Annotated in this window: 96 protein-coding genes and 1 tRNA gene; 53 read left to right on the top strand and 44 right to left on the bottom strand. The window is 66.9% G+C overall.

All coding sequences use genetic code 11. The features are described from left to right. A partial coding sequence (locus tag IE122_RS12005; protein WP_189621403.1) for an IS630 family transposase occupies nucleotides 1–584 on the top strand: 584 nt, incomplete at its 5' end. A gap of 225 nt (nucleotides 585–809) precedes the next feature. On the opposite strand, the gene IE122_RS12000 is transcribed toward IE122_RS12005, so the two are convergent. Continuing rightward, a complete protein-coding gene (locus IE122_RS12000) occupies nucleotides 810–2264 on the bottom strand; it encodes a cobyric acid synthase (RefSeq protein WP_189621402.1) in 1455 nt (484 codons plus the stop codon). Between the two features lie 262 nt (nucleotides 2265–2526). After that, a complete protein-coding gene (locus tag IE122_RS11995) occupies nucleotides 2527–3942 on the bottom strand; it encodes a hypothetical protein (RefSeq protein ID WP_189621401.1) in 1416 nt (471 codons plus the stop codon). 184 nt (nucleotides 3943–4126) lie between these two features. Here IE122_RS11995 and IE122_RS11990 point away from each other — a divergent pair, with 184 nt between their 5' ends. From IE122_RS11990 to IE122_RS11910, 17 genes are all read left to right on the top strand, one after another. After that, nucleotides 4127–5326, top strand: coding sequence for an FAD-dependent oxidoreductase (locus tag IE122_RS11990; protein WP_189621400.1), 1200 nt, complete (start codon nucleotides 4127–4129; stop codon nucleotides 5324–5326). Between the two features lie 191 nt (nucleotides 5327–5517). Continuing rightward, nucleotides 5518–6273, top strand: coding sequence for a DUF4198 domain-containing protein (locus tag IE122_RS11985; protein ID WP_189621399.1), 756 nt, complete (start codon nucleotides 5518–5520; stop codon nucleotides 6271–6273). Nucleotides 6274–6303: 30 nt separating this feature from the next. Then, the gene (locus tag IE122_RS11980) at nucleotides 6304–6690 is read left to right on the top strand and encodes a hypothetical protein (RefSeq protein WP_189621398.1); all 387 of its coding nucleotides are present in this window, start codon (nucleotides 6304–6306) and stop codon (nucleotides 6688–6690) included. A 432-nt stretch (nucleotides 6691–7122) separates the two neighbouring features. Further along, nucleotides 7123–9297, top strand: a complete 2175-nt coding sequence (locus tag IE122_RS11975) for a TonB-dependent siderophore receptor (RefSeq protein ID WP_189621397.1) — start codon at nucleotides 7123–7125, stop codon at nucleotides 9295–9297. Between the two features lie 88 nt (nucleotides 9298–9385). Continuing rightward, the gene (locus tag IE122_RS11970; RefSeq protein WP_189621396.1) at nucleotides 9386–10462 is read left to right on the top strand and encodes a PepSY-associated TM helix domain-containing protein; all 1077 of its coding nucleotides are present in this window, start codon (nucleotides 9386–9388) and stop codon (nucleotides 10460–10462) included. Next, nucleotides 10459–11388 carry a 2-hydroxyacid dehydrogenase gene (locus IE122_RS11965; RefSeq protein WP_229814073.1) on the top strand — a complete coding sequence of 310 codons (930 nt, stop codon included), beginning with the start codon at nucleotides 10459–10461 and terminating at the stop codon, nucleotides 11386–11388. The genes IE122_RS11970 and IE122_RS11965 overlap by 4 nt, the downstream gene beginning before the upstream one ends. Nucleotides 11389–11562: 174 nt before the next feature. Then, complete coding sequence (locus IE122_RS11960; RefSeq protein ID WP_229814071.1) at nucleotides 11563–12255, top strand: haloacid dehalogenase type II; 693 nt, start codon at nucleotides 11563–11565, stop codon at nucleotides 12253–12255. Nucleotides 12256–12367: 112 nt separating this feature from the next. Further along, nucleotides 12368–13924 (top strand): ABC transporter substrate-binding protein, encoded by a 1557-nt coding sequence (locus IE122_RS11955; RefSeq protein ID WP_189621395.1) that lies wholly within the window; start codon nucleotides 12368–12370, stop codon nucleotides 13922–13924. Further along, nucleotides 13924–14904, top strand: a complete 981-nt coding sequence (locus IE122_RS11950) for an ABC transporter permease (RefSeq protein ID WP_229814069.1) — start codon at nucleotides 13924–13926, stop codon at nucleotides 14902–14904. The genes IE122_RS11955 and IE122_RS11950 overlap by 1 nt, the downstream gene beginning before the upstream one ends. Continuing rightward, complete coding sequence (locus IE122_RS11945) at nucleotides 14901–15725, top strand: ABC transporter permease (protein WP_189621394.1); 825 nt, start codon at nucleotides 14901–14903, stop codon at nucleotides 15723–15725. The genes IE122_RS11950 and IE122_RS11945 overlap by 4 nt, the downstream gene beginning before the upstream one ends. After that, nucleotides 15722–17557, top strand: coding sequence for an ABC transporter ATP-binding protein (locus IE122_RS11940; RefSeq protein ID WP_189621393.1), 1836 nt, complete (start codon nucleotides 15722–15724; stop codon nucleotides 17555–17557). The genes IE122_RS11945 and IE122_RS11940 overlap by 4 nt, the downstream gene beginning before the upstream one ends. A gap of 123 nt (nucleotides 17558–17680) precedes the next feature. Further along, nucleotides 17681–18535, top strand: coding sequence for a GNAT family N-acetyltransferase (locus IE122_RS11935; RefSeq protein ID WP_189621392.1), 855 nt, complete (start codon nucleotides 17681–17683; stop codon nucleotides 18533–18535). After that, complete coding sequence (locus tag IE122_RS11930; protein WP_189621391.1) at nucleotides 18532–19992, top strand: NAD-dependent succinate-semialdehyde dehydrogenase; 1461 nt, start codon at nucleotides 18532–18534, stop codon at nucleotides 19990–19992. Before IE122_RS11935 ends, IE122_RS11930 begins: the two co-directional genes overlap by 4 nt. 7 nt (nucleotides 19993–19999) lie before the next feature. Then, nucleotides 20000–21079: a tartrate dehydrogenase gene (locus tag IE122_RS11925; protein WP_189621390.1), complete on the top strand. Its 1080-nt coding sequence runs from the start codon at nucleotides 20000–20002 to the stop codon at nucleotides 21077–21079. Nucleotides 21080–21215: 136 nt separating this feature from the next. Next, a complete protein-coding gene (locus IE122_RS11920; protein ID WP_189621389.1) occupies nucleotides 21216–22625 on the top strand; it encodes an aspartate aminotransferase family protein in 1410 nt (469 codons plus the stop codon). A 23-nt stretch (nucleotides 22626–22648) separates the two neighbouring features. Continuing rightward, nucleotides 22649–23134 carry an Lrp/AsnC family transcriptional regulator gene (locus IE122_RS11915; RefSeq protein ID WP_189621388.1) on the top strand — a complete coding sequence of 162 codons (486 nt, stop codon included), beginning with the start codon at nucleotides 22649–22651 and terminating at the stop codon, nucleotides 23132–23134. Between the two features lie 19 nt (nucleotides 23135–23153). Continuing rightward, entirely contained in the window at nucleotides 23154–24302 is a 1149-nt protein-coding gene (locus tag IE122_RS11910; protein WP_189621387.1) for a M20 aminoacylase family protein, read from the top strand. Nucleotides 24303–24314: 12 nt separating this feature from the next. On the opposite strand, the gene IE122_RS11905 is transcribed toward IE122_RS11910, so the two are convergent. The 6 genes from IE122_RS11905 to IE122_RS11880 all read right to left on the bottom strand — a co-directional run bounded on the left by IE122_RS11905 (nucleotide 24315) and on the right by IE122_RS11880 (nucleotide 29282). Beyond that, the gene (locus tag IE122_RS11905) at nucleotides 24315–25037 is read right to left on the bottom strand and encodes a copper resistance protein B (RefSeq protein ID WP_189621386.1); all 723 of its coding nucleotides are present in this window, start codon (nucleotides 25035–25037) and stop codon (nucleotides 24315–24317) included. A gap of 154 nt (nucleotides 25038–25191) precedes the next feature. Next, nucleotides 25192–26205: a copper resistance protein B gene (locus tag IE122_RS11900; protein WP_189621417.1), complete on the bottom strand. Its 1014-nt coding sequence runs from the start codon at nucleotides 26203–26205 to the stop codon at nucleotides 25192–25194. Next, nucleotides 26205–27953, bottom strand: a complete 1749-nt coding sequence (locus tag IE122_RS11895; protein ID WP_189621385.1) for a copper resistance system multicopper oxidase — start codon at nucleotides 27951–27953, stop codon at nucleotides 26205–26207. The genes IE122_RS11900 and IE122_RS11895 overlap by 1 nt, the downstream gene beginning before the upstream one ends. 26 nt (nucleotides 27954–27979) lie before the next feature. Further along, nucleotides 27980–28537, bottom strand: coding sequence for an RNA polymerase sigma factor (locus IE122_RS11890; RefSeq protein WP_189621384.1), 558 nt, complete (start codon nucleotides 28535–28537; stop codon nucleotides 27980–27982). Nucleotides 28538–28539: 2 nt separating this feature from the next. Next, on the bottom strand, nucleotides 28540–29004 hold the full coding sequence (locus IE122_RS11885; protein WP_189621416.1) for a periplasmic heavy metal sensor: 465 nt from the start codon (nucleotides 29002–29004) through the stop codon (nucleotides 28540–28542). Continuing rightward, nucleotides 29004–29282 carry a hypothetical protein gene (locus tag IE122_RS11880; protein WP_189621383.1) on the bottom strand — a complete coding sequence of 93 codons (279 nt, stop codon included), beginning with the start codon at nucleotides 29280–29282 and terminating at the stop codon, nucleotides 29004–29006. Before IE122_RS11880 ends, IE122_RS11885 begins: the two co-directional genes overlap by 1 nt. A 191-nt stretch (nucleotides 29283–29473) precedes the next feature. Between IE122_RS11880 and copC the strand changes: the two genes are divergently transcribed. The 6 genes from copC to IE122_RS11850 all read left to right on the top strand — a co-directional run bounded on the left by copC (nucleotide 29474) and on the right by IE122_RS11850 (nucleotide 36310). Beyond that, nucleotides 29474–29851 carry a copper homeostasis periplasmic binding protein CopC gene (gene copC, locus IE122_RS11875; protein WP_189621382.1) on the top strand — a complete coding sequence of 126 codons (378 nt, stop codon included), beginning with the start codon at nucleotides 29474–29476 and terminating at the stop codon, nucleotides 29849–29851. Nucleotides 29852–29858: 7 nt separating this feature from the next. After that, nucleotides 29859–30713 (top strand): copper homeostasis membrane protein CopD, encoded by an 855-nt coding sequence (gene copD / locus IE122_RS11870; protein ID WP_189621381.1) that lies wholly within the window; start codon nucleotides 29859–29861, stop codon nucleotides 30711–30713. Between the two features lie 213 nt (nucleotides 30714–30926). After that, complete coding sequence (locus tag IE122_RS11865; protein ID WP_189621380.1) at nucleotides 30927–32204, top strand: NAD(P)/FAD-dependent oxidoreductase; 1278 nt, start codon at nucleotides 30927–30929, stop codon at nucleotides 32202–32204. Then, nucleotides 32201–33658, top strand: a complete 1458-nt coding sequence (locus IE122_RS11860; RefSeq protein ID WP_373299135.1) for an aldehyde dehydrogenase family protein — start codon at nucleotides 32201–32203, stop codon at nucleotides 33656–33658. Before IE122_RS11865 ends, IE122_RS11860 begins: the two co-directional genes overlap by 4 nt. A gap of 159 nt (nucleotides 33659–33817) precedes the next feature. After that, a complete protein-coding gene (locus IE122_RS11855; protein ID WP_189621378.1) occupies nucleotides 33818–35317 on the top strand; it encodes a phosphotransferase family protein in 1500 nt (499 codons plus the stop codon). A 69-nt stretch (nucleotides 35318–35386) separates the two neighbouring features. Continuing rightward, nucleotides 35387–36310 (top strand): DUF7064 domain-containing protein, encoded by a 924-nt coding sequence (locus IE122_RS11850; RefSeq protein WP_189621377.1) that lies wholly within the window; start codon nucleotides 35387–35389, stop codon nucleotides 36308–36310. A 166-nt stretch (nucleotides 36311–36476) separates the two neighbouring features. On the opposite strand, the gene IE122_RS11845 is transcribed toward IE122_RS11850, so the two are convergent. The 5 genes from IE122_RS11845 to IE122_RS11825 form a co-directional block, all read right to left on the bottom strand. After that, the gene (locus tag IE122_RS11845) at nucleotides 36477–36737 is read right to left on the bottom strand and encodes a hypothetical protein (protein ID WP_229814067.1); all 261 of its coding nucleotides are present in this window, start codon (nucleotides 36735–36737) and stop codon (nucleotides 36477–36479) included. 49 nt (nucleotides 36738–36786) lie between these two features. Continuing rightward, on the bottom strand, nucleotides 36787–37845 hold the full coding sequence (locus IE122_RS11840) for a PepSY-associated TM helix domain-containing protein (RefSeq protein WP_189621376.1): 1059 nt from the start codon (nucleotides 37843–37845) through the stop codon (nucleotides 36787–36789). Next, nucleotides 37845–39977, bottom strand: a complete 2133-nt coding sequence (locus tag IE122_RS11835) for a TonB-dependent receptor (protein ID WP_189621375.1) — start codon at nucleotides 39975–39977, stop codon at nucleotides 37845–37847. The genes IE122_RS11840 and IE122_RS11835 overlap by 1 nt, the downstream gene beginning before the upstream one ends. A 208-nt stretch (nucleotides 39978–40185) precedes the next feature. After that, nucleotides 40186–41064, bottom strand: a complete 879-nt coding sequence (locus tag IE122_RS11830) for a hypothetical protein (RefSeq protein WP_189621374.1) — start codon at nucleotides 41062–41064, stop codon at nucleotides 40186–40188. A 95-nt stretch (nucleotides 41065–41159) separates the two neighbouring features. After that, a complete protein-coding gene (locus tag IE122_RS11825; protein ID WP_189621373.1) occupies nucleotides 41160–42404 on the bottom strand; it encodes a S8 family serine peptidase in 1245 nt (414 codons plus the stop codon). 83 nt (nucleotides 42405–42487) lie between these two features. Here IE122_RS11825 and IE122_RS11820 point away from each other — a divergent pair, with 83 nt between their 5' ends. After that, nucleotides 42488–42976, top strand: coding sequence for an RNA polymerase sigma factor (locus tag IE122_RS11820; RefSeq protein ID WP_189621415.1), 489 nt, complete (start codon nucleotides 42488–42490; stop codon nucleotides 42974–42976). Continuing rightward, on the top strand, nucleotides 42973–43692 hold the full coding sequence (locus IE122_RS11815; RefSeq protein WP_189621372.1) for an anti-sigma factor: 720 nt from the start codon (nucleotides 42973–42975) through the stop codon (nucleotides 43690–43692). Before IE122_RS11820 ends, IE122_RS11815 begins: the two co-directional genes overlap by 4 nt. Nucleotides 43693–43877: 185 nt before the next feature. Here the strand turns inward: IE122_RS11815 and IE122_RS11810 are convergent. Next, nucleotides 43878–43964 (bottom strand) — tRNA-Leu (locus IE122_RS11810). 126 nt (nucleotides 43965–44090) lie between these two features. After that, nucleotides 44091–44942 carry an MJ0042-type zinc finger domain-containing protein gene (locus IE122_RS11805; RefSeq protein ID WP_189621371.1) on the bottom strand — a complete coding sequence of 284 codons (852 nt, stop codon included), beginning with the start codon at nucleotides 44940–44942 and terminating at the stop codon, nucleotides 44091–44093. Nucleotides 44943–45090: 148 nt separating this feature from the next. Between IE122_RS11805 and ftsE the strand changes: the two genes are divergently transcribed. From ftsE to IE122_RS11785, 4 genes are read left to right on the top strand one after another with little or no spacing between them, the layout of a single operon-like run. Then, on the top strand, nucleotides 45091–45804 hold the full coding sequence (gene ftsE, locus IE122_RS11800) for a cell division ATP-binding protein FtsE (RefSeq protein ID WP_189621370.1): 714 nt from the start codon (nucleotides 45091–45093) through the stop codon (nucleotides 45802–45804). Beyond that, nucleotides 45801–46721: a cell division protein FtsX gene (locus IE122_RS11795; RefSeq protein WP_189621369.1), complete on the top strand. Its 921-nt coding sequence runs from the start codon at nucleotides 45801–45803 to the stop codon at nucleotides 46719–46721. The genes ftsE and IE122_RS11795 overlap by 4 nt, the downstream gene beginning before the upstream one ends. A gap of 10 nt (nucleotides 46722–46731) precedes the next feature. Next, nucleotides 46732–47262: a YdcF family protein gene (locus tag IE122_RS11790; RefSeq protein WP_189621368.1), complete on the top strand. Its 531-nt coding sequence runs from the start codon at nucleotides 46732–46734 to the stop codon at nucleotides 47260–47262. A 10-nt stretch (nucleotides 47263–47272) separates the two neighbouring features. Further along, nucleotides 47273–47962, top strand: coding sequence for a lysophospholipid acyltransferase family protein (locus IE122_RS11785; RefSeq protein WP_189621367.1), 690 nt, complete (start codon nucleotides 47273–47275; stop codon nucleotides 47960–47962). A 23-nt stretch (nucleotides 47963–47985) separates the two neighbouring features. On the opposite strand, the gene IE122_RS11780 is transcribed toward IE122_RS11785, so the two are convergent. The 3 genes from IE122_RS11780 to IE122_RS11770 all read right to left on the bottom strand — a co-directional run bounded on the left by IE122_RS11780 (nucleotide 47986) and on the right by IE122_RS11770 (nucleotide 51132). Beyond that, on the bottom strand, nucleotides 47986–48762 hold the full coding sequence (locus IE122_RS11780) for a transglutaminase-like domain-containing protein (RefSeq protein ID WP_189621366.1): 777 nt from the start codon (nucleotides 48760–48762) through the stop codon (nucleotides 47986–47988). Between the two features lie 74 nt (nucleotides 48763–48836). After that, the gene (locus tag IE122_RS11775; RefSeq protein WP_189621365.1) at nucleotides 48837–49763 is read right to left on the bottom strand and encodes a prephenate/arogenate dehydrogenase family protein; all 927 of its coding nucleotides are present in this window, start codon (nucleotides 49761–49763) and stop codon (nucleotides 48837–48839) included. 238 nt (nucleotides 49764–50001) lie between these two features. Then, complete coding sequence (locus IE122_RS11770) at nucleotides 50002–51132, bottom strand: pyridoxal phosphate-dependent aminotransferase (protein WP_189621364.1); 1131 nt, start codon at nucleotides 51130–51132, stop codon at nucleotides 50002–50004. Nucleotides 51133–51264: 132 nt separating this feature from the next. Here IE122_RS11770 and metX point away from each other — a divergent pair, with 132 nt between their 5' ends. After that, nucleotides 51265–52371 carry a homoserine O-acetyltransferase MetX gene (metX, locus tag IE122_RS11765; protein ID WP_189621363.1) on the top strand — a complete coding sequence of 369 codons (1107 nt, stop codon included), beginning with the start codon at nucleotides 51265–51267 and terminating at the stop codon, nucleotides 52369–52371. Further along, complete coding sequence (metW, locus tag IE122_RS11760) at nucleotides 52368–52982, top strand: methionine biosynthesis protein MetW (protein WP_189621362.1); 615 nt, start codon at nucleotides 52368–52370, stop codon at nucleotides 52980–52982. Before metX ends, metW begins: the two co-directional genes overlap by 4 nt. Before the next feature lie 136 nt (nucleotides 52983–53118). Here metW and IE122_RS11755 read toward each other — a convergent pair whose 3' ends face one another. Both IE122_RS11755 and IE122_RS11750 read right to left on the bottom strand, forming a co-directional pair. Continuing rightward, entirely contained in the window at nucleotides 53119–53622 is a 504-nt protein-coding gene (locus IE122_RS11755; RefSeq protein ID WP_189621361.1) for a hypothetical protein, read from the bottom strand. 262 nt (nucleotides 53623–53884) lie between these two features. Then, complete coding sequence (locus IE122_RS11750) at nucleotides 53885–54232, bottom strand: hypothetical protein (RefSeq protein ID WP_189621360.1); 348 nt, start codon at nucleotides 54230–54232, stop codon at nucleotides 53885–53887. Between the two features lie 361 nt (nucleotides 54233–54593). Here IE122_RS11750 and IE122_RS11745 point away from each other — a divergent pair, with 361 nt between their 5' ends. Further along, entirely contained in the window at nucleotides 54594–55367 is a 774-nt protein-coding gene (locus IE122_RS11745; RefSeq protein ID WP_229814065.1) for an outer membrane protein, read from the top strand. 83 nt (nucleotides 55368–55450) lie between these two features. On the opposite strand, the gene typA is transcribed toward IE122_RS11745, so the two are convergent. Continuing rightward, nucleotides 55451–57283, bottom strand: a complete 1833-nt coding sequence (gene typA, locus IE122_RS11740; RefSeq protein WP_189621358.1) for a translational GTPase TypA — start codon at nucleotides 57281–57283, stop codon at nucleotides 55451–55453. A gap of 272 nt (nucleotides 57284–57555) precedes the next feature. Here typA and IE122_RS11735 point away from each other — a divergent pair, with 272 nt between their 5' ends. Together IE122_RS11735 and IE122_RS11730 are read left to right on the top strand one after the other, a co-directional pair. Further along, on the top strand, nucleotides 57556–60291 hold the full coding sequence (locus tag IE122_RS11735; protein WP_189621357.1) for a TonB-dependent receptor: 2736 nt from the start codon (nucleotides 57556–57558) through the stop codon (nucleotides 60289–60291). Nucleotides 60292–60434: 143 nt separating this feature from the next. After that, the gene (locus tag IE122_RS11730) at nucleotides 60435–60920 is read left to right on the top strand and encodes an RDD family protein (protein ID WP_189621356.1); all 486 of its coding nucleotides are present in this window, start codon (nucleotides 60435–60437) and stop codon (nucleotides 60918–60920) included. A 6-nt stretch (nucleotides 60921–60926) separates the two neighbouring features. Here the strand turns inward: IE122_RS11730 and IE122_RS11725 are convergent, their stop codons facing one another. Next, nucleotides 60927–63458 (bottom strand): ABC transporter permease, encoded by a 2532-nt coding sequence (locus IE122_RS11725; RefSeq protein ID WP_229814063.1) that lies wholly within the window; start codon nucleotides 63456–63458, stop codon nucleotides 60927–60929. After that, nucleotides 63451–64158, bottom strand: a complete 708-nt coding sequence (locus tag IE122_RS11720) for an ABC transporter ATP-binding protein (RefSeq protein WP_189621355.1) — start codon at nucleotides 64156–64158, stop codon at nucleotides 63451–63453. Before IE122_RS11720 ends, IE122_RS11725 begins: the two co-directional genes overlap by 8 nt. Nucleotides 64159–64208: 50 nt before the next feature. On the opposite strand from IE122_RS11720, the gene IE122_RS11715 reads away from it, so the two are divergent. Both IE122_RS11715 and IE122_RS11710 read left to right on the top strand, forming a co-directional pair. After that, entirely contained in the window at nucleotides 64209–64910 is a 702-nt protein-coding gene (locus tag IE122_RS11715; protein WP_189621354.1) for an arylesterase, read from the top strand. Between the two features lie 158 nt (nucleotides 64911–65068). Beyond that, a complete protein-coding gene (locus IE122_RS11710) occupies nucleotides 65069–65512 on the top strand; it encodes a PilZ domain-containing protein (RefSeq protein WP_189621353.1) in 444 nt (147 codons plus the stop codon). A 189-nt stretch (nucleotides 65513–65701) separates the two neighbouring features. On the opposite strand, the gene hemF is transcribed toward IE122_RS11710, so the two are convergent. Beyond that, nucleotides 65702–66565, bottom strand: a complete 864-nt coding sequence (gene hemF, locus IE122_RS11705) for an oxygen-dependent coproporphyrinogen oxidase (RefSeq protein WP_189621352.1) — start codon at nucleotides 66563–66565, stop codon at nucleotides 65702–65704. A 67-nt stretch (nucleotides 66566–66632) separates the two neighbouring features. On the opposite strand from hemF, the gene pdeM reads away from it, so the two are divergent. The 4 genes from pdeM (at nucleotide 66633) to IE122_RS11685 (ending at nucleotide 70843) form a co-directional block, all read left to right on the top strand. After that, nucleotides 66633–67337: a ligase-associated DNA damage response endonuclease PdeM gene (gene pdeM, locus IE122_RS11700; protein ID WP_189621351.1), complete on the top strand. Its 705-nt coding sequence runs from the start codon at nucleotides 66633–66635 to the stop codon at nucleotides 67335–67337. A 223-nt stretch (nucleotides 67338–67560) separates the two neighbouring features. Continuing rightward, nucleotides 67561–68082 (top strand): translation initiation factor IF-3, encoded by a 522-nt coding sequence (gene infC, locus IE122_RS11695; protein ID WP_189621350.1) that lies wholly within the window; start codon nucleotides 67561–67563, stop codon nucleotides 68080–68082. Between the two features lie 127 nt (nucleotides 68083–68209). Then, on the top strand, nucleotides 68210–69376 hold the full coding sequence (locus tag IE122_RS11690; RefSeq protein WP_189621349.1) for a pyridoxal phosphate-dependent aminotransferase: 1167 nt from the start codon (nucleotides 68210–68212) through the stop codon (nucleotides 69374–69376). 63 nt (nucleotides 69377–69439) lie between these two features. After that, entirely contained in the window at nucleotides 69440–70843 is a 1404-nt protein-coding gene (locus tag IE122_RS11685; protein ID WP_189621348.1) for an SLC13 family permease, read from the top strand. A 30-nt stretch (nucleotides 70844–70873) separates the two neighbouring features. Here IE122_RS11685 and IE122_RS11680 read toward each other — a convergent pair whose 3' ends face one another. The 15 genes from IE122_RS11680 to hisB form a co-directional block, all read right to left on the bottom strand. Further along, the gene (locus tag IE122_RS11680; protein ID WP_189621347.1) at nucleotides 70874–71407 is read right to left on the bottom strand and encodes a J domain-containing protein; all 534 of its coding nucleotides are present in this window, start codon (nucleotides 71405–71407) and stop codon (nucleotides 70874–70876) included. Nucleotides 71408–71527: 120 nt separating this feature from the next. Beyond that, nucleotides 71528–72061 carry a peptidoglycan-associated lipoprotein Pal gene (gene pal, locus IE122_RS11675; protein ID WP_189621346.1) on the bottom strand — a complete coding sequence of 178 codons (534 nt, stop codon included), beginning with the start codon at nucleotides 72059–72061 and terminating at the stop codon, nucleotides 71528–71530. A 133-nt stretch (nucleotides 72062–72194) separates the two neighbouring features. Then, entirely contained in the window at nucleotides 72195–73589 is a 1395-nt protein-coding gene (gene tolB / locus IE122_RS11670; protein ID WP_189621345.1) for a Tol-Pal system beta propeller repeat protein TolB, read from the bottom strand. Beyond that, nucleotides 73586–74545 (bottom strand): cell envelope integrity protein TolA, encoded by a 960-nt coding sequence (gene tolA, locus IE122_RS11665; RefSeq protein WP_189621344.1) that lies wholly within the window; start codon nucleotides 74543–74545, stop codon nucleotides 73586–73588. The genes tolB and tolA overlap by 4 nt, the downstream gene beginning before the upstream one ends. Nucleotides 74546–74563: 18 nt before the next feature. Further along, nucleotides 74564–75034: an ExbD/TolR family protein gene (locus tag IE122_RS11660; protein WP_189621343.1), complete on the bottom strand. Its 471-nt coding sequence runs from the start codon at nucleotides 75032–75034 to the stop codon at nucleotides 74564–74566. Further along, on the bottom strand, nucleotides 75034–75744 hold the full coding sequence (gene tolQ / locus IE122_RS11655) for a protein TolQ (RefSeq protein WP_189621342.1): 711 nt from the start codon (nucleotides 75742–75744) through the stop codon (nucleotides 75034–75036). Before tolQ ends, IE122_RS11660 begins: the two co-directional genes overlap by 1 nt. Further along, complete coding sequence (locus tag IE122_RS11650; RefSeq protein ID WP_189621341.1) at nucleotides 75741–76238, bottom strand: YbgC/FadM family acyl-CoA thioesterase; 498 nt, start codon at nucleotides 76236–76238, stop codon at nucleotides 75741–75743. The genes tolQ and IE122_RS11650 overlap by 4 nt, the downstream gene beginning before the upstream one ends. A gap of 77 nt (nucleotides 76239–76315) precedes the next feature. Then, nucleotides 76316–76690 (bottom strand): histidine triad nucleotide-binding protein, encoded by a 375-nt coding sequence (locus tag IE122_RS11645; RefSeq protein ID WP_189621340.1) that lies wholly within the window; start codon nucleotides 76688–76690, stop codon nucleotides 76316–76318. Between the two features lie 27 nt (nucleotides 76691–76717). Further along, a complete protein-coding gene (locus IE122_RS11640) occupies nucleotides 76718–77062 on the bottom strand; it encodes a phosphoribosyl-ATP diphosphatase (RefSeq protein ID WP_189621339.1) in 345 nt (114 codons plus the stop codon). Nucleotides 77063–77109: 47 nt separating this feature from the next. Further along, the gene (locus tag IE122_RS11635; protein ID WP_229814059.1) at nucleotides 77110–77265 is read right to left on the bottom strand and encodes a PEP-CTERM sorting domain-containing protein; all 156 of its coding nucleotides are present in this window, start codon (nucleotides 77263–77265) and stop codon (nucleotides 77110–77112) included. Between the two features lie 124 nt (nucleotides 77266–77389). Then, nucleotides 77390–78151 carry an imidazole glycerol phosphate synthase subunit HisF gene (hisF, locus tag IE122_RS11630; RefSeq protein WP_189621337.1) on the bottom strand — a complete coding sequence of 254 codons (762 nt, stop codon included), beginning with the start codon at nucleotides 78149–78151 and terminating at the stop codon, nucleotides 77390–77392. A 147-nt stretch (nucleotides 78152–78298) separates the two neighbouring features. Further along, entirely contained in the window at nucleotides 78299–79027 is a 729-nt protein-coding gene (gene hisA, locus IE122_RS11625; protein WP_189621336.1) for a 1-(5-phosphoribosyl)-5-[(5-phosphoribosylamino)methylideneamino]imidazole-4-carboxamide isomerase, read from the bottom strand. Nucleotides 79028–79157: 130 nt separating this feature from the next. Beyond that, complete coding sequence (gene hisH, locus IE122_RS11620; protein ID WP_189621335.1) at nucleotides 79158–79781, bottom strand: imidazole glycerol phosphate synthase subunit HisH; 624 nt, start codon at nucleotides 79779–79781, stop codon at nucleotides 79158–79160. Continuing rightward, nucleotides 79778–80071, bottom strand: coding sequence for a YciI family protein (locus IE122_RS11615; protein ID WP_189621334.1), 294 nt, complete (start codon nucleotides 80069–80071; stop codon nucleotides 79778–79780). Before IE122_RS11615 ends, hisH begins: the two co-directional genes overlap by 4 nt. Continuing rightward, the gene (gene hisB, locus IE122_RS11610) at nucleotides 80071–80673 is read right to left on the bottom strand and encodes an imidazoleglycerol-phosphate dehydratase HisB (RefSeq protein WP_189621333.1); all 603 of its coding nucleotides are present in this window, start codon (nucleotides 80671–80673) and stop codon (nucleotides 80071–80073) included. The genes IE122_RS11615 and hisB overlap by 1 nt, the downstream gene beginning before the upstream one ends. 193 nt (nucleotides 80674–80866) lie before the next feature. Between hisB and IE122_RS11605 the strand changes: the two genes are divergently transcribed. The 7 genes from IE122_RS11605 to IE122_RS11575 all read left to right on the top strand — a co-directional run bounded on the left by IE122_RS11605 (nucleotide 80867) and on the right by IE122_RS11575 (nucleotide 84381). Next, complete coding sequence (locus IE122_RS11605; RefSeq protein ID WP_189621332.1) at nucleotides 80867–81370, top strand: SspB family protein; 504 nt, start codon at nucleotides 80867–80869, stop codon at nucleotides 81368–81370. Between the two features lie 47 nt (nucleotides 81371–81417). Then, nucleotides 81418–81882: a hypothetical protein gene (locus IE122_RS11600; protein ID WP_229814057.1), complete on the top strand. Its 465-nt coding sequence runs from the start codon at nucleotides 81418–81420 to the stop codon at nucleotides 81880–81882. Between the two features lie 56 nt (nucleotides 81883–81938). Continuing rightward, nucleotides 81939–82613, top strand: coding sequence for a guanylate kinase (gene gmk, locus IE122_RS11595; RefSeq protein WP_189621331.1), 675 nt, complete (start codon nucleotides 81939–81941; stop codon nucleotides 82611–82613). Nucleotides 82614–82699: 86 nt separating this feature from the next. Then, nucleotides 82700–83536, top strand: a complete 837-nt coding sequence (gene dapD, locus IE122_RS11590) for a 2,3,4,5-tetrahydropyridine-2,6-dicarboxylate N-succinyltransferase (protein ID WP_189621330.1) — start codon at nucleotides 82700–82702, stop codon at nucleotides 83534–83536. A 113-nt stretch (nucleotides 83537–83649) separates the two neighbouring features. Further along, nucleotides 83650–83850, top strand: a complete 201-nt coding sequence (locus IE122_RS11585) for a hypothetical protein (protein ID WP_189621329.1) — start codon at nucleotides 83650–83652, stop codon at nucleotides 83848–83850. A 2-nt stretch (nucleotides 83851–83852) separates the two neighbouring features. Next, complete coding sequence (locus IE122_RS11580) at nucleotides 83853–84068, top strand: hypervirulence associated TUDOR domain-containing protein (protein ID WP_189621328.1); 216 nt, start codon at nucleotides 83853–83855, stop codon at nucleotides 84066–84068. Nucleotides 84069–84177: 109 nt separating this feature from the next. Beyond that, entirely contained in the window at nucleotides 84178–84381 is a 204-nt protein-coding gene (locus IE122_RS11575) for a hypothetical protein (RefSeq protein WP_189621327.1), read from the top strand. A 171-nt stretch (nucleotides 84382–84552) separates the two neighbouring features. On the opposite strand, the gene IE122_RS11570 is transcribed toward IE122_RS11575, so the two are convergent. Further along, nucleotides 84553–85821: a dipeptidase gene (locus IE122_RS11570; protein ID WP_189621326.1), complete on the bottom strand. Its 1269-nt coding sequence runs from the start codon at nucleotides 85819–85821 to the stop codon at nucleotides 84553–84555. A gap of 126 nt (nucleotides 85822–85947) precedes the next feature. On the opposite strand from IE122_RS11570, the gene IE122_RS11565 reads away from it, so the two are divergent. Next, entirely contained in the window at nucleotides 85948–87531 is a 1584-nt protein-coding gene (locus tag IE122_RS11565) for a GMC family oxidoreductase (protein WP_189621325.1), read from the top strand. A 564-nt stretch (nucleotides 87532–88095) separates the two neighbouring features. Then, entirely contained in the window at nucleotides 88096–88569 is a 474-nt protein-coding gene (locus IE122_RS11560; RefSeq protein WP_189621324.1) for a hypothetical protein, read from the top strand. A gap of 3 nt (nucleotides 88570–88572) precedes the next feature. Here the strand turns inward: IE122_RS11560 and IE122_RS11555 are convergent, their stop codons facing one another. The 3 genes from IE122_RS11555 to IE122_RS11545 are packed head-to-tail and all read right to left on the bottom strand — an operon-like array spanning nucleotide 88573 to nucleotide 90093. After that, entirely contained in the window at nucleotides 88573–89010 is a 438-nt protein-coding gene (locus IE122_RS11555) for a COG3650 family protein (RefSeq protein ID WP_189621323.1), read from the bottom strand. Nucleotides 89011–89066: 56 nt separating this feature from the next. After that, entirely contained in the window at nucleotides 89067–89666 is a 600-nt protein-coding gene (locus IE122_RS11550) for a hypothetical protein (RefSeq protein ID WP_189621322.1), read from the bottom strand. A gap of 40 nt (nucleotides 89667–89706) precedes the next feature. Next, nucleotides 89707–90093 carry a DUF4440 domain-containing protein gene (locus IE122_RS11545; RefSeq protein ID WP_189621321.1) on the bottom strand — a complete coding sequence of 129 codons (387 nt, stop codon included), beginning with the start codon at nucleotides 90091–90093 and terminating at the stop codon, nucleotides 89707–89709. Nucleotides 90094–90169: 76 nt separating this feature from the next. Here IE122_RS11545 and IE122_RS11540 point away from each other — a divergent pair, with 76 nt between their 5' ends. Beyond that, a complete protein-coding gene (locus IE122_RS11540) occupies nucleotides 90170–91420 on the top strand; it encodes an N-succinylarginine dihydrolase (protein WP_189621412.1) in 1251 nt (416 codons plus the stop codon). A gap of 56 nt (nucleotides 91421–91476) precedes the next feature. On the opposite strand, the gene IE122_RS11535 is transcribed toward IE122_RS11540, so the two are convergent. Continuing rightward, the gene (locus tag IE122_RS11535) at nucleotides 91477–91767 is read right to left on the bottom strand and encodes a GNAT family N-acetyltransferase (protein WP_189621320.1); all 291 of its coding nucleotides are present in this window, start codon (nucleotides 91765–91767) and stop codon (nucleotides 91477–91479) included. Between the two features lie 56 nt (nucleotides 91768–91823). On the opposite strand from IE122_RS11535, the gene IE122_RS11530 reads away from it, so the two are divergent. Beyond that, a complete protein-coding gene (locus tag IE122_RS11530; protein ID WP_189621411.1) occupies nucleotides 91824–92819 on the top strand; it encodes a threonine aldolase family protein in 996 nt (331 codons plus the stop codon). Continuing rightward, nucleotides 92816–93715, top strand: a complete 900-nt coding sequence (locus IE122_RS11525) for a DMT family transporter (protein WP_189621319.1) — start codon at nucleotides 92816–92818, stop codon at nucleotides 93713–93715. The genes IE122_RS11530 and IE122_RS11525 overlap by 4 nt, the downstream gene beginning before the upstream one ends. The last annotated feature ends 77 nt before the right edge of the window (nucleotides 93716–93792 follow it).

Genomic DNA, 93792 nt, shown 5'->3' with positions numbered 1-93792 from the left:
AACAGGATCGCCCTGACGTCGCGCTGGCACGCCGACTGTGGCAAACGGCGCAAGCGGGTTTCGACTTCACCCGCCTGGTGTTCGTCGATGAAACCGGCACGAACACCGCGATGACCCGCAGTCATGGTTGGGGGCATCGCGGCAGGAAGCTCTTTGCCAAGGCACCGCATGGGCACTGGATGACGTCCACCTTTATCGCCGGGCTGGCGCATGATGGTGTTCTGGCTCCGCACCTGCTGCCATGCCCGATGAACGGGGTGATCTTCCGTCAGTGGCTGGAGGAATGCCTGATCCCGGAAATGAGACAGGGCAGCATTGTCGTCGTCGATAACCTGTCCGCCCACAAAGTCGCAGGCATCCGCGAATGCATCGAAAATGCGGGCATGCACCTGCTCTACCTGCCGCCCTACAGTCCCGACTTCAACCCGATCGAACAGGTCTTCTCAAAGATCAAAGGCCTCCTCAGGCAAATGAACCCACGCAGCTTCGACGCCATCTGCGACGCGCTCAAAGTCATCCTCCAAAGCTTCAAACCCGGCGAATACGCAAACTTCATCCGCCATGCCGGCTATGTACAAACTTGATCGAATATGAGTCTAGTGACAAAGGTTACAAAGTTTACACCTGCGTCACTTTCGTTACTCCGGGATTTACGATTACAAATCAATCTTTTGCCTCCTGATCCCCTGCCCGAAAGTTACACTTCGTCCGGTTTTGGAAATTTTCCCGCCGAGCACCACGATGATGGGCAATTCCGGGCGGTATAATGCCGCAAGGGTGGGGATGTAGGAAAGCGAAAGCCTGCGCCGTTAGGCCCGGCCAAGGGCGAGCAGGCCGTCGATATCGAGATGGCGTTCCATCCCTTCGGCCAGTTCATCGAGCGCTGCGTCAACGGTCGCGCCGTGGTCCAGCCCGTGGCCTTCGACACCGAGCCGGGCGAGAAACGCGCGGCGCAAGGGGCCGGAGGCGAACAGGCCGTGGCAATATGTGCCGATCACCCGCCCGCACGGCGAGACCGCGCCGTCCGTCCGGCCATCGTCCAGCATGGCGAAGGGCGTATCGGCGGGGGCGCGGCCGGTTTCGCCCATGTGCATCTCGTATCCCGCGAAAGGCGCGCCCAGCGCCGTGCCGCGCACGTCGCGCAGGGTCTTGCGCGGCTGGAGCAGGGTGGCGTGGTCCATCAGACCCAGCCCGCCCACTTCGCCGGGCGGTCCTTCAAGCCCCAGCGGATCGGCGATCGTGCGGCCGAGCATCTGGTAGCCGCCGCAGATCCCCAGCACTCTGCCACCGCGCCGGTGATGGGCCAGCACATCGATGTCCCAGCCCTGTGCGCGCAGGAATGCCATGTCGGCGATGGTCGCCTTGGTGCCGGGCAGCACGATCACGTCGGCCTCCGCCGGGATCGGCGTGCCGGGCGGGACCATCGCCACGGTGACGCCCGGCTCGGTCTTGAGCGGATCGAGATCGTCGAAATTGGCGATGCGCGGCAGCATCGCGCAGGCGATCAGCACACCCTTGCCCATGTGGCGGCGATCGGCCCGGTCCAGCACCACCGCATCCTCGCTCGGCAGGCGAGATACGGCGGGGAGCCACGGCAGCACCCCGAAGCCGGGCCAGCCGGTGCGCTGTTCGATAGCCGCATAGCCATCCGCGAACAGCGAAAGGTCGCCGCGGAACTTGTTGATGATGAAGCCGCGGATCATCGCCGCGTCGGCCGGATCGATCACCGCATGGGTGCCGACCAGCGCGGCGATCACCCCGCCCCGGTCGATATCGCCCGCCAGCACCACCGGCACCCCGGCGGCGCGGGCAAAGCCCATGTTGGCGATATCGCCTTCGCGCAGGTTGATCTCGGCCGGAGAGCCCGCGCCTTCGACCACCACGATATCGCACCGCGCGCGCAGCCGCTCCCAGCTTTGCAGCACTTCGGGCAGCAGCGGGCGGCGGCCCTCGATAAAGTTCGCCGCGCCCAGCGTGCCGCGTACCTGCCCGTGGACCACCAGTTGCGCGGTGTGATCCGCCTGCGGCTTGAGCAGAACCGGGTTCATGTCGGTATGCAGCGGCGCACGCGCCGCGATTGCCTGCAGGGCCTGCGCCCGTCCGATCTCGCCGCCGTCAGCCGTGACGGCGGCGTTGTTCGACATGTTCTGCGGCTTGAACGGCAGCACCGACAGCCCCCGGTTGGCGAGCGCGCGGCACAACCCGGCGACCAGCACCGACTTGCCGACGTCCGACCCGGTGCCCTGGATCATCAGACCGGCCATATCGCTCCTTCCGTCGTGCCCGCTCCGGTGGCTACGTAGACCCATTCCGGCGCGAGGGAACGTCGATTATGGGCACAACCGCGCGGACGGGGTGGTGCCGGGCCCACCCCGTCCGGCTAGGCGGCACGCCGCCAAGCCTTCCGGCCCTCCCGCGAGCGGGCGGGCATACGCTGATTTCCCCGCCCGCTCGTGAGAGGGGAGCGAGACTTACGTGCTCAGCACGTTAGTCGCAGCGGGGGGGCATGGCGCGAGGCCAGCCATGTCAGCGTCCAATCAAACCCAGCGCGTGGCGGGCGAAGGCGTCGCGGTCGAAGATCCAGCGCTGGTCCTGCGGCACTTCGGGATCGGTCAGCCCCCAGCCTTCGTCCGAATAGATGCGCGCGGCGTTGCCGACGGTGTTGAATGCCAGCGAAACGATCCGCTGCTGCGCGCGCGTGGTCTGCTCGTTACCTTCGATGAGGGTGGTGCCCGGCGTGATCCGGGTGCCTTGAGGGCGAACCGCGAAGACATAGGGCTCGGTGCGGAAGCTCTGCACGGTGGTGTCGAGGAAGACCGAAAGGTACACCTTGTCCAGCGCGGCGAGCGGGTTGGCCGGCATGCGCCAGGCGGGATCGGCCACCACGCTCCATGGATAGCTTTGCGGCGGACTGTAGGTGTTCTCGGTACGCAGATCGACCAGCGCATCGCGCGGGGCCTGTTCGGGTTTCAGCCGGGCGAGCTTGAGGCCGTTCGACCAGGTGAAGCCATAACCCAGCGCGTCGATCAGCGGCATGGCAGAGGGCGGCGCGCCGTTGGGCTGGTTGGCCACGGTCACGTTTTCCCAGATGCGCAAGTAGGCCTTGTCCTTGAGCTGGTGCCCGCTCGCCACGTTCGACCAGCCGCGCTGTCCGCGCCACAGCGAATTGCGCAAGTGGCTGACAAGGATGCCGTTGATGTAAGTGGTATGGTCCTGATCCGGGGTGCCGCTGAGGTTGCCGGCAATATCGCTGTCCTCGACGTAAAGCATCGTCTGCCCGCCCGGCACGAAGATCGCGTTCTTGCCGCCATAGATGCGGGCGCGGCGGACCACGGCGGTGAACAGCCCCGGCTTCTCGCCACCATAAGCCTCCAGTTGCAGCCCGCCCTTGGGCTGGATCGCGCCCGAGAAATCGAGGCTGATGTCCTGCATCTCGAAGTGGATGCGTTGCCGGCCGATCTCGAACAGGCGCAGGTCGACGCTGGCCCATTCGTCGGCGGTGCGGAAGATCACGCCGTGGCCGGGTTGTGACGAGCGCAGGATGTATTGCGTGCCGTCCAGCGAACCGACGATCTGCGGCAGCCAGGGCGCGAACGGGTAGACGCACGGGTTCCCCGCACCATCGCGCGCCTCGTAGACGAATTCGAACCCGCCCTCGGCCCGGCCATAGAGCGAATCGCCGCTGCGCCCCTGATAGACCTCGCGCCCGGCCGCGCGCGATGCATCGCACTTGACGAACAGCTTCACCGCCGGCGCGCGCAGGCCATGCATCGGCATATAGGCGGGGTAGCCCGCTATCGCCGGAGCCACCACCGGCGGCGGCTCCTTGCCGGCGGCAGCACTGCTGTCGCCCAGCCCCGACAGGCTGAACGCCGCCGCCAGGCACAGCGCCCCGGCGCGCAGCGGGCGGGAGCGGGGGAACGGGGCAGGCGGGTTGGGCATCGGTCACTTCCAGGATACGCGCTTGGTCAAGCAGGACATGGGACGGTACTCCGCCCCGTCAATCGCTGATGCCCCGGTGTCGTATTTTGGAGCGTTTCAGCGGCGGAAGGTTGCGCACGGGTTTTCGCTGGCCGGATCACCCCGGAACTTTGCCGGAAGCGCTTTTTCGCATAGCCAGTCGGACATGACCGCGCGCGATATCGCCATTGCAGGGTGCGGCCCCGCCGGGCTTGCAGCCGCACTGCTGCTTCACCGTGGCGGCCACCGTATCGAGATTTTCGAGCGCTTCGATACGCCTCGGCCGATCGGTTCGGGTCTGATGCTCCAGCCGACCGGTCTGGCGGTTCTCGATCGGCTCGGGCTTGCAGAAACGATATTGGCGCGCGGCGCGCGGATCGACCGCTTGCTGGGCAAGACTGCCGGAGGGCACCGCACGGTGCTCGACGTGCACTATAGCGCGCTGCGAAAAGCGAACGCTTTCGGTATCGGTATCCACCGGGCCGCGCTTTTCGGTACGCTTTATGACGCGGTGCTGGCCGCCGGCATTCCGATCCGGACCGGTCGCACCATATCCGGTTCTCGCTTCGTGGGGGAGCGCAGGCAGCTCGAGTTCGACGATGGCGAGCGGGGGCAAGAATTCGATCTGCTGGTCGACGCGCTGGGGACGCGCACCCCGTTGGCGCCACCTACCGGGCGCATGCTGGATTACGGAGCGCTCTGGGCCAGCCTCACCTTGCCCCGCGAAACGGATTTTCAGCCTCACGCACTTGAACAACGCTATCACCGGGCCAGCCGCATGGTCGGCGTACTGCCGATCGGCTCTGCGCCGAGCACGGGTGAACCGCAGGTCGCGTTCTTCTGGTCGCTGCGCGCCGATCAGTTCGCGGCATGGCAGGCCAGTGGGCTACAGGCGTGGAAACGCGAAGTTCTGGACCTGTGGCCAGCCTGCGCGCCCTTGCTGGATCAGATCGTCGATCCTGATCAACTCGTCTTCGCCCGCTACGCTCACCGCACATTGCGTGCACCTGCCGAACCGGGCCTCATCCATATCGGTGATGCCTGGCACTCGGCGAGCCCGCAGCTTGGGCAGGGAGCCAACATGGCGCTGCTGGACGCCTGGGCACTGGCCCGAGGCCTGAGGGACGCACCCGATATCCCTGCCGCCCTTGCCCGGACGGTCGACCAGCGGCGTCGCCACGTCGGCACATACCAGGCACTGACGGCGCTGTTCACGCCGGTGTACCAGTCCGACAGCCGGATACTTCCGCTGGTTCGCGATCGGCTGGTCGGCCCGCTGTCCCAGGTATGGCCCGCGACATGGATTCAGGCCGCCATGGTGGCGGGTTTGATCGGTGACCCGCTGACCCCGCTAGGGTTGAACTGAATCCCGACCTCGCCGTTCCGCTCCGGGCAGCACCCGGCATACCGATGCAAAAGTGTGGCTTTGTCGCTCCTGTAGCGCGGACCGCCTCTAGTCAGCACCTTGTGCCGCGCGGGGGCATGCATTTGGCAAGAAAGTCCACGCATCTTTCACACACTCGTCAGCATCAGCAGCACAACAACAGGACCTCCCCCATGGCTCTCGCATATTCGTACAAGCGTCTGGTTTCCACGGCGGCCGCTGTGGCTTCCGGCCTCTGCCTCAGCCTTCCGGCGGACGCTCATGCCATCTGGTTCGCCCAGCGTGCCAAGCAGACTGCCCTGGTATATGGTGTGGGGGCCGACGATCTCGACGCGGTGAGCCGTCTGCCCAAGATCACCTCGGTCAAGGCGCTCGACGAAGCCGGCCTGCCGGTCGACGCGACGCTCAAGGCGGCGGGGATCGTCCCGGTCGTCGATAGCGACGAGCCGTTCGCGGTGGTCGCCGCCGCAATGGACTATGGCCTGTGGACCAAGGATGCCGCCGGCACCTGGCACAACAAGGGCAAGGACGAGGTTGCCGGACCGGTCACCGTGTCCGAGCACAACTGGAAGTACGGCGTCTACCTCAAGACCCTGCCGACCAAGCCGGTGCCGCTGATCGAGGGGCAGACCCTGCAGATCGTGCCGGTGCTGCCGATCGCGGTGGACAAGGGCAAGCCGCTGACCGTGCGGGCGATGTACATGGGCAAGCCGGTGGCAGGCGTGAAGATCATGTCCGACTACGTCAACGATCCGGACGAAACTCCGGTCACCACAGGGGCAGACGGCACCGCCACCGTCACGCTGCGCAACCAGGGCCTCAATGTCATCGTCGGCATCCTGGTGGTCGGCAGCGATGAGCCCGCCAGGTACAACCAGATGGAGCACCGTGCCTCGCTGGCGTTCACCTTGCCGCATCTTCCTGAATAAGCCCCCGAAATTCCCCCCAGGAGAAACTCCATGAACCGTTTGAAGATCGCCGCCCTGACCGCCGCCGCGCTGTGCGGTGCCGGCCTGCTCGCCACCACGTCGTTCGCGCACGGCAGCATGAAGCCGATGCACGGCGGCAAGGTGCAGATGTCGGGCGAGACGCTGTTCGAAATCGTCAAGGGCCCCAAGGGCGTGGACGTCTACATCAGCGAGGAAGACGAGCCGCTGCCGGCCAAGGACTTCACCGGCAAGCTGATCGTCACCGCCGGCACCCAGAAGACCACCAGCCCGCTGGCGGTTACCGGTGCCAACAAGTTCAGCGTCGCCGGGCTCAAGCCGGCGGCCGGGGCCAAGGTCGTCGTCTCGCTGGTCGAAACGGCCAGCGGCACCAAGACCTTCGCGACCTTCACGCTCTGAAGGCCCCGCATACCCGAACCCTCCCCTGACCCACAGGGACATGACCTGAGCGGGCTCATGCCGGACGGCGCGAGCCCGCTTTTTTGTGCGCGCGGGGCGGATGACGGCAATCGGTTGTGCGAAGCTATCATGCTGCGTCGCAGCATATGAAGGTGCTCGGCCTCAGCAGGCGAAAACCCGCCGAAGACTCGGAAATTTCGCAATTGCAGCATAGGCGGCACAATGCGCGGCGGCCGCGACCGATTCGTTATAATCAGCCGCATGGCAGGCACCTTACGATCAAAGATTTGTCCGTGGCGGGATAGCCTCGATCAGGACAGGAGACATAGACAAGCCCGGCAAAAGCGGTCGAAAGCGCCGCAACGGGCCAAGAAAAGTCAGCTCCTGAATGCGTTGCAGGACGTAGGAACAGGCAAAACAGGGATCGTATCGATGAGCATTCGCAAGTCAGCAGTTCGCGCCGTCCTTATCACCAGTGCCGCCATGGTCGCGCTGCCTGGTGCCGCCTGGGCGGAGGCCGCAGATGATGCCGCCGACGCCGGCGCGGACATCACGGTCATCGGCCAGCGCCAGCAGTATCGCGGCGATGTGCCGCTCAGGGAACTACCGCAGTCGGTCCAGGAGATCGACGGCAAGCTGCTCTCGCAGCTCAACATCACCCGTCTTGACGCGGCGCTGGATCTGGCCAGCGGGGTCGCCCGCCAGAACAACTTCGGCGGCCTGTGGGACAGCTTCGCCATCCGCGGCTTTGCCGGTGACGAGAACTTCCCGAGCGGCTTCCTGGTCAACGGGTTCAACGGCGGGCGCGGCTATGGCGGCCCGCGCGATGCCTCCAACATCGAGAAGATCGAAGTGCTGAAAGGCCCGAACGGCGCGGTGTTCGGCCGTGGCGAGCCCGGCGGCACGATCAACATCACCACCAAGAAGGCCAAGATCGGCGACAGCTTCGGCAGCTTCGCGGCGTCCGGCGGCAGTTATGACACCTATCGCGTCGAAGGAGATTACAACCTGAGCGTGAGCGATACCGTTGCCATCCGCCTGAACGGTGCGATGCAGGAGGCCGACAGCTTCCGTGAAACGGTCAGCTCGCGCAAGAAGGTCGCCTCGCCCTCGATCCTCTTCCAGCCTTCTTCCAGCACCAGCCTGTCCTACGAGATGGAGTTCGTCGATCAGGAAGTCGATTTCGATCGCGGCGTCGTGGCGGTGGACGGCAAGCTTGGGGTGATGAGCCGCAAGACCTTCCTTGGCGAGCCCGGCGACGGGCCGACGAAGGTGAAGGTGCTGGGCCATCAGGTGCAGTTGCAGCAGGAAATCGCGCAAGGCTGGGTGCTGCTGGGCGGCTTCGGCTATCGCGATACCAGCTTCAAGGGCTATTCCAGCGATCCGGAACTGGCCGGTGGTCGCCAGACCCTGGAGGAGACCGGCAACATCCTGTCCCGCCAGCGACGCTTCCGCGATTACGACACCACCAACATGGTGTTCCGGGGTGAAATTTCCGGCAGCTTCTACACTGGCCCGTTCAAGCACCACGTGCTGCTCGGTGCTGACTGGGACAAGTTCAAGATAGACCTGTTCCAGACCCGCTATCGCGGCCCCGTCTACACGGCAGGCTCGCCCATCACCGCAGCCAACTACGCGATCGACATCTTCAATCCGGTCTATGGCCAGGTTGTCACACCCACCACGTTCCTGCAGGACTCGCACGAAGTGCAATCGGCCTGGGGCGTCTATTTCCAGGACCAGATCGACGTCACCGACCATTTCAAGCTGCGCGTCGGCGGCCGCTTCGACCACTTCAAGCAGGACGTGACCAACTACCTCAAGGCACCGACCGACGACTTGTACAACAAGATCGCGATCCGCAAGCGCTTCAGCCCGACCGCCGGCGCGCTTTACGAACTCACCGATACGCTGAGCATCTATGGCGGCTATGGTACCGGCTTCCGCCCCAACAGCGGTCTTAACTTCTTCGGCAATGCGTTCGCGCCGGAGACCAGCAAGTCCTATGAGGCCGGCTTGCGCTTCACGTCGATCGACAAGAAGATCAGCGCGACGCTCGCCGCTTACAGCATGAAGAAGAAGAACATCCTGACCAACGATCCGAACCCCGACCACTCGGGCTTCTCGATCGCCGGGGGATCGGCAACCAGCAAGGGCATCGAGGCCGACATCAACGCCAGCCTGCCCGGCGAGATCAGCGTCTACGCCGCTTACGCCTACACCGATGCGAAATGGGCCGTCGCTGCGGCTGACCCCGCATTCGGCCTCGCCATCGAAAAGGGCGATCCGCTGATCAACATCCCCAAGCATCAGGCCAACCTGCTGGTCACCAAGGCGTTCGATCTGGGCGAGACCGGCCGGTTCACCGTGGGCGGCGGCGTCAACTACGTGTCGAAGCGGCTGGGTGAGACCGGTTCCGACTTCTACCTGCCGGACTATACCCTGGTGCGCGCGCTCGCCAGCTACGAGCCGTCGGAAAGCGTCAAGCTCAGCGTTGACGTGACCAACCTGTTCGACGTGACCTGGTATGCCGCTTCGTACCATCGCTACTGGGTCATGCCGGGTACGCCGCGCACGATCACCGGCCGCGTCGAATTCAAGTTCTGATCGAGGTCCCAGCGCGTGTCCGCCGCTCCCTTCCCTCAAGGGGGCGGCGGCCGTATCCTGATTTTGTGACTTTCGCGGGCGGGATGCCATGAAGCCGGCCTTTGTTCTTGCCCTTCACCGCCGGCTTGCCCTGGTCTTCGCGCCGTTGCTGCTGTTGCAGGCGCTGACCGGCATGGCGCTCGCCTTTCACGCGCCGCTGGCGCGACTTGCCGATCCTGCGGCCATGGTGTGCCGGACCCCGGCCACTGCCCCGGCCGTTCCCGTCTCGGCATTGCGCCACGCGGCGGAGCGTGCGTTCCCCGGCTACCAGGTATCCCGGCTGTTCTTCGCCGATGTGCCGCAAGCCGCCGCATTCGCGCAGCTTTCCGATCCCGCCGGGCGCGTGCGCTACGTCACGCTCGATCCCGGCGACGGCCGCGTACTGGCCGCCGGCACGGTGTGGCGGTTCCCTTTCGAGCTGGCGCTCCAGCTTCACTACCGACTGCTGGCGGGGTCCGCCGGGCTCGTGATCGTCACCCTCAACGGGGTGGCGCTGGCGCTGATCGCGGGTACCGGTCTGTGGCAATGGTGGCCGGGACGCGGGCGGGTGTTGGCCGCGCTCAAGATCCGCAAGGGTTTGCCCGCGCGGCTGCGCCTGCGCCAGCAGCACCGCAGCTTCGGTGCGATGGCGGCGGTGGTGGCGCTGTTCAGCGCCATGACCGGACTGGCGCTGGCGATCCCCGACCTGGCCTGGCCCGGTGCCGCGCCGGGTGCAGTGCCCAGCCCGACCCCGGTTGTCCTGGCCGATCCCCGCATTGACGCCGCCATTGCGCTGGCCGCACGACAGTTTCCCGATGCCCCCCTGCGCGATGTCCGCTTCGGGGCCGACGGCGTGCTGGCCGTGAACCTGTTCGCCGCATCGCAGGCCCCGCGCGCTTTCGACACGGTGCGGGTGGATGCCCGCAGCGGCGTGGTGTTGGCCAGCGTTCCCGCCGCCGAAAACCCCGCGCTGTGGACCACCGCGCTGCCGCTGCACACCGGCGAGACGTTTGGCATGGCCGGGCGGCTGGTGATCCTGCTGGAAGCGGCGGTGCTTGTATTCCTGAGCCTCAGCGGCCCGTTGCTATGGTGGCGCGCCCGCGCCACCCGCCGTGCGCGCACGCCTAACCAAGGAGCTTCCCGGTGACTGCCATCCTTCACTGCGGCGACGAGGAACGCGGCCGTATCTGGGCCGATGTCTTCGCCCGCGACATGCCTGAGGTCGATTTCCGCTGCTGGCCGGATATCGGCGATGCGGCGGACGTGCGCTATCTTGTCGCCTGGACGATGACCCCCGAACTGATCGCGGCGCTGCCCGCGCTCGAAGTGCTGTTCAGCATCGGTGCCGGGGTGGACCAGCTCGACCTGTCGCTCCTGCCCCCGCATGTGCGGGTGGTGCGGATGATCGAGCCGGGCATCACCACCACCATGGCCCAGTATGTGGCGATGGCCTGCCTGGCCCTGCACCGCGACCTGCCGTTTTTCCACGCGGAGCAGCGGGCGGGGCGCTGGAGTTATCGGCCGGTCAGGCTTTGCTCGGAACGCTCGGTCGGCTTTCTGGGGCTGGGCGAACTGGCGCGCGCGTCGCTGGCGGCGCTGGCTCCGCTGGGTTTCCGGCTCCACGGCTGGAGCCGCAGCGGGGCAACGATCCCAGGCGTCCAGTGCCACGCCGGGGCGGGCCAGCTCGATACGTTCCTGGCGCAGTGCGACATCCTCGTCTGCCTGCTGCCGCTGACCGATGACACGCGCGGCATTCTGTGCCGCGATCTGTTCGCGAAACTGCCGCGCGGCGCTTCGCTGGTGAACGTCGCGCGCGGTGGCCATCTGGTGCAGGACGATCTGATCGCGGCGCTCGACGAGGGCCAGTTGTCCGCCGCGATGCTGGACGTGACCAGCCCCGAGCCGCTGCCCGAAGGTCATCCGTTCTATACGCATCCCGCGATTTTCCTGACCCCGCACATCGCCGGGGTGACCCGCCGAGAAACCGCGGTCCATGCCCTGATGGACAATGTCCGCGTGGTCATGGCCGGGGCGCGGCCGGACGGGGAAATCGACCGCGACAGGGGCTATTGAGCGCGCGGCATACCCTGCCGAATGGGGGCGGGCAAAGGCGCAGAACGCTTTGCGGCCCCGGTGTAATCGGGCACAAGTTGCGGGTCGGAGATGGTCCTATCCCGTCAAGAGCCAAGCGGATCTTCGGGAGCCACGCGCACCCGCAAGACCAAGCCAGGGGATCGAACGAAAGCTATGACGACCATCAGCACCACCGCCGCATTGGCGTTCCGTCCGCAGTACATCAGTTTCGACTGCTACGGCACGCTGATCCGGTTCCGCATGTCCGAGATGGCGCGCGCGTTCTTCGCCGATCGCATCCCGGCGGAGAAGCTGGATCACATGGCTTTCGTGTTCTCCAGCTATCGCTTCGACGAGACGATGGGGCCTTGGCAGCCCTATCGCGAACTGCTGCGCAATGCCGTGCGCCGCACCGCGAAGGCGTTCGGCGTCGAATATCGCGAGGCCGATGCCGATGCGCTCTACGATGCGGTGCCGACCTGGGGCCCGCATGACGATGTGCCCGGCGGTCTTTCGAAGATCGCCGACAAGATCCCGCTCGTCATCCTGTCGAACGCGATGAACGAGCAGATCGACCGCAATGTGGCGCTGCTCGGCGCGCCGTTCCACCGCGTCTACACCGCCGAAAGCGCGCAGGCCTACAAGCCGCGGATGCAGGCGTTCGAATACATGTTCGACCAGCTCGGCTGCGGGCCCGAAGTGATGATGCATGTGTCATCCAGCTTCCGCTACGACCAGAACACGGCGACCGACCTTGGCTTCGGTTGCCGGGTGTTCGTCGGTCGTGGGCACGAACCTTCGAACAATCACTATCGCGACGTCGAGATTCCGCACATCGGCTGCCTGCCGGCCGTGGTCGGTCTCTGACCGCAATGGCGCGCACCCGGTCCCACCCTGTCCCGTCCCGGCATCCCCCCTTCCCCCGCCGGGGCGGGACTTGGGGGCCGCGCTCCGTCCGCCCGGTCGGCACCGTCCGCCGATGACCGCAAGGGGCATCCTGTCACGGCGCGAGCTGCTGGGAGCCGGCGTGGCCGGGGTCGGGCTGATGGCGCTGGGCGGCTGCGGGCCATCGCCGCAGCGCCGTCCGGCGGCCGCCTCGTCCGGCGCGGGCGCGATCCGGGTGGCCAGCATGGCGGCGTCCACCAAGGATACCCTGGACCCGGCCAAGGGGGCGATGGCGACCGATTACGTGCGCCATTACATGCTCTACAGCGGCCTCACCAGCATCGACGATGACAGTCTGCGCCCGCGGCCGGCGCTGGCGGAAAGCTTCGACAGCGATGACCGGATCACCTGGCACTTCCGCCTGCGGCGCGGGGTGCGGTTCCATGATGGCGCGCCGCTGACCTCGGCCGACGTGGTCCACTCGCTGCGCCGGCACAACGATCCGGCGGTCGCCTCCAAGATCGCCGCCATTGCCGCGCAGTTCGCCGAGGTGCGCGCCGATGGCCGCTACGGCGTCACCATCCGCCTGACCGGGGCCAACGCCGATCTTCCCACGCTGCTGGCGCAGGCGCAGTTCCTGATCGTCAAGGCGGGGCAGGATCACCCGGACGGGACCGGTACCGGGGCCTATCGCCTCGCCCAGTTCGAACCCGGCGTGCGCACCCTGGTCGTGCGCAACCGCGAATACTGGATACCCGGCCGCCCCCACCTCGAACAGGTGGAGCTGATCGCCATCCCGGACGAGACCAGCCGCGTCAACGCGCTGCTTTCGGGGGATGTCCATGCGATCCACGCGATCAACCCGCATTCGCTGCCGCGCATCGAGGCATCGGGCACCTGCGAGGCGGTGGTTACGCCGTCCTCGCTCTATACCAACCTCATCATGCGGCAGGATCACTTGCCGACATCGAGCCCGGACTTCGTGCAGGCGGTCAAGCACATGCTGGACCGGCCGCTGATCAACCGCGCCCTGTTCCGCAATACCGCGATGCTGGGCAACGATCAGCCGGTGGCCCCGGTGATGCCCTATTTCAACCGCGAGCTGCCGCAGACCGTGCTCGATCTGGATCGGGCGCGCTGGCACGTCCGGCGCGGCGGCCTGAACGGATTGCGCCTGCCGCTCTACTGTTCGCCGGCGGCGACCGGTTCGGTGGACATGGCATCGATCCTGCAGGAATACGGATCGCAGGTGGGTCTGGAATTCGCGGTCAACCGCGTGCCTGCGGACGGCTACTGGTCCACCCACTGGATGCGCCACGCGATGACCTTCGGCAACAACAACCCGCGCCCGACCGCCGATCTGGTATTCAGCCTGTTTTTCCAGTCGAATGCCGAATGGAACGAGAGCGGGTGGAAGAACGAGCGCTTCGACCGTCTGCTGACCGAGGCACGCGGCGAGGCCGACGAGGTGCGCCGGGGCGAGCTGTATGGCGAAATGCAGCGGCTGGTGCATGACCGGTGCGGCATCGCCATCCCGGTCTTCATCAGCCTGTGCGACGGGTATGACAAGCGGTTGAAGGGCATCAAGCCGATCCCGCTGGGCGGCTTCATGGGCTACCGCTTCGCCGAATTCGCGCGCTGGGAGGATTGATGACCGCCGCCCCGCCCACCCGCTCCGCCGCCGCCCGGCTGCTGCCGATGATCGCCGGGCGCATCGCCTCGTCGCTGCTCACGCTGTTCCTCGTGTCAGTGGTGATCTTCGTTGCCAGCAGCCTGCTCCCCGGCGATGCCGCGCAGGAACTGCTGGGGCAGAGCGCCACCCCGGCGCAGATCGCCGCGCTGCGCCACGAGATGGGGCTGGACCAGCCGGGCCCGGTGCGCTTCGTGCACTGGCTTGGCGCGCTGCTCCACGGCGATCCGGGGGTCTCGTTTGTCGCCAACATGCCGGTCAGCGATATCATCGCCAACCGCCTGCCCAATTCGCTGCTGCTGGCCGCGATCACCGCCCTCATCTCGATCGTGCTGGCGCTGACGATCGGCATCGCCAGCGCGATCAACCGGGGCGGTCGCATCGACAGCGCGCTCAACATCGCCACGCTGTCGCTGGTCGCGATACCCGAATTCCTGATCGCCACGCTGGCGGTGCTGGCCTTCTCGGTCAAACTGCTGTGGCTGCCGTCGATCTCGCTGGTCACCCCCGAAACCGGCTGGGCCGAAACCCTGCGCGCGCTGGCGCTGCCGGTGCTCTCGCTGACCTGCGTGGTCGTCGCCCAGATGGCGCGGATGACGCGCGCGGCGGTGGCCGACCAGCTTGACCGGCCCTATGTCGAAATGGCGCGGCTCAAGGGCGTTCCGTTTGGCCGGATCGTGCTGTTCCATGTGATGCCCAACGCCATCGGCCCGGTCATCAACGCCATGGCGCTTTCGCTCTCCTACCTGATGGGCGGCGCGCTGGTGGTGGAAACGATCTTCAATTACCCCGGCCTTGCCAGCCTGATGGTCAACGCCGTTACGAGCCGCGACATGCCCTTGCTGCAATCCTGCGCGATGATCTTCTGCGCCACCTACCTCGCCCTGATGCTGGTGGCGGATATCGTCGCCATCCTCGCCAACCCGAGGTTGCGGGCATGAGCGGGGCGCTGGCCATGCGCGTTCGCAACATGCGCCTGTCGGGCCGGATCGGCCTGGCGCTGGTGCTGTTCTGGTTGGTGCTCGCGGTTGGCGGCCCGGCGCTGGCACCGCATCCGGTGGGTGCTTTCATCGATCAGGAGGTGTTCAGCGGGCCGGGGCGGACGTTCTGGCTGGGCAGCGATTACCTCGGCCGTGACGTGCTGAGCCGGGTGCTGTGGGGATCGCGCTACACGGTGTTCCTGGCGCTCGGCGCGGCGCTGCTGGCGGTGCTGGGCGGCACTTCGCTGGCGCTGTTCTCCGCCATTCGCGGCGGCTGGACCGACGAGATCCTGGCGCGGGCGATGGATACCCTGAACTCGATGCCGTCCAAAATCTTCGCGCTGGTGCTGGTCGCGGCATTCGGCTCGTCATTGACGCTGCTGCTGCTGATCGCGGCGTTCATCTATATCCCCGGCAATTACCGCATCGCCCGGGCGCTGGCGATCAACCTCGTCGCCATGGATTTCGTCCAGGTGGCCCGCGCACGCGGAGAGGGGGCGTTCCACATCGCCCGCTACGAGGTGCTGCCCAACATGATCCACCCGCTGCTGGCCGACACCGGCCTGCGCTTCGTGTTCGTCGTCCTCCTGCTGTCGGGCCTCAGCTTCCTGGGGCTGGGCGTGCAGCCGCCGTATGCCGATCTGGGTTCGCTGGTGCGCGAGAATATCTCTGGCCTCCCGATGGCGGCCCCGGCGATCATCGTCCCGGCGCTGGCGATCGCCAGCCTGACGGTGGGGGCGAACCTGCTGATCGATGCGCTCAAGCCCGGAGGCAAGGCATGACCGTGGAACTCGCCCCGCCGCCCGCGACCGGCCCGTCCGACGCCAGCGCCGCCGCCGTCGAAGTTCGCGGCCTGTCGATCACCGTCGCGCAGCCGGACGGGACGCGCAGGGCGATCGTCGAGAATATCAGTTTTGCCGTTCCGCGCGGCGAAGTGCTGGCGCTGATCGGCGAATCGGGATCGGGCAAGACCACCATCGCGCTGGCGCTGATGGGCTTTTCCCGCTTCGGCGCGACGATCGCCGCCGATTGCCTGCGTGTGGGCGACATGGATATCGCGGCGATGGGCCAGTCGGCGCTGCGCGGGGTGCGCGGCAGCCGCATCGCCTATATCGCGCAGAGCGCCGCCGCTGCGTTCAACCCGTCGCGTACGATCCTCTCGCAAGTCATCGAGCCGCTGCTGGTTCACGGCCTTGCCGGCCGCGAGGAAGCGCGGGCGAGGGCGGTGGCGCTGTTCCGCTCGCTTGCCCTACCTTCGCCCGAGACGATCGGCGATCGCTATCCGCATCAGGTTTCGGGCGGGCAGCTCCAGCGGCTGATGGCCGCGATGGCGCTGATCACCGGCCCGGAACTGGTCATCCTCGACGAGCCGACCACCGCGCTCGACGTGACCACCCAGGTCGAAGTGCTGCGCGCCTTCAAGGCCGCCATCGCCGAGAGCGGTGCGACCGCCGTCTATGTCAGCCACGATCTGGCGGTGGTGACGCAGGTATCCGAACACATTGTGGTCCTGCAGAACGGGCGCATGGTCGAACAGGGCGACAGCGCGCGCATCCTGACCGCCCCGCAAAGCGAATATACCCGCACCCTGCTGGCCGCCGCCCGGCCCGCCATACGGCCCACGGCGGATGCGGCGCTGGACAAGGTGCTGACGGTCGACAGCATCCATGCCGGCTATGGCCGCATCGTTCGCGGCATGCCGGCAACGCCGATCCTGGCCGATGTCGGCTTCACGGTGCGGCGCGGATCGACGCTGGGGGTGATCGGCGAATCGGGGAGCGGCAAGTCCACGCTGGCGCGGGTCATCGCCGGCCTGCTGCCTGCCGCTTCGGGTGAGGTGCTGCTGGAGGGCCAACCGCTGCCGCGTGCCATGGCCCAGCGCAGCCGCGAGCAGTTGCGCCGCATCCAGCTCGTGTTCCAGAACGCCGATACCGCGCTCAACCCGGCGCAGACGGTGCGCGATATCATCGCCCGGCCGCTGGCGTTCTATCATGGTCTCAAGGGTGCTGCGGCTCATGCGCGGGTGGACGAACTGCTCGATCTGATCCGCCTGCCGCGCGCGCTGGCCGACCGCCGCAGTACCGAGCTTTCGGGCGGGCAGAAGCAGCGCGTCAACCTCGCCCGCGCGCTGGCCGCCGAACCCGATGTGCTGCTGTGCGATGAGGTGACCTCGGCGCTGGATACCGTGGTGGGGGCGGCGATCCTCGACCTGATCGACGAACTGCGCCGCGAACTGGGCATCGCCACGGTGTTCATCAGTCACGACATCTCGACCGTGCGCGCCTTCTGCGACGAGATCCTCGTGCTCTATGCCGGGCGCGCGGTGGAGCGCTGCCCCAAGGCGGCGTTCGATGGCCACAGCCATCACCCCTACACCCGGCTGCTGATCGATTCGGTGCCCGATATGGACCCGACCTGGCTGGCGACCCGCGCTGCGGCGGCCGGTCCGGCGCTGGCCGTCAGCGCGATCGCGCCCGAGCTGTGCCGCTTCCTGCCGCGCTGTCCGGTGGCGATCGGCGGCCTGTGCGACAGCAACCCGCCGCCGCTCCACGTGGATGACGGGCGGGCGATCCTGTGCCACCGCGCCGGAGGGCCGGGCGATGCCTCGCGCTAGAATCTTGCGAAAATCGTTCGAAACCAGCAGCCCCTGCCAGGGCTTGTGGGATAAGCGCCAAGGCCCCGGCGGGGCTGACCCCCGTTGACCCGATCGTCCTCAACCCCTGACGGAGCCGCTCCGATGACCGTTGCCGTACCGCTCTCCCTGACCCTGCGCGCGATGACGGCGGAGGACCTGCCGCGCGCGGAGGAGTTATCCGCCGAGCAGTCGTGGCCGCATCGGATGGAGGACTGGGAACTGTTCTTCGAGCTGGGCGAAGGCATCGTCGCCGAAAGCGACGGCGAGATCGTCGGCTCGATCATGGGCTGGCGATTTGGCGACAACGTCGCCTCGATCGGCATGGTGATCGTCACGCCGAACCGGCAGGGCGCGGGGATCGGCCGCAAGCTGATGGAAGCGATGCTGGCCCGGCTCGATGACTATACGGTGATGCTCAACGCCACCGCCGACGGCCTGCCGCTCTACACCCGCGTCGGCTTCGTGCCGCTTGCCACGGTGCGCCAGCATCAGGGGCTGGCGCCGACCATGCCGCTGGCGCCGCTGCGTGCCGGGGAACGGGTGCGGCCGCTGGGCATGGACGGGGCGGCGCTCATCCGGATGTACAACGAAGCCGTCGGGATGGACCGCACCGCGTTCATGGAGCGGGTCATGCGCGACAGCCAGGCGACCATCCTGACCCGCGAACACGAGCCGGTCGGCTTCTCGCTGCTGCGCCGGTTCGGGCGCGGGCGGGTGGTGGCCCCGGTCGTCGCCCAGGACCTTGCCGGGGCGCAGGCGCTGGTCACCCACTGGCTCGGGGCCAAGGCGGGCAAGTTCTGCCGGATGGACGTGGACGGCGATAGCGGCCTGTCGCAATGGCTCGAAGATATCGGCCTGCCCTGCGTCGGGTCGGTGACCACTATGGTGCGCGGCCCCGCACCGGTGCCGCGCGGCACCGGCAAGGTGTTCGCGGTGATGGGACAGGCGTTCGGATGATGCTGGAACTCGATAACCCCGCACTGCTGCGGCAGGCCGCGCTGGTAAATGGCGAATGGATCGCCGCCGCTTCGGGCGAAACCATCGCCGTGACCAATCCTTCGGACGGCAGCCTGGTCGGGCAGGTGCCGGCCTGCGGGGCTGCGGAGACGCAGGCGGCGATCGATGCATCGATGGCCGCATGGCCGGAGTGGCGCGCGCGCACTGCCGGCGAACGCGCGCTGATCGTCGAGAAGTGGTTCACGCTGGTCATCGAGAACGTGGCCGATCTGGCGCGGATCATGACCGCCGAGCAGGGCAAGCCCCTGGCCGAGGCGCAGGGCGAGATCCGCTATGCCGCCAGCTTCATCAAGTGGTTCGCCGAGGAAGGCCGCCGCGTGGGCGAGCGCAGCGTGGCCGCGCCCGAGCGCGACCGCCGCATCATCGTCCTGTCGCAACCGGTGGGGCCCAGCGCGATCATCACGCCGTGGAATTTCCCTGCGGCGATGATCACCCGCAAGTGCGCTCCCGCGCTGGCGGCGGGCTGTCCGGTCATCATCAAACCTTCGGAATTCACCCCGTTCACCGCGCTGGCGCTGGCCGACCTGGCGCTGGCAGCCGGGATTCCGGCCGGGCTGATCCACGTGGTGACCGGCGCGCCGCAGGCGATCGGCGAGACGTTCGCCGCCAGCCCGGATGTGCGCAAGCTGTCGTTCACCGGCTCCACCCGCGTCGGCTCGCTGCTGATGGCGCAGTGCGCGCGCACCATCAAGCGGGTCAGCCTGGAACTGGGCGGCAACGCGCCGTTGATCGTGTTCGATGATGCCGATGTCGACCTTGCCGTGAAGGCGACCATGGCGAGCAAGTTCCGCAACGCCGGACAGACCTGCGTCTGCGCGAACCGCATCTTCGTGCAGGACGGCATCTACGATGCTTTTGCTGAGCGGCTCTCTGCGGCCGTGGAGGCGCTGCACGTGGCGGACGGGTTCGATCCCGCCGCCACGATCGGGCCGCTGATCAACGGGGCGGCCGTGGACAAGGTCCATGCCCACATCGCCGATGCGCTGGACAAAGGCGGCCGGGTGATCGCCCGCGCGGGCGGGCGCGAGGGTGGCAATTTCGTGCGCCCGGTGGTGATCGGCGGCGCGGGGCCGGACATGCGGCTGTGCGCCGAGGAAACCTTCGGGCCGGTCGCGCCGCTGTTCCGCTTCGGCGCGGAAGCCGATGCCGTCGCCATGGCCAATGACACGCCGTTCGGCCTTGCCGCCTATTTCTACACCCGCGACCTGTCGCGCAGCTTCCGGGTGGCAGAGGCGCTGGAGGCGGGGATGGTCGCGCTCAACACCGGCACGATCGCGATGGAAATGGCCCCGTTCGGCGGTGTCAAGCAATCGGGGCTGGGCCGCGAAGGCGGTACGCACGGCATCGCGGAATATCTGGAAACCAAGGCCTTCCACATCGGCGGGCTGGAACATTGAGACGATCATGACCAACACCGACCGCCGCTATCGCATCGCCGTCATCCCCGGTGACGGGATCGGCAAGGAAGTCATGCCCGAAGGCGTGCGCGCGCTGGAAGCCGCCGCTGCGGCGTTCGGTTTCACGCTGGACCTTGAATGGCACGATTTCGCCTGCTGCGATTATTACGCCCGCCATGGCCAGATGATGCCGGATGACTGGAAGGCGCGGCTGGACGGGGTCGATGCGCTGTTCTTCGGTGCGGTGGGCTGGCCCGATACCGTGCCTGACCACATTTCGCTGTGGCAATCGCTGCTGCAGTTCCGCCGTGAATACGACCAGTACGTCAACTTGCGCCCGGTGCGGCTGATGCCCGGTGTCCCTTGCCCGCTGGCCGGTCGCAAGCCGGGCGATATCGATTTCTGGGTGGTGCGCGAGAATACCGAGGGCGAATACAGTTCGGTCGGCGGGCACATGTTCCCCGGTACCGATCGCGAGATCGTGATCCAGGAAACGGTGATGACCCGCCACGGCGTGGATCGCGTGCTGCGCTACGCTTTCGATCTCGCGTCGAAGCGCGAGCGCCGGCACCTGACCAGTGCGACCAAGTCCAACGGCATCGCCATCACCATGCCGTTCTGGGATGCGCGGGTGGAAGCGATCGCGCCGGAATATCCGGGCGTGACGCATGACAAGTACCACATCGATATCCTGACCGCGCAGTTCGTGATGAACCCGCAGCGCTTCGACGTGGTGGTCGCCTCCAACCTGTTCGGCGATATCCTGTCCGACCTTGGCCCGGCCTGCACCGGTACCATCGGCGTCGCGCCTTCGGCCAACATCAACCCGGACGGGCGTTTCCCGTCGCTGTTCGAACCGGTCCACGGTTCGGCTCCCGATATTGCGGGGCAGGGCATCGCCAATCCGGTCGGGCAAGTGTGGTCCGCCGTGATGATGCTGGAGCATCTGGGCGAGGCAGAGGCTGCCGCTGCCATCATGGGCGCGATCGAGGCGACGCTGGTCAGCGACAACGGCCGCACCCGCGACCTGTCCGGTTCCGCCAGTACGGAGGCCTGCGGCAAGGCCATCGCCAGCCTGATCGGCTGACGCGGCCCCGCCCGCGAAACGCCCCGGCCGGGCGGCGGCAGAAAATGCCGCCTCGGCCGGGACAGACCCTTCCCCAGCCTTCGGGAAATGTCGTTTTCAGCGCATCCCCCTGATCGGCAGGCGTAGCATCGGCGGCATGCACAATACGCCGCACGCCCAGACCGCCACACTCTCCAACCGCTCGCTGGTCGATCTCGATCGCGCCCACCTGATCCATCCGGTCACCTCGTTTCGCGGCCACGAAGCCCACGGGGCGCGCGTGCTGGCGTCGGGCGACGGGATGTGGCTGACCGATATCGACGGCAAGCGCGTGATCGACGCTTTCGCCGGGCTGTGGTGCGTCAATGTCGGCTATGGCCAGGAATCGATCGTCGCCGCCGCGACCGAGCAGATGCGCAAGCTGCCTTATGCCACCGGCTACTTCCATTTCGGCAGCGAGCCGACGATCCTGCTGGCCGAAAAGCTGACCGCGCTGACCCCGCCCGGGCTCGATCACGTCTACTTCACGCTCGGCGGTTCGGACGCGGTGGACAGCGCGATCCGCTATATCACCCATTATTTCAACGCCATCGGCAAACCGGCCAAGAAGCAGTTCGTCGCTCTCGACTGGGGCTATCACGGCTCCAGCTCGACCGGGGCCGGGCTGACTGCGCTGCCCGCGTTCCATCGCGGCTTCGATCTGCCGCGCCCGTGGCAGCACCATATTGCCTCGCCCTATCCCTATCGCCACCCGCAAGGCGATGACGATGCGGCGGTGATCGCCTCCACCGTGGCCGCGCTGGAAGCCAAAGTGGCGGAGCTGGGGGCGGAGAACGTCGCTGCGTTCTGCTGCGAGCCGATCCAGGGATCGGGCGGGGTCATCGTGCCGCCGCGCGGCTGGCTCAAGGCGCTGCGCGAATGCTGCGACCGGCTCGGCATCCTGATGCTGGTCGATGAAGTGATCACCGGGTTCGGCCGCACCGGCCCGATGTTCGCCTGCGACGACGAGGGCGTATCGCCCGATTTCATGACCGTGGCCAAGGGGCTGACCGCCGGCTACGCGCCGATGGGTGCGGTGTTCATGGCCGACCACGTCTATCAGGCGATCGCCGATTCCGCTCCGCCCGAACTGGCGGTGGGCCATGGCTTCACTTATTCCGGCCACCCGGTCAGCGCCGCCGTGGCGCTGGAGGTGATCCGCCTTTACGAGAACGGCCTGCTGGAAAACGGCGTGCGCACCGGCCGCGCCTTTGCCGCCCATCTCGATCGCATCCGCGCCCACCCGCTGGTCGGCGATACGCGCGGGCGCGGCATGCTTGGCGCGATCGAACTGGTCAGCAACAAGGCGACCCGGGCCGGGTTCGATCCCGCGCTCGATATCGGCGGCAGGCTGGGCAAGCTGACCTGGGACAACGGCGTCATCGTGCGCTGTTTCGCGAACGCGGTCATCGGCTTCGCCCCGGCGCTGTGCTGTTCGGAGGACGAGATGGCGGTTATATTCGAACGGGTGGAAACGTCGCTCGACCAACTGCTCGATATGCCCGATATACGCAGCGCCGTGGTCTGAAGAAAAAGGCGGGAAAATCAGCAATGTTCGGCCCCAAGCTCGATCGCATCGATCTCAAGATCCTCGCCAAGCTCCAGCAATCGGGCCGGATCACCAATGTCGAGTTGTCGGATGCGGTGGGGCTTTCGCCCAGCCCCTGCCTGACCCGGGTCAAGCGGCTGGAGAGCGCGGGCTATATCACCGGCTACGGGGCCCACATCAATCTCAACAAGCTGGGCGAGTTCCTGACCGTCTTCACCGAAGTCACGCTCAGCGAACACCGCCGGGGTGACTTTTCCCGGTTCGAGATGCGCATCGCCAAGCTGGACGAGGTGGTCGAATGCCACCTTGTCAGCGGCGGCTACGATTATCTGCTCAAGTTCGTCGCCCGCGGCGTCGCCCACTATCAGGCGATCATCGAGGAGATGCTGGAGAGCGATTACGGCATCGAGAAATACTTCAGCTACGTCGTCATCAAGAGCCCTTTCATCAAGCACCACTTCCCGATCCAGAACCTGTTCGGCGAATGAGCACCGGACCCGCGCCCGCATGAACGAAATCACCCCGCTGCTCGCCCCGCTGGTGGCGCTGCGCCGCGATATCCACGCACGCCCCGAACTGGGCTTTGCCGAACACGGCACCGCCGCGCGGATCGCCAAGGTGCTGCGCGAGACCGGGCTGGAGGTGCATGAAGGGATCGGCGGTACGGGCGTGGTCGGCGTGCTGCGCGCAGGCCACGGCCCGCGCACGCTCGGCCTGCGCGCCGACATGGACGCGCTGCCGATCGAGGAACGCACCGGCCTTGCCTGGCAAAGCACGGTGCCGGGCTGTTTCCACGGCTGCGGCCACGATGGTCATGTCGCCATGCTGCTCGGTGCCGCGCAAGTCCTGGCGCGTGATCCGCAGTTTTCCGGGACGGTCCACTTCATCTTCCAGCCCGCCGAGGAAGGGCTGGGCGGCGCGCGGGCGATGATCGAGGACGGGCTGTTCGAACGGTTCGACTGCGAGCGCGTCTATGCCCTGCACAACTGGCCCGCGCTGCCGGCAGGGACCATCGCCACCCGCCCCGGCCCCATCATGGGCGCGGCGGACAAGTTCGCGATCGAGATCGTCGGCCGGGGCGGCCACGCCGCGCTGCCGCACGATACGCCCGACACCATCCTTGCCGCCGCCAGCCTGGTCCAGCAACTCAACACCGTGATCGGCCGCGATGTGCCGCCGTCGGCCAACGCGGTCCTGTCGGTGACGGAGATCCATGGTGGCCACGCCCACAACGTGCTGCCCGCCTCGGTCCGCGTCGGCGGCACCGTGCGCAGCTTCGATCCAGCGGTGCAGGACCGGATCGAGGAACGCATGCGCCAGATCCTGCGCGGCATCGAAGCTTCGTTCGAAGTGACCGCGCGCTTTGATTACGATCGCTACTATCCGGCGACGATCAACGATCCCGCCGCCGCGCACGATGCGCTGACTATCGCCGCAAGCGTGGGCGAGGCGTTGCTCGCGCGCGAACCGGCGGCGACGTCGGAGGATTTCTCGTTCATGCTTCAGCAGCGGCCCGGCGCATATCTGTGGCTGGGGCAGGGACGGGGTGAGAATCCGCCGCCGCTGCACAACCCGCATTACGATTTCAACGATGACGTGATGGAAACCGGCATCCGGCTGCACGTGGCGCTGGCACGGCACTGGCTGGCCGACTGACCCGATTGCCGGTCAGAAGCTGGCCCCCATCCCGATTATCAGCCGCGTGGTGTTCCTGGTATCGCCATTCGCCGATGCGATGACGCGCGTGCGGCCGAGCAGACGCTCGTGGATTACGCCGGCATAGAGGTTGAATACCGGGCCTAGCTGGCGACGCACGCGCAATGCTGCCGCCATGTCGGTGAACCCTGCACCGGTGTCTTCGGCGCGAATGCCGGAAGGGGCCCAGCCTATCGAGACGCGCGGCTCGATGGTGACGGCGGGACCGGCCTTGATATAGCCCACAACCTCTGCCGAACCCGTGACATTGCCCCTTTCGGAGAGATAGAGGTAATGCTCCGCGCTCAGCACTGTCCCCAGGTTGACGCTGACGCCAAGCGCCGCGTGACTGAGGTCCGGGCCATCGCGGAAATCCTGGCGAATGCCGATCAGGAGTTGCTGATTGCCCTGCGGGTTGAGAGTATAGAGGAGGTGACCGATCACCTCCTTTATACGCGGGCCGACATCGCCGCCACCATCCACCATCAGCGTCGCGCCATGGCGGTCGTCGCCGGTCACGAAGGTGGTGCTGAAAAGCATCTGGTCGACATCCTCGCCAACATGCATTTCGAACAGCTCGACCAGCCCGGTGGTCTGCGTTTCGGCGTGGGCGCTGTTCGTGACCGATGCGCCCCATCCCAGGCCCAGCGCAAGGCAGCATCGGGACAGCGCGGACAGGAAGCGGCCAGGGATCATGGTGCCAGATTGGCCAGCCTGCGGCAGAATGTGCTGCCCTACTCACGGGCACGGCGGGTCCGTGATGCTGTCGCCCGGCCGGGGCACGGCATATCCGGTTTTCCGCCGCTATGCGGGGTTCAGGAGCGCTCTGTAGGGCCTTCCCGCCAGGCCATCAGAAGGCGAAGCGCACCCCGGCCGCAGCGGAAACGGTGCCGGCACCTTCACCCTGCGCGCGTGCCAGCCGCGCCGTGTCGCCCAGCTTGCGTTCCCAGAACACGCCGACATAGGGCGCGAACATGCCGCTGAATTCGTAGCGCAGGCGCGCTGATAGCTCGATCTTCTCCAGACCGCTGGCGATGGCAATTTCGGGGATGTCCTGGAATGCCAGGTCGATCTCGGCTTCCGGTTCGAGGATCAGGCGATTGGTGATCCGCAGGTTGGTGGCAACCCCGGCCCGCGCCCGGACATCGCCCTTGTTCGAAAGCAGCAACTGGCCATCGACTTCGAGCCAGTAAGGTGCCAGTCCTTCTATCCCGATCAGCGCATAGGTCCGGTCTGGTCCGGTGCCCAGGTCCTGCCGCAAGCCCAACTGGAGGTTGTACCAGGGATCGAGCGCGTGCCGCCAGGTTCCGGAGAGCTCCAACGTCTCGGGCGTTTCGCCGAAAGCGCCTTCGCCGCGAAAGCCCAGCACCGCGCGATCGATGTCGCCGCCGTACCACGCCATGCCTTCGAAGCCGTAGCCGTCCTTGCCGTTGTTGGCGCGATATTCGAGCTGATCCACCTGCACCGCGCTGCCCCGGAAGCGCATCTCCGCCAGCGTTGCGTTCAACGACCGTTGCATGACCGCGCGCGGATAGAATGCCTCTGCCGCCATGTCGGCCGGCACCGGTGGCGGCGGGGCGTTGCCGGGCGTGTCGGCGGCCGAGGGGGGCGATGCTGCGTTATGCCCGGCGTGGGCGGCAGGTTCGGCGACCGCAGTGCTCTCGGCACCCTCGTCTGCGGCGTCCGGCTCGGGCCCGGACATGTCCATGCCCGCGTGATCCGTCCCGGAATGGTCCATTCCGGACATATTCATCGAGCCATGATCCATTCCGGCATGCGGATCGGTCGCGTCCTGTGCCAGGGCTGGCGTTGCGATCAGCAGGGCAGGCGCGGCGATCAGGGCGGCGGCGAACGGGCGGCGCATCACGCTGCACCCCCTTCGCGGCGGACGGTGACGATGCGCATCATCCCGGAGTGCATGTGGTGCAGCATGTGGCAGTGGAACGCCCAGTCGCCCTCGCCGTCGGCGGTGAGATCGAACGAAGCCTTGCCGCCCGGCAGCACATTGACGGTGTGCTTGCGCGGCCGGTGGCCGGGCTCGCCGGTCACCAGTTCGAAGAAATGGCCGTGGAGGTGGATCGGGTGCGGCATCATGGTATCGTTGATGAGGTTGACCCGCACCCGCTCGCCCAGCCGGAACGGGATCGGCTGGGCCCCCTCGCTCAGCGCTACGCCGTCGAGCGACCACATGTAGCGCTCCATGTTGGCGGTCAGGTGGACATCGATCTGGCGGGTGGGGACGCGGGGATCGGGATTGGCTTCGCGCGAACGCAGGTCCGCATAAGTCAGCACCCGGTGGTCCACGTCCTCCAGCCCGGTCGGCCGGTCAGCCAGCCGATCGACCGGCATCGGCGAAAGCGTGGCGACGCCCGGGCCCAGCGGAACTTGCGGGGCGACCGAGGGATCGCGCATCGACATCGAATGGCCGGACATGCTGTCGTTGGCAGGTTTGCTGAGGTCGATCTCGCCGTTCGTGCCCATGTCCATCCCGGCCATGTCCATGCCCATGTCGCGCATGGTCAGCAGCGGCCGCTTGCGGATTGTGGGCACCGGGGCAACCAACCCTTCGGAACGGGCGAGCGTGGCGCGGACCTGGCCTGACCGGTCGATCGCCTCGGCGATCACGCCATAGGCCGGCTCGGCACCGGGGGTAACGATGAAATCATACGTCTCGGCGATGGCGATCTGGACTTCGTCGGTTTCCACCGGCTGCACCGGCAAGCCGTCCGCCGCCACCACGGTGAGCGGCAGGCCGGGGATGCGGAAGTTGAAGTTGGTCATCGCCGAGGCATTGATGACGCGCAGCTTCACCCGCTCGCCCGGCGCGAACAGGCCGGTCCAGTTCTCCGCCGTGCCGTGGCCGTTGACGAGGTAGCTGTATGTTACCCCGGTGATATCGGAGATATCGGTCGGGTCCATCCGCATTTTGGCCCATTCGAGCCGGTCCTTGAGCGGCTGGTCCTTCCCCGCCAGCAATCCGGCCAGCGTCTGTTTCTGACGGTTGAAATAGCCGCCCATCAGCTTGAGCCGCCGGAGCTGTTCGTGCGGATGCATCGGGCTCCAGTCCGACAGCACGAGGATATGCTCGCGCTCGCAGGCATCCGCCGGACCGTCGCGGGGGTCGATCACCAGTGGGCCGAACAGGCCCACCGCTTCCTGCATGCCGGAATGGCTGTGATACCAGTAAGTGCCGGCCTGGATGACCGGGAATTCATACGTGAAGGTCTGGCCCGGATCGATGCCGGGGAAGCTGACGCCGGGCACGCCGTCCATCTGAAACGGAACCAGCAGCCCGTGCCAGTGGATCGAGGTCTGCTCGGCCAGCCGGTTGGTCACCGCGATCCTGACCGTCTGCCCTTCGCGCAGCCGGATCAGCGGTGCGGGCAGGGTGTCGTTGACCATGACCGCATGGGCCGAGCGGCCGCCGGTGGCGAAATGGTTTTCCGCGATCGTCAGGGCAATCGTATCGCCCGAAAGCACATCGGGCGTGCGCAGCCCGGCCGATCCGGAGCGCGCCCAGGCGGGGAACAGGCCGGCTGTCCCGAGGCCGGCGGCAAGGACCGTCCCATGAGCGAGGAAGCGGCGACGATCGAAGGGAGATTTGGTCAGCATCGCCCTCGTTTACGCGAGCGGCAGCGCTATCCCTCAAGCACTTGGGACAATTTCTCCCGTGCCCGGTAAATGCGCGTTTCCACCGCCTTGCGGCTGATCCCGAGCACCGCCGCTGCCTCGTCCTGCGCCATCCCCTCGATCGTGCAGAGCAGCAGCGGTTCGCGCAAGGTGACCGGCAGCGCCGCGATGGCCGCCTGGATGCGGCTGATTTCGCGGGCCGATGCCAGCGCTGCTTCAGGATCGGCCGCGCTGTCGGCAATGTCGAGCGCGGCATCCAGCGGCTGGGCCCAGGCGAACATCCGGCGCACCGCGCGGCGGCGCGACCAGTCATGGCACTTGTTGACCGCGATCCGCATCAGCCAGGGCCGGAACGGGCGCGTCGGGTCATAACGGCGCAGCGCCGCGAAGGCGGCGATGAAGCAATCCTGCGTCAGGTCCAGCGCCTCGCTTTCATCGCCGGTATAGCCGCGAACATAGCGGAACACGCTGGCGCGGTGGCGATCGAGCAGCGCGCGGTAGCCGCTGTCGCGCCCGGCCAGCGCTGCGGCGACGGCATCGGCGTCAGGACCGTCCGCCCCTGGCACCTCTATTCAGCCGCGTCCCGGCCCGGGTTGCTTTCCGGCTGCGGGGTCAGGACCTTGGCCACCTCGATGTCGAACCGCGCTGCCTGATCAGGCCGCAGCACCGCGCGCATGGCGAAGACGTGGCTGAGCGTTGCCTTCTGCAGTTCACCCATTGCGTGGTGCGATCGATCGACCGCTTTCTCTACGGCCGGACCATAGGAATGTTCGCGGGCGATAGCCTGGGCCAGTTCGACATTGGCAGCGTCCAGATCCGCTTCCAGCGCCTTGCGCCGGCCGGCGTAACCGGCTTCCAGCAGGTCGATGCGACGATCCTGCGTCGGGTCGAGCTTGAGCTGTTCGTGCATCAATGCGTGGAGCCGGCCGGTTCCGGTCGGCGGCGCGAACAGGCCCTGCGATGCCTTGGCGGCCAGCAGCGCCACCGCAAAGGCGATCAGCGCGACCAGCACATAGCGCGCCGCGCCGCGCATCATTCGCCCAGCAGGCGCGACGGGGCGCTGGCGGGCATCGCCAGCAGCGTCGCATCGGCGCGGGCGGCGTGCGAGGGAAACGCCGCGCCGCCGCCAAGCCCGACCACCACCGCCACCGCGCAGGCGAGCGAGAGGCTGCGTCGCGCGGTCGCCCGTTCGTGCAGGTGGGTGCGCAGGCCCCCGATCACGCCGTCATCGATCGCCGCCAGTTGGGCAGGCGCGGCCAGCGTGCGCAGGCTTGCCAGCGCATCGTCCAGCATGTCGCTGTTATGTGCCATCCACTGTTCTCCGTTATCGGCCGGGCTTGCGGGCCCTTGCCCTTATGCCGGTGTTACGCAGGCAAACAGCCGATCCCTTAGCCTGCCCGAACCCCTAACGATTTTTTTCACCGGCGGCGAGGGATGGGCGCGGGGGCAGCGTAATGGTCCGTGAAAAGCGGCCCTTCGGATCGCACATCAGGAGCCCCCCCATGAAGAAGACCGTTCTCGCCGCGCTTGCCCTGTCTGCCCTCGCCACGCTGCCGGGTATCGCCATGGCCCACCCCAAGCTCGTCTCCGCCACTCCGGCGGCCGACGCGACCGTTGCCAAGCCGACCGTGCTGACGCTGAACTTCAGCGAAACGCTGGTCGGCCCGCTCAGCGGGATCGAACTGACCATGACCGGGATGCCCGGCATGTCCGATCACGCGCCGATGCCGATCAAGGGCTTTACGACCAAGACCGAAGGCAAGACGCTCAAGGTTACCCTGCCGCGCGCGCTGCCTTCGGGCAGCTACAAGCTGAACTGGCACGCGGTCGCCGCCGACCAGCACCGGATCGAGGGCAGCTACGCCTTTTCGGTAAAGTAAGCGCACCGTGGCAGAGAGCAGCCTCGCCGCAGCGCGTGCGCTGCTCTACCTGCTGCTGATGACCGCCGCCGGACTGCCGCTCTATCGGCTGTGCGACGGCGGTCGTTCCTTTTCGGGCCGCGCGCGCGGCGGGCTGGTGGCGCTGGCGGTTCTCGCTCTGCTCACCAGCCTGTGGTGGACGCTCGCCGCTATCGCATCCATGGCGGCGTTGCCGATCGGCGCGCTGGACGGGGCGACGGTGCAGGCCGTGCTTGATGCAACGCCGCTGGGCTTATTGTTATGGGTCCGCCTCGGCGCTCTGGCCGCCTTCGCGCTGGCGGCGTTGGTGCTGCCGCGCCCGGCGGTGCTGGCGCTGGCCGGCGTGATCGCCCTCGCCAGCATTGCCTGGAGCGGGCATGCGGGGGCCGCGGAGGGCATTTCCGGCACGCTGCATCGCATGGCCGATGTATCCCACCTCCTTGCCGCCGCGCTGTGGCTGGGCGCACTGTTCGCGTTCCTGGCGGCAGGCTTGCGCGGCCGCTTCGATATCGGTTCGCTCGGGCGCTTTGCGCGCACCGGCACCGTGGTCGTAGCCGTGCTGGTGGTGACCGGCACCGCCAATGCGCTGTTCATCACCGGCGTGTCCGGCTGGTCGGCGCGCGGCCCCTGGACCTTGCTGATCGCGGCCAAGATCGGGCTGTTCTGTGCCATGCTCGGCTTTGCCGCGCACAACCGCTGGCGGCTGGTCCCTGCGGCGGAGATCGCGCCGGTGCAGACCCGACCGCGACTGATGCGCTCGCTGATGCTCGAAACCGCCTGCGCTCTGCTGATCCTCGTCCTCATTGCCTTTGCCGGCACCCTCGACCCGTCCGGCGCGGGCTGATCCCGGCGCGGCACGATCTGCGGCAAGGTCCGGCCCGGCATGGCCTGTGCCCCGCAAAACGCGCCCAGGTTGCAGCGGTCCAGTTTGGCACGATCTGCGGTTGGTGGCCCGATTGCGGTACATCCGGCCGATCCCGCCGACTAGAAATTGTCCTGTCCCCGGCGTGCGGCATCCCGTGCCCCGTCTGATCCGACTGCGTGTGGAGAACGGTTCGTGAAGCTGACATCCTACTGGCTCGACACCAGCCCCGCGTTTTCCGGCGGCGTCCCGTTCGAGCCGGGGCAACGCGCCGACGTTGTAGTCGTCGGCGGCGGGCTGACCGGGACTTCGGCAGCGCTGGCGCTGGCCCGCAAGGGGGCCGACGTGGTGCTGTGCGAGGCCGAGGTCATCGCCGCGCAGGCATCGGGGCGCAGCGCCGGCATGTGCAACAACGGCTTTGCGCAGGATTACCGTATGATGGCCGAAAAGTTCGGCCACGAACGCGCCACCGCGCTGTATCATGCCTTCGATGCCGGGGTGGATACGGTCGAGCGGATCGTGCGCGAAGAAGCGATCGACTGCAGCTTCGCGCGAACCGGCAAGCTCAAGGTCGCGGCGCGTCCCGAACATTTCGACAAGATCGCCCGCGCGCAGGAAGCGCTCGCCGCGCATGCCGATCCCGATACCTGGCTGCTCAGCCGTGAGGATCTGGCCGGCGAGATCGGCAGCGAGCGTTATTACGGCGGCATGGTTTTCGGCAAGAGCGCCGGTCTCCACGTCGGCCGGTTCGTGCGCGGCATGGCTGAGGCCGCTGCCCGGCGCGGCGCGCGCGTGTTCGAGAATACTCCGGTTACCGGCATCCGTCGCCAGCCTTCGGGCCGCTTCACGATCACCACCCCGCGCGGCAGCATCGATGCCGGGCAGGTGCTGCTGGGCAGCGGCATTTCCAAGGTCGGCCCGCTGGGCTGGGTGCGCCGCCGGATCATCCCGGTCGGTGCGTTCATCATCGCCACCGAACAGTTGCCTGCCGATGTCGTGGCCGCGATCACGCCGCGCAAGCGCATGATGGTCGATACCAAGAACGTGGTGAACTACTTCCGCCACTTGCCCGACAATCGCCTGCTGTTCGGCGGCCGCGCCCGCTTCGCGGCGTCCAACCCGGCATCCGACGTCAAGAGCGGCCGTGTTCTGCAAAAGGCGATGATCGATGTGTTCCCGCAACTAGCCGATGCGCGCATCGATTACTGCTGGGGCGGGATGGTGGATATGACCCGCGACCGCCTGCCGCGTGCCGGCCAGCGCGACGGGGTATACTACGCCATGGGCTATAGCGGCCATGGCAACCAGATGGCGACGCAGATGGGCCAGATCATGGCCGATGTGATGGACGGCAATGTCGATCTCAACCCGTGGAAGGACATGGCCTGGCCGGCGATACCCGGATACTTCGGCAAGCCGTGGTTCATGCCGATCGTCGGCAGCTATTTCCGCCTGAAGGACATGCTGTCGTGACCGCCGCCGCCGCGCTGGAAGCTCAGGGTCTGCTCGACCGGCTGTTCATCGACGGCGCATGGCGCGCGCCGCTCGGCACGCAGCGCTTCGATGTGGTGAACCCGGCGACCGAGGTGGTCGTCGCCTCGCTGGCGCTGGGCGATGAAGCCGATGTCCATGCTGCCGTGACCGCCGCACGCGCGGCCTTTCCCGGCTGGTCCGCCACCCCCGCGGCGGAGCGCCGTCGGCTGCTGGAACGGCTGCTGGCGCTGCTGGAAGAGCGCGCGGAAAGCTTCGCGCAGGCGATCTCGCTGGAGATGGGCGCGGCGATCACCTTTGCGCGCACGGCCCATCTGCCGTTCGCCCTGGCGCATGTGCGGGTGGCGATCGAAAACCTCGCCGATTATCCGTTCCTGCACCGGCGCGGCCCCACCGCCATCGCGCGTGAACCGATCGGGGTCTGCGCGCTGATCACCCCGTGGAACTGGCCGCTGTACCAGATCACCGCCAAAGTCGCCCCGGCGCTGGCGGCGGGCTGCACCGTGGTGCTCAAGCCCAGCGAACTGGCCCCGTTCAGCGCTGCCCTGTTCGTCCAGGCGATCGCCGATGCCGGCGTTCCGGCCGGGGTGTTCAACCTCGTGCCCGGCACCGGGCCCGTGGTCGGCGAAGCGCTAGCCCGCCATCCCGAAGTGGACATGGTCTCGCTCACCGGTTCGACCCGCGCCGGCGTGCTGGTGTCGAAGGCGGCGGCCGATACGGTCAAGCGGGTAGCTCTGGAACTTGGCGGCAAATCGCCCAACCTGATCCTCCCCGATGCCGATCTGGACAAAGCGGTGTCGCCAGGCGTCGCCGCCTGCATGCGCAACGTCGGCCAGTCCTGCAGCGCTCCGACCCGGATGATCGTCCCCCGCGCCCGGCTCGCCGAAGTGGAAGCGCTGGCGCGGCGCATGGTCGAAAGCTTCACGATCGGCGATCCCACGAACGAGGCGACGACGCACGGCCCGATCGCCAATGCTGCGCAATATGCCCGCGTCCAGGCGATGATCGCGATGGGCATGGCCGAAGGCGCGCGGCTGGTCTGTGGCGGCCCCGGCCATCCCGATGGGCTGGACGCCGGCTTCTTTGCCCGCCCCACCGTATTCTCCGACGTGCACACCGCCATGGGCATCGCGCAGGAGGAGATCTTCGGCCCGGTCCTCGTCATCCTGCCTTACGACACGCTCGATGAAGCCATCGCCATCGCCAATGACACGGTCTACGGCCTCGGCGCGCACGTCCAGGGGGCGGACATCGACGCCGCCCGCGCCGCCGCCGCCCGCATCCGCTGCGGCCAGGTGCTGATCAACTACCCCGCCTGGGACCCGCAGGCCCCGTTCGGCGGCTACAAGCAATCGGGCAACGGCCGGGAGTTCGGGGTGGAGGGGATGGAGGAGTTCCTCGAAACCAAAGCCATCCTGGGATACGCACCCGCCTGAAGGCGTAGCTCCGGCAATTTGCCGGAAACGAGCCGTCGACATTGCAGACTTTCGTTCTACAAGATCGTTTGTCGGAGGCGGGGTTCGTTTTCGATCGGGATGGGTTGCGCGATCTGACAATGGTGTGCTTCACATCGCAAGCCTGAGCGAAGAGACGCGATGAAGATAACCGACAACGCCACCTATCTGCGCGTCGCGCTGCACACCCTGCAAAGCAAGATCGCGCCGGAACTGGGCTCCCAGGACGCGCAGGGCGCGGCTGCCATGCTCGCCCAGGTGCTGGGCGAACTGATCAAACGCGAAACTGAATCGCCTTTCGTGCTATCGGCCCAGGTGGTGGCCGGGGACCTGTTGGCGGCGCGCTTGTCGCGCTTTGCGGCGGATCAAGGCATCGCCGTCGCGCCGGATCATGCAGAGGCGAAGGACGGCGGCACCGGCTTCACCGCGCTTGCCCATCGACACGACGCGCTGACCGCCCGGATCGCGGCGCTGGCCGATGTGCTGGCCGACCGGCGCGCGTCCATGGACGCTGCGGCACGCCATACCCTGTCGGAACTGTTGCTCGATGCCGCTCGCTGGAGCCAGCACTATCCGCTGACCCAGCGCGACATGCCCGTGCCTGCCGGCACCCCCGTCGCGGTTCCGCCCGGCAGCCCGCTCGATCGCGATCTGCTGGAAGGCTTCCTGCGCAGCGTGCACCCCGATGGAGCGGCCATCGAGGTGCTCGATTTCCAGCCGATCTCCGGCGGTTTCGGCAAGCAGACCTTCCGCACCCGCATCCGCGAGGGCAACGGCAGCGAACGCGCGCTGATCGTCCGCAAGAGCGATCCGGTGCCCATGGTGCGCAAGGGCACCTTCATGGTCGATCTGGAATTTCACCTGCTCCGCGAACTTCATGCCACCGGTCTGTTGCCGCTGGCCGAACCCTTGTGGCTGGCCAAGGATTTCCCCGGCGTCGATGCCGATTTCTACGTCATGCAGGCCCTGCCCGGTGCCGTACCCAGCTCGTTCATGGGCGCGGCCAGCGCCGCCATCCCGGAAGGCATCCTGCTGCAACTGGCCGAACACATGGCCCGGCTGCACCGGATAGATATCGCCCGGTTCTCAGGCTTTATCGAACGCTTCGAGAGCCCGGCGCTTGCCACCGACACGATCGAAAGCTGCTATCGCCGCCAGATCGTCGAGTGGAAGGAATATTATCGCAAGGCAGGCCATCTGCCGTCACCCTTCGTCACCTATCTGCTGGACTGGCTGGCCGACCATGTCCCTGCCGACCCCCGCCGCCCGGTGCTGGTGCACGGCGATTTCAATGTCCACAATCTGCTGGCGGTGGACGGACAGATCACCGGCATCCTCGATTGGGAATGCTCCAACTTTGGCGCACCGGAGCAGGATCTTGCCTATGTCCGGCCGATCATTTCGCAGCATATCGACTGGGACCGTTTCGTCGCGCATTACCGCGCCAGCGGCGGACCCGAGGTCGACGCATCGACGATGGACTTCACGATGGCCTTCGCCGCGATGCGGCTGTGCGTGATCTTCAACAAGGGCGTGCGCAACCTGCAGGAACGGGCGCATCAGGATATCCGCTACGCCGTGCTCGATCTTGGCATCACGCCCGAATTCATGAAGCAGGCGCTGGCCTGCACAGCCGGCTGAGCCCGGCGAAACGACCTCGTTAACACTACTTGCGCGAGTAACGCGCGCGCCCCTGTAAGGAACACCAGCATGTCTGCCACTCCCCCGCTTGGCCAGCCGACGACCGACCACGCCTTCCGCCACAAGCTGGCCCCCGAAGGGCGCGAATCGCTGGCGCATATCCTGCTGATGCCGGAGCACAACATCGCCGGTTTCATTTATCCCACCATGCTCGGCACCGGCATCGGCAAGTCGACCGCCTGCTTTTTCAGCCCGGATTTTCCCGAGCAGATCGTCGAGGTGGTCGAAAGCCCGGTTGCCGACGACATGAACTTTGACGACTGGCACCACGGCCCGCTGCACATGCAGATTGCCGAGCCGCTGGAACAGGTCAACATCGCGTGGAACGGCGAGCGTATCCGGTTCAAAGGCAGCATGACCGCAACGCATCCGGCCTATGCCTTCGGTTCGCACCCCAAGGGCAATCCGCCCTATTTCGGCGACAACCGGACCGAACAGCATGGCCGCATCATCGCCGACCTCGAACTCGACGGACGCAAGCTTCACCATGAGGGCTTCATGGTCCGCGATCACAGTTGGGGGCCGCGCGTCTGGGGCCTCAACCAGCACTACAAATGGATTCACGCCACCACCGGCGACAGCTCGATGCACTTCTTCGAGATGCAGGGCTTCGGCCGCACCGAACTGCGCGGCTTCCTGTTCAAGGACGGCGAGCAGCGGCATATCGAACGTGTCGAATACGATTTCGTCTACGGCGACGATATGCTGCAAAAGACGTTCAATGTGACCGTGACCGACGATGCCGGCCGCAAATCATACATTGCCTACACGATGTTCGGCGTGCTGACCTCCTCGCACGACAGCCAGAGCCTGATCAACACCGGCTGCGCCACGCTGGAATTCGACGGCAAGCCGGGCGTGGGCGTCTGCGAATTCGCATGGAACAAGGGCTATTTCGACTTCGCCAAGGAATATGTCTCGCGCTTCGGCTAACGGCCGTAGCGAGAGCCGCCCGGGGCGCTCGAAACTGATGGCCGGGCAAATGCGTCACTTGCGGCGACAATGGCTTCGGGATTCCCATGGCGGACCGCCGCGATTGTTCGATAGTCCGGTGTGAGGTGTGATGGCGTCGCGAAAGACGGGCACGCCACCTCTTGCCTCACTGCTCAGGCGAAGCGGATTCCGGCGGCTTTGGTTCTGCAGCGCTCGACCCACGCTTTTTCAGCGCAGTCGCCTCGCCCGAGACATAGCCCCGGATTTCGTCGGCCTGCGCCTCGCTGAGATGCTGTTTCCAGCCGACCATGCCGTTGCTCTCCAACGCGCCGTCGATCACCACCGCGCGCCAGTAATTCGTCCCGCCGCGGGCGATCTGTTTATCGGTGAACGGGTCCGGTACACCCGACCGATTGCAGACGCTCAACCATCGATTTTGGACGTCCGGGAGGAGGCAGTTCAAATCCGGCTTCCGGTCACTTGCCCTTTGCCCGAGGCCGTTTGAACCAGAATGTCCAGACCGCGAACGTCCCCAACAGGCCAAGCCCCAGACCAGACGTGGTCATGACCAGCCGGAATGGCAGTCCGCCAACCTTGGCGGCATGGACAGGGTAGAGCGCGTTGTACGCACTGACCCTTGCGGGGAGATCGGCTGCGTCGCGGGTTGCCACGATGCGTCCGGTATCGGCGGCGAACCACACTGCCGTGCGGCCGTTCGGCAACCACTCGTCGGGGCGGCGCATCCTCAGCGTGATGAGCCCGTTGCCGGCGCGGGGCAGGGACAGACTGCGCACTTCGGCGTCGGGGAAGCGTGCCCGCGCGGCACGGATCATCTCGGCCCAGTCAGGATCGCCGGCAAGGTGCGCTGCCTTTGCCGCAGGCGGCTTGAGCGCGTTCTCGATCTCGGCCCGCGCTCCCGGCCCCATGACGACGGAAGCCAGAGGCCGGAATACCAGAACCGAGCCGGTCACCAGCGATAGCATGAGCAATGGCGCGACCAGGATTCCGAGATCGCGATGGTGGCGGACGATCGACGGCCGGGTCAACCGCGCCGGCCAGAGGCGAAATTCGAAGGTCCGGCGCGTCCGCCACCACAAGACCATGCCGCTGACGACGAAGAACAGGCCGCAGAGACCGGCGATACCGACTACGGTCTCTCCTTCCTCGCCGGCGAACAGATGCTGATGGAAATCAGACAACCACAACTCGGGCCGGACCCATTGGCTGTCCCAACTCTCCACCGGATCGCCCGCCTGCGTGACATAGGCTCCGCTGCCATCGCGGTAGGCGAGCCGATCGAGCCCGAAGCCCGCGTTGGCAAAAGTGAGCGACTGCAACTGCGGTGCCGCAGTCTCCATGATCCGGGCAGTCGCAACCGCCAGCGCCTGCGTATCCTGCACCTGCGCGTCGCTCGCGTGCGGCAGCACGACCCAGGCGTCGCGATGGACGAGGATTGCGCCGGTCAGGCCCACCACAGCCAGTAGCAAGCCGATGAGCCCGCCGGTCCAGCGATGGAGGGTATCGAGCAGCTTCATCAGAACCGGTAGTTCCAGCCGAGCGTGAAGTTACGACCGCGCCCGGCGAAATAATGATCGTCGTCGGTCGGGCGCACCGTCTGGGTGTAATAGTCGATGTAGAAGGCGTCGAAGACGTTCTGCGCAGCAAGCGTCAGCCCGCCGAAAGGCGTGTCGTAGCGCAGGCTAAGGTCCGTCACGTTGTAGCCGCCGAAGCTGTAGGTGTCGTCGTAGTTGCCCGGCGTCCGCTCGAATTTGCGCGACAGGAAGAACTGCGTCTGGACGCGCGCAGATACTGCCCCCCGTCGATAACTCGCTGCCAGATTCAAGCGGTCGGGAGAGATGTTCGCCCCATCCAGATCGCGGTCGACCTTTTCGATGCCGTCGGCAGACCCGTCGGTGCGGCCGATCAGGTGGGCATATCCGGCCGAGAGCGTCAGTCCTGGAACCGGCGTCCGCGCCGAGAGATTGATCTCGAGCCCCTGTATCTCCACGCGCTGGCGCTGCACTTCGAACACGCCGCCGCTCTGGACCAGCAGCGAGCCGTTCTTGCTCGTAGACCAGAAGTAGGCGGCGCTGGCGTCAAGCGGTCCGCGTTTCAGTTCGACGCCCAATTCGCGGTTGTTCGAGACGATCGGGCTGATGTTGACATAGTCGTCGATGTCGATGCCGGGCTTGTTTACCGCGCGGGCAATGCGGCCAACGTCCGGTACCGTGTAGCCCTCCGCATAGCTGGCGTAGGCACGAATGCCCTTCCAGGGCTCAAGGATGACGCCACCGTTGAACAGCGTGTCGCTGAACTTGGGCGTGCCGCCCGAAACTGCGAAGCCGCCTCCATAACTGGCCAGTGTACGATAGTCGGCGATCGTGATCTGGACGTCCTCGTACCGCACGCCGCCTGCGAGATGCAGCTTGTCATCGAGCAGGGCAAGGTTGGCCTGCGCGAACGGGGCAAGGCTGCGGTATTCCGTTGGCGGCACCCACGAACGATCGGTGGCGATCAGGCGCTGTTCGGTCTTGTCGTAAAGCACGTCGAGCCCGAGCGTAGCGGTCAGCGCTTCCAGCCCTGGTACCTTGCGCTCGTATGAGAACTTGCCGCCATACTTGCGGCTACGGTTCTGCGATTGGTCGAATAGGGTTCCGATCGGTGCCAGTGCGGCATCCTGAAAGGTTGCGATCGGGTCAACTTCACCGCCATACGTATCCCGCGAGCGGTTGAAGAAGGCCTGGAGCGTCAGGTTTCCGCCCCACAGGTTCGTGTCCGTATAGGTCAGTGCAGCGCTCTCGGTGCGGTTTGTCGCGGGCACGCCCGGCGGGATGCCGCGCACCGATGTCGTAGGCACATCGTTCGTGTGATCGCCTTCGATCGCGACGTAGTCGCCTTCGCCCTTCAGTTGGAAGCGATTGATCATGAGGTCCAGCCGCGCGGTGTCCGACACCGCGTAACCGAAGCGGCCGAAGACCGACCAGGACCGGCTGTCCTGCGTCTCGCCCTGGGTAAGGTCAGTGCCCACCCGCCCGCCGTGTCCGTCGTAGAATACGCCACGCTTCTCGAACACGGCACCAACCGTTGCATCGACCTGCCCCTGTCGCCAGCCGATAAGGCCAGCCAACTTGCCGCCGATGCCATCGCCGCTGAACCCGGTGTCCGAATTGCCCTGCACCAGCACGCGACCGGACAGGCCGTCGTGCTGCGGGGGGCCGACAGTCACCTGGTTGACGATGCCGCCAGTGCCGCCGATCCCCTGCAGGGCGTTGGAGCCGTAGATTACCTCGACGCGATCGACAAAGAACGGGTCGATGGAGAACCCGTCGCGGGCACCATCACGCAGCGGTGCCGTCTGCGGAATGCCGTTGATCGCGTAGAGCGGCGAACGGCCGCGAAGCGTCTCGCCCGCCCCCGACAATTTCTGGCGCGTGGGCGAGAACGAAGGCGTCAGCGCGGAAACGGCGTCGACGATCGAGCCACCGATGGCCACCTGCTGGCTGAGCGCAGCGTTGTCGATAACATCAACGGTGAGGGGCAGGGCGTTGATCGGCAGCACGGTACGCGCCGCTGTCACCACGATCCTTTCTTCCGGACCGGTATCCTGCGCGAAAGCAGGGCACGCACACAGAGACAGCGGCACGACAAGGATCGAATGGCGGATCATGAATTTCTGGACCTCCCTAGTGGGGAGGTCTCTTAGCGGCACCTCGCATAAATGCAAGTTACTCGCATTAGCATTATTTGAGGTCTCCCTCTGGGAGCACCCCCTCCGGCTTCAGTCTGATAATGGCTTCGGCCCTCGGCGGCGGAGATGGGCAAACATAATCCCCCGGAGCGCCTTGGCGGGCACCCCGAGAAACAGTGGCGAGGACCTACTTGTTGTTCCCGGAACCATCGCTCTGCTGCTGCGCGGCCTGCTGGATCTGGCCCTGCGTCATCGCTGACATCACGGCATTGCCGCTGGCTGAGAAGTTGGTGGCGGGCAGCAGTGCGGTCGAATCGCCGACCTTGACCAGCATCTGCTGGATTTCGCCGCGGCCGTTGGTGAAGAGCTGGCGGACCTTGCCGATGCGCTCGCCATCGGGCGCGAGGACGGGCATGCCGCGGGTCACCTGGAAGCCGCCCTGGCCCGAGCCGCTGGCTTCGCCGTCGCCACTGATCGGGCCGAGCGCGCCGGTGCCGCCACCCGAGCCCGAGGCGCTGCCCGAACCCGAAAGCGTTCCGGCGAGGCTGCCGGTGAGACCGCCGGTCATGGAGAGTGCGCCGCCCGAGGTGCCGGCGGCCGTGCCGCGCGCGGACGAAGCCGCACCGGTCGCGGCAGCGCGGGCCGACTGCGCCGTGCTGCGCACCGCGTCGGTGCCGAGCAACTGCGCGTCGAGGTTACCCGAGCCGCTGCCGCTGGCATGGCCCGAGGCATCGCCGCCGATCATGCGGGTCGGCGTGGCGACCGTCTGGGCGATATCGCCGCCGCCGGCGGCACCGGCACTGCGGTCAGCATGGACCGCGCCGCTCTTGCGGTTGACGCTCTGGCTGCCGCTGGTCGAACCGGTGTTACGCAGCGTACCGCTGGTCGAAGAGCGGACCGAGTCCACGGTCGAACCGACCGGACTTGCACCACCGAGGGTACCGCCGATCGTGCCGTTCAGGCTACCGCCCAGAGCTCCGCCCAGGCCACCGCCCCCCAGAAGCTGGGCATGGGCCGGAACAGTCGTAAGCATCAGCGCCGTCGTGATGATGAAGATGTTGCGCATTGTGCTATCCTTTCGCTCGATTTCGTGGAGCGCATGTGGCTTCCACTGAGCGAACGACGGCCAGCTCCGGTTTAATCCATGCGCCGTACGATTTTCTATTCCGAGCGCCGGCAAGAGCCGCAAACAAGGCCGCGGCCATAGATCGGATCCGGTCCTTTGCGTCCGAGATCGACGGCTTCACGATCCAGCGCGGATATAGTGTTGTCGCCGGAGGCCAGTGCGGCCGCGCGTGCTGCCACCAGAGGGGCTGCATAGGACGTACCGCGCACGCGCACCCACTTTCCCGCAGCATTGGCCGCGACCATGTCGGCACCTGGTGCCGCATAATCGAGGTGCAGCGCGCGCCCGGCTTCGATCAGCGCGCGATTGTCGCCATCGACGCCCGTGACCGCGATGACGCCGGGATAGGATGCGGGATAGGCCGAGGGCGCGGCCGGGCCGTCATTGCCGACCGCAGCAACGATCAGCGCACCGCGGCGGCGCGCGGCGGCAATGGCCTGGCCGAGCAGCGGATTTCTCGGCCCGACCAGGCTGATCGAGATCACGCGCGCGCGAATGCCAATAAGCCAGTCGAGCGCCCGGCTGATCGCCAGTGCGTTTCCCCCTGCGGGATCGTCGCCATAGACGTCGGCGACAGCGATACGGCGCACGCCTGCGCTGCGCAGCAACGACGCCGTGGCGCTGCCGTGGTCGCTGGCGCGGGGGGCGCCGGTCACGAAGCCGCGAACCGGCCCGGCTGCGGCACCTGATCCAACGCCACCGTCGATGAGACCGACCTGGGTATCGATCGCCGGAGCGCTGCCGGCTCCCGGGCCTCGTGCCGCGCCGGCAGAGCTGCCTGCGGGCAGATGAATATTGTCCGGGGCCACTGTCGCCTGCGGCAGCAGCTTGTGCAGCACTTCCTGTGCGCGGGCCAGCGGCATGCGATGGGGTACGCCGAGCCGGACGACGCCGATGCCGAGCTCGCCGAGCGTCTCGCGCCCCTGCAGGGTAAAGCCTGCACCCTGGGCCGTGGCGATGTCCGCATCCGTGGCATCGAGCAGCAGCAGTTCGCCCTTGCGCGCGGGACTGCCCCCGTCGTCTAACTCGATACTGTCGCGATTGCGGCGCACCAGATCGCTCAGCCGCGCGACGCGCCGTTCGGCCAGCATGGTCGCGCCGGCGACGGTTTGCCGGGTGGCCTGCTCGACCGGATCGAGCGCGCGATCCACGGTCCCAAGGACATTGCCCACCGCTCCGCCGAGCCCCGGCACGCCGAGCTGGGCTGCAACGGGAGTGGCAACGCAAGCGGCGACAGCGGCAATACCAAGGGCCATCAGGATCGCTGGCAGGTTTCGCATAGGCCTTTTCCGAAAAAATTGTACAGAACCATGGATGAAACGAAGCCGCTTGTCCGTTTAATCCGGCGAGAAAGGTAACGACGCTGACGCAGGACTTCCACGCGGGCATTCTGGAACTGCTGCCGCGATTGCGGCGCTTCGCGTCCGGGCTCGCCCGCGACCCTGCCGATGCGGACGACCTCTGTCAGATGACGATCGAGCGCGCCTTGCGCAGCCGCGAGCAGTGGCTGCCGGGATCGCGGCTCGACAGTTGGATGTATCGGATCATGCGCAATCTCCGGATAGACGAGGCAAGGGCGGCGACGCGGCGCGGCAAGACCTTCGTCGACGAGGACTTTGGCCTCTGCATCGGCGGCAGCGGTGCGCAGGAGGCGGCGGTCGAGCTTAGCGATGTCGATCGCGCGCTGGTGAAGTTGCCTGTCGAACAGCGCGAGGCCGTGCTGCTGGTGATGGTCGAGGGCTATTCCTACAAGGAGGCCGCCGAGATCGTCGGCTGCCCGGTGGGAACGCTCAACTCGCGCCTGGTGCGCGGCCGCGATGCGCTGCTCGCGCTGCTGGGAGAAGCCGCATGACCGTTTCGCCTGAACTCCTCGCCGCCTATGCCGACGGCGAGCTCGACGCCGCGACCGCGCGGACGGTCGAAGCGGAAATCGCCGCCAACGAACAGCTTCAGGCTGATCTCGCCACACATCGCGCGCTGCGCGCGAGGCTCTCGGCACACTTCGCGCCGATCGCCGAGCAGCCGATACCGGATCGGTTGCGCCAGATGGTGTTGCGCGCAGATCAAGAGACCTCCAGCATCATAGACCTCGCTGCGCAGGCGCAGCGTCGTCGCACGCCGACCTGGCCGGCGCGGTGGGCACGCTACGTCGGGCCGGCCCTCGCCGCCACGCTCGTCCTAGCCTTCATCGGCTTCGGCTTGCGGCCGAAGGGCAACAGCTATGCCGAGGGCGACCTTGTCCAGGCGCTCGACAGGCAGTTCGTCGCCACCCAGCCAGCCGACGCACCTGTCCGCGTCCTGCTGACCTTCCAGGACAAGCAGGGGCAATACTGCCGCGGCTTCAGCGGCCAGGCCAGCTCGGGCATTGCCTGCCGCGATGAGCGAGGATGGCGGCTGATCAAGATGCTGGTCGGGGCCAAAGGCAGCGCCACCGAATATCGCCAGGCCGGCGGCGCGAACATGGCGATCATGACCGCCGCTCAAGACATGACGGCGGGCGACGCACTCGATGCCGAGCAAGAAGCGCAAGCGGCGCAGCAGGGATGGCGGTCGCGGCAGCCACGGTAGATCGCCACTCGGTCTTGCGCGGGTACATATGCTGGAAGTTGTATCAGGGTCTGATCGCTCGTGACGCGGGCCGACGAGGCCGAGCGCCTCATCGCCGGGCTGATCAACGGCGGAGCCGGAAGACCGGCCCCGGCCCACCTAACATCGTACAAAATCGTAGATTTAGGCTATTGCCGGATACATACTGGTGCGGTCGAGAAGACTCGAACTTCCACGGGCTTTCGCCCACAACGACCTCAACGTTGCGCGTCTACCAATTCCGCCACGACCGCACAGTCAAACGGGGCCTTTTCGATCGGCCCCGTGGTAGGAGCGGGCCCTTAGCAAAGGGATCGGGGGGCTGCAAGCGCAAGTCGCAACATTATTCGCCCGCGGTGCGGCAGCGGCGGGGTGGCCGGTCAGTCGGGCTTCCAGCCGATTTCGGCGGCGGCGGATGCGCGGGGGATGTCGGTCAGCGCTTCGTTGACGGTCATCGCCTCGCCAGGGGCCAGCTTCGCCTTGGGCGGCACCAGTTCCTTTTCGTAGACGATCCGCTCGCGCTTGTCGCGCAGCACCACCAGCAGCGAGGGGACCGCGCGGGTCTGCTGGCCGATGTTGCTGATCGTGCCGCTGACGCTGAAGAACTCGGTCCCGTCAGGCAGCGGCTTACGGTCCTGGCGGCGGGCGGGGAAGTTGAGCTGCAGGTCGGCCTGTGCCTGCGCGAACACCGGGCGCGGCAGCGGCAGCCAGTCGGGCACGCCGAACCAGGCGACCGCCGCTGCCAGCGACAGCGCCGCCACGGCGAACACCGCCGACGCGTAAGTGGCGATCCGCGTCCAGTTGCGGCGCGGGCGGAACGGGGGGGCGTGATCGAAGCTGGAGCGGCCGTCATCGTCGTTGCGATAGCGCCGCGCGCCGGGGCCTTCGGCGACATCGTCGTAGACCCGGGGGCGATGCGCGCTGACCGGGTTGGCACAGAGGTCATCCGCAGGGGCGGGCTGCTGGACCGGAGCGGGTGCGGGGGCCGGCACAGGCTCCTGCTGGCGAGCAGCGGCCGGGACGGGGCGCGATACCGGCGGCGCTGTCGGGGGCGGCGCGCTGGCAGCCTGTGCGGCCGGAGGCACTGCCGTGGTTGCCGCCAGCTCCAGTTCGGGGCCTTCCTGAAACCAGCTATGGCGGCACTTGGCGCATCGCACCGTCCGGCCTTCCAGACCGATCGCGCTATCCGGCACGGCGTAGCGTGTCGAGCAGGCAGGGCATGCGATAATCATGATCGCCCTCCTAAGCACGGCAGATGCGCCCGCGACAAGCACCGGACCTGTGGGTTCGCGCCGCATCGGGCTTTTTTCCACATTCACGCAGCGCTATAGCCCCGGCAGCGCCGGTTGCGCGGGATACGGGAAAAGCACGCAAGGCCGCATGAAAGCCGACGGGGAAATCACCCATTTCGACAATGTGGGGCTGCGCTACAGCACTGACCGCGAGGTTTTGAGCGACCTGTCGTTCACCCTCTATTCCGGCCGTTTCTATTTCCTCACCGGGGCCAGCGGCGCGGGCAAGACCTCGCTGCTCAAGTTGCTTTACCTCGCCCAGCGCCCGTCGCGCGGCATGATCCGCATGTTCGGGACCGACGCCATCACGATGCCGCGCAGTCGCCTGCCGCAGTTGCGGCGGCGCATCGGCGTGGTGTTCCAGGACTTCCGGCTGGTTCCGCACCTGTCCGCGTTCGATAACGTCGCGCTGCCGCTGCGCGTGGCCGGGCATCAGGAGCGGGACATTGCCGGCCCGGTCAGTGACATCCTCGAATGGGTCGGCCTGGCTGACCGGGTCGATGCGCGGCCGGCAACGCTTTCGGGCGGGGAGCAGCAGCGGGTCGCCATCGCCCGCGCGGTCATCGGCCAGCCCGCGATCCTGGTTGCCGACGAGCCGACCGGTAACGTCGATCCGGACATGGCGCTCAAACTCCTGCGCCTGTTCGAGATGCTCAACCGTCAAGGGACGACGGTGGTGGTCGCCACCCACGATCTCGACCTGCTCCGGAAAGTGCCCGACAGTCTCATCATGCGGCTGGACAAGGGCCGGCTGTCGGACCCCACCGGCGCGCTGCGCTATCCGCCAAGGGCACCGGCATGAACGCGCTGTCCGGGCGGCTGCGCTCGGTGGTCGCGGGCAGCGACGTGCAGCTTTTCCCGCAGGCGCGGATGTCCGGGCCGATGCCCTGGGTGATCGCCATCATGGTGGCGATGACGGCGATCGCGCTGGCCGGCGGCCTGGCGCTGGGCAATGCCATCTTCGCCGCCAAGGCCGAGATCGACGGCGGCGTGACCGTGCAGTTGCTGGAACCGCGCGCCGATGTGCGCGACAGCCAGGCGCGCGCCGCCGCAACCGCGCTGGGGGCGATGCAAGGGGTGCGCGGGTTCCGGCAGGTCCCCCAGGCCGAAGTCGATGCGCTGATCGAGCCCTGGCTGGGCACCGGTACGGACGACGACGGCGGGCTGGCGATCCCGGTTCCGGCGCTGATCGACGTCCGGCTCGATGGGCCTGCCAGCCCGGACCGGCTGGCGGCGATCGAACGGGCGCTGCGCCCGGTCGCGCCGAGCGCGCGGATCGATGCCCAGTCCAACTGGCTGAAGCCCGTGTTCGATGCGATGGTCTCGCTCCAGGTGCTGTCGATCGCGCTCGTCGCGCTGCTGGCGGGGGCGCTGGCGGCGGCGGTGCTGCTCGCCTCGCGCTCGGCGCTGGGCACGCATCGCGAGGTGATCGAGATCATCCATCTGCTGGGCGGAACCGATAATCAGGTCGCTCGTGAATTCCAGCGCTCGATCGGCTTCGATGCGGCGGGCGGCGGGGCGCTGGGGCTGGGGCTGGCGCTGGTGGTGATCCTCTCGCTCGCCCGGCGGTTCGACGGGTTGGGCGCGGGGCTGGTCGATAACGGCGCGCTGGTGTGGACCGATTGGCTGCTGATCGCGGCGGTCCCGGTCATGGCGACGCTGCTGGCGATGATGACCGCGCGGCTGACGGTGCTGCACGCCTTGCGCAAAATGCTGTAAGACCACGCAGATGTTCCGTCGCTTCGTATCTTTTCTGCTGCTGGCCTGGCTGTTCGGGTTCGTGTGGTTCGCGGTTGCCTTGCCCGGGCCGCTGGGAAAGCGGCACACCGATGCGATCATCGTGCTGACCGGCAGCAGCGGCCGGATCGAACATGCGCTTGATGTGCTGCACGCGGGCGAGGCACCGGTGCTGCTGGTTTCGGGCGTGGACCGCGAGGTCAAGCGAGGCGAGTTCGCGGCGCAGTACAAGGTTTCGGCCCGGCTGATGGGCTGCTGCATCACCCTGGGCTACAAGGCCTATGACACCCGTTCCAACGCGATCGAGGCGGGCGAATGGGTGCGCAGGCGCGGGGCGCGATCGGTGCGGCTGGTGACGGCGGACTGGCACATGCGGCGCGCCTTTCTCGAATCGGCGCGCGAAATGCCCGCCGGCGTGACGCTGCTGCCGGATGCCGTACCGTCACGGCCGAGCCTGAGCGCCTTGTTTCTGGAATATCACAAGCTCATGGCGCGACAGATCATCGCCCTGTGGGGCTCGTAAGGGAGCACCGATGATCCGCGTCCTGCGCAATATCGCGTTCTACATCGCCTTCTATACCGGCACCGTGGTCAGCGTCCTGAGCTGCTTTCCCGCCGCTGCGCTGGGCGAACGGCCGTTGCGGCTCGCCGTGCGCGGCTGGTCGCGCTGGCACCGCCTATGCGCGCGCTGGCTGCTGGGCATCCGCGTGGTGATCGAAGGCGATCTGCCCGATGAAGGGGTGATCGTGGCGGCCAAGCACGAAAGCTTCTTCGAGGCGATAGACATCCCCGCGCAGATGCGCTGGCCGGTGCCCTTCCCCAAGGCCGAACTGCTCGACCTGCCCGGCTGGGGCTGGGCCGCCAGAACCTATGGCGCGGTGCGGGTGGAGCGCGAACAGGGGGCCAAGGCCTTGCGCGCGATGGTCGCCAGCGCGCGCGGTTTCGCGGCGCGCGGCCGGCCGCTGGTAATCTTTCCCGAAGGCACCCGCGTCGCCACCGGCGAACAGCCGCCGCTGCAATCGGGGTTTGCCGGGATCTACAAGCTGCTCAACCTGCCGGTGGTGCCGGTGGCGATCGACAGCGGCCGGCTTTACCACCGCCGCTGGAAGCGTTCGGGGACGATCACGATGCGGGTGGGCGAACGCATCGAACCCGGCCTTCCGCGCACCGAGATCGAAGCCCGGGTCCACGCCGCGATCAACGCCCTCAATCCGCCGGCCTGAATCCGCCGGCCTGACCCGTCCGCCTAAACCGCGCGCACGTTGACCGACTGGGCTTCCATGCGCGCTTCACCGAAGCAGGTCAGGAACGATACGTCGGCGGCATCGCGGCCGACGCCGATCTTGGCCGCTCCCGCTGCCGTCGTCATGCCCGTGGCGTCGACGAGGTACCAGACATCGCCGATGAACACCTCGGCCACGGCGTGGAAGTCCTGCGGTTCCACGCCAAGGCCGTAGACGCTGGCGTAGCGGGCGGGGATGCCGCTGGCGCGGGTCAGGGCCACCATCAGGTGGGCGTAATCGCGGCAGACCCCCTGCCGCGCGTTGAAGGTATCGCCGGCGGTGGTCTCCGGACCGCTGGAACCCGGTTCGTAGCGCAGGTTCGCGCCGATCCAGTCGCGGATCGCGGCGACCCGCGCGCCGCCTTCAAGCCCGCAGAACTCGCCGTTGACGAACTGCTCGAAGCTGTCCGAATTGCAGTAACGCGAGGCGAAGAGATATGCGACGACCGGCCCGGGCAGCAGGTGCGGCGGAACGCCGGGGATGGTCGCAAGATCGGCATCCAGCCGTTCGACCCGCACGGTCGACTGATATTCTACGGTCAGCCGCTCGGCCGCGCGGACCCAGATCCGTTCGCCGATTTCATCCTGGCCCGGCACGCGGGCGAAATGTTCCAGCGGCGACAGCGCGATGCGCGCATCGAGCACGCACTGTTCCGGGATGATCGCCGCTTCGAGCTGGAGCAGGACGTCGGCGGTGCCGGGCAGGACATAGTCCAGCCGGGTTTCGATTTCGATCAGCATCAACAAGCCCCTGCCGAGTGGTTTGCCCCGTAACTCATGCAAGCTGGCCACGGCTCCCGCCGCGCCGACGATTTTTATGCGGCCGGAACGATGCCTTCGTGATCGCCGCGTCCGAAGTCGGGGCGCGAATCGTCCTGGCCTTCCTCGATGATAGACCGCCGGATCGCCCGGGTGCGGGCGAAATGTCCGAACAGCGCTTCGCCGTCGCCCATGCGGATCGAGCGTTGCAGCGCGGTCAGGTCTTCGGTGAAGCGGCCGAGCATTTCCAGCACGGCGTCCTTGTTGTTGAGGAAGACGTCGCGCCACATCGTCGGGTCGGAGGCGGCGATGCGGGTGAAATCACGAAAACCGCCGGCGGAATACTTGATGACCTCGCTCTGGGTCACGTTCTCCAGATCGGAGGCGGTGCCGACGATGGTGTAGGCGATAAGGTGCGGCAAGTGGCTGGTGACGGCGAGCACGAGATCGTGATGCTCTGCATTCATATGCTCGACATTGGCACCCAGCGCTTCCCAGAATTCGACGAGCGCGGACAGTTTCAGCAGGTCGGTTTGTTCCGGCGGGGTGATGATGCACCAGCGATTGCGGAACAGATGCGCAAAGCCGGCATCGGGCCCGGAATGCTCGGTCCCCGCCACGGGGTGGGCGGGGATGACGAAGTGATCGGGCAGCGCCTCGCCCAGTGCGCGGGCGATCGAGCCCTTGCATGATCCCACGTCGCTGATGAGCGCGTCAGGTCGAAGCGCCGGGCGGACGGCGCGGGCGGCATCGCCCATGACGCCGGGCGGCACGCAGAAGATCACCAGATCCGCCTCGCGCACCGCGTCCTCGGCGCTGTCATGCACCACATGCGCCAGCCCGCGCTCTGCCGCGCGGGCGCGATGAGCCGGGTCCAGATCGTACCCCGAAACCCGCGTGCCGGGCAGGAACTCCTGCACCGCCAGCCCGATCGAGCCGCCCTGCAGGCCAAGGCCGATGATCGCTACGTGGGCAAAGTTCATCGGCCTGCTCCCGGGTTCGCGCAAAGGCGCAAAGGCGCGAAGAGGTTTGCACGGAGAGACGCGGAGACGCAGAGACGTTGCCCCGTGCCGAAGGCACAACCCATTGGTTCAACGGCTGCCGAAAACGCCAGGCGGGAAGAGAGGTGCGGCTGCGCCGCAAGCGCAAGGCCTCCGCGTCTCCGCGTCTCTGCGTGCTTCCGAATTCCTTCGCGCCTCTGCGCCTTTGCGCGAAACGCCGTCACCGCGCCGCCTCCGCCAGTTGCCGCAGCGTGGCGGCGATGGCGTCCATGTCAGCGCTGTGGCCGATAGTGATGCGCAGCGCCTGCGGCAGGCCCTGGCCCGGCAGCCAGCGCACGATGTAGCCCGCCTCGGCCAGCCCGTTGAACGCGACTTCGGCGGTCAGCGCGCCTTCGAACAGGATCAGCACGAAGTTCGCCTGGCTGGGCAGCGGGCGCAGGCCGTGATTGCCCAGCGCCTCGATCCGCGCGACGAACCGCGCGCGTTCGTCGCGGTTGTGGACCCGCGCCGCCTCGACGAACGCGGTGTCGGCCAGCGCCGCCTCGGCCATCGCCTGGCCGGTGGACGAGACGTTGAACGGTCCGCGGATGCGGTTGAGCGTGTCGATCAGGCCCGCAGCCCCGGTCGCCCACCCGATGCGTTCGCCGGCAAGGCCGTAGATCTTGGAGAAGGTGCGCGTCACCAGCACATTGTCATGCGCCGCCGCCAGCGCCAGCGCGCCATCGTCATCCTCGGGGGCGACATATTCGCCATAGGCCTGGTCGATCACCAGCACCACATCGGCGGGCAGCGCCGCATGCAGGCGGGCGATCTCGCCACCCGGCAGATGAGAGCCGGTCGGGTTGTTCGGGTTGGCGACGAACACCACCCGGGTGCGCGGGGTCACCAGCGCCAGCAGCGCATCGACGTCGGTGCCGTAATCGGCATCGGGCGCGACCACCGGGGTCGCCCCGCAGCGGCGCGCGGCGATATCGTAGACCGCAAAGCCATAGCGCACGTAGATCACTTCATCGCCCGGCCCGGCATAGCCCTGCGCCACGATGTGGAGCAGCTCGTCCGATCCGGTGCCCATGACGATGCGGGCCGGATCGATCGCGAACTTTGCCCCCAGCGCCGCCCGCAGCGCGGTGGAGTCGGGATCGGGGTAGACCGCCGGTGCCAGCGCCTTGGCCGCCAGCGCCGCCGCGCTGGTGCCCAGCGGGTTTTCATTGGCCGACAGCTTGACCAGCCGCCGCCCTTCCCCGAAGTCGCGCGCCGATTTGCCCGGCACGTAGGCATGGATGCCGGCGATCCATGGCTTGGGACGGGGGGCGATGGGCGCGGCGGTGGCGAGCGTCTGGATTTCGGTCATGACGCGCGCGCCTTTAGCCCAGCGGCGCGGCGAATGACAGTGCCGCCGTGCGCCCCGCCCCGTTGGCTCGCCACCCCGGCGTCCCCCCGTGATTGACAGCGCCCCCGCGCTCCCCCACTTGGGCAGCAAACCATGGCCAGCGCCCCGCTTCTCGACGTGAGCACCGTGCTCGACCTGCCTGCCCCGCTGCCGCTGGACAGCGGTCAGTCGCTGCCCGGCGTGCGGATATCGTATGAAGCCTATGGCCGGCTGAACGCCGCGCGCGACAACGCGATCTTCATCTGCCACGCGCTGACCGGCGATCAGCATGTCGTCACCGATCACCCGCGCACCGGCAAGCCCGGCTGGTGGGTGCGCATGGTCGGCCCCGGCAAGCCGATCGACACCGATCGCTATTACGTGATCTGCGCCAATGTCATCGGCAGTTGCATGGGATCGACCGGTCCCGCCAGCCTGGCGATGGATGGCTGCCCCTGGGCGATGCGCTTTCCCGTCATCACCATCCGCGACATGGTGCGCGGCCACGTGGCCCTGCTCGATGCCCTAGGGATCGAGCAGTTGCACGCCGTGGTCGGCGGCTCGATGGGGGGGATGCAGGCATTGAGCCTTGCCGCCAACTTCCCGGAGCGGACCCGTGCGGCGCTGGTGATCGCATCGACGGCGCGCCATTCGGCCCAGAACATCGCCTTTCACGAAGTGGGCCGGCAGGCGATCATGGCCGATCCCGAATGGCGCGAGGGCGAATATTACGCCTATGGCAAGGGCCCGGAAAAGGGCCTGTCGGTGGCGCGGATGGCGGCGCACATTACGTATCTGTCCGAGGCGGGGCTGACCGACAAGTTCGGCCGCCGCTTGCAGAACCGCGCCGAAAAGACCTTCGGCTTCGATGCCGATTTCCAGATCGAAAGCTACCTGCGCCATCAGGGGATTTCGTTCACCGACCGGTTCGACGCCAATTCGTACCTCTACATCACCCGGGCGATGGACTATTTCGACCTGGCGGAAGAGCACGGCGGCCTGCTGGCCAATGCCTTCGCCCGATCGAAGGCGCGCTGGTGTCTGGTCAGCTTCGATACCGACTGGCTCTATCCCACCGCCGAATCGCGGCTGATCGCCCATGCCCTCAACGCCGCCGGTCTGCCGGTCAGCTTCGTCGAGCTTTCTGCGCCATACGGCCACGATTCCTTCCTGCTCGACGTGCCCGCGCTCGACAAGGTGGTCGGAGGGTTCCTGGGGTGAGCGCGCCGGGCACCACCCGCGCGCTGCGCCCCGATCTGGCGGTGATCGCCGCCAACGTGGCCCCCGGTGCCAGCGTGCTCGACGTCGGCTGCGGCGACGGCACGCTGATGCAGGCGCTGGCGCAGGACAAAGGCTGTCCCACGCGCGGCATGGAACTGGACCCGGCCGATGTCGCGACCTGCGTCGGCAAGGGCCTGTCGGTGATCCAGGGCGACGCCGACGCGGACCTCGCGTTCTATCCCGATGGATCGGTCGATTACGCCATCCTTTCGCAGACGCTGCAAACCACCAAGCGGCCGGATAAAGTGCTGGAAGACCTGCTGCGCATCGGCCGCAAGGCCTTCGTCAGCTTTCCCAACTTCGCCCACTGGAAAGTGCGCACCTCGCTCTTGTGGAACGGGCGCATGCCGGTGACGAAGCTGCTGCCGGTGGCGTGGTACGAAACGCCCAACATACACCACCTGACGGTGAACGACTTTCGCGAACTGGTGAAACAGCGCGGCATCACTGTGGAAGGCGCGTGGTTCCTCGGCGAAGGTGGCGGCGAGCGCTCTGCGGCGGCGGCCAACTGGCGGGCGGAACATGCGGTGTTCCTGCTGAGCCGGGGTTAGCGACACTCGACACCTTCGGCATTCGCGCTTGTCGCGCACGACTATTCCGGACAGCAGTCCACACACGCGGGCATGACGAAGCTGGGGTCAGCGGCCCTTGAGCGCTGGCCCCAGCGACGCATCCGCTCAGCCCAAATCAGCGGTTCCGCCAGCGGCGGTCGTCATGGTCGTGTCGGTCGTGCCAGCGGTCGTCGCGGCGATCCCAGCGATCATGGCGGCGGTCATGACGGCGGTCCCAGCGATCGCGGCGATCGTCCCAGCGGTTGCGGTCATAGTAACCGCGGCCCCAGTTGCCACTACGGCCCCACCGCTCGCGATAGTAGGGAGCGTAATACCGGTCGTAGTAGCGGTCGCGGTAGTAGCGGTTCGGCCGGCCCGCGTAATAGTAGTAATAGCCTGGCCGATCGCGGACGGTAACGTAGCGACGGTGGCCGTAATAGCCCCGGTCGTAATAGCGATCGTCATCCCGATCAGCGATGGCGGCACCCACGGCAAGGCCGAGGATGCCCGCGCCGACGGCGATTGCCACATCGTCACCGCTATCATTGTAACCACGAGCCGATGCTGAAGGCACGGCGACCGTCAGTGCTGTCGCCGCCAGCACGGTGCCCAGGCCCAGGCGAGTCAGAAACTTTTTCATTAAGCGTCACTCCTTGCTGAAGGGCCTGCTGCTGACGGCGGAGCGGGGCCGGCACCTTGATGTCCACTTTCGTAGAGTGGCCGTGAACTCGTCGTGAATTGTATCGACAGCGTAATGTCAGTCCGTCGCCACTGAGGGGCAGCCGGTCGATGGAGGGCGGGATATGCAACGGAAGACGCCCGGCCTTCAGGGGAAGGGCCGGGCGTCCGGCGACCGCCGAGGAGGCAGCAGTCGCTGATGCATCAAGTGCGGGGAGGGCGGCTTAGCGCCTCCATTCTCGGTCATAGTCGCGGTGATGGCGATCGCCGCGATAGCGGTTGTAGTCGTCACGGTTGTAACGGCGGCCGTCGCGATCCCAGTAGTAACCGTCGCGATAGCGCCAGTCGTTGGAATAGCCGCGCCGTTCGTAGTAGCGATCGTTGTCGTGGTCGTTCGACGAAGCGATGATCGCGCCGAGGGCGAGGCCGACGACACCTGCGCCGATGGCAACGGCGGCGGTATTGTCGTTGTCGCGACGGCCGTAATAGTCACGTGCCATCGCCGGGCTCGCCGAGGCGAGGGCCGAAGCGGCAAGGGCGGTGCCCAGGGTGGCCTTGGTGATGAACTTCATGGCTCAAACTCCGAGGGGACTGCTGCCGGACGATCCGGCGTTCCTGTCCCGTTAAAGCCTGTCTACCGCCACGACACTGAACGCGGACGGAAGCGGGTTTGCAGGATTCGTTCATGTTTCGGTGAACTTTTGTGAACCGCGAGAATGAGTCGGGAAGCCGTCGCTGGAGTGGCGGATAGGCAACACCCCACAATTCTTTACGCGCGGCGGCAACGCCTGGGCGGTTTCAGGCCTTTGGCAAATCATGCTTCGGCTAGAACCACCCAAGGAGATTTTAATGCGACGTATTTCTGCCCCCGTGTCCGGCGTTGCCATAGCAATGGCGCTGGCATTCTCGGGTACCACTGCTTCTGCCCAAGAAATGGATGGAGGTCGCGCCACGCATTTCGATGGCCCCTATGTCCAGATTTTCGGCGGATTGCAGATGAACGCGGGTGATCGCGACGACACCCTTGTTTTTGACACGACCAATGATGGCAAATACGATGATCAGGTCACCACTATCGCCGATGTGGATGCGTTCGGCCCCGGGTTCTGCAACGGCGCGGCAAACGGTGCCACGCCTGCAGCGGGTTGCCGCGCCGACAAGGACAAGGCGGAGTACGGTGCCCGCATCGGCTATGACCGGCGCATGGGCAACTTCGTGTTTGGCGGGTTGATCGAAGGCACCAAAGGCGGCGCGCGCGACGCAACCAGCGGCTTCAGCACCACGCCTGCAAGCTACACCGTCCAGCGCAAGATGGACTATTCGGCATCAGCGCGTCTGCGTGCGGGCTACACGCCTAACGGCGGCGCTCTGTTCTACGTGACCGGCGGCGGCAGCTACGCCCGGATCGACCACGATTTCGCGACCACCAACATGGCCAACGATTTCACTCCGCAAGGAGACAAGAAGGGCGTCTGGGGTTGGCAGGCAGGTGGCGGTGCCGAGATCATGCTGACCGATTCGGTCAGCCTGGGCATGGAATATCTCTACAACCGCTATAACGACAAGAACTACAGGGTTCTCGTGACGCAGGGAACGGCCCCGGCAACAAACCCGTTCCTCCTCGACTCCGGCTCGACCCGTCTCAAGGGCAGCAACAACCGGTTCGACTATCATTCGGTTCGGGCAACGCTCGGCTTCCAGTTCTAAGGCCGGCCAGGGTCCTGACCCTAAACGCAAAAAGGGCGGCATCCCTGCCGGGGTGCCGCCCTTTTTTCGCCAACCGACTGCGGTCAGGCGTTTTCCTTCTTCCGACTCGCCTTCTTGCGTTCGTGCGGATCAAGCAGGGCCTTGCGGATGCGGATCGACTTGGGGGTGACTTCCACCATCTCGTCGTCGTCGATATAGGCGATGGCCTGTTCCAGCGTCATCACGCGCGGCGGGGTGAGGCGGATGGCGTCGTCCTTGCCGGTCGAACGGAAGTTCGTGAGCTGCTTGGACTTCATCGGGTTGACTTCGAGATCGTCGGGCTTGGCATTCTCGCCGATGATCATGCCCTCGTAGAGCGGCTCGCCGGCGCCCACGAACAGCACGCCGCGCTCTTCGAGCGGGCCAAGCGCATAGGCCACTGCCTCGCCCGCGCCGTTAGAGATCAGCACGCCGTTCTTGCGGCCTTCGATCTTGCCCTTGTAGGGGCCGTACTTCTCGAACAGCCGGTTCATGATTCCGGTGCCGCGCGTGTCGGACAGGAATTCGCCGTGGTAGCCGATCAGGCCGCGCGACGGGGCCGAGAAGGTGATGCGGGTCTTGCCGCCGCCCGAGGGGCGCATGTCGGTCATCTCGCCCTTGCGGATCGCCATCTTCTCGACGACGGTGCCCGAATACTCATCATCCACATCGATGACGACGGTTTCGTAAGGCTCGGTGGTCTTGCCGTCCTCGTCTTCGAGGAACAGCACGCGCGGGCGGCTGATCCCCAGCTCGAAACCTTCGCGGCGCATCGTCTCGATGACGACGCCGAGCTGCAGTTCGCCGCGCCCGGCCACTTCGAAGCTGTCCTTGTCGGCGCTTTCGGTGACGCGAATGGCGACGTTCGATTCCGCTTCGCGCGCCAGGCGGTCGCGGATCATGCGGCTGGTGACCTTGCTGCCTTCGCGGCCCGCCATAGGCGAATCGTTCACGGCAAAGCGCATCGACAGCGTCGGGGGATCGATCGGCTGCGCGTGCAGCGGCTCGGTCACCGTGGTGTCGGCGATGGTGTTGGAAACGGTGGCGGCGGTCAGACCGGCGATCGAGATGATGTCGCCCGCCTTGGCTTCATCGACCGGAATGCGATCGAGCCCGTGGAACGCCAGCAGCTTGGAGGCACGGCCGACTTCGACGATCTTGCCGTCATTGTCGAGCGCACGGATCGGATCGTTGACCTTGACGGTGCCCGACTGGACCTTGCCGGTCAGGATGCGGCCAAGGAAGTTGTCGCGGTCGAGCAGCGTGACCAGGAACTTGAACGGTCCATCGACATCGGCCTCGGGCGCGGGAACGTGTTCGATGATCTTCTCGAACAGCGGGGTGAGGGTGCCTGACCGCGCGTCCGGGTCCTCGCTGGCATAGCCATTGCGGCCGGAGGCGTAGAGCGTCGGGAAATCGAGCTGATCGTCATTGGCGTCAAGGCTCACGAACAGGTCGAACACCTCGTCCAGCACTTCGGCGTGGCGGCCGTCGGGACGGTCGATCTTGTTGACGACCACGATCGGACGCAGGCCAAGGCCCAGCGCCTTGCTGGTGACGAACTTGGTCTGCGGCATCGCGCCTTCCGAGCTGTCGACCAGCAGGATGACCCCGTCGACCATCGACAGGATGCGTTCCACTTCCGCGCCGAAGTCCGCGTGGCCGGGCGTATCGACGATGTTGATGCGATAGCCGTTCCATTCGATCGACGTCGGCTTCGCCAGAATGGTGATCCCGCGTTCCTTTTCGAGGTCGTTGGAATCCATCGCACGTTCTTCCACGCGCTGGTTGTCGCGGAAGGTGCCGGACTGGCGGAACAACTGATCGACGAGCGTGGTCTTGCCGTGATCGACGTGCGCAATGATGGCGATATTGCGCAGGGGAAGCGGGGCGGACATCGGATGACTTTCAATAAAAGGGATGGTTCGCGATCCATGCTGCATCGCAAAATTGGCGCGCCCTTACCTGACGCGGGCGATTCCGGCAAGCGCGGCGGCGTTTTTGCGTATGTGCCACAGTGTGGCCAAATAGTCGCGCGGCGTCAGTTGTCGACAGCCAGAATACTGGCATCGATTGTATGTAGCCGGGGAACTTTCTATGCAGGCGGCAGAAAATCAACAGACGGACCACCCGGGTCAACACGGGGCGGCCGTCGGCAGGAGGCAAGGGGATGCGCAAGCATAACCAGCGGGATCGCTTTTCCAACACGACCGTGCGTGCGCGGGCTCTGCGCCGGCTGGCGCTGCTGGCGGGAGCCGGTGCGATCGGCATGCTCGGCAGCGGCGCGGCGCTGGCGCAGGAGCGGGCGGCAGATGCGGCGGCGGAGGATGCCGGCACGGACGTGATCGTGGTGACCGCGCTCAAGCGCGAGCAGACCTTGCAACAGGTGCCGGTCGCCGTCAGCGTGACGAGCCAGGCCATGATCGAGCGCGCGCAGATCCGTGACCTGCGGGACCTGCAATCGCTGGTGCCGTCGTTGCGCGTCAACCAGTTGCAATCCAGCGCCAACACCAATTTCTATATTCGCGGGTTCGGCAACGGCGCGAACAACGCCGGGATCGAACCGTCGGTCGGCCTGTTCGTCGATGGCGTCTATCGTTCGCGCTCTGCCTCGATGATCGCGGATTTTCCCGACGTCGAACGGATCGAGGTGCTGCACGGCCCGCAGTCCACGCTGTTCGGCAAGAACGCATCGGCCGGCGTCATTTCGATCGTGACGCAAAAGCCGCGTTTCGAACTGGGCGGCAATTTCGAGGCGAGCTACGGCAACCATGACGCCATGGTCGTCAAAGGTCAGGTGACCGGGCCGATCAGCGATACGATTGCCGCCAGCCTGGCCGGCGGCGTCAACAAGCGCGACGGCATCGTCCGCGATCTCAACACCGGCCAGCGTACCAACGAACGCGACCGCTGGTTCACGCGCGGCCAGTTGCTGTTTGACAACCACGACGATCTCTCGGTCCGGCTGATCGGCGATTACGGCAAGATCGACGAGAACTGCTGCGCCGCTGTCAACCTGCGCGCGGCGGTGCCCACCGCCGCGATCTTCGCGCTGGGCGGCGCGGTGAACACGCCCGATCAGGCGTTCGACAACATCGCCCATTACAACTTCGAAAGTTCGAACAAGATCAAGAACTGGGGCTTTTCGGGCCAGGTCGATTATGATCTGGGCGATGTCCAACTGACCTCGATCACCGCCTATCGCCGCACCGATGCGGTGACCGACCAGGATTCCGATTTCTCCAGCGCCGATCTGCTGGGCCGCAATTGGCAGGACCTGCGGATCAAGACCTTCACGCAGGAACTGCGCGCCAACTTCGATGTGGGCGAAAAGCTGCACGGGCTGATCGGCGGATATTTCTTCCGCGAGAAGATCGATCAGGCGAACGAAGTGTCCTGGGGCACGCAGGCGCGCGGCTATGCCGATCTGGTGGTGCAGAGCCTGACCGCGGCGTCGGGCGGTCCGGTGCGCAATATCGGGCATGGCGACGCCAACGACCTTGAACTGATCCTGGGATCGCTCGAAGGCAGCCCGGCCAAGTACGTCGGCGATTTCTTTGAATCGGGCACCGGGATGACCGAAGCCTATCGCCTGAAGAACACCGCATGGTCGGTGTTCAGCCAGCTCGATTTCGAGGTGGCACCGGGCCTCAAGGTGACCGGCGGGGTCAACTACACGCACGATTCCAAGCGCTTTGCCACTGCCGTCAGTTCGAACGATACCTTCGCCGGGATCGATCTGGTGGCCGACGGGCGCACGGCGATTTTCCAGCAGGGGCTTGCCACGCAGGTCGGCTCGATCCTCGCGCTGGGCCGGCCGGCCACCGCTGCGGAGATCGGCGCGTTCGCCGGAGCCAATCCGGTCGCGTTCGGGCAGGTCAGCGCCGGAGTGGGCGCGTTCGCCGATGCTAACAAGGCCAACCCGGCGGTGAACGGACTGCTGGCGCTGCAGCCGCTGCAGTATTTCCCGCCGTTCCAGAACGTGCCCAACCCGGTAGAGCCGGGCAAGGTCAGCGACGGCCATTTCAGCTACACCGCCCGCGTCGCCTATGATCTGACCGACAAGGTGAACCTCTACGCCAGCTACGCGACGGGGTACAAGGCGGCCTCGGTCAACCTGTCGCGCAACAGCCTGCCGACGCCGGCCGATCTGGCGGAACTGCGCGCGCAGGGGCTGGCGGTCACTAACCTGATGCCGGGGAGCCGCTTCGCCAATGCCGAAACGGCCACTGCCTACGAAGCGGGGATCAAGGCCGATTGGGGACTGGTGCGGCTCAACCTCGCGGTGTTCAAGCAGGTCATCAAGAACTTCCAGTCGAACATCTTTACCGGCTCCGGCTTCTTCCTCGCCAATGCCGGCAAGCAATCCTCGTTCGGGATCGAGTTCGAAGGCACCGCCCGGCCGATCGATCCGCTGACCCTGTCGATGGCGGTCACCTATCTCGATCCCAAGTACGACAGCTTCAAGCTTTCGGCGTTCGGCGATCTTTCGGGTAGCACACCTGCCGGCATCTCGCCGCTATCGGTCACCTGGGGGGCGGATTTCGTGCAGCCGGTGGGCGGTGACAAGCTGATCGCCCATGTCGATTTTCATTACGAAGCGCCGTTCCGCCTGGTCGAGGGGCTGCCGGGGCTGCTGGTGCGCGACACCGCGGGCAACCCCACCCCTTCGAGCATCGCCGACGCCCTGGCCGCCGCGCAGGAATTCAAACAGGACATCAACGACCTTAATGCCTCGCTGACATACCAGCTCAGCAACGGGCTGGCGCTGACGGTGTGGGGACGCAACCTGCTGAACGATCGCACGATCCTGCAGATTTTCGACAGCCCGGCCCAGCCCGGTTCGATCAGCGGCTACCCCAACCAGCCGCGCACTTATGGCGTGGCAGCCCGCTACACCTTCTGAGTTCAAGAGCCCAACCACCGGAAGAGTGGGAGAGGAGGGGAAGGGGGGAGCCGCAAGGTTCCTCCCTTTTCCATTGGGCCTTTTCCATTTGCAAAGGGCGCAAGGCATGACAGTCTGCGGCCATTCGCAAGGAGGGGGCAAGGATGGTTCGTTACGGCGGGTTCTGGCGGCGCTTCGTGGCCGCGCTGATCGATGGCTTCGTGCTGAATGTGGCGTTCTCGATCGTCGGATCGATTTTCGGCGTCAGCCTCGCGTTCACCTCGATGTTCACACGGGGCGAACCCAACCCGCTGGCGATGGCCAGCGCGATGAGCGGGCTGAGCCTCATTACGCTGGCGCTCGGCTGGCTTTACAGCGCTGTGATGGAAAGCTCGTCCTTGCAGGCCACTGTCGGCAAGCTGGCGGTCGGCGTTGTGGTCACCGACCTCACGGGTGAACGGATCAGCTTCGGCCGGGCCACCGGTCGCTATTTCGCCAAGTACATTTCGGCCTTCGTTTTCATGATCGGCTTCATCATGGTCGCGTTCTCGTCGCGCAAGCAGGGGCTGCATGACAAGATCGCCGGCACGCTGGTCTACAAGACGCGCAACCCCGCCGAAGTGCGCTCGCTCGAAGGCGTGTTCGAGTAGCTGGCGTTATAGTTCTCGCAGCGTGCGCGCCGGCCGGGCGCGCAGCACCGGGAGCGTCGCTGCCAAGGCGAAGCCCAGGATCAGCGCCAGGCCGGTGCCCAGCACCGCCAGCACGCGCGGCCAGTCGGGCAGCCAGGTGAAGTCGAACAGGTGGACGATCACCGCCCAGGCCAGCGTCGAGCCGGCGATCAGCGCGATCCCCGCAAGAACGGCGGCGATCAGCGCGTATTCCGCCAGCAGCATCGCGATCAGTTGCCCGCGGCTGGCACCGAGCACGCGCAGGATCGCGGTATCGTAGGACCGGGTGGCGCGGGCGGCAGCGATCGCGCCCAGTAGCACCGCCAGCCCCGCCAGCACCGTCACCGAGGCGGCGGCAAGGATCGCGCTCGACATCTGGTCCACCAGATTGCGGGCCTCGCGCAGCACCGCCCCGGTTTCGATCACCGAACTGGAGGGGAAGGCACGCACCAGCACTGGCAAGAGCGCTTCCGCCGATTCGCCGGACGGAACCTCGACCGTGGCGGCCAGATTGTGCGGCGCATCGGCAATCGCATTGGGCGAGAACACCAGCAGGAAATTGAAGCCCATCGAATCCCAGTCGATCCGCCGCAGCGAAGCGATCCGCGCGCTGCGTTCGACCCCGAGCAAGCCGATGGTGAGGCGGTCCCCCACGGTGAGGCCGACGGCCTTGGCGAAATCCTCGTCGACCGAAACCAGCGGCTCGCCGTTATAATCCTTGGGCCACCAGGCTCCCGCAGTGACGACATTACCCTCAGGTACGTCTTGCGAATAGGTCAGTCCCCGCTCGCCGCTCAGGGCCCAGGCGTCGTCAGGAATTTCAGGCAGATCGGCCACCCGCGTCATCCGGCCAGCCGGGCCGTAGGCGAGGATGCGCCCGCGCAGGTTCGGCACCAGCCGCACCCGCGCCGCCGGGTCGATGGCGGTGATCTGGCGCACGAACGCTTCTGCCCGAGTGCGCGGCACATCGATCACGAACAGATCGGGTGCGCGTTGCGGCACGGTCTTGCGGATATTGCCGTCAAGGCTGGTCTGAACCCCGGCGATCATCACGAAGGCGGTCAGCCCGAAGCCCAGCGCGGTGACCAGCGCGCCGGTCTGCGCGCCCGGGCGGTGGAGGTTGGCTAGGCCGGTGCGCAAGATCGGGTTGCGCGGGCGCGGAAGGCGGGCGGCGCCGGTGCGGATCGCCCAGCCTGCCCCCGCCAGCAGCGCGATCATCCCCGCCGCCCCCGCCAGGAACCCGGCGGTCAGCAGCGGCTGCGCAGCACCGGCCAGCGCCAGGGCGGCGATCCCCGCCAGCCCCAGCCCCACCGGCAGCGCCAGTTGCCGCGCCGCCAGCCGCAGCGGCGCGACCCGGGCGCGCATCAGCGCCATTGCCGGGAAACTGCGCGCGCGCAGCAGCGGCGGGGCGGTGAACACCAGCGCCACCAGCAGTCCGTAAGCGGCAGCGGTGACCAGCGCCTGCGGCGAGACCACGAAACCCGTCGCCACAGGCAGCACCCGGCCCAGCGCGCCGGCCAGCAGCGGGGTTACCGCCAGACCGGCGGCCAGCCCTGCCGCGCTGCCTGCCAAAGCGGCCGCACCCACCTGCAGGGCATAGATCCGCGCGATATCGCCGCTGGTCGCGCCCAGCACCTTGAGCGTGGCGATCGCGTCCCGGCGCGCGTCGAGATAGGACGCCACGCCGCCGCCGATGCCGATCCCGGCGATGACCAGCGCCGCCAGCCCGACCAAGGTCAGGAACTGGCTCATCTGCGTCACCAGCCGCTCGGCCGCCGGAGCGGCCTTGGCGCGGGTGCGGATTTCGAACCCGGCATCGGGAAAGCGCGTCTTCAGGGTTTCGGCCAGCGCTTGGGGATCGGCCGTGCCGTCCAGCCGCACGCGGGTTGCGCTGCGATACATCGCTCCCGGTGCGAGCAGCCCGGCCTGTTCGGGCAGGCCCAGCGACGACACCAGCGTATCGCCCAGCACAAAGCCTTCGCCCAGTTGTTCGGGATCGACCGCGATGATACCGCCGATCTTGACCGGCACGCCGCCTACGCGGATCGTGTCACCCTTGCCGGCGGACAGACGCGCCGCCGTGCCGGGCGCGATCCATACCGACCCGGCCGGCGGTGCCCCGACCTTGCGTCCGTCCTTGAGTTCCAGCGTCCCGTAGAGCGGCCAGTTCGCCGCCACCGCCTTGAGCGCAACCGGCGCGCTGGCCGTGCCCTTGCTGGCGATGGCCGACAGGCGATAGCCGGGCGAAAGGGTGCCGACCGGTTGCAGCGCCGCGCGCTCTTCGCCGGTCAGATCGCGCTGGTAGACCCGAAGTTCGATATCGCCGCCGAGGATCTGCTGGCCGCGCGTTGACAGCTCACGCTCGATCGATCCGGTCAGCGTGCCGATCGCGGCCAGCGCGCCGACGCCGAGGAACAGGCAGACCAGCAGCAGCCGCAGGCCCCGGAACCGCGCCGATAGATCGCGCCGCGCCAGTGACCAGGCAGTGCCCCAGGACAGGCGGGTCGGGCGATCAGCCAAGCGTGTCGCTCGCGATCAGGCCATCGGCCAGCGTCACCACCCGTTCGCATCGCGCGGCGAGCGCCGGGTCGTGCGTGATCACCACCAGCGTCGAGCCGGTTTCGCGGCGACGGGTGAACAGCAGGTCCATGATCGCTTCGCCGGTGGCGTGATCGAGGTTGCCGGTCGGCTCGTCGGCGAAGACCAGCGGCGGGCGGGGTGCCAGCGCCCGGGCGATGGCGACGCGCTGCTGCTCGCCGCCGGAAAGCTGCTGCGGATAGTGCGACAGGCGATGCGCCAGCCCCACCGCCGCCAGTTCCGCCTGCGCCGTATCGCGGGCGTCGGCGATCCCGGCCAGTTCCATCGGCGTCATCACGTTTTCCAGCGCGGTCATCGTCGGCAGCAGGTGGAACGCCTGCAAGACCACGCCGATCCGCCCCCGCCGGGCGCGGGCCAGCGCATCTTCGTCGAGCGCGGAAAAGTCCTGCCCGGCCACGGTCAGAGCACCGCTGCTGGCGCGTTCGAGGCCACACAGAACGGCCATGAGAGAGGATTTTCCTGACCCTGACGGCCCCAGCAGCGCCACCGTCTGGCCGTGCGGCACGATCAGGTCGATGCCCTTGAGGATTTCCACCGCGCCTTGCCCGGATCCCAGGGTCAGGCGCAAATCGGTGGCGATGATGGGGGGATGGGGCTGGCGAGGGCTGTTCACCCGCGCCATATGGGTGCCGGTCCCACGCCGGACAACTGGCCCTGACGGAAGAATTGCCGATGCGCGCTCGCCCCTCCTGTTTCTTCGCCCTCGCACTGGGGCCCGCCCTGCTCATCGCGGGCTGCGGGGACAAAGCACCTGCGCCCGCACCTTCGGAAACCGCGGCCGAAGCCGAGCTGCCGGTCGTAGGCCCGGAACGACCGATCCTTGCCTTCGGGGATTCGCTGCTGGCGGGATACGGGCTGAAAGACGGCGAAAGCTATCCGGCGCGGCTGGAACAGGCCCTGCGCGCGCGCGGCGTGAATGCGCGCATCGCCAATGCCGGGGTATCGGGCGATACCACCGCCGCCGGGTTGCAACGGCTGGACTTCACGCTCAACAGCCAGCCGGTGAAGCCCGATCTGGCGATCATCAGTCTGGGCGGAAACGATATGCTGCGCGCGCTGTCGCCGGTGGAGACGCGCCGCAACCTCGAAGCGATCCTCGCGCGGTTCCAGCGCGATCATATCCGCGTGATCCTGCTCGGCATGATGGCCGCGCCGAACCTGGGCAAGGATTTCGCGAAGGACTTCAACCCGATCTATCCGCAACTGGCGGAGAAGTACGATGCCGTGCTGGTGCCGTTCTTCCTTCAGCCGGTGATCGACAAGCCGGACCTGATCCAGCCCGATCACGTCCATCCCACCGCCATCGGCGTCGATGCGATCGTCACCGCCACGGTCGACGAGGTGGTCAGCGCGTTGCCGAAACCGGCAGGCTGAAAGGTTTCAGCCCGCCTTTCGCGAAAAAATGTGAGCCGCGCGCGCAATACAATCCATTGCCTGCGCAGTTCTGCCGATCTCGCGGTTAACCCGTGGCGATGCCCCGCCGTTCTATCCTTGGGACCGTCTCAAAGAACGCCGTCTCGAAAGGACAGGGCATGGCTGCATCATACGGATCGTCTGGCGACCCGCGCGCGATCAGCCGCGAGGCGATGGCGCGACATGCGCTGTTTCCCGATCGCCCGGCGCGCCAGCGCACGCTGATCCGGGCGCTGCTGGAAGGCCCCTCGATCCCGGTGCAGCACGCGATCGTGCGCAATGTCTCCGAAGAAGGGCTGTGCATCACCGCGATGGGCCTCGTGCCCCGGCGCGGCGATCGGGTGCGCATCACCCTGCCCGGCGCGATCCTGCTCGAAGGCGATATCTGCTGGAACGAGGGCACCGCCTGCGGCGTCAAGCTGACCGGCGCGCTCGACATCCGCCAACTCGCCATCGCCACCCAGCGCCGCAACGCCGGCCTCGCTGGGGCCATCGACTGGCGGGTGGGTGAGAGCCTGCGCCTCCCGCGTCCGGAAGCCGATCCCCGGTTGCGGCGGATTTAGAGACAGGAAGGAACGTCAGGAGCCGGCTGCTCCGGCCCACCCCGTCCGGCTAGCCAGCAGGCTGGCAAGCCTTCCGGCCCTCCCGCAAGCGGGAAGGCAAGCGCGTTCATCCCCGCCCGCTTGCGGGAGGGGCGCGAGACTTAGGCCGCAGGCCTTAGCCGCAGCGGGGTGGGCGTGCTCCCCCCCCCCTCAGCTCCAGGTCGCTTCAGGCGGCAGGCTCATCAGGATCGCGTCGATGTTGCCGCCGGTCTTGAGGCCGAACAGCGTGCCGCGATCGTAGACGAGGTTGAATTCGGCGTAGCGTCCCCGCCATTCGAGCTGGCGGGCCTTGTCATCGGGAGTGAACGCCATGCCCATCCGGCGGCGCACCAGCCGGGGGTAAATGTCGAGGAACGCTTCGCCGACCGCGCGGGTGAAGGCGAAGTTGGCTTCGAACGCGGCATCGTCCGCGCACTCGAGATGATCGTAGAAGATCCCGCCGACGCCGCGATGGACGCGGCGGTGGGGGATGTAGAAATAGTCATCGGCCCAGGCCTTGAACCGGGCATAGTAATCGGCACCGTGGCTATCGCACGCCGCTTGCATGCTGGCGTGGAAATCGGCGGTATCCTCGGCATAAGGGAGCGGCGGGTTGAGATCGGCACCGCCGCCGAACCATGCTTTGGTGGTGGTCAGGAAGCGGGTGTTCATGTGGACTGCCGGAACATGCGGATTGGCCACGTGCGCGACGAGGCTGATGCCGGTGGCGGTGAACCCCGGATCGTCCGCCGAAGCGCCGTTGACCGATGCGGCGAACTCCTTGCTGAACGCGCCGCTGACCGTCGAGACATTGACCCCGACCTTTTCGAACACCCGGCCCTTCATCAGCCCCTGGACCCCGCCGCCGGTATCGCCGCGCTCGTCCCCCACCGCCGCGCGCTGCCACGGGGTGTAGGTGAAGCTGGCCTGGGATCCGGCTTCGCGCTCGATCGCCTCGAACGCGGCGCAGATATTGTCGCGCAGGCTTTCGAACCAGGCGCGGGCGCGGGGCGTGTGGTCGGTCCGGTCGGTCATCGCGAAGGTTCCTGAAAATCCGTGCGCGGCGCTTGCCAAATCGCGCGCGGGACGGCAAGGGAAAGCCATGGTTCCCTTTTCGTTCCATGGTCACGAGCTGGCGTTCGTTTCCGCCCCGCCGGGCGCGGGCAAAGTGCCCGGTGCGGCGCTGTGGTGGCCGGCGGAGCAGGCGCTGCTGGTGGCCGATCTTCACCTGGAAAAAGGCAGCTACTTCGCCGTGCGCGGGCAGATGCTGCCGCCTTACGACAGCCGCGAGACGCTGGAGCGGCTGGCCGATGCGCTGCGGCAGACCGGCGCGCGGCGGGTCTTTGCGCTGGGCGACAATTTCCACGATGCGGCAGGTATCGCCCGGCTGGAACCGCATGCGGCCGGCATGCTGGCGGCGCTGACCCGGGCGGTGGACTGGGTGTGGATCGCCGGCAATCACGAAGGCGGCGCGCGCGTGCTTCCCGGCGGGATCGCGCTGGAGGAACTTCGCGTCGGCGGCATCGTCCTGCGCCATGAAGCGGTGGCGGGCTCGATGGATGCCGAGATGTCCGGCCATTTCCATCCGCGCCTGGCCGTTAACCTGCGTGGACGGCGGATCGCCCGGCCTTGTGCGGTGCGCAGCGAACGGCGGCTGATCCTGCCCGCTTTCGGCGCGCTGACCGGCGGGATGGACGCTGCCGATCCTGCCATTCTGGCGGCGATGCAGCCGGCGGCGGCGATCGATGCGGTGGTCCCGGCGGCGGGCCGCGCGCTGACCTGGCCGCTGTGGCGGGCGGCAGCCTGACGGACTTTGCATTTCGGGCGATCCGCGCCTATATCGGCACGATCGGACAGGTTCTTGGGAGGGCCTGGCCGTGATCCGGCTTCGTTACGGGCACCCACCTTCGGTGAAATGCGGTGAAATCCTGCTTTTGCCGGGCGGCGAATCCCACTAATGACGCCGGATTCTTTGAACCCCAGACGCGAAACGATTCAGGAGAACGCATATAGCACCCCCACCCCGGCGCATGATGGCGCCACCGGTCAAGAGCGGACCGCGCTACAACACCATGATCCAGTCCGACAAAGTTCGCGTGATCGACGAGAACGGCGAGAATCTGGGTGTCATGTACACGCGCGAGGCGATCGAGCAGGCGGCCGAAGTCGGCCTGGACCTCGTCGAAGTCTCGCCGAACGCCGATCCGCCGGTGTGCAAGTTCCTTGATGTCGGCAAGTACCGGTACGAGGCCCAGAAAAAGGCCAATGCCGCGCGCAAGACGCAGAAGACGCAGGAGATCAAGGAGATCAAGATGCGTCCCAACATCGACGACCACGACTATGACACCAAGATGCGCAATGTGCAGCGGTTCATCGAAGATGGCGACAAGGTGAAGGTGACCCTGCGTTTCCGTGGCCGCGAACTTTCGCACCAGCAACTGGGCATGAACCTTCTGAAGCGCGTGCAGGAAGACGTGGCGGAAATCGCCAAGGTCGAAGCCTACCCGCGCATGGAAGGCCGTCAGATGCTGATGGTGCTTTCGCCCAAGTAAGCCGGCCAGAACCGCTGATCTTCGCAAAAGGCGCTTCCTGACGGAGCGCCTTTTCGCGTTTGCGGGCGCTTTGCCGCGCGAGCCGATCGTGTCAGGATACGCCGCTGGCAACAGGTGGGGTACGGGCATGGCAGGGCAGGACTGGCGTGAGGATGCGGGCGCGCGCGGCTATTCCCGGCGGCAGATCGGGCGGGTGGCGGCGTTGCTGGGCGGCGGGCTGGCGATGTCGGGCATCGTCGGCGAATGGGCGCTGCAGGCGCAGGGGCTGGCGGTGCCGCAATCGGTGCCCGGCGCGGTGCGGCTCAACGCTAACGAATGCTGGACCGGCCCGTTCGCCGCCGGGATCGCTGCTGCCTCGGCGGTGCTGGCGCAGGCCAATCGCTATGAGCCCGACGGCGAACTGGACAAGTTCCTCGCCATGGTCAGCCGGGTGGAAGGCGTGCCGAAGGATACGGTGCTGGCCTGGCCGGGGTCGAGCGACCCGCTCAGCCGCTGCGCGGTGACCTTCGCCTCACCCACGCGCGGACTGGTGACCGGCGATCCGACCTTCGAAGTGATCTGGGCCACCGGGGCGTGGGTGGGTGCCAAAGTCTCGCGCGTGCCGCTGGCGGCGGACGGCGGGCACGATGTGCGCGCGATGCTGGCCGCCGATCCCGATGCCGGGCTGTTCTATATCTGCACCCCCAACAACCCGACCGGCACGGTAACCGCGCGGGCCGATATCGAGTGGCTGCTGACGAACAAGCGCGCCGATGCGGTCGTGCTGGTGGACGAGGCCTATATTCACTGGACCGATGCGCCCAGCCTGATCCGGCTGGCCGCCACCCGCACTGACCTCATCGTGATGCGCACCTTTTCCAAGCTGTTCGGCATGGCGGGAATGCGGCTGGGCTATACCGTGGCGGCACCGGCGTTGCATGAGCGGATGATGCGGTACGATGGCCGTCTCGTCACCACGATGCTGCCGATCCCTGCGGTCGCCTGCGGTACCGCGTCGCTGCCGCTGTCGTCCGAGATCGCCGCACGCCGCGCCGCCATGATCGCCGCGCGCGATGCGACGAGCGCTCACCTGGTCCGGCGCGGGTTGACGGTCATGGCGGGGAGCCACGCGAACATGCTGATGGTCGGCTGGGCCGGACGCGATCCCAAGGCGGTGGTCGCGGCGCTGGCGGGCCAAGGCGTGCAGATCGGCCGTTCCTGGACCGCGCTGCCCGCTATGTCGCGGGTGACCATCGGCTCCGAGGCCGAAATGGCGAAGTTTTGCGGTGCGGTCGATCGCATGCTGGCGAGTTGAGCCCTTGCCGCGTGCCAAATCTACGTTAGTGGAAGAAGCGGGGCACGAGGGGGAAAGACGGCGATGACGGCACGGCGCATTGGGTTCTGGCTGGGTATTGCCGGGTTTCTGATAACGCTGGTGCTGCCCGCGCCGCTCGGCATGCCGGACAAGGCCTGGCCGGCCGCCGGGCTGGTGTGGTGGATGGCGCTCTGGTGGATGACCGAGGCGCTGCCGCTTTCGGCCACCGCGTTCCTGCCCTTCCTGGTCCTGCCGATGACCGGCGTGGCCGATGCCAACAAGACCGCCGGCGCATACTATTCGCCGATCATGTTCCTGTTCGTCGGCGGCGCTTTCCTGGCGCTGGCGATCGAGCGGACCGGCCTGCACCGGCGGCTGGCGCTGTTCATCATGAACCTGGCGGGAGCGCGGCCCACGCAGTTGCTGATGGCGGTGATGATGGCCACAGCGATCCTCTCGGCGATGATCTCCAACACCTCGACCGCGCTGATTATGATGCCGATGGCGCTGGCGATGCTGGCGGCGGGCGGGGTGAAGCCGGGGGACACCGGTGGCATGGCCGGGGCGTTGCCGATGGGGATCGCCTTCGCCGCGTCGATCGGCGGGCTTGGCACGATGATCGGCACGCCCACCAATGCGATCGCCGCCGGGCTGATCGAGAAGGCGCTGCACACCAAGATCACCTTCCTGACCTGGAGCCTGTTCGGGATGCCGATGGTGCTGCTGGGCGTGCCGCTCGCCGCCTGGATCATCGGCCGGGTTCAGGACCTGCGCCACGATCCGTTCGATCCCGCCGCAGCCCGCGCCGCCATTGCCCATTTGACCACCTGGACCGAGCCGGAGCGCCGGCTGGTGCCGGTCGTGCTGCTGGCGCTTGCGGTCTGGCTGGCGCAGCCGCTGCTGGAACCCCTCGTCCCCAAGGGCGCGCTGACCGACGGCACTGTCGCCGCCGTCGCCGGGCTGGTGCTGTTCGTGCTGCCGGACGGCACCGGCCGGCCGATGCTGACCTGGGATGAGGCCAACCGCGCGCCCTGGGACGTCGTACTGATGTTCGGCGGCGGGCTGGCGATGGCCATGGGGATGACCGAATCCGGGCTGGCTGACTGGATGGGCCAGATGCTGCTGCCGCTGGCCGGGGTGCCGCTGCCGATCGTGGCGGTGGTGCTGGTGGCGCTGGTTATCATCATCACCGAATTCGCCAGCAACATCGCCACCGCCAGCGGCATCATGCCGGTGGTCGGGGCGCTGGTCGCCGCGCTGCACGCCGATCCCTATCTGCTCGCAGTGCCGGCGGCGTTCGCATCGACCTGGGGCTTCATGCTGCCCGCCGGGACCGGCCCCAATGCCATCGCCTGGGCGACCGGGCACCTCAAGCTCGGGCGGATGATCCGCGCCGGGCTGTTGCTCGATGTGTTCGGGATCGTGCTGATCGTCGGCGTGGTCTGGGCGGTTACGCCGCTACTGTGACCGGGACCGGCGGGTAACGACGGGAGGGCGTCAGCCCTTCCACTCGCGCCGTTCTTCGGCGGCGCGCAGGACTTCGTAAGCGAGCTGATAGGTCTGGAACGCCGTCGCCGCTTCGGCATCGCCGGGCTTCACGTCGGGGTGGACTTCCTTGGCGCGGCTGCGCCAGGCTTTGCGCACCGCATCGAAATCGGCGTCCGGTTCAAGCCCCAGTGCTTCCAGCGCGCGCAGTTCGTCGCGACTGCGGCTGCCGTCGCCTGACCCGGCCCAGCCGTAATGCGCCGATTCCTTGTAGCCTGCGGATTCCGTGCGTTCCTCGGCCTCGCGCCGCGCTGCTTCCTCTTTGTCCAGCCCGGCGAAATAATCCCAGCCGGCGTTGTATTCGGCAGCGTGGCGCTGGCAGAAATACCAGCGGTCGGGGCTGTTGGGGCTTTTGGGTGCCGGGCAGTCACCCGCATCGTTGCAGCCGTGGCGATCGCAGATGCGCACGTTGACCGCCTCACGCGAGCTGCCGTAGCCGCGCCAGCGCGGGAATCCCCAGTCGGTCGATCTGCGTGCGCGGGTCATATCTATGGCGAATAAGGGGCGAATCGGCGCGGGCGCAACCCCTGCGGCCCAGGAAAAAGAAACGGGCGGCCGCGCTATTCGCGAACCGCCCGCTTCTTGCCGGCCGTAAAGGCCTGCCAATCAGTCGATCGTGACCGTCACCGCGCGGCGGTTCTGCGCCCAAGATGCCTCGTCCGATCCCAGCGCCACGGGCCGTTCCTTGCCGTAGCTCACGGTCGACAGGCGCGCCGGGCTGACGCCCAGGCTGACCAGATAGTTCTTGGCGGCATTGGCGCGGCGCTCACCCAGTGCGAGGTTGTATTCGCGGGTGCCGCGCTCATCGCAATGGCCTTCGATGGTGGCGCGCTTGGCGGGATATTGCATCAGCCACTGTGCCTGCCGGGCCAGCGCCGCCTGATCGGTGGCATCGACATCGTAGTGATCGGTATCGAAATAGATGACATCCGCACCCATCATCTTGGCGATGAAATCAGCCTGGCTGCCGGCGACCGGGCCCAGCGTGCCCGGCGTGGTCTGGGTCGTGGTCGACGCCGCGGGGGCGGGCGGCAGGCTTTCGGGGGCCTTCTTGCTGCAGGCCGACAATGCCAGCGCCGATGCGGCGACCAGCACCAGCGAACGAGGTCCAACCGACAGAGTGGAAGAGGGGATGCGCATGGCGTTCTCCTGTGAAGGCTCGATACGACAAGTACCGATATGGGGGGAAGTTCCGTTCAATTGTAAACAGAGTCAACCGGTGGCTTGCGGATCGGCGAAAATCCGTCCGGTTGCCCCGTCATCGCGGCCGGCGTCAGGGGCGGATCGGGCCCCAGGCCGGGTCCGATGCGCCCACCGGGGTCGGCAGACGCCGTTCGTTGCGGCCAGTCAGATCGACCTGCCAGATCGAGGCTTCGCCCGATCCCTTGGCGGTGCGGAAGAACTGGATGATGCGCCCGTTCGGGGCCCAGGTCGGCGCTTCGTCCTGCCAGCTATTGGTCAGATAGCGCAGGCCGCCACCGCTCGGGCTCATCACCGCGACGCGCAGGTTGCCGACGATGTGGGTGAAGGCGATCTGATCGCCGCGCGGGCTCCATTCCGGGGTCGCGGCGCGGCCGCCGAAGAAGCTGATGCGGTGCTGGTTGGAGCCATCGGCGTTCATCACATAGACCTGCTGCGAACCGGACCGATCGCTTTCGAACACGATCTGGCTGCCGTCGGGGGAATAGCTGCCTCCGATATCGATCCCCGGGCTGTTGGTCAGCCGCTGCGCCTCGCCACCGGCCGAAGGGATGCGGTAGATGTCGGTATTGCCTGCGGTTGCCATCGAATAGAGCACCCACTTGCCGTCGGGCGACCAGCGCGGCGCGAAGGTGGGGTTGCCGGTGCGGGCGATCAGGCGTTGCCGGTTGGTGTCGAGATCGTAGACGTAGATGCTCGGCTGCCCGTTGAGGTAGGACAGGTACATGATCGAGCGGTAATCGGGCGAATAGCGCGGGGTCAGCGCGGTGGCCTGGCCGCTGGTGATGAAGCGGTGGTTCGCCCCATCCGAATCCATGATCGCCAGCCGCTTCATGCGCCGGTCCTTGGGTCCGGTTTCGGCGATATAGGCGATCTTGGAATCGAAGAACGGACTTTCGCCCGAAAGCCGCGAATAGACCATGTCGGCACACTTGTGCGCGGCGCGCCGCCAGTCGCCGGGGCCGACCTTCCAGCCGCCCTTGATGAGCTGGCTCTTGAGCGCGACGTCATAGAGATAGCAGCCCACGGTGATGTCGCCATCGGGATTGCCGCGCACGAAGCCCTGGACCAGCATATCGGCGCTGCGCACCGCCCAGGTCGGATAGTCCGGGGCCTGGATCTGGTCGTAACCGGGCTGCGGCAGGCCGGCGGGGCCGGACGGCTTGAACAGGCCGTTGTTGCGCAGATCGTCCGCCACCACTTGCGACAGCGCCCGGCCGAGGGCAGCGGTGGAGCCGGCGTTGGTCCGCGTCGGCACGTCCTGATCGGTGGCGAACACGGTGATGGCGATGCCCAGATCCTGCCATTCGCTATCGTCGGACACGGTGACTTCCAGCCCGCCATCCTCGGGTGCCGGGGTGGCCGGGGCGGCAACCGGGGGGCTGGCTGGCACTTGCGCGAATGCGGGAGCGGCGAGCGCAGGGATCGACAAGGCGAGCGATAATGCCAGCGGCCGGATAATGGTCATTGTGCAAGATTCCTGTCGAAGTTGGTCGTGATCATTTTCCAGCCCTGGTAGTATTCCTGGGGCAGATCGAACGGAGCCGCAAGCCGCACCGCGCGGATCGCCTGCTCCTGATGGCGCTTGACCTGCGCCGCGTTGCCCTCGGTCTGGCCGCTGGTGCTGACCACTTCGGGGTCACCCGCCAGCGATCCGTCCGGGTTCAGCCGGAAGCGGATCCTGGTGACCAGCAGTTCGGTATCGACCCCCTGCGGCACCTGCCAGTGCGGCTTGAGCTGGCGGCGGATGGCGGCACCGAGCGCCGATTTGACCGCCGGGCCGATTTCGGACGCCGGGGTGCCCTTGCCCTGATCGGCCTTTGCGCCGCTCATGCCGGACAGGAAATCGCTGCCGATACGGCTGCCGCCGGACTTCTGCGGTGGCTTGGCTGCGGTGTTGGCAGCCTTGCCGGCGGGCGCGGCAGCGGGCTTGGTCGCCGGTTTGGCGGCGGGCTTCGCCGGGCTGGACACGATCCGGTCGATCGGGTTGACGGCTTTCTTCGGAGGCTGAGGCGCGGGCCGTGGCTGGGGTTGCGGCTTGGGCTGCGGCTCCGGTTTGGGCTTCGGGGCAGGGGCCGGAACCGGCTTGGGCTTTGCCGGTGGCGCCGGCCGGGTCACGGGCGGCGCCACCGGAGCCGGGGGCAGGGGGCTGGGTTGCGCTTCGGGTTCCGGGGGAGCCAGCGCCGCATCCGGGGCCGCCTCGCCAAGCTCGGGCGCGACATCGGGCGCGGCCTGGGCCGAAGGGTTGGGAGCGGTGGATTTGAGGCCGACCTCGTCGCTGATCGTCACTTCGATGCGTTGGGGCGGGGGGATCGTTTCGTTGCGGGTCGGACGCAGGACCAGCACGGCCAGCAGCGCGGCGTGCAGCGCGATCGCCACCGCCAGTCCCAGCCTTTCGTCCTTGCGTAGTGCCGTCGTCGCCATGCGCGTCAGACCCTTGCCCTAGGTGCCTGAACCGTCGCTGACGGTGCCTTCGCCGGCATCGCTGACCAGCGAGATCGAGGTGAACCCGGCGCGGTTGAGTTCGCCCATCACTTCCATCACCCGGCCGTAATCGATCGCGCGATCGGCCCGCAGCGCCACCAGCGGGCGCTTGCCGTCCGGTTCTGTCGGGACGGCGGCCAGCCGGTCGGCCAATTCGCCGGGGGCAAGCTGGGTGGTGTCGAACCAGATCGTGCCATCGCGCTTGATCGTAATGGTGATCTGGTGCTGCGCTTCGGCCATCGCCTTGGCGCGGCTTTCGGGCAGTTCCACCGGGACCGCGGCTTTCAGCAGCGGCGCGGTGACCATGAAGATGATCAGCAGCACCAGCATGACATCGACCAGCGGGGTGACGTTGATTTCCGCCATCGGCGCGCGCGCGCCGCGCCCGCGTCGGCCGCCGGAGCCCTTGCCGTGAAGGCCCATCGCCATCAGCGTTGCTCCAGCTCGCGGGTCAGGAGCGGCTGCAGGCGATCGGCGAAGCGCTGGAGCCGGGCTTCGACCCCGTTCACCCGGAACGAGAAACGGTTGTAGGCGATGACCGCTGGGATCGCCGCGAACAGGCCGATCGCGGTGGCAAACAGCGCTTCGGAGATGCCGGGCGCGACCACGGCGAGCGAGGAATTCTGCTGCTGGCCGATCTGGAAGAAGCTGTTCATGATGCCCCAGACCGTCCCGAACAGACCGACGAACGGCGCGACCGAGCCGACCGTTGCCAGGAAGTTCAGCCGATCTGCCAGCCGTTCCGCTTCTTCGCCGACCACCGAATCCATCGCCAGCGCCACCCGCTGGCGCGCGCCTTCAAGATCAAGGTTGCGGATGGCGGCATTGCGCCGCCATTCGGAAAGCCCGGCACCGGCAACCCGGGCAACAGCAATATCTCCGTCGCCGGCGCTCTTGTGAAAGGCCTCGAAGTTGTCGGCCTTCCAGAACCCGCGCTCGTAGCGGTCGCAGCGGCGGGCGATGCGGCGGACCCGCATGCTGAAGGTCAGGATGATCGTCCAGACCCAGACGCTGGCCAGCAGCAGCCCGAGCATGATCGCCTGAACCACGATATCGGCATCGAGAAACAGGCGGATGGGGTTGAGCCGGTCGGGACCGGTGCTCATCGACAGCGCGGGCATCAGGATGTCGGAAATCATTGGGTTCCTTCCGGTTCGGCAGAAGCGGGAACGGGGGGTGGTACGGGCGATGGCGGGACCATCGCGGCAAAGGCGTCCTGCCAGGCCTGGGGCTGGCGCACAGGCTTTCCGGCCGGGGTGATGAACCCGATCTTTACGCCCGCGTCGACCAGCACCTGATCGTCGCGCAGAATTCTCTGTTCAAGCGTGCACGATACGCGGCCCACGGAAACCGCCCGGGTTTCGACCACCACCGTCTCGCCCAGCCGGGCCGGGCGGCGATAGCGGATCGCGAGTTCGGCCACGGTATAGATCCCGGTGCCTTCGGCCAGCGCCTGCGCCTGATCGATCCCCAGCAGATCGACCAGATCGGAGCGCGCCCGCTCCATCCAGCGCAGGTAATTGGCGTGATAGACCACGCCGCCGGCATCGGTGTCCTCGTAGAACACACGAAGGGCATAGCGGTGAATCGATCCCTCGATCGCGCCGCAATAGGGGTGCAGGGCGGCTGTCATGACGTCGGGCCGGGGTTCTATCGGCTAAGCGCGGCCCATGCAAAGGTGCGCTGCACAATTGAGCGGGAAAACATGGCTCAGGGGATCATCTGGAAGAACTGCCGCCCGCCGAAGATGTGGACGTGCAGATGCGGCACTTCCTGGTGGCCGTTCGTGCCCATGTTGACCATCAGCCGATAACCGGGGCCATCCAGCTCCAGTTGTCGCGTTACGGCCCCGACCGCGCGCATGAAGCCGGCAATCTCGGCATCGCCGGCCTTGGCGGTGAAATCGTCCCACGAAACGTAGGGTCCCTTGGGGATCACCAGCACGTGGACGGGTGCCTGCGGGCGGATATCGTGGAACGCCAGCGCGAAGTCATCTTCGTAGACCTTGCTGCACGGCAGTTCGCCGCGCAGGATTTTCGCGAAGATGTTGGCATCGTTGTACGGTTCGCGGGGATCGATGGGCATGGCTTCTCCGGGATTGTCCGCCAGGGATCAGGATCGGGGGCGTGATGCCTTCTCGGCGATGCCGGAAGTGCCTTCGCGCCGGTCGAGCTCGGCCAGCACCGCCGCCAGCGGCACGCCGCGTGCGCGCAGCAGGACCATGAGGTGGAACAGCAGGTCCGCAGCCTCGCCGGTCAGCGCCGCTTCGTCCTGCGAAACCGCGGCAATCACCGTCTCGGTCGCTTCTTCGCCCACTTTCTGGGCGATCTTGCCAACGCCCTTGGCGAGCAGGCGGGCTACGTAGCTGGCATCGGGATCGGTCCCGGCGCGCGCGGCGATGGTCGCCTCCAGGCGGGCGAGGGTATCGGCGGCAGGGTTTGGCGGCAGCGCGGTCATGATGCGCCTGCCATGCGGCGCGGTGCGCAGGCGGTCAAGCCGCTTGGCTATTTGCGCGGACGCTTGGCCGAAAGCTTGCGCCCGATGACGACGCCGGCGGTGCCGAGCGTGAACAGCAGCATGCTGCTGGGTTCGGGCAGTACCACGCCGCCCGCAGCATGCGCCGGGGCGGCGATAAGCAGGGCCGGCAGGACAGTCGGCAAAGCGCGCAGGAGTGGCAAATCGGCCTCATCGATTCGAGGGACAAGGCCGGTTTCGGACACTTGCCGCAGCGCAGCAAGCGCCGATCCCGCCCTGTCCCGATCCGGGTCAGCGGGGTGCCAAACCTTAACCGCGTGCGGGCAGGCCGGCGGCGCGCAGGGCCGCGTGCGCTTCGGCGATCGAATGCTTGCCGAAATGGAAGATCGATGCGGCCAGCACCGCGCTGGCCTTGCCTTCGGTGACGCCGGCAACGAGGTGATCGAGATTGCCGACCCCGCCCGATGCGATGACGGGCACCGACACCGCCTCGGCGATGGCGCGGGTCAGCCCCAGGTCATATCCCGCCTGCGTGCCGTCGCCGTCCATGGAGGTCACCAGCAGCTCGCCCGCGCCCAGCCGGGCCAGCTTCACCGCGTGTTCCAGCGCGTCGATCCCGGTGGGCTTGCGGCCGCCGTGAGTGAAGATTTCCCACTTGCCGGGGTTCACCTGGCGGGCATCGACCGAGGCGACGATGCACTGCGATCCGAACCGCGCGGCGATGTCGGACACCACTTCCGGGCGGCTGACGGCAGCGGAATTGACCGCCACCTTGTCCGCCCCCGCCAGCAACAGCGCCCGCGCATCCTCTGCCGTGCGCACGCCGCCGCCCACCGTCAGCGGCATGAAGCACACTTCCGCCGTCCGGCGCACCACGTCGAGCAGGGTGCCGCGCCCTTCGTGGCTGGCCGAGATATCGAGGAAGCACAGCTCGTCGGCCCCGGCCTTGTCATAGGCGCGCGCCTGCTCGACCGGATCGCCGGCGTCGATCAGATCGACGAAATTGACGCCCTTGACCACGCGGCCATCGCGAACGTCGAGACAGGGGATGACGCGGATGCGGACGGTCATGGGCGGCTCCATTTTTAAGCCCTCTCTCCTTTAGGGGAGAGGGTTGGGAGAGGGGCTTTACAAGGTCCGAGCCCCCGCTCAACTCCGGCTAGCGCGCAAGCGCGCAAGCCTGCATATCTCTCCCCTGAAGGGGAGAGAGGTCTAACGTCACACCCGTTCCGCCATGGCGATCGCGGTCGCCAAGTCCAGCTTGCCTTCGTAGAGCGCGCGGCCGGTGATGACGCCTTCGATGCCGTCACGCGAATGCAACGCCAAGAGGCGGATATCGTCGAGCCCCTTGACGCCGCCGCTGGCGATCACCGGAATATCCACCCGGCGGGCCAGATCAACGGTGGCGTCGATATTCACGCCTTTCAGCAGGCCATCGCGGCCGATATCGGTGAACAGCAGGCTGGCGACGCCGGCATCCTCGAACCGGCGGGCGAGATCGACGACTTCGACGTCGGAAACATCGGCCCAGCCTTCGGTGGCAACCATGCCGTCCCTGGCATCCACGGCGACGACGATGCCGCCGGGAAATTCCTTCGCCATGTCCTTGACGAATTCGGGGTCCTTGAGGGCTGCCGATCCCATGACCACGCGCGATACGCCCATGTCGAACCAGCCTGCCACCGCCTCGCGGGTGCGGATGCCGCCGCCAAGCTGGACGTGGCCGGGGAAGACTTCGAGAATCGCCTCCACCGCCTCGCGGTTTTCGGCGCGGCCGGCGAACGAACCGTCGAGATCGACGACGTGGAGGTACTGCGATCCGGCATCGGCGAACAGCGTGGCCTGCGCTGCCGGGTTATCGCCGTAAACAGTGGCGCGCGCCATATCGCCTTCGGACAGACGCACGACCTGACCGGCCTTGAGGTCGATGGCGGGAAATACGATCATGCCTTGCAGGCCCCTCTCCAACTGCGGCTAGGCCCCTGACGGCGCCAAGCCTTCGTATCCTCTCCCCGTGCGGGGAGAGGATAGCGCAGCTTGCCGCCCCGGCGGCTAGCGAAGCTTGGAGAGGGGTTGTTCAAGGCTTCCACTCCAGAAACCGGCCGAGCATCGACAGGCCGTAGCCCTGGCTCTTTTCCGGGTGGAACTGCACGCCGACGACATTGTCCTTTGCGACGGCGGCGACGAGCCCGCCGCCGTGGTCGGTCATCGCCGCCACGGTGCGGCCATCTGCCACGGCGAAGTGATAGGAATGGAGGAAATAGGCCTCACCCGGCTCGATCAGCCCGCCGGACGGGTCGGACCGGCCGACGGCGACATCGTTCCAGCCCATGTGCGGCACTTTGACCATCGGGTCGGTCCGCTCGATCAGCTTCACTTCGCCTTCGATCCAGCCCAGCCCTGCGGTCTCGCCATGCTCCAGGCCGCGCGTGGCCAGAAGTTGCATGCCCACGCAAATGCCGAGGAACGGCGCACCGCCGACGAAGACCCGCTCGGTCATCGCCTCGACCATGCCGGGCAGCGCGCGCAGGCCTTGCGCGCAGGAGCGGAACGAGCCGACGCCGGGCAGGACAATGCGATCCGCCGCGCGCACCACGCTGGCATCGCCGGTCACCGTGACGTGATCCGCTCCCGCCGCCCGCAGCGCGTTGGCGACAGACTGGAGGTTGCCCGCGCCATAGTCGATGAGGGCGAGGCTCATCCCTCCAGCCCGGCGATATCGGGGGCGAGGAAGCTGGGCGTCCATTCGATCACGTCAACGGCGGCAACGCCGCCGGTCACGAACGGATCGCCGTTGGCCAGCGCCTGCATTGCTTCAACGCTCTCACCGGTCGCCAGCACGATGCCGCCTTCCAGCGGCACCTTGCGCCCCCAGCCGATGAAGTGGCCGGCGGCGTGGTTCGCTTTGAGCCATTCGACGTGCGGCCCGCGCAGCGCGTCCACCGCTTCGGCGGGCGCGGTATAGCGGATCGACAGGATGAAGCTGGCCATCACAGGGTGTCCGCGCCGAGGATGCCCTTGGTCGAGGGAACGGCACCGCCCTTGCGGGGGTCAAGCTCTACAGCGCTACGCATGGCCCGGGCAAAGCCCTTGAAGATGCCCTCGCAGATGTGATGGTTGTTGGTGCCGTAGAGCTGTTCGATGTGCAAGGTGATGCCCACCGCCTGCGCGATCGAGTGGAACCAGTGTTCCACCAGTTCGGTATCGAATTCGCCCAGCTTTTCCTGCGTGAACTTGGCCTTCCACACCAGATAGGGGCGGCCCGAAATATCGAGCGCGATGCGGCTCAGCGCTTCGTCCATCGCCGAGTGCGCTTCGCCGTAGCGGCCGATCCCGGCCTTGTCGCCCAGGGCCTGGGCAATGGCCTGGCCGATGGCGATGGCGCTGTCTTCGGTGGTGTGGTGCTGGTCCACATGCAGGTCGCCCGCGATCCTGCACGTGATGTCGATCAGCGAATGGCGCGAAAACTGCTCGATCATGTGATCGAGAAAGCCGATCCCGGTCGCCACGTCATAGGCACCGGTGCCGTCGAGGTTCACCTCGACCGCGATGTCGGTTTCGTGAGTCTTGCGAGTGATACGGGCAGTGCGCATGGACAGGGCCTATAATCCTCCGGTAGCGGGAATCAATCGCATCGGGCCCAACAATCGCGTGCGGGCCGATCAGCGCGATCGGGTCGATCGGGCCACTTCAATCGTTTCCAACTCGCTTTCTCTGTTGGAAAGTTCTATGTTTGGCGTGTTTCCGGCTTGACCGGCCCATGCCCGATGCCCACCAAGACCCGCGATGACCGAGATCCCGCAAGACAGCCTGATCCCTTACGACGAAATCGTCCAGGAAGCCCTTCGTGCCGTTGTCGGCCGGGTTCTGGGCCAGGTGGAAGCATCGCGCGGGATGCTGCCGGGCGCGCACCATTTCTACATCACCTTCAAGACCACCGCCCCGGGGGTCAACATTCCGCCCGAACTCAAGGCGCGCTTCCCGGACGAGATGACGATCGTGTTGCAGAACAAGTTCTGGGATCTTTCGGTGAGCCCGGACGGCTTCTCGGTCAGCCTCAGCTTCAACCAGGTCCCGGCCAAGCTGGTCGTGCCGTTCTCGGCGATCACCGCGTTCGTCGATCCGGCGGTCGATTTCGGGCTGCAGTTCCAGGCCATCGCCGACGACGACGATCACGACGAGCTGACCGAGGCCGGGAACGACGGTTCGGAACGCGATGCCGCCTCGCGCATTACCCCCAGCGATGACGGTTCCAATGTCGTCTCCGTCGATTTCGGCAAGAAAAAGTAGGCACACCTCGCTCGTCCGGTGCGGGGCCCATCCGTCGGGACAGGTTTATGGTTAAGCAGGCGAAATCGGGGGCAACTACAGGCAAGGCCGCCGCCTTGCGCGATAGGGCCCGCAGCGGCGCTTCGGCGATCGCCGGCAAGATCAGGCGCAAGCCGCGCCCCGATGTCGCCGAACTGCGCGGGCCCAGCCCCGATCCGCACACCAACCTGATGATTACCGAAGTGGCACTGATCGGCGGCTCGATGCTGGTCAAACAGGCGGTCGAACGCGCGCTGCTGGGCAAGAACTATTCGCCGCGCAAGGCCAAGGCGATCCTCAAGGGCCGCAGCCTGAAGGAAACGATGCTGCATGGCGCGGTCGCCAAGGTCGCCACCAGTTCGATCCCCGGCGCGATCCTGGTCGGCGGCGGACTGATCGCCAAGACCCTCTACGATCGCACCAACGCCCGCTCCGCCCGGCGCAAGGGCGCGGCAGAGCTTCAGGTCATGGCAGAGGACGGCAAGCCGGGCTGATCGCCTTGCGATCAACCGCCCCTTGATTTGCGGCGCTGCCCCCGCCATCGGGGGGCATGACCAGCCCCAGCCACAACCCGGCCCTGTCCAGCGATCACGGCGATCTGCCCCGGCGCGGCCTGATGTTCATCATGTCGAGCCCTTCTGGTGCGGGCAAGACCACCATCTCGCGCATGTTGCTGGAACGCGACCCGTCGATCCGCATGTCGGTGTCCTGCACCACCCGCCCGCCCCGGCCGGGCGAGGTTGACGGCAAGGACTATCATTTCGTCAGCCAGGACCGCTTCGACGCGACGATCGCGGCGGAGGAATTCCTCGAATGGGCGCACGTTTTCGGCAAGAGCTACGGTACCCCGAAGGCGCAGGTCGAAGCCGGGCTGGCCGCCGGGCAGGATTATCTGTTCGACATCGACTGGCAGGGCACGCAGCAGCTTTACCAGAAGCTGGAGCGCGATGTGGTGCGCGTGTTCCTGCTGCCGCCCAGCATTGATGAATTGCGCCGCCGGCTCACCGGGCGCGGCACCGACAGCGCCGAAGTGATCGCCGATCGCATGGCCCGCGCCCAATCGGAAATCAGCCACTGGGACGGCTACGATTACGTCTTGGTCAACGATGACGTCGATCGCTGCTACGCCAAGGTGGAGCAGATTCTGGCGGCGGAACGGCTCAAGCGCGCGCGGCAGACCGGGCTGATCGGCTTTGCCCGTACCCTGATGGCCCCTGCGGGCTGAGCGGTTTTCGCGCCCGCAACCTTGTTATCGCGGGCAAGGCGCTTTAGGCGCGCCCGCAACACCTATTGCCCGGAGTCGTCTCAGCCATGTCCCAACTCGAAACCGCGATCGAAGCCGCCTGGGAAGCGCGCGACACCGTGACCCCCGCCAGCGCCGATGTGCGCAAGCTGGTGGACGAGGCGCTGGGCCTGATCGAAGCGGGCACCGCGCGGGTCGCCGAGCCGGACGGGCAGGGCGGCTGGAAGGTCAACCAGTGGCTGAAGAAGGCGGTGCTGCTGTCGTTCCGCCTCAACGACAACGCGCCGGTCGCCGGCGGCGCCGGTGGCGCGCCAGCGTTCGACAAGGTGCCGGTGAAGTTCGCCGGCTGGGGCGAGGATGAATTCCGCGCGGCCGGCTTCCGGGTCGTTCCCGGCGCGGTGGCCCGGCGTGGCACCTACATTTCGAAGGGCGTTGTGCTGATGCCCAGCTTCGTCAACATCGGTGCCTATGTCGGCGAAGGGACGATGGTCGATACCTGGGCAACCGTGGGCTCGTGCGCGCAGATCGGCAAGAACGTCCACATCTCGGGCGGCGTCGGCATCGGCGGCGTGCTGGAACCGCTCCAGGCCGGCCCGGTCATCATCGAGGACAACTGCTTCATCGGCGCACGTTCGGAAGTGGCCGAAGGCGTAGTGATCGGCGAAGGCGCGGTGCTGTCGATGGGCGTGTTCATCGGCGCATCGACCAAGATCGTCGATCGCGCCACCGGCGAAGTCCACATCGGCAAGGTGCCGCCCTATGCGGTGGTCGTACCCGGCTCGCTGCCCGGCAAGCCGCTGCCCGACGGCACCCCCGGCCCGTCGCTGTACTGCGCCGTGATCGTCAAGACGGTGGACGCGCAGACCCGTTCCAAGACCGGTATCAACGACCTCCTGCGCGACTGACGGGATGGTGGCCGGGACCGGATGGTCCCGCCGCCGGGAACAGCGCTGGCGAACGGTGCGTTAACGAAAGGAACGATCGCCTTTGTGCGGTCTGCAACTTTCGGAGACGCATCATGCAGGCACCTGCCGGCGAAACCCACCTCGACAAGCAAGAAGCCCGAGCGGGCACCGGTCCGCGCGCCATGCGCTATGTGCTGCTGATCAGCGTGGCTTTGGCCATCGTTGCCCTGTCGGCCATCTGGATGACCGGGGCACTTAGCGCGCCGGAAAACGATGGCCAGGCGAATACCGCGACAGCCGGCACAGCGGGCTAGCCGTGGCCGGTTTGCGCGTAGGCTCCAAGGTCCATTGGACTTGGGGCACGGGAACGGCGGCCGGGCGGATCGTCGAGCGGTTCGAACGCCGGGTCAGCCGCACCCTCAAGGGCAAGCGTATCGCCCGCAACGGGACGGCGGACAATCCGGCATTCCTGATCGAGCAGGACGGTGGAAACCGCGTGCTGAAGCGCGGCTCCGAACTGCAACCCGCCTGATTTTGCCGCGTCGGGAACTTTGTGCCCGATCCGTGCGTTTGGACATCGGGCCCGGAAAATTGCGGCCGTCAGAGCCGCGTCCTTGACCTTCCGGGTCGGGAGAACCGCGATGCACAAGCTCGGCGAAGAAATCCACCTTGAGGAAGACGAGGCACGGGGCGGCTCGACCCCGCATATCGTGCGCTACATCCTGGCGATCAGCCTCGCTCTCGTCATCCTGGCGATGTCGGCCACCTGGATCAGCAGAAGCCTGCTCGATGCGCCCAGCCGTGGTGGACCGGTCACCGCCGAGGAACACGCGCTGGGCGGCTGACGCCGGCCCGATAGACGCTTGGCTTTCTTCGTCATTGCTAACCCGCAAAGCGGGTGAAGCAATCCAGAGCGACGCAAACCGCCCTGGATTGCCGCACGACCTTCGGTCGCTCGCAAAGACGAAAGGGTCAGCAACGCATGGCGAGTGTTGGCTGAACGCAGAGAACCGGCATCAAAACGTCGTCGGCGATTCGACTGGGGGATCGCCGCGATGCGCGGCGGCATAGGCTTCCGCAGCTTTCAGAACGCGCAGGATGTTGCCGTTTGACAGCTTCTGCAGGTCTGCAGAGGAATAGCCGCGCCGCGCCAGCTCGGTGAACAGCGCCGGATAGGCGGATACGTCGGGCATTCCCGCCACCCCGTTCGATCCGCCATCGAAATCGCCGCCCAGTCCGACATGCGCGATGCCGATGCGGCGGACGATATGATCGATGTGATCGGCAATCTGGCCAAGGGTGGCGACCGGCTTGGGGTTGGCGTTTTCCCACGCGGCCAGCCCGGCCTTGGCGGTGTCCGGCGCGCCGGGGTAAAGCGCCTTCAATCGTGCTTCCTCACCCGTCCAGTTCGCGCGCCACTGGCGCAGCGGCTCGCTGACATAGCTGGGATAGAAGTTGACCATGATGATGCCGTCGTTGGCCTTCAGCCGATCCAGAACCGCATCGGGCACGTTGCGCGCATAGCCGTTGATCGCCTCGGCACCCGAATGGCTGAAGATCACCGGCGCTTTGGCCACATCCAGCGCATCGGTCATGGTCTTGGCCGATACGTGGCTGAGATCGACCAGCATGCCCAGCCGCTGCATCTCGCGTACGACGTCGCGGCCGAAGTCGGTAAGGCCGTTGTGGGCAGGGGCATCGGTGGCGCTGTCGGCCCAGGCGGTGTTCTTGAAGTGGGTCAGCGTCATGTACCGCGCACCCAGAGCATATATCTGACGCAGCACGCCGAGCGAGCCGCCGATCGAATGTCCGCCCTCCATGCCGAGCAGCGAGGCGATCCGGCCTGCCTTCATCGCCTTTTCCGCCCCGGCTGCGGTGGTCACGAATTCCATGTCGCGCGGGTTGGCGGCGATCACCCGTTTCATCACGTCGATCTGTTCGAGCGTGGCCTGCACCGCGTGCTGGTCATCCAGCATGGCCGACACGTAGACCGACCAGAACTGCGCCCCCACGCGCCCCTGCCGCAGGCGCTTGAGGTCGGTCTGCATGGCATCGAGCTTTTGCGCCGGGTCGGCGGTGGCGGTGGTGTCGGCAAAGTCGAACCCGGCGAGCACGTCCTTGCGCCGGTCGCGCAACTGCTCGGGCACGTCATTATGCCCGTCCCACACCGGTGCGGCACGCAGCGCGGCTTCGGCGGTGGCTTCCGGCGAAGCGGCAAGCGCCGCATCCGGCCCTAGCGCAAACGTCAGGGCGGCAAGGAGGGCGGGGGTAAGGCGAGCGAGCATGACGATGACCTTGCGACAAGCGGGGTAAGGCAGGAGACAAGCCGATCCACAGCCGCGCGGCAAGACCTCTTGCGTATCAATACGACGGTTGATCGGCTCCGTCGCGGTGCGTACCCGTGTCCCTTCATGGATGCTTTCGATTACATCATCGTCGGCGGTGGCAGCGCGGGCTGCGTACTTGCCAATCGCCTGAGCGCCGATCCGCGCAACCGGGTGCTGCTGCTCGAAGCGGGCGGGCGGGACAATTACATCTGGGTCAAAGTGCCGGTCGGTTACCTGTATTGCATCGGCAATCCGCGCACCGACTGGTGCCTGTCTACCGAGCCGGAGCCCGGTCTGGGCGGCCGGGCGCTCAAGTATCCCCGTGGCAAGGTGCTGGGAGGCTGCTCGGCGATCAACGGCATGATCTACATGCGCGGGCAGGCGGCGGACTATGACGGATGGCGGCAGATGGGGCTGCCGGGCTGGAGCTGGGACGATGTCCTGCCGTTGTTCACCGGGATGGAGGATCACTACCAGGGGCCGGGGCCGGTTCACGGCAGTGGCGGCGAACTGCGGGTGGAGCGCCAGCGGCTGCGCTGGGATATCCTCGACGCCTTCCGTGCCGCCGGCATCGAATACGGGCTGCCGGCCACCACCGATTTCAACGGCGGCGATAACGAGGGCATCGGCTATTTCCAGGTGACCCAGCGGCGCGGCTGGCGCTGGAGTGCGTCGGACGCGTTCCTGAAGCCCGTCCGCAGCCGCGCCAACCTGCGGGTGGTGACCGGGGCGCTGGTGGATAGGGTCACGATAGAGGACGGGCGGGCCAATGGCGTGCGCTGGCATCTGGGCGATAGCGTCCACCACGCGCGCGCGGAGGGTGCGGTGGTGCTGGCGGCGGGGGCGATCGGCTCGCCCGCGATCCTCGAACGCAGCGGCATCGGCGATGCCGTGCGTCTGGCGCGGCTGGGCATCACGCCGATCGTCGATCAGCCGCAAGTCGGCGCGAACCTGCAGGACCATCTCCAGTTGCGCTGCGCCTGGCGGGTCAGCGACGTATCGACGCTGAACCAGCGCGCCGCCAACTGGTTCGGCAAGGCGATGATCGGGCTGGAATATGCACTGCTGCGCAGTGGCCCGATGGCGATGGCTCCCAGCCAGCTCGGTGCCTTTGCGCGCAGCAGCCCGGACAAGGCGACGGCCGACCTCGAATGGCATGTCCAGCCGCTCAGCCTCAACGCCTTCGGGGAGCCGCTCGACCCGTTCCCGGCGTTCACCGCCAGCGTCTGCAACCTGCGGCCGCAAAGCCGGGGCACGACGCATATCGCCAGTGCCGATCCGGCCATGGGCCCGCAGATCCGGCCCAACTATCTGGCGAGCGAGGAAGACCTGCGGGTGGCCGCGCAATCGATCCGCATCACCCGCGCGATCGTGGCGCAGCCTGCGCTGGCCCGCTACGCGCCGGTCGAACTGCGGCCGGGCGCGGACTATGCGGAGGAGGAGGAACTGCGCGCGGCGGCGGCGCAAGTGGGCACCACGATCTTCCACCCGGTGGGCACCGCCGCCATGGGCCGCGTGGTCGATCCGCGATTGCGGGTGACCGGAGTGGACGGCCTGCGCGTCATCGATGCCTCGGTGATGCCGACGATCACCTCGGGCAACACCAATGCGCCGACGATGATGATCGCCGAGAAGGGGGCGATGATGCTGCTTGAGGATCGTGGCTGAAGCGGCAGGCCTGTTCGTATCGCGCGTAACCGGGATACGTTAGCGCGGGGCGCGTCTCGACTACGCGCGATACGAACCGGGCCCGCTGTTCAGCGGCGGGCGCGTTCGGGATGAGCGTCCGTATCACGGATGCTCGAACAATCCGTGCCGCACAGCGACTGGCCCAACATGATGAGGCCCTGCTGGATCGCGGCGAAAAAGCGCCACATCAACCCGTCTCCATTCGCTGCCGACGGTGTCAGAATGCCCGTCGAGTCTCGCTACCCGATTATGACGCAATTGCTTGCGCGCTGCAAGGTTCGCGATAATCGCATGTGTGGTTGCGTTGAGCGCAACGCACTCGCGGTCGCCGATCGACTCGTTTTGTCCTTCGTCATTGCGAGCCCGTGAAACGGGTGAAGCAATCCAGGGCGGTTTAAACCGCCCTGGATTGCCGCGCGACCTGCGGTCGCTCGCAAAGACGACGCCGATGGGGCGCTTGATGCGCTGGATATCGGTGTTCCGGAACGCAAGCCGATACAACGCGTTGAACCGTCAGGGAGGGTGACGAACGGAGAAGCGGCCGTGATCCAAGCCCGAACCCTGATGATTGCCCTCGCTGGCGCTGCCGGCCTCGGCAGTGCTGTCAGCATGGCGGTGCCGACCCGGATGGCGATCTCGGCCCCGACGATCGGCGGCCATGCGATTGCGGGGCCGGCCGGCGATGAGTTGGCCTATTACAGCGAGCCGGGACCGCAAGACCTTGACCCGACGGCCTACTATCCCGGTAGCTGGACTTCCGATCCGTCAACTCCGGCCAGCGCAAGGTGGCTGGCGGCAAGAGCGTCCGGCTATCCACCCGCGCGGGACGTTCCGGAGGCGGCTGAGCCGGTGGAGCCTGAAATGCTCCAGAACGTCGTTTCCCCTGCGCCTGACGCCATTGTTTCGACCGATGACCAGCCTTCCACGGTCACCGTGGTCAGCGGCAACGCCGACGGCGCTGTCGATTCATCCATGCGCGAACATATCGCCGTTATCGACGTGCCCGCCCCGCAATAGCGTTCAGGGTGCCTTGGGTCCGGTGGCCGGGTGGGCTGTGGTCCAGCCGCAACCCATCCGGGTCTCGTCGCCAAGCTGCAGCGTGGCGGCGAACGGATAGTGCCGATCGGACATGCCGTCCGAACAGTCGTCCGGCCCCAGCGCGATCGTCAGGTGCTTGCCTTCCAGTTCACCGCCGAACGATAGGCCGCCGCGACCGGCGAACCGTTCGATCGGGATCTGCACGCCATCGGGCTTCTCGGGCGTTGTGTAGGTGAGCATGTTGCCCTCCACCTTGCCGCTCCAGAACGGCTCGGTACCGGACAGAAACACCGTTTCCGAGGCAGCGATGCCGTGCCAGGGCTGATGGTCGTTCATGTCGCCCGGAACGTCGTGCGAAGAGGAATGGCATCCGCCAAGGGCGAGGAGCAGGAGGGCTGCCGGGCGAAGGATCTTGCGCATGCGCTGGCGATAGGCGCGCGGGACGGGGGCGACAAGCCGCTTGAGGTCGCCCCCCGTCAGGCGCAGCCCTCGACATAGCCCAGCACCGGCCAGGTGCCGATGTGGATGAAGCTGACGTGGCGACTGGCATCGATCTCGAACCGCAGGGCCGGGTCGCCGCTTTCGCCGTTCGGCGCGGTGAGATACTTCGCCGGGGCTTCCTCATAGGTGTGCGGTGCTTCGCGGAAGCCGGCGAACCACTTCTTCACGTCCGCCTCACTGTCGCCCACGCCGATCCCTTCGGCGAGCTTGACCCGCGAGCCCTCGCCCGCGGTGATGCGGCGCACGGCCCCATCCTCGACGATCGCGTAGACGCCGGGATAGCCGGCCGAATTGTACGTCAGGCAGGTGTCGGACGCCTGCACCCCGTCGGCCTTCCACGAGCTGCCCTTGGGTACCGGCTTGCCGATCTCCAGATCGCCCAGACCTTCAAGGCGAAGGAGATTGACGGGAACGGGCATGGGTGCGGTTTCCGGCGTTGCTGACGGCTCAGGCACAGCCGTTTCGGTCGGCGCGGCGGACGATGCGCCGGCAGTGGGCTCCGAAGCGGGTTCGGGTGAGCAGGCCGCAAGGGCGACGAAGGGCGTGAGCGCGAGGGCAAGCAGGTGCGGTTTCATAGTGTCCTTTCCAACTGCGCGGCGGCGGCCGGGTTCCCGATCAGGCTTCGCCGGTGGTGACATAGATCTCGGCTTCGATCACCCATGCTCCGGCAACATTGCGCCATTTCGCGGCGTAAGTCCCGGTTGCCAGCGGCTCGGCCGCGCCGGCAGCGATGCCGCTCCAGCGCCCGCATTCCATCGCGATCGGCTCCACCGGGGAAAGGTCGATCCGTTCGGGCGTGCGGGTATAGACGGTGCGCGGAGTATGGGCGAATTCGCGTTTCCATACTTTCAATTGCGCCACTCGTCCGGCGATCACCGCGCTGTCGCTGCCGGTTATCATCACGCAATCGCGCGCCAGCAGCGGGGCGATCGCGGCGGCATCGCCATCGGCAATGGCGCGGTTGAACAAGGCGCGGCGGGCGCGGATCGCGATTTCGGACATCGGACCCGTTTGGCCCGTCGCCCGGCGGCAGGCAAGCGCGGCTTGGCGGTTCGGCGCGGCCGCGTTAGACATGACCATGCTCACCGAAATCAACTTCGACGGGATCGTCGGCCCCAGCCACAACTACGGCGGGCTCAGCCTTGGCAACCTGGCTTCGGCCCGCAACCTCGGGCGGACCAGCGCCCCGCGCGCGGCGGCCCTCCAAGGGCTGGCGAAGATGCGCGCCAACCTGGAGCGCGGCTTGCCACAGGGCTTCTTCCTGCCGCAGCGCCGACCCGACCGCACGTGGCTGGGCCAACTTGGCACCGCGATGGAGGATGCCTCCAGCGTGCTGCGCGCCAATGCGCTGTCGGCCAGTGCGATGTGGGCCGCCAACGCCGCCACCGTCAGCCCGGCCGTTGATACCGCAGACGGGCGCTGCCACCTGACCGTCGCCAACCTGGTGACGATGCCACATCGCAGCCACGAATGGCGTGACACGCTGGCGCAGTTGTGCGTCGCCTTTGCCGACCCCGCCCATTTCGCCGTGCATGCGCCGGTCCCCGCCCCGTTCGGTGATGAAGGCGCGGCCAATCACATGCGGCTGTGCAGCCGCCACGACGAACCCGGCGTCGAAGTGTTCGTCTATGGCGAAGGCGGCGGCCCGTTCCCCGCACGCCAGCACCCGCAGGCCAGCGAAGCGGTGGCGCGCATCCACGGGCTTGATCCGGCGCGCGCGCTGTTCGCCCGCCAGTCCGATGAAGCGATCGCGGCCGGGGCCTTCCACAATGATGTCGTCGCGGTGGCGAACGAGCGGGTGCTGTTCGCCCACGAGCAGGCCTTTGCCGCCAAGGCCGAACTGTTCGCGGCGCTGACCGGTGCCGTGCCGGGCTTCGAGCTGGTGGAAGTGCCGGCGGCGCTGGTCAGCCTGGAGGATGCGATCGCGTCCTATCTGTTCAACGCCCAACTGGTCACCCTGCCCTCGGCCGAAATGGCGCTGGTCCTGCCCGGCGAGGCGCGCGACAATGCGGCGGTGTGGCGCTATCTCGAAGCGCTGGTGGCGGGCAATGGACCGATCCGCCACCTGTTCGTCCATGACTTGCGCGAATCGATGGCCAATGGCGGCGGCCCGGCGTGCCTGCGCCTGCGCGTTGTCGCCGATCCCGACACAGTGGACCCGCGCTTCATCGCGACCCCCGCCAGGCTCGACGCGATCGAGGCGGTGGTGAGCACGTACTGGCCCGAGACGATCGCCGTGGGAGATCTCGACGATCCGGACTTGTGGGCCCGCCTCGATAGGGCGCACGCGGCGCTGTGCGCGGCACTGGACCTGCCCGAACTGGGCTGAGGCTACGGCGCGAAGCCTGCCTGCCTGAGCCCGATACGAACGGGAGGCAGAAGGGCTCAGCCCTTCACGTCGGCCCATTCGGGATGGCGCTCGAACGCGGTGACCACATAAGAACACACCGGGCCGATCTTGAAGTGGTTCTCGCGCGCATCGGCGACCATCGCTTCGACCAGCCGCCCGGCGACGCCGCGCCCGCCGATTTCGGGCGGCACCAGCGTGTGTTCGGCATGGCGCACGCCATCGCGCTCGGTCCATGTCAGCCGCCCGATCGCATCGCTGCCGGCCACGTGGGCGTGGTATTCGCCGGTCTTGCCGTTGTCGTGCGCGGTGATGGTAACGCCAACCATGTCGTTCTCCTGATGCGGCTTGACGCCGGGTGCGGTCTTCTAGAGGGCATATGGCCATGCAGTTCCTGTCCGACAATGCCGCCCGCGTTCACCCCCGTGTATGGGCAGCGCTGCAGGCGGCTGATGGACCGGACGTGCCTTATGACGGCGACCAGTTGAGCGCCCGGCTCGATGCCGCGTTCTCGGACCTGTTCGGCCGCGATTGCGCCGCCGTCTGGGTGGCGACCGGGACGGCCGCGAATTGTCTGGCGCTGACGACGATGGTGGCCCCGCACGGCGCGGTGGTCTGCCATCAGGACGCGCATATCGAGGGGGACGAGGGCGGCGCGCCGGGGTTTTACCTGCACGGGGCCAAGCTGCTGCTGGCTGGGGGCGAAGGCGCAAAGCTGACGCCGGAAGGGATCGCGGCGGTGATCGATCCGATCAAGTCCGATGTCCATCGGGTGCAACCACAGGCGATCTCGATCACCCAGGCCAGCGAACAGGGCTGCGCCTATCGCCTGGCCGAACTCGCGGCCTTGTCTGCCTTCGCCAAGGCGCGCGGGCTGGGCCTGCACATGGATGGCGCACGGTTCGCCAACGCGGTGACGTTCCTCGGCTGCTCCCCGGCCGAGGCGGCGACCGGGGCTGACGCGCTGAGTTTCGGGATGACCAAGAACGGAGCGATGAGCGCGGAAGTGGTGGTGCTGTTCGATCCGGCGCAGGCGCAACTGGTGCGGATGCGGCGCAAGCGGGCCGGGCACCTGCAGTCGAAGGGCCGGTTCGTCGCCGCGCAAGTGCTGGCGATGCTGCAAGACGGCCTGTGGCTCGACAATGCGCGTGCCGCCAACGCCGCTGCCGCCGCGATCGCTGCCGGTGCGGGTGCGCGGCTGCGCTATCCGGTGGAGGCGAACGAAGTGTTCCTGCGCTGCACCGCCGCCGAGCGCGCGGCGCTGCGCGCGCAGGGTTTCGGGTTCTATGACTGGGACCAGGAAACCGCCCGGTTCGTGACCGCGTGGAACGCCGATCCGGGCGCGGTAGCGGCACTGGCCCGCGCCATCGCCGCGCTATGACCGGCCGGCAAGGGGTGCGGGCCGGGGTGCTCGTGCCCTTCGTTCTCGTCACCGTGATCTGGGGATCGACCTGGCTGGTCATCAAGGACCAGATCGTTGCCGTGCCGCTGGAATGGACGATCGTCTGGCGGTTCGCGCTGGCGGCGCTGGCAATGTGCGCGCTGGCTCGGCTGCGCGGCGAAAGCCTGCGCCTGCCCGATGGCTGTCAGCGCATTGCCGTGCTGGTCGGCCTGACCCAGTTCTGTGCCAATTACCAACTCGTCTACCAGTCCGAGCACATTCTGACCTCGGGGCTGGTGGCGGTGTTCTATGGCTTGCTGGTGCTGCCCAACGCCTTGCTCTCGCGGATTTTTCTGGGCACGCGGGTGAGCCGCGGGTTCATCGCCGGATCGCTGGTGGCGGTGGCGGGAATCGCCCTGCTGCTGGTCCACGAAGCGCACATGGCACCGGCCGGGGCGATGGTAGGCAAGGGCATCGCGCTCAGCGTGCTGGGGCTGATGGCGGCATCATGCGCCAATGTCATCCAGGCCGCGCCGGCCGCCCGCAAGGCGCAGATGGTGCCGCTGCTGGCCTGGGCGATGATCTGGGGCACGCTGATCGACGTGGCGCTGGCGCTGGTCGTGGCGGGGCCCCCGGTGATGGACTGGCGGCCGTCCTATCTGGGCGGCATCGCCTATCTGGCGATCCTGGGGTCGGTGGTCACTTTCCCGCTCTATTTCCACCTGATCCGCGAACTGGGCGCGGCCCGCGCCGCCTATACCGGAGTGGCGACGCCGGTGTTCGCGATGGCGCTATCGACGCTGTTCGAAGGCTATCGCTGGACCGCGCTGGCGGTGGCGGGATCGGTGCTGGCGCTACTGGGCGTGCTGCTGGCCTTACGGGCGCGGGAAGGGTGAGCGGGTTTCACCCGGAGGCGCGGAGTAGGTGCGTATGCGGCGAAGCCGCCTTTCAATCTCGCGAAGCATTCCCGGTA

It is taken from the genome of Novosphingobium colocasiae (assembly GCF_014652555.1).
Classification (GTDB): Bacteria; Pseudomonadota; Alphaproteobacteria; order Sphingomonadales; family Sphingomonadaceae; genus Novosphingobium; species Novosphingobium colocasiae.
The sequence above is the reverse complement of the archived record's forward strand: the minus strand, read 5'-3'. Positions and strand labels throughout refer to the sequence as shown.

Bases quoted from the DNA above. Each gene is read 5' to 3' on its own strand.
- IE122_RS12000 (WP_189621402.1), bottom strand. From the start codon at position 2,264: ATGGCCGGTCTGATGATCCAGGGCACCGGGTCGGACGTCGGCAAGTCG.
- IE122_RS11995 (WP_189621401.1), bottom strand. From the start codon at position 3,942: ATGCCCAACCCGCCTGCCCCGTTCCCCCGCTCCCGCCCGCTGCGCGCC.
- IE122_RS11990 (WP_189621400.1), top strand. From the start codon at position 4,127: ATGACCGCGCGCGATATCGCCATTGCAGGGTGCGGCCCCGCCGGGCTT.
- IE122_RS11985 (WP_189621399.1), top strand. From the start codon at position 5,518: ATGGCTCTCGCATATTCGTACAAGCGTCTGGTTTCCACGGCGGCCGCT.
- IE122_RS11980 (WP_189621398.1), top strand. From the start codon at position 6,304: ATGAACCGTTTGAAGATCGCCGCCCTGACCGCCGCCGCGCTGTGCGGT.
- IE122_RS11975 (WP_189621397.1), top strand. From the start codon at position 7,123: ATGAGCATTCGCAAGTCAGCAGTTCGCGCCGTCCTTATCACCAGTGCC.
- IE122_RS11970 (WP_189621396.1), top strand. From the start codon at position 9,386: ATGAAGCCGGCCTTTGTTCTTGCCCTTCACCGCCGGCTTGCCCTGGTC.
- IE122_RS11960 (WP_229814071.1), top strand. From the start codon at position 11,563: ATGACGACCATCAGCACCACCGCCGCATTGGCGTTCCGTCCGCAGTAC.
- IE122_RS11955 (WP_189621395.1), top strand. From the start codon at position 12,368: ATGACCGCAAGGGGCATCCTGTCACGGCGCGAGCTGCTGGGAGCCGGC.
- IE122_RS11950 (WP_229814069.1), top strand. From the start codon at position 13,924: ATGACCGCCGCCCCGCCCACCCGCTCCGCCGCCGCCCGGCTGCTGCCG.
- IE122_RS11945 (WP_189621394.1), top strand. From the start codon at position 14,901: ATGAGCGGGGCGCTGGCCATGCGCGTTCGCAACATGCGCCTGTCGGGC.
- IE122_RS11940 (WP_189621393.1), top strand. From the start codon at position 15,722: ATGACCGTGGAACTCGCCCCGCCGCCCGCGACCGGCCCGTCCGACGCC.
- IE122_RS11935 (WP_189621392.1), top strand. From the start codon at position 17,681: ATGACCGTTGCCGTACCGCTCTCCCTGACCCTGCGCGCGATGACGGCG.
- IE122_RS11930 (WP_189621391.1), top strand. From the start codon at position 18,532: ATGATGCTGGAACTCGATAACCCCGCACTGCTGCGGCAGGCCGCGCTG.
- IE122_RS11925 (WP_189621390.1), top strand. From the start codon at position 20,000: ATGACCAACACCGACCGCCGCTATCGCATCGCCGTCATCCCCGGTGAC.
- IE122_RS11920 (WP_189621389.1), top strand. From the start codon at position 21,216: ATGCACAATACGCCGCACGCCCAGACCGCCACACTCTCCAACCGCTCG.
- IE122_RS11915 (WP_189621388.1), top strand. From the start codon at position 22,649: ATGTTCGGCCCCAAGCTCGATCGCATCGATCTCAAGATCCTCGCCAAG.
- IE122_RS11910 (WP_189621387.1), top strand. From the start codon at position 23,154: ATGAACGAAATCACCCCGCTGCTCGCCCCGCTGGTGGCGCTGCGCCGC.
- IE122_RS11905 (WP_189621386.1), bottom strand. From the start codon at position 25,037: ATGATCCCTGGCCGCTTCCTGTCCGCGCTGTCCCGATGCTGCCTTGCG.
- IE122_RS11900 (WP_189621417.1), bottom strand. From the start codon at position 26,205: ATGCGCCGCCCGTTCGCCGCCGCCCTGATCGCCGCGCCTGCCCTGCTG.
- IE122_RS11895 (WP_189621385.1), bottom strand. From the start codon at position 27,953: ATGCTGACCAAATCTCCCTTCGATCGTCGCCGCTTCCTCGCTCATGGG.
- IE122_RS11885 (WP_189621416.1), bottom strand. From the start codon at position 29,004: ATGCGCGGCGCGGCGCGCTATGTGCTGGTCGCGCTGATCGCCTTTGCG.
- IE122_RS11880 (WP_189621383.1), bottom strand. From the start codon at position 29,282: ATGGCACATAACAGCGACATGCTGGACGATGCGCTGGCAAGCCTGCGC.
- copC (WP_189621382.1), top strand. From the start codon at position 29,474: ATGAAGAAGACCGTTCTCGCCGCGCTTGCCCTGTCTGCCCTCGCCACG.
- IE122_RS11855 (WP_189621378.1), top strand. From the start codon at position 33,818: ATGAAGATAACCGACAACGCCACCTATCTGCGCGTCGCGCTGCACACC.
- IE122_RS11850 (WP_189621377.1), top strand. From the start codon at position 35,387: ATGTCTGCCACTCCCCCGCTTGGCCAGCCGACGACCGACCACGCCTTC.
- IE122_RS11840 (WP_189621376.1), bottom strand. From the start codon at position 37,845: ATGAAGCTGCTCGATACCCTCCATCGCTGGACCGGCGGGCTCATCGGC.
- IE122_RS11835 (WP_189621375.1), bottom strand. From the start codon at position 39,977: ATGATCCGCCATTCGATCCTTGTCGTGCCGCTGTCTCTGTGTGCGTGC.
- IE122_RS11830 (WP_189621374.1), bottom strand. From the start codon at position 41,064: ATGCGCAACATCTTCATCATCACGACGGCGCTGATGCTTACGACTGTT.
- IE122_RS11825 (WP_189621373.1), bottom strand. From the start codon at position 42,404: ATGCGAAACCTGCCAGCGATCCTGATGGCCCTTGGTATTGCCGCTGTC.
- IE122_RS11815 (WP_189621372.1), top strand. From the start codon at position 42,973: ATGACCGTTTCGCCTGAACTCCTCGCCGCCTATGCCGACGGCGAGCTC.
- IE122_RS11805 (WP_189621371.1), bottom strand. From the start codon at position 44,942: ATGATTATCGCATGCCCTGCCTGCTCGACACGCTACGCCGTGCCGGAT.
- ftsE (WP_189621370.1), top strand. From the start codon at position 45,091: ATGAAAGCCGACGGGGAAATCACCCATTTCGACAATGTGGGGCTGCGC.
- IE122_RS11795 (WP_189621369.1), top strand. From the start codon at position 45,801: ATGAACGCGCTGTCCGGGCGGCTGCGCTCGGTGGTCGCGGGCAGCGAC.
- IE122_RS11790 (WP_189621368.1), top strand. From the start codon at position 46,732: ATGTTCCGTCGCTTCGTATCTTTTCTGCTGCTGGCCTGGCTGTTCGGG.
- IE122_RS11785 (WP_189621367.1), top strand. From the start codon at position 47,273: ATGATCCGCGTCCTGCGCAATATCGCGTTCTACATCGCCTTCTATACC.
- IE122_RS11780 (WP_189621366.1), bottom strand. From the start codon at position 48,762: ATGCTGATCGAAATCGAAACCCGGCTGGACTATGTCCTGCCCGGCACC.
- IE122_RS11775 (WP_189621365.1), bottom strand. From the start codon at position 49,763: ATGAACTTTGCCCACGTAGCGATCATCGGCCTTGGCCTGCAGGGCGGC.
- IE122_RS11770 (WP_189621364.1), bottom strand. From the start codon at position 51,132: ATGACCGAAATCCAGACGCTCGCCACCGCCGCGCCCATCGCCCCCCGT.
- metX (WP_189621363.1), top strand. From the start codon at position 51,265: ATGGCCAGCGCCCCGCTTCTCGACGTGAGCACCGTGCTCGACCTGCCT.
- IE122_RS11755 (WP_189621361.1), bottom strand. From the start codon at position 53,622: ATGAAAAAGTTTCTGACTCGCCTGGGCCTGGGCACCGTGCTGGCGGCG.
- IE122_RS11750 (WP_189621360.1), bottom strand. From the start codon at position 54,232: ATGAAGTTCATCACCAAGGCCACCCTGGGCACCGCCCTTGCCGCTTCG.
- IE122_RS11745 (WP_229814065.1), top strand. From the start codon at position 54,594: ATGGATGGAGGTCGCGCCACGCATTTCGATGGCCCCTATGTCCAGATT.
- typA (WP_189621358.1), bottom strand. From the start codon at position 57,283: ATGTCCGCCCCGCTTCCCCTGCGCAATATCGCCATCATTGCGCACGTC.
- IE122_RS11735 (WP_189621357.1), top strand. From the start codon at position 57,556: ATGCGCAAGCATAACCAGCGGGATCGCTTTTCCAACACGACCGTGCGT.
- IE122_RS11730 (WP_189621356.1), top strand. From the start codon at position 60,435: ATGGTTCGTTACGGCGGGTTCTGGCGGCGCTTCGTGGCCGCGCTGATC.
- IE122_RS11720 (WP_189621355.1), bottom strand. From the start codon at position 64,158: ATGGCGCGGGTGAACAGCCCTCGCCAGCCCCATCCCCCCATCATCGCC.
- IE122_RS11715 (WP_189621354.1), top strand. From the start codon at position 64,209: ATGCGCGCTCGCCCCTCCTGTTTCTTCGCCCTCGCACTGGGGCCCGCC.
- IE122_RS11710 (WP_189621353.1), top strand. From the start codon at position 65,069: ATGGCTGCATCATACGGATCGTCTGGCGACCCGCGCGCGATCAGCCGC.
- hemF (WP_189621352.1), bottom strand. From the start codon at position 66,565: ATGACCGACCGGACCGACCACACGCCCCGCGCCCGCGCCTGGTTCGAA.
- pdeM (WP_189621351.1), top strand. From the start codon at position 66,633: ATGGTTCCCTTTTCGTTCCATGGTCACGAGCTGGCGTTCGTTTCCGCC.
- infC (WP_189621350.1), top strand. From the start codon at position 67,561: ATGATGGCGCCACCGGTCAAGAGCGGACCGCGCTACAACACCATGATC.
- IE122_RS11690 (WP_189621349.1), top strand. From the start codon at position 68,210: ATGGCAGGGCAGGACTGGCGTGAGGATGCGGGCGCGCGCGGCTATTCC.
- IE122_RS11685 (WP_189621348.1), top strand. From the start codon at position 69,440: ATGACGGCACGGCGCATTGGGTTCTGGCTGGGTATTGCCGGGTTTCTG.
- IE122_RS11680 (WP_189621347.1), bottom strand. From the start codon at position 71,407: ATGACCCGCGCACGCAGATCGACCGACTGGGGATTCCCGCGCTGGCGC.
- pal (WP_189621346.1), bottom strand. From the start codon at position 72,061: ATGCGCATCCCCTCTTCCACTCTGTCGGTTGGACCTCGTTCGCTGGTG.
- tolB (WP_189621345.1), bottom strand. From the start codon at position 73,589: ATGACCATTATCCGGCCGCTGGCATTATCGCTCGCCTTGTCGATCCCT.
- tolA (WP_189621344.1), bottom strand. From the start codon at position 74,545: ATGGCGACGACGGCACTACGCAAGGACGAAAGGCTGGGACTGGCGGTG.
- IE122_RS11660 (WP_189621343.1), bottom strand. From the start codon at position 75,034: ATGGCGATGGGCCTTCACGGCAAGGGCTCCGGCGGCCGACGCGGGCGC.
- tolQ (WP_189621342.1), bottom strand. From the start codon at position 75,744: ATGATTTCCGACATCCTGATGCCCGCGCTGTCGATGAGCACCGGTCCC.
- IE122_RS11650 (WP_189621341.1), bottom strand. From the start codon at position 76,238: ATGACAGCCGCCCTGCACCCCTATTGCGGCGCGATCGAGGGATCGATT.
- IE122_RS11645 (WP_189621340.1), bottom strand. From the start codon at position 76,690: ATGCCCATCGATCCCCGCGAACCGTACAACGATGCCAACATCTTCGCG.
- IE122_RS11640 (WP_189621339.1), bottom strand. From the start codon at position 77,062: ATGACCGCGCTGCCGCCAAACCCTGCCGCCGATACCCTCGCCCGCCTG.
- hisF (WP_189621337.1), bottom strand. From the start codon at position 78,151: ATGACCGTCCGCATCCGCGTCATCCCCTGTCTCGACGTTCGCGATGGC.
- hisA (WP_189621336.1), bottom strand. From the start codon at position 79,027: ATGATCGTATTTCCCGCCATCGACCTCAAGGCCGGTCAGGTCGTGCGT.
- hisH (WP_189621335.1), bottom strand. From the start codon at position 79,781: ATGAGCCTCGCCCTCATCGACTATGGCGCGGGCAACCTCCAGTCTGTC.
- IE122_RS11615 (WP_189621334.1), bottom strand. From the start codon at position 80,071: ATGGCCAGCTTCATCCTGTCGATCCGCTATACCGCGCCCGCCGAAGCG.
- hisB (WP_189621333.1), bottom strand. From the start codon at position 80,673: ATGCGCACTGCCCGTATCACTCGCAAGACTCACGAAACCGACATCGCG.
- IE122_RS11605 (WP_189621332.1), top strand. From the start codon at position 80,867: ATGACCGAGATCCCGCAAGACAGCCTGATCCCTTACGACGAAATCGTC.
- IE122_RS11600 (WP_229814057.1), top strand. From the start codon at position 81,418: ATGGTTAAGCAGGCGAAATCGGGGGCAACTACAGGCAAGGCCGCCGCC.
- gmk (WP_189621331.1), top strand. From the start codon at position 81,939: ATGACCAGCCCCAGCCACAACCCGGCCCTGTCCAGCGATCACGGCGAT.
- dapD (WP_189621330.1), top strand. From the start codon at position 82,700: ATGTCCCAACTCGAAACCGCGATCGAAGCCGCCTGGGAAGCGCGCGAC.
- IE122_RS11585 (WP_189621329.1), top strand. From the start codon at position 83,650: ATGCAGGCACCTGCCGGCGAAACCCACCTCGACAAGCAAGAAGCCCGA.
- IE122_RS11575 (WP_189621327.1), top strand. From the start codon at position 84,178: ATGCACAAGCTCGGCGAAGAAATCCACCTTGAGGAAGACGAGGCACGG.
- IE122_RS11570 (WP_189621326.1), bottom strand. From the start codon at position 85,821: ATGCTCGCTCGCCTTACCCCCGCCCTCCTTGCCGCCCTGACGTTTGCG.
- IE122_RS11565 (WP_189621325.1), top strand. From the start codon at position 85,948: ATGGATGCTTTCGATTACATCATCGTCGGCGGTGGCAGCGCGGGCTGC.
- IE122_RS11555 (WP_189621323.1), bottom strand. From the start codon at position 89,010: ATGCGCAAGATCCTTCGCCCGGCAGCCCTCCTGCTCCTCGCCCTTGGC.
- IE122_RS11550 (WP_189621322.1), bottom strand. From the start codon at position 89,666: ATGAAACCGCACCTGCTTGCCCTCGCGCTCACGCCCTTCGTCGCCCTT.
- IE122_RS11545 (WP_189621321.1), bottom strand. From the start codon at position 90,093: ATGTCCGAAATCGCGATCCGCGCCCGCCGCGCCTTGTTCAACCGCGCC.
- IE122_RS11540 (WP_189621412.1), top strand. From the start codon at position 90,170: ATGCTCACCGAAATCAACTTCGACGGGATCGTCGGCCCCAGCCACAAC.
- IE122_RS11535 (WP_189621320.1), bottom strand. From the start codon at position 91,767: ATGGTTGGCGTTACCATCACCGCGCACGACAACGGCAAGACCGGCGAA.
- IE122_RS11530 (WP_189621411.1), top strand. From the start codon at position 91,824: ATGCAGTTCCTGTCCGACAATGCCGCCCGCGTTCACCCCCGTGTATGG.
- IE122_RS11525 (WP_189621319.1), top strand. From the start codon at position 92,816: ATGACCGGCCGGCAAGGGGTGCGGGCCGGGGTGCTCGTGCCCTTCGTT.